This is a genomic window from Allorhizobium sp. NPDC080224 (assembly GCF_050281005.1).
Taxonomy (GTDB): domain Bacteria; phylum Pseudomonadota; class Alphaproteobacteria; order Rhizobiales; family Rhizobiaceae; genus Allorhizobium.
This window is the reverse complement of sequence record NZ_JBNNWJ010000001.1, coordinates 1,620,685-1,730,228: the sequence shown is the minus strand read 5'-3', so window position 1 is coordinate 1,730,228 and position 109,544 is coordinate 1,620,685. Positions and strand designations below refer to the sequence as shown.

At 60.7% G+C, this 109,544-nt stretch carries 117 protein-coding genes, 4 tRNA genes and 1 pseudogene (1 of these 122 running past the window's edge); 47 read left to right on the top strand and 75 right to left on the bottom strand.

Annotated features, from left to right (window positions below; all coding sequences use genetic code 11):
* On the bottom strand, window positions 1-342 hold the 5' portion of the coding sequence (locus tag ACQKP1_RS08690) for a DUF2809 domain-containing protein (RefSeq protein WP_427274936.1). Its footprint begins 81 nt before the window's first position; 342 of the gene's 423 nt are visible here — the first part of the coding sequence; its start codon is at window positions 340-342; its stop codon lies beyond the left edge, outside the window.
* A gap of 49 nt (window positions 343-391) precedes the next feature.
* Between ACQKP1_RS08690 and ACQKP1_RS08685 the strand changes: the two genes are divergently transcribed.
* From ACQKP1_RS08685 to ACQKP1_RS08665, 5 genes are all read left to right on the top strand, one after another.
* The gene (locus tag ACQKP1_RS08685; RefSeq protein WP_427274935.1) at window positions 392-1,264 is read left to right on the top strand and encodes a DUF817 domain-containing protein; all 873 of its coding nucleotides are present in this window, start codon (window positions 392-394) and stop codon (window positions 1,262-1,264) included.
* A gap of 112 nt (window positions 1,265-1,376) precedes the next feature.
* Window positions 1,377-1,814 (top strand): YciI family protein, encoded by a 438-nt coding sequence (locus tag ACQKP1_RS08680; protein ID WP_427274934.1) that lies wholly within the window; start codon window positions 1,377-1,379, stop codon window positions 1,812-1,814.
* Window positions 1,815-1,820: 6 nt separating this feature from the next.
* Window positions 1,821-2,249, top strand: a complete 429-nt coding sequence (locus ACQKP1_RS08675) for a VOC family protein (RefSeq protein WP_203015364.1) — start codon at window positions 1,821-1,823, stop codon at window positions 2,247-2,249.
* Window positions 2,221-3,615, top strand: a complete 1,395-nt coding sequence (locus tag ACQKP1_RS08670; RefSeq protein WP_427274933.1) for an RNA polymerase sigma factor — start codon at window positions 2,221-2,223, stop codon at window positions 3,613-3,615. The genes ACQKP1_RS08675 and ACQKP1_RS08670 overlap by 29 nt, the downstream gene beginning before the upstream one ends.
* A gap of 33 nt (window positions 3,616-3,648) precedes the next feature.
* Window positions 3,649-4,398: a hypothetical protein gene (locus ACQKP1_RS08665; protein WP_427274932.1), complete on the top strand. Its 750-nt coding sequence runs from the start codon at window positions 3,649-3,651 to the stop codon at window positions 4,396-4,398.
* A 97-nt stretch (window positions 4,399-4,495) separates the two neighbouring features.
* Here ACQKP1_RS08665 and rplQ read toward each other — a convergent pair whose 3' ends face one another.
* The 31 genes from rplQ to rpsL all read right to left on the bottom strand — a co-directional run bounded on the left by rplQ (window position 4,496) and on the right by rpsL (window position 24,009).
* A complete protein-coding gene (gene rplQ, locus ACQKP1_RS08660) occupies window positions 4,496-4,918 on the bottom strand; it encodes a 50S ribosomal protein L17 (RefSeq protein ID WP_006728660.1) in 423 nt (140 codons plus the stop codon).
* 115 nt (window positions 4,919-5,033) lie between these two features.
* The gene (locus ACQKP1_RS08655) at window positions 5,034-6,044 is read right to left on the bottom strand and encodes a DNA-directed RNA polymerase subunit alpha (RefSeq protein ID WP_006728661.1); all 1,011 of its coding nucleotides are present in this window, start codon (window positions 6,042-6,044) and stop codon (window positions 5,034-5,036) included.
* A 97-nt stretch (window positions 6,045-6,141) separates the two neighbouring features.
* The gene (rpsK, locus tag ACQKP1_RS08650) at window positions 6,142-6,531 is read right to left on the bottom strand and encodes a 30S ribosomal protein S11 (protein ID WP_006728663.1); all 390 of its coding nucleotides are present in this window, start codon (window positions 6,529-6,531) and stop codon (window positions 6,142-6,144) included.
* A gap of 129 nt (window positions 6,532-6,660) precedes the next feature.
* The gene (rpsM, locus tag ACQKP1_RS08645) at window positions 6,661-7,029 is read right to left on the bottom strand and encodes a 30S ribosomal protein S13 (RefSeq protein ID WP_054150977.1); all 369 of its coding nucleotides are present in this window, start codon (window positions 7,027-7,029) and stop codon (window positions 6,661-6,663) included.
* Window positions 7,030-7,260: 231 nt separating this feature from the next.
* The gene (locus ACQKP1_RS08640) at window positions 7,261-7,911 is read right to left on the bottom strand and encodes an adenylate kinase (protein ID WP_203015354.1); all 651 of its coding nucleotides are present in this window, start codon (window positions 7,909-7,911) and stop codon (window positions 7,261-7,263) included.
* Entirely contained in the window at window positions 7,908-9,248 is a 1,341-nt protein-coding gene (gene secY, locus ACQKP1_RS08635) for a preprotein translocase subunit SecY (RefSeq protein ID WP_203015351.1), read from the bottom strand. Before secY ends, ACQKP1_RS08640 begins: the two co-directional genes overlap by 4 nt.
* Before the next feature lie 238 nt (window positions 9,249-9,486).
* Entirely contained in the window at window positions 9,487-9,966 is a 480-nt protein-coding gene (gene rplO, locus ACQKP1_RS08630; RefSeq protein WP_427274931.1) for a 50S ribosomal protein L15, read from the bottom strand.
* A 16-nt stretch (window positions 9,967-9,982) separates the two neighbouring features.
* On the bottom strand, window positions 9,983-10,192 hold the full coding sequence (rpmD, locus tag ACQKP1_RS08625) for a 50S ribosomal protein L30 (protein ID WP_006728669.1): 210 nt from the start codon (window positions 10,190-10,192) through the stop codon (window positions 9,983-9,985).
* Between the two features lie 14 nt (window positions 10,193-10,206).
* Entirely contained in the window at window positions 10,207-10,776 is a 570-nt protein-coding gene (gene rpsE / locus ACQKP1_RS08620; protein WP_006728670.1) for a 30S ribosomal protein S5, read from the bottom strand.
* A gap of 144 nt (window positions 10,777-10,920) precedes the next feature.
* The gene (gene rplR, locus ACQKP1_RS08615; RefSeq protein ID WP_113462295.1) at window positions 10,921-11,283 is read right to left on the bottom strand and encodes a 50S ribosomal protein L18; all 363 of its coding nucleotides are present in this window, start codon (window positions 11,281-11,283) and stop codon (window positions 10,921-10,923) included.
* 12 nt (window positions 11,284-11,295) lie between these two features.
* A complete protein-coding gene (rplF, locus tag ACQKP1_RS08610) occupies window positions 11,296-11,829 on the bottom strand; it encodes a 50S ribosomal protein L6 (RefSeq protein ID WP_006728672.1) in 534 nt (177 codons plus the stop codon).
* A 43-nt stretch (window positions 11,830-11,872) separates the two neighbouring features.
* On the bottom strand, window positions 11,873-12,271 hold the full coding sequence (gene rpsH, locus ACQKP1_RS08605) for a 30S ribosomal protein S8 (protein WP_006728673.1): 399 nt from the start codon (window positions 12,269-12,271) through the stop codon (window positions 11,873-11,875).
* Between the two features lie 12 nt (window positions 12,272-12,283).
* The gene (gene rpsN / locus ACQKP1_RS08600; protein ID WP_112247648.1) at window positions 12,284-12,589 is read right to left on the bottom strand and encodes a 30S ribosomal protein S14; all 306 of its coding nucleotides are present in this window, start codon (window positions 12,587-12,589) and stop codon (window positions 12,284-12,286) included.
* Between the two features lie 33 nt (window positions 12,590-12,622).
* Entirely contained in the window at window positions 12,623-13,180 is a 558-nt protein-coding gene (gene rplE, locus ACQKP1_RS08595; protein WP_203015328.1) for a 50S ribosomal protein L5, read from the bottom strand.
* Entirely contained in the window at window positions 13,173-13,481 is a 309-nt protein-coding gene (gene rplX / locus ACQKP1_RS08590) for a 50S ribosomal protein L24 (protein ID WP_006728676.1), read from the bottom strand. Before rplX ends, rplE begins: the two co-directional genes overlap by 8 nt.
* A gap of 14 nt (window positions 13,482-13,495) precedes the next feature.
* Window positions 13,496-13,864, bottom strand: a complete 369-nt coding sequence (rplN, locus tag ACQKP1_RS08585) for a 50S ribosomal protein L14 (RefSeq protein WP_006728677.1) — start codon at window positions 13,862-13,864, stop codon at window positions 13,496-13,498.
* Window positions 13,865-14,093: 229 nt separating this feature from the next.
* Window positions 14,094-14,330, bottom strand: coding sequence for a 30S ribosomal protein S17 (gene rpsQ / locus ACQKP1_RS08580; RefSeq protein ID WP_006728678.1), 237 nt, complete (start codon window positions 14,328-14,330; stop codon window positions 14,094-14,096).
* 12 nt (window positions 14,331-14,342) lie between these two features.
* Window positions 14,343-14,543 carry a 50S ribosomal protein L29 gene (gene rpmC, locus ACQKP1_RS08575; RefSeq protein WP_006728679.1) on the bottom strand — a complete coding sequence of 67 codons (201 nt, stop codon included), beginning with the start codon at window positions 14,541-14,543 and terminating at the stop codon, window positions 14,343-14,345.
* An 11-nt stretch (window positions 14,544-14,554) separates the two neighbouring features.
* Window positions 14,555-14,968, bottom strand: a complete 414-nt coding sequence (gene rplP / locus ACQKP1_RS08570; RefSeq protein WP_006728680.1) for a 50S ribosomal protein L16 — start codon at window positions 14,966-14,968, stop codon at window positions 14,555-14,557.
* 39 nt (window positions 14,969-15,007) lie between these two features.
* Entirely contained in the window at window positions 15,008-15,739 is a 732-nt protein-coding gene (rpsC, locus tag ACQKP1_RS08565; RefSeq protein ID WP_427274930.1) for a 30S ribosomal protein S3, read from the bottom strand.
* Complete coding sequence (gene rplV / locus ACQKP1_RS08560) at window positions 15,739-16,128, bottom strand: 50S ribosomal protein L22 (protein ID WP_006728682.1); 390 nt, start codon at window positions 16,126-16,128, stop codon at window positions 15,739-15,741. The genes rpsC and rplV overlap by 1 nt, the downstream gene beginning before the upstream one ends.
* Before the next feature lie 2 nt (window positions 16,129-16,130).
* Complete coding sequence (gene rpsS, locus ACQKP1_RS08555) at window positions 16,131-16,409, bottom strand: 30S ribosomal protein S19 (RefSeq protein WP_076395920.1); 279 nt, start codon at window positions 16,407-16,409, stop codon at window positions 16,131-16,133.
* A 15-nt stretch (window positions 16,410-16,424) separates the two neighbouring features.
* On the bottom strand, window positions 16,425-17,261 hold the full coding sequence (gene rplB, locus ACQKP1_RS08550) for a 50S ribosomal protein L2 (RefSeq protein ID WP_006728684.1): 837 nt from the start codon (window positions 17,259-17,261) through the stop codon (window positions 16,425-16,427).
* A 17-nt stretch (window positions 17,262-17,278) separates the two neighbouring features.
* The gene (locus ACQKP1_RS08545) at window positions 17,279-17,572 is read right to left on the bottom strand and encodes a 50S ribosomal protein L23 (protein ID WP_006728685.1); all 294 of its coding nucleotides are present in this window, start codon (window positions 17,570-17,572) and stop codon (window positions 17,279-17,281) included.
* A complete protein-coding gene (gene rplD / locus ACQKP1_RS08540; protein ID WP_203015324.1) occupies window positions 17,569-18,189 on the bottom strand; it encodes a 50S ribosomal protein L4 in 621 nt (206 codons plus the stop codon). The genes ACQKP1_RS08545 and rplD overlap by 4 nt, the downstream gene beginning before the upstream one ends.
* A gap of 13 nt (window positions 18,190-18,202) precedes the next feature.
* Complete coding sequence (gene rplC / locus ACQKP1_RS08535; RefSeq protein WP_006728687.1) at window positions 18,203-18,841, bottom strand: 50S ribosomal protein L3; 639 nt, start codon at window positions 18,839-18,841, stop codon at window positions 18,203-18,205.
* A gap of 173 nt (window positions 18,842-19,014) precedes the next feature.
* Entirely contained in the window at window positions 19,015-19,323 is a 309-nt protein-coding gene (rpsJ, locus tag ACQKP1_RS08530; RefSeq protein ID WP_006728688.1) for a 30S ribosomal protein S10, read from the bottom strand.
* A gap of 377 nt (window positions 19,324-19,700) precedes the next feature.
* On the bottom strand, window positions 19,701-20,876 hold the full coding sequence (gene tuf, locus ACQKP1_RS08525; protein ID WP_203015300.1) for an elongation factor Tu: 1,176 nt from the start codon (window positions 20,874-20,876) through the stop codon (window positions 19,701-19,703).
* 72 nt (window positions 20,877-20,948) lie between these two features.
* Window positions 20,949-23,048 (bottom strand): elongation factor G, encoded by a 2,100-nt coding sequence (gene fusA, locus ACQKP1_RS08520; RefSeq protein WP_427274929.1) that lies wholly within the window; start codon window positions 23,046-23,048, stop codon window positions 20,949-20,951.
* Between the two features lie 32 nt (window positions 23,049-23,080).
* Entirely contained in the window at window positions 23,081-23,551 is a 471-nt protein-coding gene (gene rpsG / locus ACQKP1_RS08515; protein WP_113462470.1) for a 30S ribosomal protein S7, read from the bottom strand.
* Between the two features lie 86 nt (window positions 23,552-23,637).
* Window positions 23,638-24,009: a 30S ribosomal protein S12 gene (gene rpsL, locus ACQKP1_RS08510; RefSeq protein ID WP_003507760.1), complete on the bottom strand. Its 372-nt coding sequence runs from the start codon at window positions 24,007-24,009 to the stop codon at window positions 23,638-23,640.
* A gap of 510 nt (window positions 24,010-24,519) precedes the next feature.
* On the opposite strand from rpsL, the gene ACQKP1_RS08505 reads away from it, so the two are divergent.
* A complete protein-coding gene (locus ACQKP1_RS08505) occupies window positions 24,520-24,810 on the top strand; it encodes a transcriptional regulator (protein WP_427274928.1) in 291 nt (96 codons plus the stop codon).
* A 201-nt stretch (window positions 24,811-25,011) separates the two neighbouring features.
* On the opposite strand, the gene rpoC is transcribed toward ACQKP1_RS08505, so the two are convergent.
* The 10 genes from rpoC to ACQKP1_RS08455 form a co-directional block, all read right to left on the bottom strand.
* Window positions 25,012-29,223, bottom strand: a complete 4,212-nt coding sequence (gene rpoC / locus ACQKP1_RS08500) for a DNA-directed RNA polymerase subunit beta' (protein ID WP_427274927.1) — start codon at window positions 29,221-29,223, stop codon at window positions 25,012-25,014.
* 196 nt (window positions 29,224-29,419) lie between these two features.
* On the bottom strand, window positions 29,420-33,553 hold the full coding sequence (rpoB, locus tag ACQKP1_RS08495) for a DNA-directed RNA polymerase subunit beta (protein ID WP_203015312.1): 4,134 nt from the start codon (window positions 33,551-33,553) through the stop codon (window positions 29,420-29,422).
* A 246-nt stretch (window positions 33,554-33,799) separates the two neighbouring features.
* Window positions 33,800-34,177: a 50S ribosomal protein L7/L12 gene (rplL, locus tag ACQKP1_RS08490; protein WP_203015310.1), complete on the bottom strand. Its 378-nt coding sequence runs from the start codon at window positions 34,175-34,177 to the stop codon at window positions 33,800-33,802.
* A 61-nt stretch (window positions 34,178-34,238) separates the two neighbouring features.
* Window positions 34,239-34,757, bottom strand: coding sequence for a 50S ribosomal protein L10 (gene rplJ, locus ACQKP1_RS08485; protein WP_203015308.1), 519 nt, complete (start codon window positions 34,755-34,757; stop codon window positions 34,239-34,241).
* Window positions 34,758-35,100: 343 nt separating this feature from the next.
* Window positions 35,101-35,796, bottom strand: coding sequence for a 50S ribosomal protein L1 (gene rplA, locus ACQKP1_RS08480; RefSeq protein ID WP_006728785.1), 696 nt, complete (start codon window positions 35,794-35,796; stop codon window positions 35,101-35,103).
* A 2-nt stretch (window positions 35,797-35,798) separates the two neighbouring features.
* Window positions 35,799-36,230 carry a 50S ribosomal protein L11 gene (gene rplK, locus ACQKP1_RS08475; protein WP_006728786.1) on the bottom strand — a complete coding sequence of 144 codons (432 nt, stop codon included), beginning with the start codon at window positions 36,228-36,230 and terminating at the stop codon, window positions 35,799-35,801.
* A 149-nt stretch (window positions 36,231-36,379) separates the two neighbouring features.
* Window positions 36,380-36,910 carry a transcription termination/antitermination protein NusG gene (nusG, locus tag ACQKP1_RS08470; protein ID WP_054149597.1) on the bottom strand — a complete coding sequence of 177 codons (531 nt, stop codon included), beginning with the start codon at window positions 36,908-36,910 and terminating at the stop codon, window positions 36,380-36,382.
* A gap of 16 nt (window positions 36,911-36,926) precedes the next feature.
* A complete protein-coding gene (secE, locus tag ACQKP1_RS08465) occupies window positions 36,927-37,127 on the bottom strand; it encodes a preprotein translocase subunit SecE (protein ID WP_203015306.1) in 201 nt (66 codons plus the stop codon).
* Window positions 37,128-37,306: 179 nt separating this feature from the next.
* A tRNA-Trp gene (locus ACQKP1_RS08460) sits at window positions 37,307-37,382 on the bottom strand.
* Window positions 37,383-37,500: 118 nt separating this feature from the next.
* Complete coding sequence (locus ACQKP1_RS08455; RefSeq protein ID WP_427274926.1) at window positions 37,501-38,130, bottom strand: hypothetical protein; 630 nt, start codon at window positions 38,128-38,130, stop codon at window positions 37,501-37,503.
* A gap of 235 nt (window positions 38,131-38,365) precedes the next feature.
* Between ACQKP1_RS08455 and ACQKP1_RS08450 the strand changes: the two genes are divergently transcribed.
* The gene (locus tag ACQKP1_RS08450; protein ID WP_006728790.1) at window positions 38,366-38,740 is read left to right on the top strand and encodes a pentapeptide repeat-containing protein; all 375 of its coding nucleotides are present in this window, start codon (window positions 38,366-38,368) and stop codon (window positions 38,738-38,740) included.
* 164 nt (window positions 38,741-38,904) lie between these two features.
* Here the strand turns inward: ACQKP1_RS08450 and tuf (ACQKP1_RS08445) are convergent, their stop codons facing one another.
* The 3 genes from tuf (ACQKP1_RS08445) to ACQKP1_RS08435 form a co-directional block, all read right to left on the bottom strand.
* Complete coding sequence (gene tuf / locus ACQKP1_RS08445) at window positions 38,905-40,080, bottom strand: elongation factor Tu (RefSeq protein WP_203015300.1); 1,176 nt, start codon at window positions 40,078-40,080, stop codon at window positions 38,905-38,907.
* A 224-nt stretch (window positions 40,081-40,304) separates the two neighbouring features.
* Window positions 40,305-40,378 (bottom strand) — tRNA-Gly (locus ACQKP1_RS08440).
* 21 nt (window positions 40,379-40,399) lie between these two features.
* Window positions 40,400-40,484, bottom strand: a tRNA-Tyr gene (locus ACQKP1_RS08435).
* A 218-nt stretch (window positions 40,485-40,702) separates the two neighbouring features.
* On the opposite strand from ACQKP1_RS08435, the gene rlmB reads away from it, so the two are divergent.
* From rlmB to ACQKP1_RS08420, 3 genes are read left to right on the top strand one after another with little or no spacing between them, the layout of a single operon-like run.
* Complete coding sequence (gene rlmB, locus ACQKP1_RS08430) at window positions 40,703-41,584, top strand: 23S rRNA (guanosine(2251)-2'-O)-methyltransferase RlmB (protein WP_427274925.1); 882 nt, start codon at window positions 40,703-40,705, stop codon at window positions 41,582-41,584.
* Complete coding sequence (locus ACQKP1_RS08425; protein WP_427274924.1) at window positions 41,584-42,375, top strand: HAD-IIB family hydrolase; 792 nt, start codon at window positions 41,584-41,586, stop codon at window positions 42,373-42,375. Before rlmB ends, ACQKP1_RS08425 begins: the two co-directional genes overlap by 1 nt.
* 37 nt (window positions 42,376-42,412) lie before the next feature.
* On the top strand, window positions 42,413-43,627 hold the full coding sequence (locus ACQKP1_RS08420; protein WP_427274923.1) for a glycosyl transferase: 1,215 nt from the start codon (window positions 42,413-42,415) through the stop codon (window positions 43,625-43,627).
* Window positions 43,628-43,651: 24 nt separating this feature from the next.
* On the opposite strand, the gene ACQKP1_RS08415 is transcribed toward ACQKP1_RS08420, so the two are convergent.
* Together ACQKP1_RS08415 and ACQKP1_RS08410 are read right to left on the bottom strand one after the other, a co-directional pair.
* On the bottom strand, window positions 43,652-44,626 hold the full coding sequence (locus ACQKP1_RS08415) for an MliC family protein (RefSeq protein ID WP_427274922.1): 975 nt from the start codon (window positions 44,624-44,626) through the stop codon (window positions 43,652-43,654).
* Between the two features lie 85 nt (window positions 44,627-44,711).
* Window positions 44,712-44,787, bottom strand: a tRNA-Thr gene (locus ACQKP1_RS08410).
* Window positions 44,788-44,981: 194 nt separating this feature from the next.
* Here ACQKP1_RS08410 and ACQKP1_RS08405 point away from each other — a divergent pair.
* From ACQKP1_RS08405 to ACQKP1_RS08395, 3 genes are all read left to right on the top strand, one after another.
* A complete protein-coding gene (locus ACQKP1_RS08405; RefSeq protein WP_203015291.1) occupies window positions 44,982-45,755 on the top strand; it encodes an NAD kinase in 774 nt (257 codons plus the stop codon).
* An 8-nt stretch (window positions 45,756-45,763) separates the two neighbouring features.
* Window positions 45,764-46,240 carry a hypothetical protein gene (locus tag ACQKP1_RS08400; protein WP_427274921.1) on the top strand — a complete coding sequence of 159 codons (477 nt, stop codon included), beginning with the start codon at window positions 45,764-45,766 and terminating at the stop codon, window positions 46,238-46,240.
* 92 nt (window positions 46,241-46,332) lie between these two features.
* Entirely contained in the window at window positions 46,333-47,052 is a 720-nt protein-coding gene (locus ACQKP1_RS08395; protein WP_427274920.1) for a methyltransferase domain-containing protein, read from the top strand.
* A 58-nt stretch (window positions 47,053-47,110) separates the two neighbouring features.
* Here ACQKP1_RS08395 and prfB read toward each other — a convergent pair.
* The 3 genes from prfB to ACQKP1_RS08380 all read right to left on the bottom strand — a co-directional run bounded on the left by prfB (window position 47,111) and on the right by ACQKP1_RS08380 (window position 52,297).
* A protein-coding gene (gene prfB / locus ACQKP1_RS08390; protein WP_167539704.1) for a peptide chain release factor 2 occupies window positions 47,111-48,239 on the bottom strand; the annotation gives its coding sequence in 2 pieces (ribosomal slippage) (window positions 47,111-48,169 and window positions 48,171-48,239; 1,128 coding nt in all).
* Window positions 48,240-48,344: 105 nt separating this feature from the next.
* Window positions 48,345-50,798, bottom strand: coding sequence for a penicillin-binding protein 1A (locus tag ACQKP1_RS08385; RefSeq protein WP_427274919.1), 2,454 nt, complete (start codon window positions 50,796-50,798; stop codon window positions 48,345-48,347).
* Between the two features lie 242 nt (window positions 50,799-51,040).
* Window positions 51,041-52,297 (bottom strand): N-acetylmuramoyl-L-alanine amidase, encoded by a 1,257-nt coding sequence (locus ACQKP1_RS08380; RefSeq protein ID WP_427274918.1) that lies wholly within the window; start codon window positions 52,295-52,297, stop codon window positions 51,041-51,043.
* A 686-nt stretch (window positions 52,298-52,983) separates the two neighbouring features.
* Here ACQKP1_RS08380 and ACQKP1_RS08375 point away from each other — a divergent pair.
* Complete coding sequence (locus tag ACQKP1_RS08375; RefSeq protein WP_427274917.1) at window positions 52,984-55,911, top strand: Rne/Rng family ribonuclease; 2,928 nt, start codon at window positions 52,984-52,986, stop codon at window positions 55,909-55,911.
* Window positions 55,912-55,986: 75 nt separating this feature from the next.
* On the opposite strand, the gene ACQKP1_RS08370 is transcribed toward ACQKP1_RS08375, so the two are convergent.
* Together ACQKP1_RS08370 and ACQKP1_RS08365 are read right to left on the bottom strand one after the other, a co-directional pair.
* Window positions 55,987-56,547 (bottom strand): GNAT family N-acetyltransferase, encoded by a 561-nt coding sequence (locus tag ACQKP1_RS08370; RefSeq protein ID WP_427274916.1) that lies wholly within the window; start codon window positions 56,545-56,547, stop codon window positions 55,987-55,989.
* 116 nt (window positions 56,548-56,663) lie between these two features.
* Window positions 56,664-57,830 carry a pyridoxal phosphate-dependent aminotransferase gene (locus ACQKP1_RS08365; protein ID WP_427274915.1) on the bottom strand — a complete coding sequence of 389 codons (1,167 nt, stop codon included), beginning with the start codon at window positions 57,828-57,830 and terminating at the stop codon, window positions 56,664-56,666.
* Window positions 57,831-58,023: 193 nt separating this feature from the next.
* Between ACQKP1_RS08365 and ACQKP1_RS08360 the strand changes: the two genes are divergently transcribed.
* From ACQKP1_RS08360 to aat, 5 genes are all read left to right on the top strand, one after another.
* Window positions 58,024-58,785 (top strand): DsbA family protein, encoded by a 762-nt coding sequence (locus ACQKP1_RS08360; RefSeq protein ID WP_427274914.1) that lies wholly within the window; start codon window positions 58,024-58,026, stop codon window positions 58,783-58,785.
* A 143-nt stretch (window positions 58,786-58,928) separates the two neighbouring features.
* A complete protein-coding gene (aroQ, locus tag ACQKP1_RS08355; protein WP_054150689.1) occupies window positions 58,929-59,369 on the top strand; it encodes a type II 3-dehydroquinate dehydratase in 441 nt (146 codons plus the stop codon).
* 22 nt (window positions 59,370-59,391) lie between these two features.
* Window positions 59,392-59,865, top strand: a complete 474-nt coding sequence (accB, locus tag ACQKP1_RS08350) for an acetyl-CoA carboxylase biotin carboxyl carrier protein (RefSeq protein WP_427274913.1) — start codon at window positions 59,392-59,394, stop codon at window positions 59,863-59,865.
* 4 nt (window positions 59,866-59,869) lie between these two features.
* The gene (gene accC / locus ACQKP1_RS08345) at window positions 59,870-61,222 is read left to right on the top strand and encodes an acetyl-CoA carboxylase biotin carboxylase subunit (RefSeq protein WP_203015252.1); all 1,353 of its coding nucleotides are present in this window, start codon (window positions 59,870-59,872) and stop codon (window positions 61,220-61,222) included.
* 5 nt (window positions 61,223-61,227) lie between these two features.
* Window positions 61,228-61,842, top strand: coding sequence for a leucyl/phenylalanyl-tRNA--protein transferase (gene aat, locus ACQKP1_RS08340; protein WP_427274912.1), 615 nt, complete (start codon window positions 61,228-61,230; stop codon window positions 61,840-61,842).
* Window positions 61,843-61,865: 23 nt separating this feature from the next.
* On the opposite strand, the gene ACQKP1_RS08335 is transcribed toward aat, so the two are convergent.
* The 3 genes from ACQKP1_RS08335 to ACQKP1_RS08325 form a co-directional block, all read right to left on the bottom strand.
* The gene (locus ACQKP1_RS08335; protein WP_427274911.1) at window positions 61,866-62,603 is read right to left on the bottom strand and encodes a hypothetical protein; all 738 of its coding nucleotides are present in this window, start codon (window positions 62,601-62,603) and stop codon (window positions 61,866-61,868) included.
* A gap of 3 nt (window positions 62,604-62,606) precedes the next feature.
* Window positions 62,607-63,671, bottom strand: coding sequence for a ComEC/Rec2 family competence protein (locus ACQKP1_RS08330; protein ID WP_427274910.1), 1,065 nt, complete (start codon window positions 63,669-63,671; stop codon window positions 62,607-62,609).
* A 235-nt stretch (window positions 63,672-63,906) separates the two neighbouring features.
* The gene (locus ACQKP1_RS08325) at window positions 63,907-65,388 is read right to left on the bottom strand and encodes a phospholipase D-like domain-containing protein (RefSeq protein ID WP_427274909.1); all 1,482 of its coding nucleotides are present in this window, start codon (window positions 65,386-65,388) and stop codon (window positions 63,907-63,909) included.
* Between the two features lie 242 nt (window positions 65,389-65,630).
* On the opposite strand from ACQKP1_RS08325, the gene ACQKP1_RS08320 reads away from it, so the two are divergent.
* The 3 genes from ACQKP1_RS08320 (at window position 65,631) to ACQKP1_RS08310 (ending at window position 69,315) form a co-directional block, all read left to right on the top strand.
* A complete protein-coding gene (locus ACQKP1_RS08320; RefSeq protein ID WP_427274908.1) occupies window positions 65,631-67,910 on the top strand; it encodes an FdhF/YdeP family oxidoreductase in 2,280 nt (759 codons plus the stop codon).
* A 161-nt stretch (window positions 67,911-68,071) separates the two neighbouring features.
* Entirely contained in the window at window positions 68,072-68,815 is a 744-nt protein-coding gene (locus tag ACQKP1_RS08315; protein WP_427274907.1) for a cytochrome c oxidase assembly protein, read from the top strand.
* Entirely contained in the window at window positions 68,815-69,315 is a 501-nt protein-coding gene (locus tag ACQKP1_RS08310) for a CopD family protein (RefSeq protein ID WP_427274906.1), read from the top strand. Before ACQKP1_RS08315 ends, ACQKP1_RS08310 begins: the two co-directional genes overlap by 1 nt.
* Here the strand turns inward: ACQKP1_RS08310 and ACQKP1_RS08305 are convergent.
* A complete protein-coding gene (locus ACQKP1_RS08305) occupies window positions 69,293-69,790 on the bottom strand; it encodes a DUF2231 domain-containing protein (protein WP_427276425.1) in 498 nt (165 codons plus the stop codon). The two genes, ACQKP1_RS08310 and ACQKP1_RS08305, sit on opposite strands and share 23 nt — an antisense overlap.
* A gap of 39 nt (window positions 69,791-69,829) precedes the next feature.
* Between ACQKP1_RS08305 and coxB the strand changes: the two genes are divergently transcribed.
* The 3 genes from coxB to ACQKP1_RS08290 are packed head-to-tail and all read left to right on the top strand — an operon-like array spanning window position 69,830 to window position 73,399.
* Complete coding sequence (coxB, locus tag ACQKP1_RS08300; RefSeq protein ID WP_427274905.1) at window positions 69,830-70,540, top strand: cytochrome c oxidase subunit II; 711 nt, start codon at window positions 69,830-69,832, stop codon at window positions 70,538-70,540.
* Window positions 70,537-73,062 carry a cytochrome c oxidase subunit I gene (gene ctaD, locus ACQKP1_RS08295; protein WP_427274904.1) on the top strand — a complete coding sequence of 842 codons (2,526 nt, stop codon included), beginning with the start codon at window positions 70,537-70,539 and terminating at the stop codon, window positions 73,060-73,062. Before coxB ends, ctaD begins: the two co-directional genes overlap by 4 nt.
* Window position 73,063: 1 nt before the next feature.
* A complete protein-coding gene (locus ACQKP1_RS08290) occupies window positions 73,064-73,399 on the top strand; it encodes a hypothetical protein (RefSeq protein WP_427274903.1) in 336 nt (111 codons plus the stop codon).
* 164 nt (window positions 73,400-73,563) lie between these two features.
* On the opposite strand, the gene ACQKP1_RS08285 is transcribed toward ACQKP1_RS08290, so the two are convergent.
* The 5 genes and pseudogenes from ACQKP1_RS08285 to ACQKP1_RS08265 all read right to left on the bottom strand — a co-directional run bounded on the left by ACQKP1_RS08285 (window position 73,564) and on the right by ACQKP1_RS08265 (window position 77,001).
* Window positions 73,564-74,598 (bottom strand): sensor histidine kinase, encoded by a 1,035-nt coding sequence (locus tag ACQKP1_RS08285; protein WP_427274902.1) that lies wholly within the window; start codon window positions 74,596-74,598, stop codon window positions 73,564-73,566.
* Window positions 74,599-74,719: 121 nt separating this feature from the next.
* On the bottom strand, window positions 74,720-74,959 hold the full coding sequence (locus tag ACQKP1_RS08280; protein WP_427274901.1) for a hypothetical protein: 240 nt from the start codon (window positions 74,957-74,959) through the stop codon (window positions 74,720-74,722).
* A gap of 539 nt (window positions 74,960-75,498) precedes the next feature.
* A pseudogene (locus ACQKP1_RS08275) lies at window positions 75,499-75,933 on the bottom strand (DUF2155 domain-containing protein); the annotation flags it as partial.
* 93 nt (window positions 75,934-76,026) lie between these two features.
* Window positions 76,027-76,425, bottom strand: coding sequence for an NADH:ubiquinone oxidoreductase subunit NDUFA12 (locus ACQKP1_RS08270; RefSeq protein ID WP_427274900.1), 399 nt, complete (start codon window positions 76,423-76,425; stop codon window positions 76,027-76,029).
* Window positions 76,426-76,533: 108 nt separating this feature from the next.
* Complete coding sequence (locus ACQKP1_RS08265) at window positions 76,534-77,001, bottom strand: GNAT family N-acetyltransferase (protein WP_427274899.1); 468 nt, start codon at window positions 76,999-77,001, stop codon at window positions 76,534-76,536.
* A gap of 57 nt (window positions 77,002-77,058) precedes the next feature.
* Here ACQKP1_RS08265 and ACQKP1_RS08260 point away from each other — a divergent pair, with 57 nt between their 5' ends.
* Entirely contained in the window at window positions 77,059-77,493 is a 435-nt protein-coding gene (locus tag ACQKP1_RS08260; protein ID WP_427274898.1) for a hypothetical protein, read from the top strand.
* A 27-nt stretch (window positions 77,494-77,520) separates the two neighbouring features.
* On the opposite strand, the gene ACQKP1_RS08255 is transcribed toward ACQKP1_RS08260, so the two are convergent.
* Window positions 77,521-78,018 (bottom strand): GNAT family N-acetyltransferase, encoded by a 498-nt coding sequence (locus tag ACQKP1_RS08255; RefSeq protein ID WP_054150669.1) that lies wholly within the window; start codon window positions 78,016-78,018, stop codon window positions 77,521-77,523.
* 6 nt (window positions 78,019-78,024) lie between these two features.
* Window positions 78,025-79,530, bottom strand: a complete 1,506-nt coding sequence (gene gatB / locus ACQKP1_RS08250; RefSeq protein WP_427274897.1) for an Asp-tRNA(Asn)/Glu-tRNA(Gln) amidotransferase subunit GatB — start codon at window positions 79,528-79,530, stop codon at window positions 78,025-78,027.
* 138 nt (window positions 79,531-79,668) lie between these two features.
* On the opposite strand from gatB, the gene ACQKP1_RS08245 reads away from it, so the two are divergent.
* Window positions 79,669-80,004, top strand: a complete 336-nt coding sequence (locus tag ACQKP1_RS08245; RefSeq protein ID WP_427274896.1) for a DUF1294 domain-containing protein — start codon at window positions 79,669-79,671, stop codon at window positions 80,002-80,004.
* Here the strand turns inward: ACQKP1_RS08245 and ACQKP1_RS08240 are convergent.
* Window positions 80,001-80,510 (bottom strand): GNAT family N-acetyltransferase, encoded by a 510-nt coding sequence (locus ACQKP1_RS08240; RefSeq protein ID WP_203015171.1) that lies wholly within the window; start codon window positions 80,508-80,510, stop codon window positions 80,001-80,003. The genes ACQKP1_RS08245 and ACQKP1_RS08240 overlap by 4 nt on opposite strands.
* 274 nt (window positions 80,511-80,784) lie before the next feature.
* Here ACQKP1_RS08240 and ACQKP1_RS08235 point away from each other — a divergent pair, with 274 nt between their 5' ends.
* Genes ACQKP1_RS08235 through ACQKP1_RS08225 form a run of 3 tightly spaced genes read left to right on the top strand, consistent with a single transcriptional unit; the run spans window position 80,785 to window position 81,591 of the window.
* Window positions 80,785-81,042, top strand: a complete 258-nt coding sequence (locus ACQKP1_RS08235) for a YjhX family toxin (protein WP_427274895.1) — start codon at window positions 80,785-80,787, stop codon at window positions 81,040-81,042.
* 26 nt (window positions 81,043-81,068) lie between these two features.
* Window positions 81,069-81,311: a hypothetical protein gene (locus tag ACQKP1_RS08230; protein ID WP_427274894.1), complete on the top strand. Its 243-nt coding sequence runs from the start codon at window positions 81,069-81,071 to the stop codon at window positions 81,309-81,311.
* A complete protein-coding gene (locus ACQKP1_RS08225) occupies window positions 81,295-81,591 on the top strand; it encodes a type II toxin-antitoxin system RelE/ParE family toxin (RefSeq protein ID WP_427274893.1) in 297 nt (98 codons plus the stop codon). Before ACQKP1_RS08230 ends, ACQKP1_RS08225 begins: the two co-directional genes overlap by 17 nt.
* Window positions 81,592-81,594: 3 nt before the next feature.
* Here ACQKP1_RS08225 and ACQKP1_RS08220 read toward each other — a convergent pair whose 3' ends face one another.
* The 4 genes from ACQKP1_RS08220 to ACQKP1_RS08205 form a co-directional block, all read right to left on the bottom strand.
* Window positions 81,595-82,050 carry a GNAT family N-acetyltransferase gene (locus tag ACQKP1_RS08220; protein ID WP_427274892.1) on the bottom strand — a complete coding sequence of 152 codons (456 nt, stop codon included), beginning with the start codon at window positions 82,048-82,050 and terminating at the stop codon, window positions 81,595-81,597.
* 20 nt (window positions 82,051-82,070) lie between these two features.
* A complete protein-coding gene (gene gatA, locus ACQKP1_RS08215) occupies window positions 82,071-83,552 on the bottom strand; it encodes an Asp-tRNA(Asn)/Glu-tRNA(Gln) amidotransferase subunit GatA (RefSeq protein ID WP_427274891.1) in 1,482 nt (493 codons plus the stop codon).
* Window positions 83,553-83,628: 76 nt separating this feature from the next.
* Window positions 83,629-83,916, bottom strand: a complete 288-nt coding sequence (gatC, locus tag ACQKP1_RS08210) for an Asp-tRNA(Asn)/Glu-tRNA(Gln) amidotransferase subunit GatC (protein ID WP_076395817.1) — start codon at window positions 83,914-83,916, stop codon at window positions 83,629-83,631.
* A 66-nt stretch (window positions 83,917-83,982) separates the two neighbouring features.
* The gene (locus ACQKP1_RS08205; RefSeq protein WP_203015152.1) at window positions 83,983-84,687 is read right to left on the bottom strand and encodes a metal-dependent hydrolase; all 705 of its coding nucleotides are present in this window, start codon (window positions 84,685-84,687) and stop codon (window positions 83,983-83,985) included.
* Window positions 84,688-84,833: 146 nt separating this feature from the next.
* On the opposite strand from ACQKP1_RS08205, the gene ACQKP1_RS08200 reads away from it, so the two are divergent.
* A complete protein-coding gene (locus tag ACQKP1_RS08200; protein ID WP_427274890.1) occupies window positions 84,834-85,133 on the top strand; it encodes an alkylphosphonate utilization protein in 300 nt (99 codons plus the stop codon).
* Between the two features lie 13 nt (window positions 85,134-85,146).
* Complete coding sequence (gene ruvX, locus ACQKP1_RS08195) at window positions 85,147-85,644, top strand: Holliday junction resolvase RuvX (protein ID WP_427274889.1); 498 nt, start codon at window positions 85,147-85,149, stop codon at window positions 85,642-85,644.
* Here ruvX and ACQKP1_RS08190 read toward each other — a convergent pair.
* Together ACQKP1_RS08190 and ACQKP1_RS08185 are read right to left on the bottom strand one after the other, a co-directional pair.
* Entirely contained in the window at window positions 85,578-85,913 is a 336-nt protein-coding gene (locus ACQKP1_RS08190; protein ID WP_427274888.1) for a DUF6105 family protein, read from the bottom strand. The genes ruvX and ACQKP1_RS08190 overlap by 67 nt on opposite strands.
* Window positions 85,910-86,098, bottom strand: a complete 189-nt coding sequence (locus tag ACQKP1_RS08185) for a hypothetical protein (protein WP_427274887.1) — start codon at window positions 86,096-86,098, stop codon at window positions 85,910-85,912. The genes ACQKP1_RS08190 and ACQKP1_RS08185 overlap by 4 nt, the downstream gene beginning before the upstream one ends.
* A gap of 200 nt (window positions 86,099-86,298) precedes the next feature.
* Here ACQKP1_RS08185 and ACQKP1_RS08180 point away from each other — a divergent pair, with 200 nt between their 5' ends.
* Window positions 86,299-87,234 carry an AEC family transporter gene (locus ACQKP1_RS08180; protein WP_427274886.1) on the top strand — a complete coding sequence of 312 codons (936 nt, stop codon included), beginning with the start codon at window positions 86,299-86,301 and terminating at the stop codon, window positions 87,232-87,234.
* Here ACQKP1_RS08180 and ACQKP1_RS08175 read toward each other — a convergent pair.
* The gene (locus ACQKP1_RS08175; protein WP_427274885.1) at window positions 87,216-88,859 is read right to left on the bottom strand and encodes an acyl-CoA dehydrogenase family protein; all 1,644 of its coding nucleotides are present in this window, start codon (window positions 88,857-88,859) and stop codon (window positions 87,216-87,218) included. The genes ACQKP1_RS08180 and ACQKP1_RS08175 overlap by 19 nt on opposite strands.
* A gap of 215 nt (window positions 88,860-89,074) precedes the next feature.
* On the opposite strand from ACQKP1_RS08175, the gene ACQKP1_RS08170 reads away from it, so the two are divergent.
* The 4 genes from ACQKP1_RS08170 to dprA are packed head-to-tail and all read left to right on the top strand — an operon-like array spanning window position 89,075 to window position 93,118.
* Complete coding sequence (locus tag ACQKP1_RS08170; protein WP_427274884.1) at window positions 89,075-90,031, top strand: aspartate carbamoyltransferase catalytic subunit; 957 nt, start codon at window positions 89,075-89,077, stop codon at window positions 90,029-90,031.
* Window positions 90,028-91,320 carry a dihydroorotase gene (locus ACQKP1_RS08165; RefSeq protein ID WP_427274883.1) on the top strand — a complete coding sequence of 431 codons (1,293 nt, stop codon included), beginning with the start codon at window positions 90,028-90,030 and terminating at the stop codon, window positions 91,318-91,320. Before ACQKP1_RS08170 ends, ACQKP1_RS08165 begins: the two co-directional genes overlap by 4 nt.
* A gap of 22 nt (window positions 91,321-91,342) precedes the next feature.
* Entirely contained in the window at window positions 91,343-91,954 is a 612-nt protein-coding gene (gene plsY, locus ACQKP1_RS08160) for a glycerol-3-phosphate 1-O-acyltransferase PlsY (protein WP_427274882.1), read from the top strand.
* A gap of 9 nt (window positions 91,955-91,963) precedes the next feature.
* Complete coding sequence (dprA, locus tag ACQKP1_RS08155; protein WP_427274881.1) at window positions 91,964-93,118, top strand: DNA-processing protein DprA; 1,155 nt, start codon at window positions 91,964-91,966, stop codon at window positions 93,116-93,118.
* Here dprA and ACQKP1_RS08150 read toward each other — a convergent pair.
* Complete coding sequence (locus tag ACQKP1_RS08150; RefSeq protein ID WP_427274880.1) at window positions 93,071-93,304, bottom strand: hypothetical protein; 234 nt, start codon at window positions 93,302-93,304, stop codon at window positions 93,071-93,073. The genes dprA and ACQKP1_RS08150 overlap by 48 nt on opposite strands.
* Before the next feature lie 244 nt (window positions 93,305-93,548).
* On the opposite strand from ACQKP1_RS08150, the gene topA reads away from it, so the two are divergent.
* The 5 genes from topA (at window position 93,549) to rpmG (ending at window position 100,764) form a co-directional block, all read left to right on the top strand.
* A complete protein-coding gene (gene topA / locus ACQKP1_RS08145) occupies window positions 93,549-96,248 on the top strand; it encodes a type I DNA topoisomerase (RefSeq protein WP_427274879.1) in 2,700 nt (899 codons plus the stop codon).
* Entirely contained in the window at window positions 96,245-98,608 is a 2,364-nt protein-coding gene (gene rnr / locus ACQKP1_RS08140) for a ribonuclease R (protein ID WP_427274878.1), read from the top strand. Before topA ends, rnr begins: the two co-directional genes overlap by 4 nt.
* Window positions 98,609-98,631: 23 nt before the next feature.
* The gene (locus ACQKP1_RS08135) at window positions 98,632-99,081 is read left to right on the top strand and encodes a DUF983 domain-containing protein (RefSeq protein WP_427274877.1); all 450 of its coding nucleotides are present in this window, start codon (window positions 98,632-98,634) and stop codon (window positions 99,079-99,081) included.
* 240 nt (window positions 99,082-99,321) lie between these two features.
* A complete protein-coding gene (locus tag ACQKP1_RS08130) occupies window positions 99,322-100,506 on the top strand; it encodes an MFS transporter (RefSeq protein WP_203015071.1) in 1,185 nt (394 codons plus the stop codon).
* A gap of 90 nt (window positions 100,507-100,596) precedes the next feature.
* Window positions 100,597-100,764, top strand: a complete 168-nt coding sequence (gene rpmG / locus ACQKP1_RS08125; RefSeq protein ID WP_006727600.1) for a 50S ribosomal protein L33 — start codon at window positions 100,597-100,599, stop codon at window positions 100,762-100,764.
* Between the two features lie 751 nt (window positions 100,765-101,515).
* Here the strand turns inward: rpmG and ACQKP1_RS08120 are convergent.
* Window positions 101,516-102,889 (bottom strand): PleD family two-component system response regulator, encoded by a 1,374-nt coding sequence (locus ACQKP1_RS08120; RefSeq protein WP_203015068.1) that lies wholly within the window; start codon window positions 102,887-102,889, stop codon window positions 101,516-101,518.
* A gap of 12 nt (window positions 102,890-102,901) precedes the next feature.
* A complete protein-coding gene (locus tag ACQKP1_RS08115; protein ID WP_006727598.1) occupies window positions 102,902-103,273 on the bottom strand; it encodes a response regulator in 372 nt (123 codons plus the stop codon).
* A gap of 138 nt (window positions 103,274-103,411) precedes the next feature.
* Between ACQKP1_RS08115 and ACQKP1_RS08110 the strand changes: the two genes are divergently transcribed.
* The 5 genes from ACQKP1_RS08110 to ACQKP1_RS08090 all read left to right on the top strand — a co-directional run bounded on the left by ACQKP1_RS08110 (window position 103,412) and on the right by ACQKP1_RS08090 (window position 107,889).
* A complete protein-coding gene (locus ACQKP1_RS08110; RefSeq protein WP_427274876.1) occupies window positions 103,412-103,705 on the top strand; it encodes a DUF3572 domain-containing protein in 294 nt (97 codons plus the stop codon).
* Window positions 103,705-104,340, top strand: coding sequence for a hypothetical protein (locus tag ACQKP1_RS08105; protein ID WP_427274875.1), 636 nt, complete (start codon window positions 103,705-103,707; stop codon window positions 104,338-104,340). Before ACQKP1_RS08110 ends, ACQKP1_RS08105 begins: the two co-directional genes overlap by 1 nt.
* 90 nt (window positions 104,341-104,430) lie before the next feature.
* Complete coding sequence (locus tag ACQKP1_RS08100) at window positions 104,431-105,714, top strand: DNA polymerase IV (protein WP_427274874.1); 1,284 nt, start codon at window positions 104,431-104,433, stop codon at window positions 105,712-105,714.
* An 8-nt stretch (window positions 105,715-105,722) separates the two neighbouring features.
* The gene (locus ACQKP1_RS08095; RefSeq protein WP_427274873.1) at window positions 105,723-106,517 is read left to right on the top strand and encodes a YoaK family protein; all 795 of its coding nucleotides are present in this window, start codon (window positions 105,723-105,725) and stop codon (window positions 106,515-106,517) included.
* 139 nt (window positions 106,518-106,656) lie between these two features.
* Complete coding sequence (locus tag ACQKP1_RS08090) at window positions 106,657-107,889, top strand: L,D-transpeptidase family protein (RefSeq protein ID WP_006727593.1); 1,233 nt, start codon at window positions 106,657-106,659, stop codon at window positions 107,887-107,889.
* A 7-nt stretch (window positions 107,890-107,896) separates the two neighbouring features.
* On the opposite strand, the gene ACQKP1_RS08085 is transcribed toward ACQKP1_RS08090, so the two are convergent.
* Window positions 107,897-109,489: a sulfatase-like hydrolase/transferase gene (locus tag ACQKP1_RS08085; protein WP_427274872.1), complete on the bottom strand. Its 1,593-nt coding sequence runs from the start codon at window positions 109,487-109,489 to the stop codon at window positions 107,897-107,899.
* Window positions 109,490-109,544: the final 55 nt, after the last annotated feature.

The following is a 109,544-nucleotide window of genomic DNA, read 5'->3' as shown; positions in this document are numbered from 1 at the left end:
AATATTCCACCAGGAGAAAATGCGCCCGAGCAGGAGAGCGCCTGCCAATGTCAGGCGGAATTCATCGAGCCAGGCCGTGTGGTAGAGGCGGGTGAGCTCCGTGAGCGCTGCGATTACCAGGGCGAGGAGCGTCAGGCGTCCGATCGGCTGTCGCGGCAGCAGCATGGCGATGAGGAAAAAGACCATCGCGCCCCAGAGCGTCGAACCACCGTATTTCACCAGAAAATACGGCAGGCCGATCTCATAGCCGCCGAGCCTCAAAGCCACGCCACACGCGATGATGGCAAAGGCCATCCCCAGCCGGCGCAGGCGTTGTGACATCGTTGCCTTGATTTCGTCCATGAGCGCTTAGTACTGAGGTTGCAACGGAATGCAACAGCGGGGCTGGCAAATGACACTGGTGGCAGAGGGACGCAGGGATCTGCTGAGTGCGCTGGACCGGCGACTGATCGACAATGCGCCGCATCCGCAGCTTACCGGCTTCAGGCGATTCGTTGTCGAATTCGTCATGTTCGGAATCAAGGAGGCGCGCGCCTGCCTGTTTGCCGGCCTGTTCTTCATATCGATCTTTGCTGTACCACGCGCCGGCCTCTTCGGTATTCCGCGCTACGACGTGCTGCTGATCATCGCGCTTGCCATCCAGATCTGGATGGTCTGGACCAAGCTCGAGACATTGGACGAGCTGAAGGCGATCTGCCTCTTCCACGTGGTCGGCTTTGCACTGGAGGCCTTCAAGACGGCCGGTGCCAATCCATCCTGGACCTACCAGGACTTCGCCTATACCAAGCTGCTCGGCGTGCCCTTGTTCTCCGGCTTCATGTATGCCGCCGTCGGCAGCTACATCATCCAGGCCTGGCGATTGCTGGATGTCAGGATCCGCCATCACCCGCCCTACTGGATGGCGATCGGGGTGGCTGTCGCGATCTATCTCAACTTCTTCACCCACCACTACATCGGCGATTATCGCTGGTATCTGGCAGCGCTCTCGATCGGGCTCTACGCCCGCACCACCGTGATCTACCGGCCTTTCGACCGCGACCGGCAGATGCCGATGCTGCTTGCCTTCATCCTGATCGGCTTCTTCATCTGGGTGGCAGAGAACATCTCGACCTTTTTTGCGATCTGGCACTATCCGAACCAGCTGGGCGCTTGGTCGACGGTGCATCTGGGCAAGTGGAGTTCCTGGACGCTGCTGGTGATGATGACGTTTACGATCGTCGCCTCGCTCAAGCATATCCGCGCCACGATCCATATTCCGAAGTGACCGAAACCGATTGCGAAAGATTTTTTTCGCATGCCGTGTCGAAATGGGTTTAGCTCATTCGTTGGGGGAGCAGGATCGCAAGAGAGGTCCTGACAACGAGAGGAGATGAGACATGCGTGTCATGGTGATGGTGAAGGCGACGGCAGACAGTGAAGAAGGCATCATGCCGCCGGCCAAGCTGTTCGAGGACATGGGCAAGTTCAACGAGGAACTGGTGCAGGCGGGCATCATGCTCTCGGGCGACGGGCTCAAGCCATCGAAGATGGGCAAGCGGGTGGCCTTCGACGGACCCGATCGGCGGGTGATCGACGGCCCCTTTGCTGAGACAAGGGAGCTGGTCGCCGGCTACTGGATCTGGGAGGTGAAGGACATGGACGAGGCGGTCGCCTGGGTCAAACGCTGCCCGAACCCAATGATGACACCGAGCGAAATCGAGATCCGGCCCTTCTACGAGATGGAGGATTTCGCCGAGATCGCATCACCGGAAGGACAGGCGAGCCATGACCGCGCCGCCGAAGGGCTCGCGGCTCAGCAGAAGTCGAAGGGCTGAGCCATCATGAGCAAGATGATCTTCATCAACCTTCCCGTGACAGACCTTGCTGCCTCGACCGGTTTCTACCAAGCGCTGGGGGCGACAAAGAACCCGCAATTCTCCAACGAGAATGCGGCTTGCATGATGGTGACGGACACGATCGGCGTGATGATCCTGACGCATGACTTCTACCGGACGTTCACGTCCCGCCCGATTGCCGATGCGAAGGCGACGAGCCAGACGCTTCTGGCATTGACCGTAGAGGCGCATGCGGATGTCGACCGGGTTGTCGGGGCCGCCAGCGCTGCCGGCGGACGGGCCGATCCGAACCCGCCGCAGGATCACGGCTTCATGTGGAGCCGGTCGGTAGAGGATCCTGACGGTCACGTCTGGGAAATCTTCTGGATGGACCCGGCGGCTGCCGGTGGCGACACGACTGGTGTCGACGCCTGAGCCGGTCTCCGTGGTTGACCGGGCTGACGCCGCGTCCATACTCGTGATCATGAGACGAGACGGACAGCCGGCTGCAGGCGCTGCCAAGAACCTGACACTTGCGGCCGCGGACATCGAGAGGATCTATCGTATCGAGCGAGTCCGGCTGGTCGCCGGGCTAGCAAGACATGTCGGCGATCTCACCCTCGCGGAGGACCTGGCGCAGGAGGCCCTCATTTCGGCGCTGGCAACCTGGCCGCGAACCGGCACACCGCCCAATCCGGGTGCGTGGCTGATGACGACGGCCAAGCGGCGGGCTGTCGACCTCTGGCGCCGTCGCCGGATGATGGCACGCCACGAGGCCACGCTTATGCACGACATCGAAACCGCGCATGTGGATGGTTTCGAGGCCGTCGAGGCGACCCTCGACGACGCGATCGGCGACGAGCGGCTGTCGCTGATCTTCATCGCCTGCCATCCGCTCCTTTCCCGCGACCAGCGCACGGCGCTGACGCTGAAGGTCATTGCCGGGCTGGCGACGGAGGAGATCGCCCGGGCCTTTCTTACGCAGGAAACGACAGTTGCGCAGCGCATTGTGCGGGCGAAGAAGGTGCTGCGAGAGGGTGACGTCGCCTTCGAGGTGCCGATTGGAGCAGAACGCGATGCACGCCTCGCCTCGGTGCTGGAGGTCATCTACCTGATCTTCAACGAGGGTTATGCGGCGAGCCGCGGCGAAGACCTCATGCGGCCGCAGCTTTGTGACGAGGCCATGCGACTCGGACGCATTCTGGCCGGGCTCGCGCCAGAAGAGCCTGAAGCACATGGGCTGCTGGCTCTGATGGAGTTGCAGGCCTCGCGCTTCAAGGCGCGGATCGGATCGGATGGCAGCGCGCAGACACTCGAGACACAGAACCGGCGGCTGTGGGACCGGTTGCTGATCCAGCGCGGGCTCGAGGGGCTGGTGACGGTGACGCGCCTTGGAGGCGAAGACGGGATCTATGCGCTGCAGGCGGCGCTTGCAGCCGTGCATGCGCGGGCGGCGAGGTTCGAGGATACGGACTGGGGGCAGAGCGCCGAACTGTATGACCGCCTCATCGAACGTGTCCCCTCGCCCGTGGTCGCGCTGAACCGGGCGGTGGCCCATGCCATGGCGTTCGGACCGGAGACGGGGCTGGCGCTGCTGGCGGAGATCGAGGCGGAGCCGCAGCTTGCCGACTACCTGCCGCTCTATGCGGCAAAGGGGGATTTTCTGATGCGGCTGGGACGGATGTCGGAGGCGAGCGTGGCGTTCGAACGGGCAGCCAGTCTCAGCGACAACGCGGCGGAACGGGCGTTTCTATTGAGGCGGGCGAAAACCTGTATCGCAACACTAGAGACGCAACTATGATGCGCCCTGCGCAATCACAGATTGGAGGAAGTAATGGCCATTGATCGACCATTTAGAAGAACAGTCCGCCAATTCGTCGACGGCGCCTACTCCGAAGGAGGCCGATGGGGTTATGTAACGCATCCAAAATTCAGCTCAGAACCGGAGCACTACATCCGAGCCTATGAACTTATCCAAAAAGATATGATCGAGCTATTCGACTATATCGAACCCGACGACCGAAACTTGCCAACTTACTCGTTTCGCATACATGAGCTCTTTATCAGGACATGCATCGAACTCGAAGCCAATTTCAAAGCGATCTTGATCGAGAACGCATACAAGAAACGTGGAAACTGGACCATTCAAGACTATCGAAAGATTGAGGCGTCTCATTTCCTATCCAGGTATGAGGTGAGGTTACCCATCTGGCGCACAGGCACGAAAGTGTTGATCCCTTTCCAAGATTGGACGTCAGACAAGAAACCAACTTGGTATCAAGAATATCATGCTACTAAACACGATCGCCATGCTGCTTTCTCAAAAGCAAATTTCGAAAACTTGCTGAACTCGATAACCGGCTTGGTGGTTCTGTTACAGGCCCAGTTTCTAGATGGCCCGTTTGCACAGACAGCAAGCCTTGCGATCACTCTTGGACCAAGTGACGGCTATAAAAAGGCCATCGGTGGATACTTCAAAATCAAACCACCCACCGACATACCAAGCGCGGATCGCTACGACTTCAATTGGCAAACACTGAACGCGATTGAAGACCCCTTCACCAATTATCCTTACCCCACCTGATTTGGGTCATCGGCATCAAAAAGGTTCAGTAACCAAACACAAAAAGCCGGGTGATCGCTCACCCGGCTTTTTTCATCCTTCCCTTACGGGAAGTAACTTACGCAGCTTCAGCTTCGGCTTCAGCGGCGACGCGGGCCTTGTCGGCTGCGCCCTTGGCGTCAACGTCGCGCTCGACGAATTCGATGACAGCCATGGCGGCGTTGTCGCCCTGGCGGAAACCGGCCTTCATGATACGCAGGTAGCCGCCGTTGCGGGTGGCGTAGCGCGTTGCGATGGCGTCGAAGAGCTTCTTCACGGCATCAACGTCCTTGATCTGCGAGATGGCCTGACGACGAGCGTGCAGGTCGCCGCGCTTGCCGAGGGTGACCAGCTTCTCGACGATCGGGCGAATTTCCTTCGCCTTCGGGAGCGTCGTGACGATCTGCTCATGGGTGATGAGCGAAGCAGCCATGTTGGCGAACATCGCCTTACGGTGGCTGGCGGTACGGTTCAGCTTGCGGCCGGCTTTCTGGTGGCGCATTGCTATTCTCCTTTGAGTGCAGGCTCTGTCTCAGAGGCTGCCGTTTCCTGACACATACGGGCATTCACCCGCAGTTTGACTGGAAAAGGCAGAGACGGCCCTGCCTTTATCTTTTTCAGTACTGGTCTTCGTAGCGCTTGGCGAGATCTTCGATGTTCTCAGGCGGCCATGCCGGTACTTCCATACCGAGGTGCAGGCCCATGGAAGCGAGAACTTCCTTGATTTCGTTCAGCGACTTGCGACCGAAGTTCGGCGTGCGCAGCATCTCTGCCTCGGTCTTCTGGATCAGATCGCCGATGTAAACGATGTTGTCGTTCTTCAGGCAGTTTGCCGAGCGGACCGAAAGCTCCAGCTCGTCGACCTTCTTGAGCAGCGCCGGGTTGAAGGCAAGCTCGGTGACGGCTTCTTCTTCGGCTTCCTTCTGCGGCTCGTCGAAGTTGACGAAGACGCCGAGCTGGTCCTGGAGAATACGAGCCGCGAAAGCGACTGCATCTTCCCCGGTGACCGAACCATCGGTTTCGATGGTCATCAGCAGCTTGTCATAGTCGAGAACCTGTCCTTCGCGGGTGTTTTCCACCTTGTAGGACACCTTCTTGACCGGCGAGTAGAGGCTGTCGACCGGGATGAGACCGATCGGTGCATCTTCCGCGCGGTTGCGCTCGGCAGGAACATAGCCCTTGCCGTTGTTGACCGTGAACTCCATGCGGATTTCAGCACCTTCGTCCAGGGTGCAGATCACGTGGTTGGGGTTCAGGATCTCAATGTCGCCGACCGTCTGGATGTCACCGGCGGTAACAACGCCCGGACCCTGCTTGCGGACAACCATGCGCTTGGCATCGTCGCCGTCCATCTTGATGGCGATTTCCTTGATGTTCAGGACGATGTCGGTGACATCTTCGCGAACGCCCGGGATAGACGAGAACTCGTGCAGAACGCCGTCGATCTGGACAGCCGTGACGGCTGCACCACGAAGCGACGACAGGAGAACGCGACGCAGAGCGTTGCCGAGCGTCAGGCCGAAGCCACGCTCAAGCGGCTCGGCGACGAGGGTCGCCTTGGTGCGGCCGGAGGAGGAAAATTCCACCTTGTTCGGCTTGATCAGTTCCTGCCAATTCTTCTGAATCATGATTTTACCTTCCTTTCGCCATCACCATTCAATCGTGACGGCCGAATATGAGAAGCACCGGGAAGGCGAACCGCCTGCCCGGCAAAACGAAGAATGATTAGACGCGACGCTTCTTGCGCGGACGGCAGCCATTGTGCGGGATCGGGGTCACGTCGCGGATGGACGTGATCATGAAGCCGGCAGCCTGGAGGGCGCGCAGAGCGGATTCACGACCGGAGCCCGGACCGCAAACTTCAACTTCCAGCGTCTTCATGCCGTGTTCCTGAGCCTTCTTGGCGCAGTCTTCAGCAGCGATCTGAGCAGCGAACGGGGTCGACTTACGCGAGCCCTTGAAGCCCTTGGCACCAGCAGACGACCAGGCAATTGCGTTGCCCTGTGCGTCGGTGATGGTGATCATCGTGTTGTTGAAGGTCGAGTTGACGTGAGCAACGCCCGACGAAATATTCTTGCGTTCGCGACGGCGGACGCGTGTGGCTTCCTTGGCCATGGTCTTCCTTTCAGTTGATCTAAACACCGCCGTAATGCCAGCGGCTACACCAATCGAGGCAATAGGATTTAGGCAGTAGCCAGTAGTATCCCTACTGCCCACTGCCTATTGCCAACTGCCTCGAAAAAATTACTTCTTCTTACCAGCGATCGCCTTCGCCGGACCCTTGCGGGTGCGGGCGTTGGTGTGCGTGCGCTGACCGCGAACCGGCAGACCACGACGGTGGCGCAGGCCACGGTAGCAGCCGAGGTCCATCAAACGCTTGATGTTCATCGCGGTATCGCGACGCAGGTCACCTTCGACCTGGTAATCGCGGTCGATGGTTTCGCGGATCTGAAGAACTTCAGCGTCGGTCAGCTGGTGAACGCGCTTGTCAGCCGGAAGACCGACCTTCTCCATGATTTCAGATGCGAACTTCGGTCCAATCCCGTGAATGTAGGTCAGCGCAATAACAACGCGCTTCGCAGTCGGGATGTTGACGCCAGCGATACGTGCCACGCCTATTCTCCTTGCTTCCAGTTGCCATCCGGCAAGTGGTGTCTCGTTACACGACCCATAGGAGCCGCAATTACAATTCGGGTTCTCGACAAACCAAAACGATCGAACCCGGTCTCCCAGCGTTTTGGAAGAACGCGCCGATCGCAGTCATGTCGCGAGTTGGCGCGGTCTTTAGCGGAATCGGTGGCTAAAAGCAACCGGCCCCGCGAAGATTCTTAAGACTGACGGCTGTCAGAGCTTGGCCAGGATGGCCTCGATCTCGCCGGTGACGGCATCGATCTCACCCATGCCGTCGACCGAATGCAGCTTACCCTTGGCGTGGTAATAGCCGATCAGCGGCGAGGTTTCCTTGTAATAGGCCTGCAAACGCGTGCGGACCGTGTCCCTGTTATCGTCGGGACGACGCTTGAAATGGGTCGAACCACACTTGTCACAAACGCCGTCCACCTTCGGCTTCAGGTTCTCGTCGTGATAACCGGCGCCACAGTTTGCACAGGTGTAGCGGCCGGCGATTCGGTCCGCGAGGATCTCGTCATCGACGCGGATCTCGATCACGCCCGACAGGTCAAGGTCCTTGCCCTTGAGCATCGCCTCGGTGGCATCCGCCTGGACGAGCGTCCGGGGAAAGCCATCGAGAATGAACCCATTGGCACAGTCGGGCGCATCGATGCGCTCGGAGACGATGGCGATGACGATTTCGTCGGAAACCAACTTGCCAGCATCCATGACAGCCTTGGCGCGCTTCCCGACCTCCGTGCCCGCGGATACCGCAGCACGGAGCATGTCACCGGTGGAGAGCTGCGGAATGCCGTGCTTCTCCACGATCCGCTGGGCCTGGGTTCCCTTACCCGCGCCCGGCGGTCCTAACAGAATCAGTCTCATCGTCCCCTCTTTCCTCCACGCAACTTCGACTTCTTGATCAGGCCCTCATATTGCTGGGCGATCAGATGTCCCTGAACCTGTGCTACAGTATCAAGGGTCACGCTGACAACAATCAAAAGCGAAGTACCACCAAGGGCTAATGGGATCCCGGTGCGTGCGATGAGGATTTCTGGCAGGACACAGACGAAAACCAGATAGACCGCGCCGACCGTCGTGATGCGGGTCAGGACGTAGTCGATGTACTCTGCGGTGCGATCACCCGGGCGGATGCCGGGAATGAACCCGCCATGCTTCTTCAGGTTGTCGGCCGTATCCTTCGGATTGAAGACGATGGCCGTGTAGAAGAAGGCGAAGAAGGCAATCAGCGCGCCGTAGAGCAGCATATAGACCGGATGACCGTGCTGCAGAGCGGCGATCACCGTCGTCGCCCAGCCCGGAAGCTGGCTATTGCCGGAGAAGCCAGCAGCGGTGGCCGGCAGGAGCAGAAGCGACGATGCAAAGATCGCCGGAATGACGCCCGCAGTGTTCAGCTTCAGCGGCAGGTGCGAGGTGTCGCCCTGGAACATGCGATTGCCAACCTGGCGCTTCGGATACTGGATCAGAAGACGGCGCTGGGCACGCTCAACGAACACGATCAGCGCGATGACGGCGATGGCCACGACGATGACGGTGAGAATCAGCAAGGTGGACAGCGCGCCCGTGCGGCCGAGTTCAAGCGTTTGGGCGACAGCGGCCGGCAGACCGGCAGCGATGCCGGCGAAGATGATCAGCGAGATACCGTTGCCGATGCCACGCGAGGTGATCTGCTCACCAAGCCACATCAGGAACATGGTGCCGCCAAGCAGCGTCAGAACGGTCGAAATGCGGAAGAACCAGCCCGGGTCGGCAACGATCCCCTGCCCCGATTCGAGGCCGACGGCGATGCCGTAGGCCTGAAGCGCGCCGAGAAGCACGGTGCCGTAGCGGGTGTACTGGTTGATGATCTTGCGGCCCTGCTCGCCCTCTTTCTTGAGCTGCTCGAGGGTCGGCACGACCGACGTCATCAGCTGCACGATGATCGACGCGGAGATGTAGGGCATGATGCCCAGCGCGAAGATCGCCATGCGCTCGACCGCGCCACCGGCAAACATGTTGAAAAGACCGAGGATACCACCGGACTGGCCCTGGAAGGCCGCGGCATAAGCCTCCGGGTTGAGGCCGGGCAGCGGAATATGCGTGCCGAGGCGATAAACCAGCAATGCGGCCAGGGTGAACCACAGACGCTTCTTCAGATCTTCCGCCTTGGCGAAAGTCGAGAAGTTGAGGTTCGAGGCCAGTTGTTCCGCTGCAGAAGCCATAGAATTCTCCGCAAACCTAAACCGGCGACGGTAATCCGTCGAAACCGGAGGCTATTCGTTCAAACTGTTTTTCAGAAAACAGGGCGCGGGAGAAGTTGCGAACAACCGCATGCCTCACACCCTTGTTTTCCAGATGACCCGGAAGACGAAACGTCGTCCATTCCGTCCTGGGATCGTGAGGCTCACATATGGGAGCAAAATCGCCCGGTGTGAAGCACCCCGGGCGATTGTCTGTCACTTATTCAGCGGCTTCCTTGGCTGCTTCGAGCAGCTTGATGGAACCACCGGCCTTTTCGATCTTCTCGACAGCAGCCTTGGAGGCGCCGGCGACTTCGATCGTGACCTTTGCCTTCAGTTCGCCGTCGGACAGGACGCGAACGCCATCCTTGGCGCGACGGATCACGCCGGCTGCCTTGAGCGAAGCGGCGTCAACCGTTGCCTTGGCGTCGAGCTTGCCAGCATCGATCGCGGTCTGGATACGGCCGAGCGAAACGGTGACGTATTCCGATGCGAAGATGTTGTTGAAGCCACGCTTCGGCAGGCGACGGTAGATGGGCATCTGACCGCCTTCGAAGCCGTTGATGGCAACGCCGGAACGAGCCTTCTGACCCTTTACGCCGCGACCACCGGTCTTGCCCTTGCCGGAACCGATACCGCGACCTACGCGGATACGTTCCTTGGAGGCGCCTTCGTTGTCTTTAATTTCATTCAGTTTCATGATGACTTCCCCCGTCTCACTTCTCGTCGACGACGCGAACGAGATGCTGGACAGCACGGATCATGCCACGAACGGAAGGCGTATCTTCCAGGGTGCGGACCCGGTGCATCTTGTTGAGGCCCAGACCAACCAGCGTTGCGCGCTGGACAGCCGGACGGCGAATAGGCGAACCGATCTGCTCGACCGTGATCGTCTTTGCTTCAGTCTTCTTCGTAGCCTTAGCCATGGATCAGACTCCTCTTATTCTTCAGCTGCGTTGCCGGAGGCGGCGCGGCGAGCCTGGAGCGTAGCGTACTTGAGGCCACGCTGAGCTGCCACATCCTTCGGATGCACCTGAGCCTTCAGGGCGTCGAACGTTGCGCGAACCATGTTGTAGGGGTTCGAGGAACCGGTCGACTTGGCGACGACGTCCGACATGCCGAGCGTTTCGAAAACGGCGCGCATCGGACCACCGGCGATGATGCCGGTACCAGCCTTGGCGGAGCGCAGCAGAACCTTGCCGGCGCCGTGGCGGCCATTGACGTCGTGATGCAGCGTACGGCCGTCACGCAGGGGAACGAAGATCAAGTCGCGCTTGGCAGCTTCGGTAGCCTTGCGGATGGCTTCCGGCACTTCACGTGCCTTGCCATGACCGAAGCCTACACGGCCCTTCTGGTCGCCGACGACGACGAGGGCTGCGAAGCCGAAACGACGGCCGCCCTTGACGACCTTAGCGACGCGGTTGATCGCGACCAGCTTGTCGACGAACTCGCTATCGCGCTCTTCACGGTTCTGACGGTCATCCCGCGAACCACGCTTTTCTTGTGCCATTGTCCTTTTCCTTTTTCTTTTCCGGGTGCAATCGGCAGATTACGCAAAGTTCCACCCTGCCCTGTCGGGTCAAGGTGGAATCCGGTGTGACCGGCTTAAAGCCGGAAATCCACCCGGACGCAAGTCCGGGTGGAAATTCTTTGATTAGAAGGTCAGACCACCTTCACGAGCCGCTTCGGCGAGAGCCTTGATGCGGCCATGATAGATGAAGGCGCCACGATCGAAGACGACTTCCTTGACGCCAGCCTTGACGGCGCGCTCGGCGACCAGCTTGCCAACGGCAGCTGCTGCTGCGATGTCGGCGCCGGTCTTGAGCTCGCCCTTCAGGCCACCATCGAGAGTCGAAGCAGCTGCGAGGGTCTTGCCAGCGACGTCGTCGATGATCTGAGCGTAGATGTTCTTCGAAGAGCGATGTACCGACAGACGCGGACGGCCATTTGCCACCGCCTTGATCTGACGCCGTACGCGGTTCGCACGGCGAACAAGTGCTTCTTTTCTGCTTGCCATTTCGCGCGATCCTTACTTCTTCTTGCCTTCTTTGCGGACGATCCGCTCTTCGGCATACTTGACGCCCTTGCCCTTGTAGGGCTCCGGACCGCGATATTCGCGGATCTCGGCGGCAACCTGGCCGACCTGCTGCTTGTTGATGCCGGACACGATGATTTCGGTCGGCTTCGGAACAGCAATCGAGATGCCAACCGGCGGCTCATAGACGACATCATGGCTGAAGCCGAGTGCCAGCTGCAGGTTCTTGCCCTGCAGCGACGCGCGGTAACCAACGCCGTTGATTTCGAGCTTGCGCTCGTAACCGTCCTTAACACCCTTCAGGATGTTTTCGATCATCGTGCGGGACATGCCCCACTTCGAACGAGCATCCTTGGAGTCGTTGTTCGGCTGAACGACAACGGCGTTGTCTTCGAGCTTCACGGAGATTTCGTCATTTGCGACGAAGAAAAGTTCACCCTTCGGGCCCTTGACGGAGACCTTCTGGCCTTCGACAGAGGCGGTCACACCAGCCGGAACCGGAACGGGCTTCTTACCGATACGAGACATAGTTTTTATCCTGTCTGTTCGCTATGGAGATCCCCTGCCCGTCTTAGAAGACGGAGCAGAGTACCTCACCACCAACGTTCTGTTCGCGAGCCTGGTGATCGGCCATCACACCCTTCGGAGTCGAAAGGATGGTGATGCCGAGGCCGTTCGCGACCTGCGGGATGGACTTAACCGAGACATAAACTCGGCGGCCCGGCTTGGATACGCGACCGATTTCGCGAATGACCGAAGAACCTTCGTAGTACTTCAGTTCGATCGTGATCTCGGACTTGCCATTGTCGTAATCGACCTGGCTGTAGCCACGGATGTAGCCTTCGGCCTGCAGAACGTCGAGAACGCGGGCACGGAGCTTGGAGGCCGGGGTGGTGACGGAGCTCTTGCGGCGAGCGGCACCATTCCGGATACGGGTGAGCATATCGCCCAACGGATCAGTCATCGTCATATTGGCGTCTCCTTACCAGCTCGACTTTACAACGCCCGGCACCTTGCCGGTGTTGCCAAGCTCACGAAGCGCGATACGCGACATTCCAAGCTTGCGGTAGAATGCACGCGGACGACCGGTGACTTCGCAACGGTTGCGAATACGGGTCTTGGAGCCATCGCGCGGCAGTTCTGCCAGCTTCAGGGTGGCCTTGAACCGCTCTTCAATCGAAAGAGACTGGTTCATGATGATCGCCTTCAGCCCTGCACGCTTTGCAGCCTGGCTTGCGACGATCTTGCGGCGGCGCTTGTTCTTTTCAACTGCGCTTGTCTTCGCCATATTGAAGTTCCTCTTCTACGCTCGTCGTTACGGTTACTGACGGAACGGGAAGTTGAACTCTTTGAGAAGAGCCCGAGCTTCGTCGTCGTTGGTCGCCGTCGTGCAAACGATGATGTCCATGCCCCACATCTGATCAACCTTATCGTAGTTGATCTCCGGGAACACAATGTGCTCCTTGATGCCCATGGCGAAGTTGCCACGGCCGTCAAAGGACTTCGGGTTCAGGCCGCGGAAGTCGCGAACGCGCGGAAGCGCGATGTTGACCAGGCGGTCCAGGAACTCATACATGCGGGCGCCGCGCAGGGTAACCTTTGCGCCGATCGGCATGTGCTCGCGAACCTTAAAGCCAGCGATCGAGTTGCGGGCCTTGGTGATGACCGGCTTCTGGCCGGCGATCGCAGCAAGATCAGCAGCAGCAACACTGGGCTTCTTGGAGTCGGCAGTTGCCTCACCCACGCCCATGTTGATGACGATCTTGTCGAGCTTCGGGATCTGCATCTCGTTGGCGTAGGAGAACTGCTCCTGCAAAGCCTTGCGGATGCGGTTTACGTATTCAGCCTTGAGCCGCGGCTCGTACTTGGACTCAGCCATCGATCACTTCTCCCGAACGCTTGGCCACACGAACCTTCTTGCCGTCGACGACCTGGAAACCGACGCGGGTCGGCTTGCCGTCCTTGTCGACGATCGCAATGTTCGACAGATGGATCGAAGCTTCCTTACTGATGATGCCGGCTTCCGCGGTCTGCGTCTGGCGCTGGTGGCGCTTGACAACGTTGATGCCACGGACGACCGCACGGTCTTCCTTCGGCATGACCTGGAGGACTTCGCCCGAGCGGCCCTTGTCCTTGCCAGCGAGTACGACGACCTTGTCGCCCTTACGAATCTTTTGCATCGCTCGTCGCTCCCTTACAGTACTTCCGGAGCCAGCGAGATGATCTTCATGTGGTTCTTGGCGCGAAGTTCGCGCGGAACCGGTCCGAAGATACGGGTGCCGATAGGCTCTTTCTTGTTGTCGATAAGAACGGCTGCGTTGTTATCGAATCGAATGACGCTGCCGTCGGCGCGACGGATGTCCTTGGCAGTGCGAACCACAACCGCCTTCATCACGTCACCCTTCTTCACGCGGCCGCGCGGGATCGCTTCCTTGATCGAAACGACAATGATGTCGCCGATGGAAGCGTACTTGCGCTTGGAGCCGCCCAGCACCTTGATGCACATGACACGACGTGCGCCGGAATTATCCGCCACGTCGAGGTTAGTCTGCATCTGAATCATGTCAGGTCGCCTTCTTGTTGTAACCCGAACGGTTGGGCCAAGGCCCCCTATTCCGGCTTATGATAAATTTCTGGTGTGCGCGGGAAGGAAAATACAGGGTGGTTTCCCATACGGGACCTTCCGTGCGCTCAAAGCAAAAGAACGCCCGATTCCGAGCGTTCTCAGCCAGTGGCCTGCTTCATACAGATTTCTGCGCAAGGTGCAAGCCCTTGCGCAGTAAGTCCGTAAATTAAGCCTGGGCGGCAATCACCGTCCAGCGCTTGTCCTTGGAGATCGGTGCACATTCCTGGATGGAAACGACGTCACCGGTCTTGTACTGGTTGGCTTCGTCATGTGCCTTGTACTTCTTGGACCGGCGAACGGTCTTCTGAAGCAGCGGGTGGGCGAATCGACGCTCAACGCGAACAACGACAGTCTTGTCGTTCTTGTCGCTGACAACTACGCCCTGCAGAATGCGTTTCGGCATATTTCTCGGTCCTTAGGCCTTGGCTTCTGCCGCCTTCTGGCGGGCAATGGTTTTCACGCGTGCGATGTCACGACGGACTTCCTGAATACGGGAAGACTTCTCGAGCTGGCCGGTGGCCTTCTGGAAGCGCAGGTTGAACTGCTCCTTCTTCAGCTTTGCAAGCTCGTCGTTCAGCTGGTCAGCGCTCATGGCGCGTACGTCTACGGCTTTCATCGACTTGGTCCTCACTCTGCAATGCGCTGTACGAAGCGCGTCGTGACAGAGAGCTTGGCGGAACCGAGGCGAAGAGCCTCGCGCGCGATCTCTTCCGATACGCCGTCGATCTCGAACATGATACGGCCGGGCTTGACCTTGCACGCCCAGTATTCGACCGAACCCTTACCCTTACCCATACGAACTTCGGTCGGCTTGGCCGTGACCGGAACGTCAGGGAATACGCGGATCCACACGCGACCAGCACGCTTCATATAGCGGGTGATCGCACGACGGGCTGCTTCAATTTCGCGAGCGTTCACGCGGTTCGGTTCCAGAGCCTTCAGGCCGAATTCACCGAATGCCAGATCAAAACCGCCCTTGGCGACGCCCTTGATGCGGCCCTTGAACTGCTTGCGGTACTTTGTACGCTTTGGCTGCAACATTTTCTTACTTCTCCGAGCTTATCTTTCGCCAGCGTTCAATCAAGCGTTCTCGCGGCGACGGTCGCCACGATCACCGCGTTCACGGCTTGCGGGGCCCTGGGCATCGCCCTCCATCGCACGGCGTTCCGATGCCATCGGATCGTGCTCGAGGATTTCGCCCTTGAAGATCCAGACCTTCACGCCGCAGATGCCGTATGCGGTTTCGGCTTCAGCCGTACCGTAATCGATGTCTGCACGCAGGGTGTGGAGCGGAACGCGACCTTCGCGGTACCATTCGGTACGAGCGATTTCGGCACCACCGAGACGGCCGGCGCAGGTGATCTTGATGCCTTCGGCACCAAGACGCATGGCCGACTGAACGGCGCGCTTCATGGCGCGACGGAATGCAATACGACGCTCGAGCTGCTGGGTGATCGACTGAGCAACCAGGGTTGCGTCGACTTCCGGCTTGCGCACTTCAACGATGTTGAGGTGGGTTTCCGAGTTGGTCATCGTCGAGATCTTCTTGCGAAGCTTCTCGATGTCTGCACCCTTCTTGCCGATGATCAGACCCGGGCGAGCCGAGTGGATCGTGACGCGGCACTTCTTGTGCGGACGCTCGATAACGACCTTGGCGATGCCGGCCTGCTTCAGCTCGTCCATCAGATACTTGCGGATCTTCAGGTCTTCGTGGAGCAGCTTGCCGTATTCGGCGTTGTCGGCGAACCAACGGCTATCCCAGGTGCGATTGATCCCGAGGCGGAAGCCAATCGGATTGATTTTCTGACCCATTATGCGGCCTCCCCTTTGGCTTCGACTTCACGCACCACGATGGTGAGGTGCGAGAACGGCTTTTCGATGCGCGATGCGCGGCCGCGGCCACGAGCGTGGAAACGCTTCATGGTGATCGACTTACCAACATAGGCTTCAGCGACGACCAGCTGGTCGACGTCGAGGTCATGATTGTTCTCGGCGTTGGCGATCGCAGACTCGAGAGTCTTGCGAACGGTGCCAGCGATGCGCTTGCGGGAGAATTCCAGCTCAGCGAGCGCGCGCTCGACCTTCTTGCCGCGGATAAGCGCGGCAACCAGGTTGAGCTTCTGGGGGCTGACGCGGATCGTGCGGGCGACTGCCTGCGCTTCGTTGTCCTTGAGCCGGCGTTCGGTTTTTGCCTTGCCCATCGTTACTTCCTCTTCGCCTTCTTGTCCGCACCGTGACCGTAATAGGTCCGGGTCGGAGAGAATTCACCGAACTTGTGGCCGACCATGTCTTCGTTGACCGAGACGGGCACATGCTTTGAGCCGTTGTAAACGCCGAAAGTCAGACCGACGAACTGCGGCAGGATGGTGGAGCGACGGCTCCACATCTTGATCACTTCGCTACGACCGCCTTCACGAACCTTCTCAGCCTTCTTGAGAAGATAGCCGTCAACGAACGGACCTTTCCATACTGAACGAGCCATTTCAGACTACCTCTCTTACTTCTTCTTCAGGTGGCGCGAGCGCATGATGAACTTGTCGGTCGACTTGTTCGAGCGAGTCCGCTTGCCCTTGGTCGGCTTACCCCACGGGGAAACCGGGTGACGACCACCGGATGTGCGGCCTTCACCACCACCGTGCGGGTGGTCGACCGGGTTCATGACGACACCGCGGTTGTGCGGGGTCTTGCCGCGCCAACGGGTACGACCAGCCTTGCCGTCGTTGGTGTTGCCGTGGTCCGGGTTGGAAACAGCGCCGATGGTGGCCAGGCAGGAGCCCGGAACCAGACGCTGCTCACCCGAGTTCAGGCGCAGGATTGCCATGCCGGCATCGCGGCCGACGAGCTGGACATAGGTGCCAGCCGAACGTGCAATCTGACCGCCCTTGCCAGGCTTCATCTCGACGTTGTGGACGATCGAACCGACCGGGATGTACTGCAGCGGCATGGTGTTGCCGGGCTTTACGTCGACAGCCTTTTCCGATGCGATGACCTTGTCGCCGGCAGCAATGCGCTGCGGGGCAAGGATGTAGGCCTGCTCGCCGTCGGTATAGGTGACGAGAGCGATAAAGGCCGAACGGTTCGGGTCGTATTCCAGGCGCTCGACGGTGCCTTCGACGTCGAACTTGCGACGCTTGAAGTCAACCAGACGATAGGTGCGCTTGTGACCACCACCGATGAAGCGAGCGGTGATGCGACCGTAGTTGTTACGGCCACCGCTCTTCGAAAGACCTTCCGTCAGCGCCTTGACCGGCTTGCCCTTCCAGAGGCCCGAGCGGTCGACGATGACCAGCTGACGCTGGCTGGGGGTCGTCGGATTGTAGCTTTTCAATGCCATTGTTCTTGTTCCCTACCTCAGACGCCCGTCGACACGTCGATGGACTGACCTTCGGCGAGCGTCACGACGGCTTTCTTGACGTCCTTCTGCTTGCCGGCGAAGCCGCGGAAACGCTTGGTCTTGCCCTTGCGGACGAGCGTATTGACGGCGGTGACCTTGACGCCGAAGAGGGCTTCGACAGCAGCCTTGATTTCCGGCTTGCTTGCACCCTTGGCGACGTTGAAGACGACCTGGTTGAACTCAGACACCATGGTCGACTTTTCCGTGATCGACGGAGATACGATCACGTCGTAGTGGCGAAGATCCGTCATTTGAACCGCTCCTCCAGAGCTTCCACAGCAGCCTTGGAAAGCACGAGCTTGCCGCGGCGCAGGATGTCATAAACGTTGATGCCCTGAACCGGCAGAACATCGATGTTCGGGATGTTCGAAGCGGCGAGCTTGAAGTTGCTGTCGATTTCGGCGCCGCCGATGACGAGAGCGTTGGTGAGGCCGAGCGAGGCGAAGCTACCGACAAGCAGCTTGGTCTTGGCTTCTGCCGCAACCAGGTTGTCGATGATGATCACGTCTTCCGACTTCATCTTGGCAGAGAGGGCGTGGCGCAGAGCGAGCGCACGAACCTTCTTCGGCAGATCATGGGCGTGGCTGCGAACAACCGGGCCATGAGCCTTACCACCGCCGCGGAACTGCGGAGCGCGTGCCGAATGGTGACGAGCACGACCGGTGCCCTTCTGCTTGTACATCTTGGAGCCGGTGCGGGAGACTTCCGAACGGCCCTTGATCTTGTGCGTGCCGGCGCGCTTCTTGGCGAGCTGGTAGCGGATCATGCGAGCGATCAGGTCTTCGCGGGGCTCAAGGCCGAAGATTTCTTCAGACAGAGAAACCTTGCCAGCGTCCTTGCCCTCGAGGGTCTTGACGTTGAATTCCATGTTCTTGGCTCCCTTACTTCGCCGACTTGACGGCGTCGCGGACGATGATCCAGGAACCCTTGGAACCGGGAACAGCGCCCTTCACAAGGATAAGACCACGATCTTCATCGGTCGAAACGACTTCGAGGTTCTGGGTGGTGACGCGCGTCTGGCCCATGTGACCAGCCATGCGCTTGCCCTTCCAGACCTTGCCCGGATCCTGGTTCGAACCGGTCGAACCATGCGAGCGGTGCGAAACGGAAACACCGTGGGTCGCACGAAGACCACCGAAGTTGTGACGCTTCATGGCACCGGCAAAACCCTTACCGATCGTCGTGCCCGTGACGTCGACCAGCTGGCCGGCTTCAAAATGGCTCGCGGTCAGCTGAGCGCCGACATCGATGAGGTTGTCTTCGGATACGCGGAATTCAACGAGCTTGGCCTTCGGCTCAACGCTCGCCGCTGCGAAGTGACCACGAAGGCCCTTCGACGTGTTCTTGACCTTCGACGTACCGGCACCGAGCTGAAGCGCGACATAGCCGTTCTTGTCGGCCGTGCGCTGAGCCACGACCTGTACGTTATCCAGACGCAGAACTGTTACCGGGATATGTTCGCCGGCGTCGTTATAGACGCGGGTCATTCCCACTTTCTGTGCAATCACACCTGAACGCATTGGTTCATTCCTCTTGAGAGTCGCGGCCGGGAAAAAGTGATCCAGGCCTTTCCTCTTTGTTTAAGGATTCCACTCAGGCCCTTCCGAACCATCGGGTTTCCCGTTTCGAGAAGTCGTTGGCAGGTCTTGCCACGTACCTTCCTTGTTATTACGGCTCTCGCCGGAATTTCTTCTTAGAGCTTGATTTCGACGTCAACGCCGGCAGCCAGGTCGAGCTTCATCAGCGCGTCCACGGTCTGCGGGGTCGGGTCTACGATGTCGAGCAGGCGCTTATGCGTGCGCATTTCGAACTGTTCGCGGCTCTTCTTGTCGACGTGAGGCGAACGGTTGACGGTAAATTTTTCAATGCGTGTCGGGAGCGGTACCGGGCCGCGAACGCTTGCACCGGTGCGCTTTGCGGTCGAGACGATCTCCCGCGTAGAGGCATCGAGAACCCGGTGATCAAACGCCTTGAGGCGGATGCGGATATTCTGGCCGTTCATTCGACTTGTCCTTGTTTCTTTTCTTGCGTCCCGCATACGCAGAGACAGTGAATTACCATGACTGGCCGGCCCCTAATTTTCAAAAATCACAGACGCACCACGGGGTGCCCCTGTCACTCTCTTCTTTCATGAGGAGCCCTGCCGAACTCAGCCCGTCACCAGGCCCTGAAATCTGCAGCGCTGAGAACTGCCGGTGCAAATCACCGTGCGATTCTGATCGTGGCCGGCGACATACACCGCAAACGGCCGCTCGTCAATCCGGCCGACGGCACGAATTGGCGACATGCGCGTTGTCTGCATAACTGGCTTGCACCAATCAACAGACGGAAACGAAAAGCGGCCCCGGGCTTGTGGCCCAGGGCCGCCATCTCAATCGATTACTCGATGATCGAAGCGACGATGCCGGCGCCGACGGTACGGCCGCCTTCGCGGATAGCGAAGCGCAGCTTTTCTTCCATCGCGATCGGAACGATCAGCTCGACTTCAACCGTGACGTTATCACCAGGCATAACCATTTCCGTGCCTTCCGGAAGCGACACGATGCCGGTCACGTCCGTGGTGCGGAAGTAGAACTGCGGACGATAGTTGGTGAAGAACGGCGTATGACGGCCGCCTTCTTCCTTCGTCAGGATGTAGGCTTCTGCCATGAACTTCTTGTGCGGCTTGACAGAGCCGGGCTTGCACAGGATCTGGCCACGCTCAACCGCATCGCGGGTCACGCCACGCAGAAGTGCGCCGATGTTGTCGCCAGCCTGGCCCTGATCGAGCAGCTTGCGGAACATTTCAACGCCCGTGCAGGTCGTCTTCGTCGTCGGACGGATGCCGACGATTTCGATTTCTTCGCCGACCTTGACGATACCGCGCTCAACGCGACCCGTCACAACCGTACCACGGCCAGAGATCGAGAACACGTCTTCGATCGGCATCAGGAAGGGCTGGTCGATCGGACGCTCAGGCGTCGGGATGTAGGCGTCAACCTGAGCCATCAGCTCGCGGATCGCGTCTTCACCGATCGTCTTGTTCGAGTCTTCGAGAGCGGCCAGAGCCGAGCCCTTGACGACCGGGATGTCGTCGCCCGGGAAGTCGTAGGACGACAGAAGTTCGCGAACTTCCAGTTCGACGAGCTCGAGCAGTTCGGCGTCGTCGACCTGGTCAACCTTGTTGAGGAAGACGACGATCGCGGGAACGCCAACCTGACGGGCGAGCAGGATGTGCTCGCGGGTCTGCGGCATCGGGCCGTCAGCGGCCGAGCAAACCAGGATCGCGCCGTCCATCTGCGCTGCACCGGTGATCATGTTCTTGACGTAGTCGGCGTGGCCGGGGCAGTCGACGTGCGCGTAGTGACGGTTCGGCGTCTCATACTCGACGTGTGCCGTCGAGATGGTGATGCCGCGCGCCTTTTCTTCCGGAGCGGCGTCGATCTGGTCATAGGCCTTGAACTCACCGAAATACTTGGTGATCGCAGCCGTCAGAGACGTCTTGCCGTGGTCGACGTGGCCGATCGTGCCGATGTTGACGTGCGGCTTGTTGCGCTCAAACTTACTCTTTGCCATTTTCGGCTCTCCATTTTCTGGTCCCCGTCAGGGGAAATTCACAAATTCAATTGGACGGTCGGGGTATCCCGGTCACTTCTGACCGGAATACTTAGCCTGGATTTCAGCAGCAACGTTCGACGGGACCGGTGCGTAGTGATCGAAGGTCATCGAGTACTGTGCGCGGCCCTGCGACATGGAGCGCAGGTTGTCGACGTACTTGAACATGTTGGCGAGCGGGACGTGAGCATTGATCACGATCGCGATGCCGCGCTGTTCCTGGCCCTGGATCTGACCGCGACGCGAGTTCAGGTCACCGATCACGTCACCGACGTAATCTTCAGGTGTTACCACTTCGACCTTCATCATCGGCTCGAGCAACTGTGCGCCAGCCTTCTTGGCTGCTTCACGGAAGCAGGCACGCGATGCGATTTCGAAGGCGAGAACCGACGAGTCGACGTCGTGGAAGGCACCGTCGATGAGGGTGGCCTTGACGCCGAGCATCGGGAAGCCGGCGAGCGGACCAGACGACAGAACGCTTTCGATACCCTTCTGAACGCCCGGGATGTATTCCTTCGGAACTGCACCACCGACGATCTTGGACTCGAACTTGAAGTCTTCGCCTTCCGGGTTCGGTTCGAAGACGAGCTTGACGCGCGCGAACTGACCGGTACCACCGGACTGCTTCTTGTGCGTGTAGTCTTCTTCGTGCTGACGCGTGATCGTTTCACGGTAAGCAACCTGCGGCGCACCGACGTTGGCTTCAACCTTAAACTCGCGACGCATGCGGTCAACGAGAATGTCGAGGTGAAGCTCGCCCATGCCGGCGATGATCGTCTGGCCGGATTCCTGGTCGGTCTTGACGCGGAACGACGGGTCTTCAGCAGCGAGGCGATTGAGCGCGAGGCCCATCTTTTCCTGGTCGCCCTTGGACTTCGGCTCGATCGCGATCTGGATGACCGGCTCGGGGAATTCCATGCGCTCGAGGATAACCGGCTTCAGCGGATCGCAGAGCGTATCGCCAGTGGTGGTTTCCTTGAGGCCAGCGAGAGCAACGATGTCGCCTGCGAAGGCTTCTTCGATGTCTTCACGGCTGTTCGAGTGCATCTGCAGCATACGGCCGACGCGCTCGCGCTTGTCTTTGACCGTGTTCATGACAGACGAGCCCTTTTCGAGCTTGCCCGAGTAGATGCGGGCAAAGGTCAGCGAACCGACGAAGGGGTCGTTCATGATCTTGAACGCCAGCATCGAGAGCGGCTCGGCGTCATCTGCATGACGTTCGATTTCGGCTTCGGTCTTGAAGTCGATGCCCTTGATGGCCGGAATGTCGACCGGCGACGGCAGGTAATCGACAACCGCGTCGAGCAGCGGCTGAACGCCCTTGTTCTTGAAGGCGGTGCCGCAGAACATCGGGTGGAACTTGACGTCGATCGTGCCGCGACGAACCAGTTCGCGGATCTTGTCGTTGTCCGGCATGTCGCCGTTCAGATAGGCTTCCATCGCTTCTTCGTCGATCTCGACAACAGTCTCGATCAGCTTTTCGCGATATTCTTCAGCCTTCTCCTTCAGGTCTTCCGGGATCTCGACAACGTCCCAGGCAGCGCCGAGGGACTCATCGCGCCAGATCAGCGCGTTCATCTCGATTAGGTCGACGACGCCCTTGAAGTCGCTTTCGGCGCCGATCGGCAGCTGCATGACGACGGCGGTGGCGCCAAGACGGGTCTTGATCATCTCGACCGAGCGGTAGAAGTCCGCACCGGTCTTGTCCATCTTGTTGCAGAAGATCATGCGCGGAACGTTGTACTTCTCAGCCTGACGCCAGACGGTTTCCGTCTGCGGCTCTACGCCTGCGTTGGCATCGAGAAGGGCAACCGCACCGTCGAGCACGCGCAGCGAACGCTCGACTTCGATGGTGAAGTCGACGTGGCCGGGGGTGTCGATGATGTTGAAGCGGCGCATCTTGCCGTCGCGACCCTTCCAGAAGGTCGTGGTGGCAGCGGAGGTGATCGTGATGCCACGCTCCTGCTCCTGCTCCATCCAGTCCATGGTGGCTGCGCCGTCATGAACTTCGCCGATCTTGTGCGACTTACCGGTGTAGTAAAGGATACGCTCGGTGGTCGTGGTCTTGCCGGCGTCGATGTGCGCCATGATGCCGAAGTTGCGGTAGTCTTCGATTTTATATTCGCGAGCCATAACGGACTGCCTTTCGATATTCGATCGGTTGATTACCAGCGGTAATGCGAGAAGGCGCGGTTTGCATCGGCCATCTTGTGGGTGTCTTCGCGCTTCTTGACGGCGCTACCGCGGTTGTTCGCTGCGTCGAGCAGCTCGCCGGAAAGGCGATCGACCATAGTGGTCTCGTTGCGCTTGCGGGCAGCAGTGATCAGCCAGCGGATCGCGAGAGCCTGACGGCGCTCCGGACGGACATCGACCGGGACCTGATAGGTCGCACCGCCGACGCGGCGCGAGCGGACTTCAACATGCGGCGCGACGTTGTCGAGCGCCTGATGGAAGACGGCAATCGGTTCCTGCTTGGACTTGTTCTGAACGACGTCGAAGGCACCGTAGACGATGCTTTCAGCAACCGACTTCTTGCCGTGAAGCATGATGGCGTTCATGAACTTGGTGACGACGAGATCGCCGAACTTCGGGTCCGGATTGATTTCGCGCTTTTCTGCACTGTGGCGACGGGACATACTATTTGTCTCTCAACGGTTAGGGACGCTTTATCACGCGGAGAACCTCGCGCAGCGCCGGTGTCTTGTGAATGAAGGACCGAAGCTTACTTCGGACGCTTCGCACCGTACTTCGAACGGCGCTGCTTACGGTTCTTGACACCCTGGGTATCGAGAACGCCGCGGATGATGTGGTAACGAACACCCGGCAAGTCCTTTACGCGGCCGCCACGGATCATGACGACAGAGTGTTCCTGCAGGTTGTGGCCTTCACCCGGAATGTAGCCGATGACTTCGAAGCCATTGGTCAGACGGATCTTGGCAACCTTACGGAGAGCCGAATTCGGCTTCTTCGGGGTCGTTGTGTAGACGCGGGTGCAAACGCCACGCTTCTGCGGGTTTTCCTGCAGAGCAGGAACCTTATTGCGCTTTACCTGTGCCTGACGCGGCTTGCGGATCAGCTGGTTTACGGTAGGCATATACCCATCCCTTGCAAAATCTAGTCTCAAGCCCTTTCAGGCCCTGGTGGTTTGCCGTTTCCGGCGGCGGCCGCACAGTTTTCTTCATGCGCAAAATGTGGCCCGACCCGTTTTCGCGGATGGACCACAAAAGACAGAGGACGCACTGCAAGAGTGCGTCGTGCGAGCAGCATTTGTGTCGTCAACGTGCGTTTGGAGACCTGTTTGAGATGAACTTCAGGACGAGGCGTCCCGAAAAAGCCTACCTCACATGGGCTCCGATGGCCGGGGTACTACTGTTTTCCCCCATTAACGTCAAGTCACATCTGACAATTAATGCCCGGATCCCCCTGCCCGGCCTGGAGTCTGGCCGTTTCCACACGGGAAAACCCGATGTCCGAGACGATTTGGCTTGGATTGCGAGGGGAAACTTCTAGATAGGTACAGAGAGCGGGTCAACCACCCTGCCCCGTGTGGTCGAATCGGCCGCCAAGTCAAGAATCGATCCGCCACAACAGGAAGACCGGCACCATGATCAACTCCGACAACGACAACAACCGCGACGAGCCCATGGTGTTCATCGTCATCGCCAAGGCCTATGAGACCGAAGGTGGCGAGCCCATCGACCTGCACGTCCTGCTGACCGCCCCTGACGACGACACAGCCGTTCGCCTGACGCTGAACGCGCTCTCTGAAGAAGGCTTCCTGGAAGCCGACCTCGACCAGATCGGCATGATCACGGGTGCGCCGGACGAAGAGCCGCATGCCTCAGCCTATCAGGGCGCGCTCGAAGGTGAAGTCGCGATCATCCGTTTCGCCTGAGATTACACCCACACAGCCGCAGAGCCAGAGGCCGGTCCATCGACCGGCCTTTTTCGTTGCGTGTTTCAAGACGCATGCTCGTGGCGACGGCAGCCGCAAGCGCGGCAGATGCCCGCCCTCCCCACTAAGAGTCGCAACGAAAAGACCGCCCGGAGATGGCTCCGGGCGGTCTTTCTCGGTTCAGAACGGTCCAGCTCCCGATTACTCGGCGGCAGGAGCGCTTTCGCCAGCGAGGTTCTGCAGCATCGGCGTTGCGACGTCTGCGCCGGTACCCTTCTTGCGTTCCTCGAGGATGAGGTCGTCGCGAGACGTGGCAATGCGGCGGATCTGCGTCATGGTACCACCGGTACCGGCCGGGATCAGACGTCCAACGATGACGTTTTCTTTCAGGCCCTGCAACGTGTCGGTCTTGCCGGCGATCGCCGCTTCCGTGAGAACCTTGGTGGTTTCCTGGAAGGATGCGGCCGAGATGAACGACGGCGTCTGCAGCGAGGCCTTGGTGATGCCGAGAAGGACCGGATCGCCGTATGCCGGCTTCTTGCCCTCTTCGACCAGGCGGTCGTTGTTGTCGTCGAGTTCGATCCGGTCGACGTTGTCACCCACGATGTAGTGGCTGTCGCCAGCGTCCGTGATCTCGACCTTCTGAAGCATCTGGCGAACGATCACCTCGATGTGCTTGTCGTTGATCACAACGCCCTGCAGACGGTAGACTTCCTGGATTTCGTTGACCAGGTACGAGGCAAGTGCCTCGACGCCCTTGATCGCCAGGATGTCGTGGGGAGCCGGGTTACCGTCGAGGATGTAGTCACCCTTTTCGATATAGTCGCCTTCCTGAAGGTGGAAGGGCTTGCCCTTCGGGATCAGGTATTCGACAGGCTCGACACCGTCTTCAGCCGGCTCGATGATGACGCGACGCTTGTTCTTGTAGTCGCGGCCGAGGCGGATCGTACCATCGATCTCAGCGATGATGGCATGGTCCTTCGGACGACGGGCTTCGAACAGTTCTGCAACGCGCGGCAGACCACCGGTGATGTCCTTGGTCTTGGCGCTTTCCAGCGGCGAACGCGCAAGCACGTCACCCTGGGAAACCTTCTGACCAGGCTCGACGGACAGGATCGCGTCGACCGAGAGCTGGAACCGGGCTTCACCGCCACGAGCCACCTTCAGAACATTGCCGCTGGCATCCTTGATGACGATGGCAGGCTTCAGGTCCGAACCGCGCGGGGTCGAACGCCAGTCGATAACCTGACGCTTGGTGATGCCGGTCGACTCATCGGTGGCTTCGAGCACCGAGATACCGTCGACGACGTCCTCGAAATGCACGATACCCTCGACTTCCGTCATGATCGGGCGCGTGTATGGATCCCACTCGGCCAGACGCTGGCCGCGCTTCACCTTGTCGCCGTCGTCAACGAAGACCTTCGAACCATAGGCCACGCGCTGCGAGGACCGCTCGACACCACGTTCGTCGAGGATCATCACGGCCATGCTGCGGCCCATGGCGATCAGGGTGCCATCGGAATTGCGCAGCATGTTGCGGTTCTTGATCTGAACCGTACCTTCGTACGAGGCTTCAAGGAACGACTGGTCGACCACGGTCGCGGTACCGCCCAAGTGGAAGGTACGCATGGTGAGCTGGGTGCCCGGCTCGCCGATCGACTGTGCGGCGATAACGCCGACGGCTTCGCCCATGTTGACGGGCGTACCGCGTGCTAGGTCGCGGCCGTAGCAGATCGAGCAAACGCCGGTCTGAACTTCGCAGGTCAGGGCCGAACGGATGCGGATCGACTGGATACCAGCCTTTTCGATCTCGATGACATCGGGCTCAAGGATCATCTTGCCGGCATCAACGATGCGCTCACCCGTAACAGGATGATCGATATCATCGAGGGCCGTGCGACCGAGAACGCGGGCACCGATGGAGGCAACCACCTGACCGGCATCAACGATCGCTGTCATGGTGAGGCCCTTGTCGGTGCCGCAATCCACGAGGTTGACGATGCAATCCTGGGCCACGTCGACGAGACGACGGGTCAGGTAACCGGAGTTCGCGGTCTTCAGAGCGGTGTCTGCGAGGCCCTTACGGGCACCGTGGGTCGAGTTGAAGTACTCGTTAACGGTCAGACCTTCCTTGAAGTTCGAGATGATCGGCGTCTCGATGATTTCGCCCGATGGCTTGGCCATGAGGCCACGCATGCCGCCCAGCTGACGCATCTGGTTCGGTGAACCACGAGCACCCGAATGCGACATCATGTAGATGGCGTTCATCGGCTTCTGGCGGTTGGTTTCCGGATCGAACTCGACAGCCTTAATGCGGGCCATCATGTCTTCGGCGACCTTTTCAGTGGCCTTGCCCCAGGCGTCGACGACCTTGTTGTACTTCTCGCCCTGAGTGATTAGGCCGTCGTTGTACTGCTGCTCGTATTCCTTGACCAGCGTTTCGGTGTCGCCAACGATCTTCGCCTTGGTTTCCGGGATGATCATGTCGTCCTTGCCGAACGAAATGCCAGCCTTGCAGGCGTGGGTGAAGCCGAGCTGCATGATGCGGTCGCAGAAGATGACCGTGTCCTTCTGGCCGCAATGGCGGTAGACCGTGTCGATCATCTTGGAGATGTTCTTCTTGGTCATTTCCTGGTTGCAGATGTCAAAGGGCACGTTGACGTTCTTCGGCAGAAGTTCGCCGATGATCATACGGCCAGGCGTGGTTTCATAGATCTTCGAAACCGGGTTGCCCTCGGCGTCGACGGTCTTGAAGCGGCCACGGATCTTGGCGTGCAGCGTGACGACCTTGTTTTCCAGAGCGTGGTGCAGTTCGCCCATGTCGGAGAAGGCCATGCCTTCGCCCGGCTCGTTCTGGTTCTGGATCGACAGATAGTACAGGCCGAGAACCATGTCCTGCGACGGAACGATGATCGGCTGACCGTTGGCCGGGTGCAGGATGTTGTTCGTCGACATCATCAGGACGCGGGCTTCGAGCTGAGCTTCGAGCGACAGCGGCACGTGAACGGCCATCTGGTCACCGTCGAAGTCGGCGTTGAAGGCCGTGCAGACGAGCGGGTGCAGCTGGATAGCCTTGCCTTCGACCAGGATCGGTTCGAAGGCCTGGATGCCCAGGCGGTGCAGCGTCGGTGCGCGGTTCAAGAGCACCGGATGCTCGCGGATAACCTCGTCGAGGATATCCCAGACCTCAGGCTTTTCCTTTTCAACCAGCTTCTTGGCCTGCTTGACGGTCGAGGAGTAACCCTTAGCGTCGAGGCGAGCGTAGATGAACGGCTTGAACAGTTCGAGCGCCATCTTCTTCGGCAGGCCGCACTGGTGCAGCTTCAGTTCCGGACCCGTCACGATGACCGAACGACCGGAATAGTCGACGCGCTTGCCGAGCAGGTTCTGGCGGAAGCGGCCCTGCTTGCCCTTGAGCATGTCGGACAGCGACTTCAGCGGACGCTTGTTGGCACCGGTGATGACGCGGCCGCGACGGCCGTTGTCGAAGAGCGCGTCTACAGATTCCTGCAGCATGCGCTTTTCGTTGCGGATGATGATGCCAGGCGCGCGCAGTTCGATCAGGCGCTTCAGACGGTTGTTACGGTTGATGACGCGACGATAGAGATCGTTCAGGTCAGACGTCGCGAAGCGGCCGCCATCCAGCGGAACCAGCGGGCGCAGATCCGGTGGGATGACCGGAACGACCTTCATGATCATCCATTCCGGACGGTTGCCGGATTCCATGAAGTTCTCGACGATCTTCAGGCGCTTCATCAGCTTCTTCTGCTTGAGATCCGAGGTGGTCTCAGCCAGATCAGCACGCAGATCGCCAGCGATCTTCTCGAGGTTCATCGAGGCCAGCATCTCGTAGATGGCTTCAGCGCCGATCATGGCGGTGAACTGGTCTTCGCCGAACTCGTCGACGGCCATCATGTACTCTTCTTCAGAGAGCAGCTGGTTTTCCTTGAGCGAGGTCAGGCCCGGCTCGGTCACGATGTAGTTCTCGAAGTAGAGAACGCGCTCGACATCCTTCAGCGTCATGTCCAAGAGCGTGGAGATGCGCGACGGCAGCGACTTCAGGAACCAGATGTGGGCGACCGGGGCTGCGAGCTCAATGTGGCCCATGCGCTCGCGGCGAACGCGCGACAGCGTAACTTCGACGCCGCACTTTTCGCAGATAATGCCCTTGTACTTCATGCGCTTGTACTTGCCGCACAGGCATTCGTAGTCCTTGATCGGTCCAAAGATACGCGCGCAGAAAAGGCCGTCACGCTCGGGCTTGAACGTACGGTAGTTGATGGTTTCCGGCTTCTTGATCTCGCCGTAAGACCAGGAAAGGATCTTTTCCGGGCTCGCGATCGAGATCCGGATGGAGTCGAAGTGCTGGGCCGGCACTGTCGGGTTGAAAAGGTTCATGACCTCTTGGTTCATGCCTGTCTCCTTGATGGGGCAGAGAGCCCTCGATTGGGTCGCGGTGGCGGCGAATTCCCGGGATGCCGCGCCGGACCCTGAAATGACAATAACCGCGAAATGCGGCGAAACTCCCCTTCCCGTCCCGATATTGGCCTTCGGGGCGAGCCGGGAATGGCGTGCGCGGCGATCTTACGCCACGCACGCCTTGTCAAACTTACTCGGCTGCGTCGGGCAGCTGGCCGTCTTCCGGCAGAAGCTTCGAGTTCTCGAGTTCGACGGAAAGGCCGAGAGAGCGCATTTCCTTGACGAGAACGTTGAAGCTTTCCGGAATACCGGCCTCGAAGGTGTCGTCGCCACGGACGATCGCCTCGTAGACCTTGGTACGGCCGGCCACGTCGTCCGACTTCACGGTGAGCATTTCCTGCAGGGTGTATGCAGCACCGTAGGCCTCGAGCGCCCAGACTTCCATTTCCCCGAAGCGCTGACCGCCGAACTGCGCCTTACCACCGAGCGGCTGCTGGGTGACGAGCGAGTACGGGCCGATCGAGCGGGCGTGGATCTTGTCGTCGACAAGGTGGTTCAGCTTGATCATGTACATGTAGCCGACGGTGACCTGACGGTCGAAGGCTTCACCGGTACGACCATCATACAAGGTCGACTGACCAGACGGGTTGAGACCTGCACGCGTCAGCATCTCGGAGACGTCGCTTTCATGCGCACCGTCGAAGACCGGCGTGGCGATGGATACGCCGCGCTTGGCTTCTTCGGCAAGCTTGACGAGTGCGTCGTCGTCGAAGTGCTTCACTTCGTCGTGCGCTTCCGACTCGTAGATCTCCGTCAGTTCCTTGCGCAGATCGGTGATGTCGAGGTGCTTGCGATAGTCCTCAAGCATCTGACCGATCTTCTTACCCATGCCGGCGCAAGCCCAGGCAAGGTGGGTTTCAAGGATCTGACCGACGTTCATACGCGAGGGAACGCCGAGCGGGTTCAAGACGATGTCGACATGCGTGCCATCTTCGAGGAACGGCATGTCCTCGACCGGTACAATGCGCGAGACAACACCCTTGTTGCCGTGACGGCCCGCCATCTTGTCGCCTGGCTGGATCTTGCGCTTCACAGCAACGAAGACCTTGACCATCTTCATGACGCCCGGAGGCATTTCGTCGCCGCGCTGGACCTTTTCGACCTTGTCCATGAAGCGCTGTTCAAGGCGCGACTTGGATTCGTCGTACTGGCCGCGGAGCGCTTCGAGTTCGCCCTGCACCTTTTCGTCTTCGACTGCAAACATCCACCACTGCGAGCGGGGATATTCGGAGACGACGGCGTTGGTGAGTTCGACGCCCTTCTTGAAGCCCTTGGGACCTGCGATCGAGACCTGACCACGGAGCATGTCGATCAGACGGCCGTAGACGTTACGGTCGAGGATCGCCTGTTCGTCATCACGGTCCTTGGCGAGGCGTTCAATTTCCTCGCGCTCGATGGCCATCGCGCGCTCGTCCTTCTCAACGCCGTGGCGATTGAAGACGCGAACTTCGACGACGGTACCAAACGTGCCGGGCGGCATGCGCATGGAGGTGTCGCGAACGTCGGAGGCCTTTTCACCGAAGATGGCGCGCAGAAGCTTTTCTTCCGGCGTCATCGGGCTTTCGCCCTTCGGCGTGATCTTGCCAACCAGGATGTCGCCCGGCTGAACTTCGGCACCGATGTAGACGATACCGGCTTCGTCGAGGTTCTTCAGCGCTTCTTCCGAAACGTTCGGAATGTCGCGCGTGATTTCTTCCGGACCAAGCTTGGTGTCGCGGGCCATGACTTCGAATTCCTCGATGTGGATCGAGGTGAAGACATCTTCCGAAACGATGCGCTCCGACATGAGGATCGAGTCCTCATAGTTGTAGCCGTTCCAGGGCATGAACGCGACGAGCGCGTTACGGCCAAGTGCCAGATCGCCGAGGTCGGTCGACGGACCGTCCGCGATGATGTCACCCTTGTTGACGATGTCGCCAACGGTCACCAGCGGGCGCTGGTTGACGCAGGTGTTCTGGTTCGAGCGCTGGAACTTCTGCAGACGGTAGATGTCGACGCCCGACTTGGACGGATCGAGATCTTCCGTGGCGCGGATAACGATACGGGTCGCGTCGACCTGGTCGACCACGCCGCCGCGACGGGCGCCGATGGCAGCGCCGGAGTCACGAGCCACGATCGGCTCCATGCCGGTTCCAACGAACGGGGCTTCGGCACGCAGAAGCGGCACGGCCTGACGCTGCATGTTCGAGCCCATGAGAGCGCGGTTGGCGTCGTCGTTTTCGAGGAACGGAATGAGAGCGGCCGCGACCGAAACCAGCTGCTTCGGCGAGACGTCCATCAGGTTAATGGTGTCGCGCGGGGACAGCATGACTTCGCCAGCATGACGGCAAACGACGAACTCTTCGACGAACTGGCCATCGGCCGTCAGCTCTGAGTTGGCCTGGGCCACGTAGTACTTGGCTTCTTCCATTGCCGACAGATAGACCACGTCCATCGTCACCTTACCGTCGATGATCTTGCGGTACGGGCTTTCGATGAAGCCGTACTTGTTGACCCGTGCGAAGGTGGCGAGCGAGTTGATCAGACCGATGTTCGGGCCCTCAGGCGTTTCAATCGGGCAGATACGGCCGTAGTGGGTCGGGTGAACGTCGCGGACTTCGAAGCCTGCGCGTTCGCGGGTCAGACCACCCGGTCCAAGAGCCGAGAGACGGCGCTTGTGGGTGATTTCCGACAGCGGGTTCACCTGGTCCATGAACTGCGACAGCTGCGAGGAGCCGAAGAATTCGCGGACAGCAGCAGCAGCCGGCTTGGCGTTGATCAGGTCCTGCGGCATGACGGTGTCGATTTCGATCGACGACATGCGTTCCTTGATCGCGCGCTCCATGCGGAGCAGGCCGAGACGGTACTGGTTTTCCATCAGCTCGCCGACGGAGCGAACGCGACGGTTGCCGAGGTTGTCGATGTCGTCGATCTCGCCCTTGCCATCACGCAGTTCGACCAGCATCTTGACCACGGCTAGGATGTCGTCCTTGCGCAGAACGCGGACGGTATCCGGGCAGTCGAGGTCGAGACGCATGTTCATCTTGACGCGACCGACGGCCGACAGGTCGTAACGCTCGGCGTCGAAGAACAGCGACTGGAACATGGCTTCCGCCGAGTCCATGGTCGGCGGCTCACCCGGACGCATGACGCGGTAGATGTCGAACAGAGCGTCCTGACGGTTCTCGTTCTTGTCGGCGGCAAGCGTGTTGCGGATGTAGGCGCCGACATTGATGTGGTCGATGCCGAGAACCGGGATCTCTTCAAAGCCCGAGTCGAGAATCTGCGGGAGCGTCTTCTCGTCGATCTCTGCGCCGGCTTCCATGTAGATTTCGCCGGTCGACATGTTGACGAGGTCTTCGGCGAGGTAGTTGCCGAACAGGTCTTCGTCCGATGCCTTCAGGAACTTCAGGCCCTTGTCGGTCAACTGACGCAGCAGGCGCGGGGTCAGCTTCTTGCCGCCTTCGACGACAACTTCGCCGCTGTCGGCGTCGATGAGGTCGGAGATCGCCTTCGCACCCTTGAGGGTCTCAGGGTTGAACGGGAAGCGCCAGCCCTTGCCGTCACGCTCATAGACGGACTTCGAGTAGAAGGTCGACAGGATTTCTTCGCCGTCCATGCCAAGCGCCATCAGCAGCGAAGTCACGGGGATCTTGCGGCGACGGTCGATACGGGCGTGCACGATGTCCTTGGCGTCGAACTCGATGTCGAGCCAGGAACCGCGATAGGGGATAACGCGCGCAGCGAACAGCAGCTTGCCAGACGAGTGGGACTTGCCCTTGTCATGGTCAAAGAAGACGCCCGGCGAGCGGTGCATCTGGGAGACGATGACGCGCTCGGTACCGTTGACGATGAAGGTACCGTTGTTGGTCATCAGAGGCATGTCGCCCATGTAGACGGACTGTTCCTTGATGTCCTTGATCGAGCGTGCGCCCGTATCCTCGTCAATATCGAACACGATCAGGCGGAGCGTGACCTTGAGCGGTGCGGCATAGGTCAGATCGCGCTGACGGCATTCGTCGACGTCGAACTTCGGCTGCTCGAATTCGTAAGAGACGAATTCCAGCATCGATGCACCGGAGAAATCGGTGATCGGGAAGACGGACTTGAAAACGGCATTCAGCCCCTCGTCGGGACGGCCACCCTTGGGCTCGTCAACCATGAGGAACTGGTCATAAGATGCCTTCTGAACCTCAATGAGGTTCGGCATTTCTGCGACTTCTGGAATTTTTCCGAAAAACTTGCGTACGCGCCTGCGACCGTTAAAGGTAAGGGTCTGAGCCATCGTCGCTCCTTGTCAGTTTGCACCCGGGCCTGCAACAGACGGTGACCGCTGGCCAGGCGGCTCCGTCAAAAAATGGATCGTTCAATCTCGTCTCGAGATCCGGACGGCCGGCCGGTTTGCCGGGCGCGCGGGTCAAGACCATCCTCTTGAGAACCCATTACCCAGGAACCGTTTTCATACGGTTCCTGGGTAATATGTTCGGAGGAAACGGGCGGGAGAAGAAACTTCCCCCGCCGCATTCCGATATTACTTAACGTCGACCTTAGCGCCGGCGTCTTCAAGCTTCTTCTTGAGGTCGGCAGCTTCAGCCTTCGAAACGGCTTCCTTGACCGGCTTCGGAGCGCCTTCGACGAGGTCCTTGGCTTCCTTGAGGCCGAGGCCGGTGATGCCGCGGACTTCCTTGATGACGTTGATCTTGTTGGCGCCAGCGTCAACGAGGATAACGTCGAATTCGGTCTTTTCTTCTTCAGCAGCAGCCGGAGCAGCGCCGCCGCCAGCAGCAGCAACAGCTACGGGAGCAGCAGCCGAAACGCCCCACTTTTCTTCGAGCATCTTGGAAAGCTCAGCAGCTTCCAGGACGGTCAGCGAGGAGAGGTCTTCTACGATCTTAGCGAGATCAGCCATTTTACTAGTCCTTTAGAGTTCGGTTCGAACTGGTTTGAATATTGAACAGCGAAAAACCGCCTTAAGCGGCTTCGTCCTTCTTTGCGTAGGCCGCAAAAACGCGCGCCAGCTGCGAAGCCGGGGCCTGTACAACGCCTGCGATGCGGGTTGCCGGGGTCTGAATCATACCCAGCAGCTTTGCGCGCAGTTCGTCCAGCGAAGGCAGGGTCGCAAGCGACTTGACTGCTTCAGCGTTCAGCGTGGTCGAGCCCATGGAACCACCGAGCACAACGATCTTGTCGTTGGTCTTGGCGAAATCCATGACGACCTTGGGAGCCACGATCGGGTCTTCGCTGTATGCGATCAGCGTCTGACCCTTGAAGAGATTGCTCATCCCTTCGGCTTCCGTGCCCTGAAGAGCGATCTTGGCCAGACGGTTCTTCGCGACTTTGACGGTGCCGCCAGCAGCGCGCATCTTCGAACGAAAATCGTTCATCTGCGCAACTGTGACACCAGCATAGTGGGCCACGACAACCGAACCGGAAGCCTTGAAGACTTCGTTCAGCTCCGTGACAAATTCGCGCTTTTCCGCTCTTTCCACTGTCTGTCTCCAGTTGATGGGACCGCAATCCTGCAGGCCCCACCGGGTTTGCCTTTGCCTCAAGGGATCCAAACATGTCGGACCCCGAGCGACGCTTGAGGATCCTGTCCCCTCTGCTTGGAGCACCCTCCAGGCATAAGGCGAATAAGGCTCGAACCGAACTTCAAGACGTCATCAGACGTTTAAATACGGATCTTACCCGTCTCATGAGGGCAATCATTAAGGCCCTGAGGCCACCCACAATCTCGGACAGGAGTGTCTGGTCTTTAGAACCAGACATTTCCGGCCCCGAAAGGCCGGAAACTTGGTGGACCGGAGCATGACACTCCGGCCGAATTCATGATCAGACGGCAACCGTCGACGGATCGATCTTGACGCCCGGCCCCATGGTCGAGGAGATCGCTACGCGCTTGACGTAGTTGCCCTTGGCGCCAGCCGGCTTTGCCTTGATGACGGCGTCAGCGAAGGCCTTGATGTTTTCTTCGAGCGCCTTGGCGTCGAAGGAAGCCTTGCCGATGCCGGCGTGGACGATACCAGCCTTCTCGACGCGGAACTCGACGGCACCGCCCTTGGAAGCCTTGACGGCACCAGCGACGTCCATGGTCACCGTACCGACCTTCGGGTTCGGCATCATGCCACGCGGGCCGAGAACCTTACCGAGACGGCCGACGAGCGGCATCATGTCCGGGGTCGCGATGCAGCGATCGAAGTCGATCTTGCCGCCCTGGACGATTTCGAGCAGGTCTTCGGCGCCGACGATGTCTGCACCAGCAGCCTTCGCTTCGTCAGCCTTGGCGCCACGTGCGAAGACGGCGACGCGAACGTCACGGCCCGTACCGTTCGGCAGGTTGACCACGCCGCGGACCATCTGGTCTGCGTGGCGCGGGTCGACGCCGAGGTTCATGGCGATTTCGATCGTTTCGTCGAACTTGGCGACGGCACGTTCCTTGACCATCGAGATGGCGTCGGAGAGGGCGACCAGCTTGGTCGGGTCCACGCCTTCGCGGATCTTCTGAATACGCTTTGCTACCTTGGCCATGATCAACCTACCACTTCCAGGCCCATGGAGCGGGCAGAGCCCTCAACCATCAGCATTGCGCCTTCGATGTCGGCGGCGTTCAGATCCTTCATCTTGCCTTCGGCAATTGCACGGACCTGCGCCTTGGTGATCGTACCGACCTTCGCACCCTTGCCCGGAGTCTTCGAGCCAGAGGTGATCTTTGCTTCCTTCTTCAGCCAGTAGGTGACCGGCGGCTGCTTCATTGCGAAGGTGAAGGACTTGTCCTGGTAATAGGTGATGACGACCGGGATCGGCATACCCTTTTCCATTTCCTGCGTGGCGGCATTGAACGCCTTGCAGAATTCCATGATGTTAATGCCACGCTGACCAAGAGCCGGGCCGATCGGCGGGGACGGGTTAGCCGATCCTGCCTTGACCTGGAGCTTGAGCTGGCCTGCAACTTTCTTAGCCATTACTCTCTGCCTTTCATTTCAGACCGGTTTCCCGATCCAGTATGCCAACATCACGTTGGCGGCTGCGGTTGCGTGGTGCGTCTGGACGGTCCGGCTTAAGAGACCGCCATCCTCCCACGCGGGTCGGGGAGTTGCCTCCCCTCTTCCGATCAGACCTTTTCGACCTGACCGTATTCGAGCTCGACGGGGGTCGCGCGACCGAAGATCGAAACCTCGACCTTGAGGCGCGAACGCTCCTCGTCCACGTCCTGGACGATCCCGTTGAAGGAGGCGAAAGGACCGTCGGAGACGCGAACCTGTTCGCCGATTTCGAAGGACACTGAGGACTTCGGACGCTCGACGCCCTCCTGGACCTGGCCCAGGATGCGCTCAGCCTCGAAATCCGGAATCGGAACCGGCTTGTTGTCGGAACCAAGGAAGCCCGTGACCTTCGGGGTATTCTTGATCAAGTGATAGGCTTCGTCCGTCAGGTTCGCCCGCACCATGACGTAGCCCGGGAAGAACTTGCGTTCGCTATCCACCTTGCGGCCGCGACGAACCTCGACGACCTTTTCGGTCGGGACGAGGATCTTTTCGAAGAGATGATCAAGACCCTTCTGCTTGGCCTTGTTCTCGATGTCTTCCGCGACCTTCTTCTCAAAATTTGAATACGCGTGGACGATGTACCAACGTGCCGCCATGTTCGTCTCCGCCCGATTAATTGCCGACACTCAGCACAAGGCCGAGCAACCAACTGATCAGCTGGTCCGCGCCGAAGAAAAACAGCGCCGCGAAAAACACCATCGCCAGGACCATGAGCGTCGAAATCACTGTTTCGCGGCGCGAGGGCCACGTCACCTTGGACGTCTCGGAGCGTACCTGCTGCAGAAACGCGAATGGATTACCCTTGGATGCCATTTATTGCCCACGCATCTACGGCGCGTAAAGCCGACCTTCGTCAGCCCCACGCACCGCGTGTCTGTTTGAACCCTACATAGAGACCGATTCCCCTTTTCACAAGAGGAAATCGTCTCCAGCACTCTTTCGGCTTTGCCAGATCCTTATGCTCGTCGCAGCATGATGCGCGCCGTGCGACTTGGCAGGGGCAGCCGGGCTTGAACCGACGACCTGCGGTTTTGGAGACCGCCGCTCTACCAACTGAGCTATACCCCTAAGCCTTACATCGGACCGGAACGCTCCCGGCCGAGGCATGGAGCACCCTTTAAGGCGGGCGCGCCGGAATGGCAAGTGTCTTTTTTCTGCTTTTCACCAGACGGGTCAATGGCATCGCTCACCACTGGCGCTCAAACCGGGCATTGACCCGCGCTGCAGGTTCGTGGGCAATGTCGGAAATGACTGCGCGCAGCTTAATGCCGGCCTGCAGCCGCTTCTCAACGGCAAATTCGGCGTGAAACGGCGCGGCACTGTCCATCACCACGCCGCCGGTCACAGTGGTGTCGATCCCGCCGAAGAAAAGCCTGAGATTCTGGCGGGCAGTGAAGACCGCATCGCCGTCCGTGCGGCGCCCGGCCTCGAGCGCCCGGTCGAGAGACAGGGTCGCCGGCCCCTCGTCCATCAGTGCGCGGGATTGACGGAGCGCTGCGCGGGCCGCGCCGCTTACGAGATCGACCGTGAGACCGACGGAGGTCGGGTTTGCCGCAGCCCTGAGCAGATCGACCTCACCCCAGAGACGCATCGGCGGATGAGCCGTGCCTGAATTGGTAGGGGTGGCGCGGCGCAGGTTCGATTCGGCCCCGAGCCGTGGGCGCCCGGGCATATCGAGGGCAACGCCGGTGCGAAGGCCGAGATCGTCGGGAGACCCCGTCGCAGCCCACAGAAAGGCGCTATCCTCCGCGGCAGCTGGCCATGGCACGAGAGGCAAGAGAATCAGCAGCCAGGTAGCGAGAGGTGACCGTGCCATCGACAGTTCGTCCGGCGTAAGGGGCGCAGCCAATGGCGAGCCCCGGGCGAATCAGGATGGTTTCAAAAGTAACCGAGCGGGAATCAGACGAGAAGTAGCAGACGCGCATGGAAGCCATGCAGCGGGAATGTCAGGAGTTTCCCGACACGAGCGGCCTTTGGCAGGCACCAGGCGTCCGCTTGCCATGTTCTCGGCTTTGACTGATACTCACCCCTCGCCCTCGCGGAGGACAGCCATGATCCGTATCAGCAATGCCGCCCTGCCCGGTTCCGAGTTCGACGATGCCGACTTGTCGGAAGCCCGCTTCAGCGACGTCTCGCTCAAGGAAGCGGTGTTCAGCAATGTGGACCTCGGCCGGAGCCTGATCACCGATGCCAATGCCGAGCAGATGGTGATCCGCAATGTGGCGATGAATGCCGCGGTCATGGAAAACGTAGTGATGCACGCAGCAAGCCTCACCCATGTCGACCTCAATGGCAGCACGATCCGATTCGCCAGCCTCGCCGGCACGTCGATTGCCGAATGCGATCTCACGGGCCTTACGATCAACGGCTACCTGGTGACGGATCTCCTGCGGCTTGCCGAAGAGCAGCTGCTGCAGCGGGCTTGATGCCCCTCATTCCAGACTGGCAATTTCATAGCCGCGCTGGCGGTAACGCTCTCGCATTGTCGGGAGATTCGGCTTCATGTCCCATAATCATATCGCCACCCAAAACGAAAAAAGCCCCGCTGTTTCCAGCGAGGCTCTTTTGATCTTGACGATCAGATCACCGATTACTCGATGATCGAAGCGACGATGCCGGCGCCGACGGTACGGCCGCCTTCGCGGATAGCGAAGCGCAGCTTTTCTTCCATCGCGATCGGAACGATCAGCTCGACTTCAACCGTGACGTTATCACCAGGCATAACCATTTCCGTGCCTTCCGGAAGCGACACGATGCCGGTCACGTCCGTGGTGCGGAAGTAGAACTGCGGACGATAGTTGGTGAAGAACGGCGTATGACGGCCGCCTTCTTCCTTCGTCAGGATGTAGGCTTCTGCCATGAACTTCTTGTGCGGCTTGACAGAGCCCGGCTTGCACAGGATCTGGCCACGTTCAACCGCATCGCGGGTCACGCCACGCAGAAGTGCGCCGATGTTGTCGCCAGCCTGGCCCTGATCGAGCAGCTTGCGGAACATTTCAACGCCCGTGCAGGTCGTCTTCGTCGTCGGACGGATGCCGACGATTTCGATTTCTTCGCCGACCTTGACGATACCGCGCTCAACGCGACCCGTCACAACCGTACCACGGCCAGAGATCGAGAACACGTCTTCGATCGGCATCAGGAACGGCTGGTCGATCGGACGCTCAGGCGTCGGGATGTAGGCGTCAACCTGAGCCATCAGCTCGCGGATCGCGTCTTCACCGATCGTCTTGTTCGAGTCTTCGAGAGCGGCCAGAGCCGAGCCCTTGACGACCGGGATGTCGTCGCCCGGGAAGTCGTAGGACGACAGAAGTTCGCGAACTTCCAGTTCGACGAGCTCGAGCAGTTCGGCGTCGTCGACCTGGTCAACCTTGTTGAGGAAGACGACGATCGCGGGAACGCCAACCTGACGGGCGAGCAGGATGTGCTCGCGGGTCTGCGGCATCGGGCCGTCAGCTGCCGAGCAAACCAGGATCGCGCCGTCCATCTGGGCAGCACCGGTGATCATGTTCTTGACGTAGTCGGCGTGGCCGGGGCAGTCGACGTGTGCGTAGTGGCGGTTCGGCGTCTCATATTCGACGTGCGCCGTCGAGATGGTGATGCCGCGCGCCTTTTCTTCCGGAGCGGCGTCGATCTGGTCATAGGCCTTGAACTCACCGAAATACTTGGTGATCGCTGCCGTCAGAGACGTCTTGCCGTGGTCGACGTGGCCGATCGTGCCGATGTTGACGTGCGGCTTGTTGCGCTCAAACTTACTCTTTGCCATTTGAATGCTTCCTGTGAACGAAACGGGGTTGCCCCGGCGAACCGGTTTGGTCCCGCCGTTTAAGGCTTTCATGCGCAATGCGCAAGCGTTAAATGACAAGCCTCCCGGAGGCCGAAATGCACGGTTTCCACAGCCGAATCCTGACGCTGCGCAAAGCACTCCATGCTAGGCGACACAGTAGCGGAATACCGTCTGAAATTCAGATGTTAGGATCGGAATGTGTCTGGAGCGGGTAACGGGAATCGAACCCGTGTATTCAGCTTGGAAGGCTGCTGCTCTACCATTGAGCTATACCCGCATTTTCAGATCCGAGGACGAATGGTGGAGAGAGTTGGATTTGAACCAACGTAGGCTGAGCCAACGGATTTACAGTCCGTCCCCTTTAACCACTCGGGCATCTCTCCATTCTTTCGTCCGGATCTGGCGACCAAGCTTTCTAGTCCAGACCAGAGTGCGTCGCCCCCTGATCTGCGGCGGGTATATGACGGCCCAACCGGCTCATGTCAACACGAAGTTTGACGAAAAATTCCGAAAAGTTTCAGAGGTCAGACACATCCCCCGACGCACAGGGGATTTTCTGCCTGGGTCTATGCCCGCCCCCTGCCCGCCGCTATAAGAGCGCATGGCCAAAGATCCGAAAACCGAAAAAACCGCCCGCGACACCCATTATGCGACGCTGCGCCGCCAGGTGCGCGATGCCAAGCGTGAGCGGGGCGAAATCCCGACGCCGGGGCCGCAAAAGCCGCGCAAGAGCAATGCCGACTGGACGCCACCAAAGCTCGCGCCCGAGCAGGTTCTGCTCTACGGCCTACATACCGTGCGCGCTGCCCTCGACAATCCCGAGCGCAAGCTGATCAAGCTTTCGGCGACACAGAATGCACTCGTCAGGCTCGAGATCTCCTCTGTGGAAAACCTCGGCATCCCCTTCGAAACGGTGACACCACAGGATCTGGACAAGATCCTCGGTCCCGAAGCGATCCATCAGGGCGTGATGCTGGAAACCCGTCCGCTGCCCGTCCGCCGTCTGGAAGCGCTGAAAGACAGCCCGCTGATCCTGGTGCTCGACCAGGTGACCGACCCGCATAATGTCGGTGCGATCATGCGATCCGCGGTCGCCTTCAATGCGGGTGCCGTCATTACCACGCAACGTCACAGCCCGACGGAATCGGGCGTGCTGGCGAAGTCGGCCTCGGGCGCGCTGGAACTCATCCCCTATATCCAGGTCACAAACCTTTCGGATGCCCTGGGAGAGCTGCACAGGCTCGGCTTCTTCTCGGTAGGTCTTGATTCGGAGGGACCGGCCCCCATGGAAGAGGCGCTCAGCGGTGACCGGATCGCCCTGGTGCTCGGCTCCGAGGGCAAGGGCCTGCGGCAGAAGACGCGGGAAACCGTATCCGCCCTCGCCCGCCTCGACATGCCCGGCGCTATCAAGTCGCTGAACGTCTCCAATGCGGCTGCGATTGCGCTCTATGCCTCGCGCCAGCATCTGGCGGCCAAGGGCTGATGAAGCTCGTCTTCACCGATCTCGACGGAACGCTGCTCGATCACGACAGCTATTCCTTCGAGGCGGCGCGGCCGGCGCTTGATCTTCTGGCGTCACGCGGCATTCCCGTCATTCTTGCCAGCAGCAAGACAGAAGCAGAAATGCGGCCGATCGCCGAAGCGATCGGTATGGGCTACCCGATGATCGTCGAGAATGGTGCGGGTGTCGTCGGTCTTGGCGCGGATATCGAGGATACCGGCATGCGTTCGGTGAGCCCTTACAAACGCTTGCGGGATCTTCTTAGGGAATTACCTAAGGAGCTTTCCGCCTGCTTCGAAGGCTTTGGCGACTGGGACGTTGCGCGGGTCGCCTCCGAGACGGGACTGCCACTCCCCGCCGCCGAACGTGCTCGCCAACGGCACTTTTCCGAGCCGGGGCGCTTCACCGGCACCGAAGCACAAAGGCAGGCGTTCATCGCGCTGCTCGATGCGCAAGGTTTTACCGCCGTCCAGGGCGGGCGCTTCTTCACGCTCATGCCCAAGACTTCCAAGGCCGCGCGCATGGCAGAGGTCGTCGCGCATTATCAGCGCAACGCACTTGAGACGGTGCGCACAGTCGCGCTTGGTGATGCGCCGAACGATCTTACGATGCTGGAAGCTGCCGATTGCGGCATCATCATTGCCAATCCGGCCCACAGCCCCCTGCCCGTCACGCAACGGGAGAGAGAGGGTGCCATTTTGCGCTCGGAACAATCCGGCCCAAAGGGCTGGAACATCATGATCCATCAACTCGTTGCCACGGGGTTTCTCTGAGTCGGCCGCAACCGGCTTGATCACGAAAGGATTAGACATGGCGGATTTTCATCAGAACGGCGTTGTCGCTACCCTGCACAATCTCAGGGAACGATCGCTGGAACGGATGGAGAAGGAGCTCAGCGTCTTTTCCGCCTCACGACCGATCACGCTGATCCTGCCATCGCTCTATTCCGAACTCGAAGCCCCTGCCCTCGAACATATCGTCTCCGAGCTGTCGCAGGCGCCCTATATCTCCGAGATCGTCATCGGTCTCGACCAGGCCGACCAAGAGCAATTCCGGCACGCGAAGCAATATTTCTCCCGCCTGCCGCAGAAGCATACGATCCTCTGGCATGACGGGCCCCGGCTGCGTGCCGTCGACGAGAAGCTGAAGGCCGAGGCGCTTTCGCCGGATCAGCCCGGCAAGGGGCGGAATGTCTGGTTCTGCATGGGTTATGTGCTGGCTGCTCGGCAGGCTGGCGTCGTTGCCCTGCATGACTGCGATATCGTCACCTATTCGCGCGACATGCTGGCGCGGCTCGTCTATCCCGTCGCCCATCCGCGTTTCCCTTACGTCTTCTCCAAGGGCTATTATCCGCGCATCGCCGACCGATCGCTCAATGGTCGCGTGACGCGACTGCTTGTGACGCCGCTGCTGCTCAGCCTGGAAAAGGTCATCGGGCATCACCCCTATATCGACTTCCTCAAGGCGTTCCGTTATCCGCTCGCCGGCGAGTTCGCCATGCAGACCCAGATCCTCTCCGACATCCGCATCCCTTCCGACTGGGGACTGGAAATCGGGGTCCTCTCGGAGATGTGGCGCAACTACTCCACCCAGTCGATCTGCCAGGTCGATATTGCCGACGCCTATGACCACAAGCACCAGCCGCTCTCGCCCGAGGATGCGGCCAAGGGCCTGTCACGCATGTCGATCGATATCACCAAGGCGCTCTATCGCAAGCTCGCGACAGACGGCGTGGTCTTCGGCAATGACGCCTTCCGGACGTTGAAGGCCACCTACTACAGGACAGCCTTGGACCTGGTGGAAACCTATTACCACGATGCCCGGATGAACGGGCTGACCACTGACCGGCATCGCGAGGAACAGGCCGTCGAGCTCTTCGCGGCGAACCTGATCGAGGCGGGACAGGTCTATCTCGACAATCCGAATGCCACGCCCTTCATGCCGAGCTGGAACCGCGTCCAGGCCGCCCTGCCGGATCTGCTGCGCGACATACAGGATGCCGTCCGCCTCGATGCTGAGGCATAAGCACGAAGTCCCGGCTGCCGTCCTTCACATGGAAGGGCGGCAGGTGAGATCGCCTTCGATGGCAACGAAGGATGTACCGGATGCTGAAAGCTTGCGCTCGACCGGATAGTCGATGACGCTTGGCCAGGCTTCGATCGCCTTGGCAGCGTCGGGATCGGCATCGATCGCCGGCTGATAGGCGGGCCGGCAATCAGGCATCGGGCGATCGGCGGCAAGACCGAGTTCCTGGCGGATGGTCGCAGCACAGGTCTCCGGAGCCGCCAGCAAGGAACAGGTTGCGGCAAAGGTGCGGCGATAGCGCAGGGTAAGTTCCTCTCCGACGAGGGAGAGGCCGGCAAATTCCCCGGCGAGCAGATCCTGTAACAGTCGCTCACCCGTGCGGGCGTCATAGACCACGAATGGCAGGCCGCCATTCCAGCCATCGGCACCGCGGAAGAAGGCATAGGGACCGACAGCACCCCAGAGGTAGCCGGCCGAGTCGTCCTCAATCTTGCGGTCGAGCGTCGGATTGAGCTGGCAGGGGCCTTCGGATGAGGCGATATAGATCCCTGCTGCGCCCTTTTCGCCGAGATCCAGCTCTTTAAGGGTGAAATTGGGATAACGCAGGCAGGTCAGCTTGCCCTTCATGTCGAAGCCGGTGTCCTTTTCGGCGAGTTCGACCTCGGCGCGTGTGGCACGATCGAACTGCCCCGTCACCTCGCCGGCATTGCGGCAGGTGACCGGTGCCATGCGGCCGATGGCAAACTGCAATTCCTCGCCCTTGCCGCGCAATTCGTAGCGGCCATTCGAATACCAGAAGCCGCTTGCCGCCGGTTGCTGTGGCAGAGAGACTTTCGAACCGTCCGGGATCGTGACCTCGGCTTGCGCTTCGCTGAAGGCAACGGTCAGGGTCGTGCCGTCTTCACACGCATATTTGATGTCGGCAGCCCGGCTCTCGGCCGGCAGTAGAAACAGGGCAGTGGCGGCCAAAGCCAGGCCGGCATGAAACGTCTCGCGCATCGGGTCTCCATCGGCTGTCGGCCGAGACCATGCCAAAGAAGTGCCTGTCAGGACAATGGGAAAAACGACGAGATGTGTTGAGAAGTGGTGCCCCCGGCAGGGTTCGAACCCGCGACCCCCTGATTACAAATCAGGTGCTCTACCAACTGAGCTACAAGGGCAGTGCGGGGTGTTTAGGCGGAAATCGGTTTGCGGTAAAGCAAAAAATCGGGCCAGGGTTAGCGGAAATGGTGAATAGCCGAGCGCAGGCCCGATGCCTCGCCCGCCGGCGCGCCGAACCGATTGCGGGGCAAAACGGCTTGTGGTTACAGGTAGATGTCATGTACCACTTGGCGACATTTCATCAGGGCTCGCCATGTCTCGCACGTTCCGGTCGCTCGCCTTCATCGCCTCCAATACGGACGAAGCCCAGGCTTCGCGCAATGAGCTGATTCGCCGCTACGGCCATACCGAGCCGGCCGAGGCCGACGTGATCGTGGCACTCGGCGGCGATGGCTTCATGCTGCAGACCCTGCATGACACGATGAACAGCGGCAAGCTGATCTACGGCATGAACCGCGGCTCCGTCGGCTTCCTGATGAACGATTATTCGACGGACGAGCTCACCGAGCGGATCTCGGCGGCGGTCGAGAATGATTTTCACCCGCTGAAGATGACGACGAGCAATGCGGACGGGTCCGTCTCCTTCGCTTTGGCGATCAACGAGGTCTCGGTGCTGCGGCAGTCCTACCAGGCAGCCAAGCTCCGGGTCATAATCGACGGACAAGTCCGGCTGGAGGAGCTGATCTGCGACGGCCTGATGGTGGCGACGCCGGTCGGCTCGACCGCCTACAATCTTTCGGCCCATGGGCCTATCCTGCCGCTGGAGGCACCGCTTCTGGCGCTCACACCCGTCAGTGCCTTCCGTCCGCGGCGCTGGCGTGGGGCGTTGCTGCCCGACAAGGTGACCGTGGTGCTCGAGGTGCTGGAGCCGGAGAAGCGACCGGTCAACGCGGTGGCGGACCACACGGAGGTCAAATCGGTTCTTCGAGTGGAGATCGCGCAGTCGGAGGACACGACGGCGCGCATCCTGTCAGATCCCGATCGCTCATGGTCCGACCGAATCATCGCCGAACAGTTTTCCGATTGAGGTTCACCATGAAGCTTCTCGCCCTCTTCGCCCTCCTGGCCCCCCTGCTCTTTTCCGCTCCGGTGATCGCAGACGAGATCGCTGAGCTCCCGGTGACGGCCACCTTCGTCATCAGCGGCGGCTACTGGGAATCGGGGCCGGAAGGCGTTGCGGGTGTCGAGACGCCTGTTGAGGCCGGCGATCGCGGCTACTACAAGCTGGTTGCCATCCGCCAGGCGGATCGGACGGCCCGCATCCATTTGCAGATGATCGCCTCGGGCGAAGCCGGGCTCAGGCTTGTCGAGAGCGTAGAACTCGAAGAGTTCACTGCCATCAAACCCTATGTCACGGGCATTCACCCCGAAAGCATGACCGGCGTTGCCGCAACGCCTGGATTCTTCGCCACTGTCTATCTGAGGACCTCGCCGGAGACCGAACGTGTCGAGGAATGGACGGTGTTGATCGACGAGCTTGGCGACATCAAGGTCGAACGGGCGAGCAACTGAATTTCCGTTAACCCTTTATTAGCTATGCGGTTTACAAGGGCGGTTAAGATTCCTTAAGGCTTGCCTCTCAGGAAGCTTACGGAATCCCCGCCATGTTCAACATCTCCCCCACTTCGTCCAGCAATAGGTTCCGTCTCAAACGGATCGAACAACTCGGGCGCATGATCGGCGATGTCGTGCGGATGAAGGGTTCTTGCAGCATCGTCGATCTCGGAGGCACGGCTGAATTCTGGAACACATGGCAATCGCGTCTCGATCTGGCCCGCACGTCAGTCGAGTGCGTCAATATCTCAGGCTCTTCCGCCCGGGAGACAAGCGATCTGCCAAGCGTGAAGACCACCATCGGCGATGCCTGTTCGCTCCCGATGTTCAAGGACAATGCCTTCGATATCGTGTTTTCCAATTCGGTCATCGAACATGTGGGATCGTGGGCGAGGAAGCGGGCTTTCGCATCGGAAGCCAGACGGCTTGCGCCATCCTACGCGATCCAGACACCGAGCTTCTCCTTCCCGATCGAGCCACATGCCAGGCTACCCTTCATACACTGGCTGCCGGACCCGATGCGATATCGGGCGCATTTGCTGATGCGCACGGGGTTCTATCCGAAGGCCGCCAACCTGGACGAGGCGATGGGCGCCCTGGAGGACGCGACGCTCATCGACCGCCGCCAGATGCAGCACCTGTTTCCAGACGCCACAATCTGCACGGAGACGTTCCTCGGATTTGCCAAGTCCTTCACGGCGATACGCCATACCGTGGCAGATGAGACGACTGCGGATCCGCCGCGAATGAAAACTGCGGCGCAGGCATGAAAAAAGGCGGAGCACCCGGTGCTCCGCCTTCCTAGATCATGTCCGTTGATCGATGCGATCAGTCGATATCCGACACTTCCGAAGCCTTGCCGCTGATGCGGTGAGCAAGGGCTGCTTCCATGAACTCGTTCAGCTCGCCGTTCAGGACGCTATCCGGATCGGTGCTTTCAACACCGGTGCGGAGGTCCTTGACCAGCTGGTAGGGCTGCAGCACGTAGGAGCGGATCTGGTGACCCCAGCCGATATCCGTCTTGGAGGCGGCTTCGGCATTGGCTGCTTCTTCGCGCTTCTTCAGCTCCACCTCGTAGAGACGGGCCCGCAGCATGTCCCAGGCCTTGGCGCGGTTCTTGTGCTGCGAGCGTTCCTGCTGGCAGGCAACCGCGATGCCGGTCGGGATATGCGTGATGCGCACAGCCGAGTCGGTCGTGTTGACGTGCTGTCCGCCGGCGCCCGAGGAGCGGTAGGTGTCGATGCGGCAATCGCTTTCGTTGATCTCGATCTGGATCGAGTCGTCGACGACCGGGTAGACCCAGATCGACGAGAACGAGGTGTGGCGACGGGCATTCGAATCGTAGGGCGAGATGCGGACCAGGCGATGCACGCCCGATTCGGTCTTCATCCAGCCATAGGCATTGTGACCCTTGATCAGGATGGTCGCGGACTTGATGCCGGCTTCTTCGCCGTCATGCACTTCCAGGACTTCCACCTTGAAGCCAGAGCGTTCGGCCCAGCGGGTATACATGCGCAGAAGCATGTTGGCCCAGTCCTGGCTTTCGGTGCCACCGGCGCCGGAATGGACTTCCACATAGGTGTCGTTGCCATCGGCTTCGCCGGAGAGCATGGCCTCGACCTGTCGGCGGGCAGCTTCCGTCTTCAGGGCCTTGAGCTGGTCCTCGGCGTCCTTGACGACGCTCTCGTCGCCCTCTTCCTCGCCCATCTCGATCAGCTCGATGTTGTCGTTCATCGCCTGTTCGAGACGCTTCACGCCAGCAATGCTGTCATCCAGCTGCTGGCGCTCGCGCATCAGCTTCTGGGCTTCCTGGGCATCGTTCCAGAGGTTCGGATCCTCGGCCTTGTTGTTCAACCAGTCCAGTCGTCTTATCGCCTGGTCCCAGTCAAAGATGCCTCCTCAGCAGGCTTATGGCCTGCTTGATTTCGTCGACGACATTCTCGATTTCATTACGCATGCGTTCGGTTCTCAACCTCTAAAACTGGTGAAAATCTGGTCTTCCGCATAGTTGCGCCCGGCCCTGATGTAAAGGGCCGGGCTGCGACGGATGGAAAGGATTGGATTAGAACAGACCGCCGGAACCGGAGGTGACGGCCTGATTGGCCTGCGGCGAGTCACGCAGGATTTCCTCCGGCGCCGCGTAACCGTCCATGCCGATGATCGACAGCGAATCCGCCGGACCCGTGCCAGGCTTGAAGGCTTCGATGATCGTGTCGGGCTCGCCCTCATAGGCAAACATGCCGGTGGTGCGATTGACCGGAATGAAGCTCATGCCGGCCGGAACGAAGAACTGGCCGGGTGGCGTGTCGGCCGTTGCCATCTGCATGAAGTCGTTGAAGACGGGGGCTGCAAGCGAACCGCCGGTCGAGCCGCGTCCCATGGGCGCCGGTTGGTCGAAGCCGATATAGACGCCGGCGACCAGGTCTGGCGTGTAACCGACGAACCAGGCATCCTTTTCGTCATTCGACGTGCCTGTCTTGCCAGCGACGGGGCGGTCAAGCTTGATCTTGCCGGCAGCTGTACCACGCGTCACGACACCTTCCATCATCGAGGTGATCTGGTAGGCTGTCATCGGATCGAGAACCTGTTCGCGGTTGTCGACGACGACAGGCTCTTCCTGGCCGGTGAAGCGCTCGGCGTTGCAGGCCTCGCAGATGCGGTCCTCGTGGCGGAAGATGGTCTTGCCGTGACGGTCCTGGATACGGTCAATTAACGTGGGCTTGATCTGCTTGCCGCCATTGGCGAAGACGGCATAGGCGGAGACCATGCGCATCACGGTGGTTTCACCCGAGCCGAGCGACATCGCGAGCACCGGGTTCATCTTGTTGTAGATGCCGAAGCGTTCGGCATATTCGGCGACGAGGTTCATGCCCATGTCGTTTGCGAGGCGCACCGTCATCAGGTTACGCGACTTCTCGATGCCAAGGCGCAGGGTCTGCGGACCGGCCGAGCCGCCGCCGTAGTTCTGCGGACGCCAGACCTGACCTCCTGAGACGAATTCGACCGGCGCATCCATGATAACAGAGGCTGGGGTGTAACCAGTGTCGAGGGCTGCCGCGTAGACGAAGGGCTTGAAGGACGAACCGGGCTGACGCATCGCCTGCGTGGCGCGGTTGAATTCGGACTGGGCGTAAGAGAAGCCACCGGCAAGTGCCAGCACGCGGCCGGTATGCGGGTCCATGGCGACGAGACCGCCCTGCACCTTCGGCAGCTGGCGGAGGCGATAGGCGCTCGAGCCCTCTTCCTTGGCCTCGACATAGACGACGTCACCCGGATTGAGGACACCGATGGGCGACTTGGTCGACTTCCGATCGGCACTCGCGGAGCGGAAGGCCCATTCCATGTCGCCAGGCGCAATGCGACCGCGAACGCGCTCGGCGACGACCTTACCGCCGCCTTCCTTGGCCGGCTGCAGGCCGATATCGACACCATCGGCGGCGACGTCGAGCACGACGGCGACCTTCCATTCCGGCACATCGGCAAGCGCGGGGATTTCGGCGAGCGGAACGCCCCAATCGCCTTCCAGCGAAATGGTCTTGATCGGTTCGCGGAAGCCGCGACGCTGATCATATGTCAGGAGCGCCGACTGCAGCGCCTTGCGAGCCGCAACCTGCATCTTCGGATCGAGCGAGGTGCGAACCGAAAGGCCGCCTTCATAGAGCGCCTGGTCGCCATACCGTTCGATGATCTGGCGACGGACTTCCTCGGCGAAGTAATCCGAGGCGAAGAGCGAGGATCCGGTCCGGCGCAGGTTGACGCCGAGCGGTTCCTTCTTGGCCTCCTCGCCCTCTTCGCGCGCGACAAAGCCATTTTCGACCATGCGGTCGATGACCCAGTTGCGGCGCTCGAGCGCGGCTTCGGTGCGGCGGAAGGGATGATAGTTGTTTGGGCCCTTGGGGAGAGCCGCGAGATAGGCGGTTTCGGCGATGGTCAGTTCTGTTACCGACTTGTCGAAATAGGTGAGTGCCGCGCCGGCGATGCCGTAGGCATTCAAGCCGAAGAAGATCTCGTTCAGGTACAGTTCGAGGATCTTGTCCTTCGAATAGGCCTGCTCGATGCGGAAGGACAGGATCGCTTCCTTGATCTTGCGGTCCATGGTCTGGTCGGACGACAGGAGGAAGTTCTTCGCCACCTGCTGGGTGATCGTCGAAGCGCCCACCGGGCGACGTCCAGACCCAAGGTTCTGGACGTTCACCAGGATCGCGCGACCGAGACCGGTGATATCAACGCCCGGATGGTTGTAGAAATTCTTGTCTTCAGCCGAGAGGAAGGCCGCCTTGACGCGGTCCGGGATCGCCTGGATCGGGAGGAACAGGCGGCGCTCGCGGGCATATTCGGCCATCAGCGCACCGTTGCCGGCATGGATGCGGGTCGTGACCGGCGGCGAATAGCTCGCGAGAACCTCGTAGTCCGGCAGGTCCTTGGTTACACCTATCAGATAGACGGCGATGACCGCCGCGACGCCGAGCGCAAGCACGGACGCCAATCCGAAGAGATATCCAATCAGTCTGATCATGTTTCCGCTACCGGCTCTGCTTCAGGTGCGCGCGCTCTCCTTTAGAGCTTCGCATACCCTGTGGCGTTTTGCACGTCATGCGGTGGATGGCAAGACATGCGGACTTCACGTGTAAGGCCGGGCGATTCGAGATCGCTCACCTTTGCGTAATCTACATCGGAGTAACGGAGACAATGTGAGGAAAATAGGGCCGTTAGCGGCAGAAGTCGGCCGCGACCACAGCTTCCCTTTCACGATGTTGCCTATCCGCCATTGGCGAACTGCGGCTCGCGATATCGCTTGATCGCCTCAACCAGAAGATCGGCCACCCTGTCGCGCCAGACTGGATCGAGCAGCAGCTTTTCGTCTTCCTTGTTGGACAGGAAACCGAGCTCCAGAAGAATGGAGGGCACATCGGGCGCCTGCAGCACGCGGAAGCCGGCATGGCGGTGGGGGTTGTTGATCAGCGAGATCTGTCCTTCGAAGGATCCGACCACGGCCTGGGCCATGGCGATCGAGAAGGCCTGCGTTTCCCGGCGGGTCAGATCGAGCAAGATGTCGCCGACTTCCGGCTCGGTTTCGGTCGGCAGTTGTACCCCGCCGATGGTGTCGGAAAAGTTCTCACGCTCAGCCAGCTGGGCCGCCATGTGGTCAGAAGCCTTGTCCGAGATCGTGTAGACGGTGGCACCCCGGATGTCTGCCTGGCGCAGCGTGTCGGCGTGCAGCGAGATCAGGAGATCGGCCCCCTTCTGGCGCGCAATCAGCACGCGCTCGGAGAGCGACAGGAACTTGTCGGCGTCGCGTGTCATCACGGCTCGGATGCCCGGCAGATCCTTCAGCTTCTCTTGCAAGATCTTGGCAAAGGCGAGCGTGATGTCCTTCTCTGCCGTCTTGGTGGATGCCCCCGTAGCGCCGGCATCGATCCCGCCATGGCCCGCGTCGATCGCGATGATAAACTCCTCGGTCGCCGGAGCCGCGACCGGAAGCGCGCTCGTGGGCGAAGCAGCCTCCTGCGGTTCGCTCCAGGCCTGACCCGAGACAAGTGCGGCGAATTCCTGGGCCGGCACCAGTTCGGCATCGAGTACCAACCGATAGCCGCCTTCAGCCTCGTTCGGCATCACGGTGGCGGTTGCAAGCCGCGCTGGACGTGCCGCGGTCAGAACCAGACGGGCGGAGGTCGCATCCATTGAGCCATAGCGAATGTCGCTGAACAGGCCGGTCGCCTTCAAGTCATCTGCCGCGAAGGCAAAGGCCGTGGCCGGAAGGTCGACGACAATACGATCGGGGTTGGCGATGTAGCGGGTGGCGATCGTCGGTGCGCGATCGAAGTCGAGAACGATGCGGGTACGCGCCTCATCTCCGGCGATGCGCGCGCCATAGGCCACGAGACGTCCGAGAGGCGCCTCAGCGGTCACGGCATGAACTGAGCCGACAACAGGCGCAATCGGCGTCAGCCAGACGAGCGCCGCCAGAACGATTCGGCCCCAAAGCGCAGGTTTTCGCCCCGCAGGTACCGCCAATGCTCTTATCAAATCCTGCCCCCGTCGCGGCCACGTCACAACTGTGACACAAATCACAAGCCGCACGCTTCGCCATTTTCTGCAATTGTCCGCCGCACGCCTCGCCTTGCCGGCCCGATGAGCGTCAAAATTGCGGTTAACAACCGCTTTCACCCTCGGAATCGCGCATACATAGGCAGTGTCTCTAATTCACTGCCATTATGGCATAAATCCGTTTGCTCTTGCTATTGTGACGTAGAAAACATACAAGGCAAACGAGGGATAAAAGTGCAAACGGGATAGAATTCCGCCCACGGCTGCCAACCTCAGACAATGGAATTGGCGCCTGTTCAACCGGACATTCATCTGCCGTCGCCGCATTTTTTCCTGAAACTGGTTCAACACGCCGACAAGGTCGGCACATCATCGGTGGCTCTCCACCATCAGCTCTTTACCGAGCATTCATCGGGCCCATAGGGTTCATATCATTGTCGTTGACGTACGGTTTTTGATGTCTTTGCAACAGGTTTACATAACCAGGAACGGATCGGGATCAGAAAGTGTCCCGCTGTCCGTCCGTATGTTGCAAACCCGGTCCTCCGTGCGTCCACATCTATATCCGGCGCACAGTCCGCTAGGTTCCAGCCGCTTTAAAGTTCAGCGCGCGGGTGGACCACCGACCGAGGGCGCCGAGGAGCACAGCTTAAATGGCAGACAAAATGCTTATCGACGCGTCTCACGAGGAAGAGACGCGCGTTGTCGTCGTTCGTGGTAACCGCATTGAAGAATTCGACTTCGAATCCCAACATAAAAAGCAGATCCGAGGCAATATCTATCTGGCGAAGGTAACGAGGGTCGAACCCTCGCTGCAGGCCGCTTTCGTCGATTACGGCGGCAACCGCCACGGCTTCCTGGCCTTTGCCGAAATCCACCCCGACTACTATCAGATCCCGCTCGCCGACCGTCAGGCGCTGCTTCGCGCGGAAGCCGAAGAGCATCGCAAAGAAAACGACGTCGAAGGCGATGAGGTCTTCAACGACCCGGCCCAGCAGGATCAGCCCGACATCGGCATCAACCCCACCAATTCCGTCGCCTCCGCGATCGTTGACGATGTCGCGGCCGAACTGGCGGCTGAAGCCGACGCCGATGTCGCCGCGGCGGCAGTGGTTGAAGGCGAGAGCGAAGTTGCAGCCGAAGAGCCTGCGGCCAAGGCCAAGCCGAAGAGGGTTCGCAAGCCGCGCGCCAAGAAGGCGGCCGCCGAGGAAACTGCTTCCGACGAGGGCAGCGAAGGTTCTGACGACGTCGAAGGCGGCACGATCGCTGCCATGGTCGACATGGATGAGATCTCCGAGGAAGCAGGCGGACGCCGCGGCGGCCGTCGTGACGATGATGACGGCGACGATGATGACGACGATCACGTCGAAGAAAAGGAAGAGATCGAATCCGTTGGCGCAGAAGACGCCATGGAAGAGGTTCCGGATCGCGTCCAGCGCAAGCCGCGCAAGCAGTACCGCATCCAGGAAGTGATCAAGCGCCGGCAGATCCTGCTCGTGCAGGTCGCCAAGGAAGAGCGTGGCAACAAGGGTGCTGCTCTCACCACCTATCTGTCGCTCGCCGGTCGTTACTCGGTTCTGATGCCGAACACGGCACGTGGCGGCGGCATTTCCCGCAAGATCACCCAGCCGACCGACCGCAAGCGGTTGAAGGAAATCGCCCGCGGGCTCGAAGTGCCTCAGGGCATGGGCGTGATCCTGCGCACCGCCGGTGCCAACCGCACCAAGGTCGAGATCAAGCGCGACTTCGAATATCTGATGCGCCTCTGGGAGAACGTCCGCACGCTGACGCTCGCCTCCACCGCGCCGTGCCTGGTTTACGAAGAGGGATCGCTAATCAAGCGCTCGATCCGCGACCTCTACAACAAGGACATTTCCGAGATCATCGTCTCGGGCGAAGAAGGCTATCGTGAAGCGAAAGACTTCATGAAGATGCTGATGCCGAGCCATGCCAAGGTGGTTCAGCCCTATCGCGACCTGCATCCGATCTTCGCGCGCTCGGGCATCGAAGCCCAGCTCGACAAGATGCTGCAGCCGCAGGTGACGCTGAAGTCGGGCGGCTACATCATCATCAACCAGACAGAAGCGCTGGTGTCGATCGACGTCAACTCCGGTCGTTCGACCCGCGAATATTCAATCGAGGACACCGCGCTCCAGACGAACCTGGAAGCCGCTGAAGAAGTCGCCCGCCAGCTGCGTCTGCGCGACTTGGCCGGCCTGATCGTCATCGACTTCATCGACATGGAAGAAAAGCGCAACAATCGCGCTGTCGAGAAGAAGCTGAAGGATTGCCTGAAGAACGACCGCGCCCGCATCCAGGTCGGCCGTATCTCGCATTTCGGCCTTCTGGAGATGTCGCGCCAGCGTATCCGCGCCTCGGTTCTGGAATCGACCACGCAGGTCTGCCCGCATTGCGCTGGTACCGGCCTCATCCGCTCGCAGTCTTCCGTTGCCCTGCATGTTCTGCGCGGCATCGAAGAGTTCCTGCTGAAGGCGACGACGCACGACATCATCGTGCACACGACGCCGGAGACGGCACTCTACCTCCTCAACCAGAAGCGTGACACGATCGTCGACTATGAAGGCCGCTTCGGCGTGTCCATCGTCATCGACGGCGGTATGCCCGCCCAGCATGGCGGTTCGCAGCACTTCACCATCGAACGCGGCGAGGCCGTCGAGAACCCGGTGAAGATCGAAAGCCTGCTGTCGCTTCTGCCCGAGATCGAGGAAGAGGACGACTACGTTCCGGAACCCGAGGACGAAGACGAGGAAGAAATCGTCGTCGCCGCCAAGGCCGAGACCGCGCCGCAGCCGGCTCGCGCCGACAGCGAAGACGGCAATCGCAAGCGCAAGCGTCGTCGTCGTCGCCGCGGCAAGAATGGCCAGAACGGCAACGGCACCCATGCGGACGGCCAGAATGGCGACAACGGTGCCGACCTCGATGATGAGGATGGTGACGAGGGCGAGGACGATGCCGGCGAAAGCAATGGCGAGATCCGCGCAGTCGAAGCCGAAGGAGACGGCAATGGTGACGACGCCCAGAAGCGCAAGCGCCGCCGTCGCGGCAAGCGCGGGGGCCGTCGCAATCGTCCGGGCGAAGAAGGCTCGATGGAAGCATCCGACGATGCCGGTGACGAGGGCGAAGGCGACGACGCGGACGATGCAGTGGTCGAGGCCGTAGCCACCGAAACCGCGGATGTCGCTGCGCCGGAGACGACGGAAACCGTCGAGGAGCCAGTCGCGGCCTCAAAGCCGAAGCCGCGCCGCACCCGCAAGGCAAAGGCAGGTACCGAGCCCGAAGCGGTTGCCGAATTGGCCCCGGTCGTGGCTGCCGCACCAGCCGAAACTGCCGCGCCTGTCGAAACTGTCGCCGAAGCGATCGTGGAGGTGCCCGCTGCTGAGCCGGTGGCCGAACCCGCCCCGGCGGTTGCCGCAGAAGAAGCAAAACCTGCCCGCGCCAACCGCGAATCCAACGTCGCTTCGTCCGAGCCGGTCGTGACCTCGGTCAAGGCGTCGGAAGATGGTGCAGACGCGGCCAAGCCCAAGAAGGGCGGCTGGTGGCAGAAGCGTGGTTTCTTCTGAGACCTGCCGCTTCCTGAGTGAATGCAAAAAGGGCCCTCGATGGGGCCCTTTTTTCTTTGGTCGGTTCGTTTCAGTCTAGGAGGACAACTTCGACGGCCGCTTCATCACGGCTGTCGCACCGCCTTGAAAGCTCGTCTCGTATGCGAGCCGGTATCCGCATTTCGCGGCGACCCTGACCGATGCATGATGTGCAGGATCAAGGATGCAAGCCGTATGGCCATGGGGATTATGTGCGTCGATCCACTCATGGGCTGCCCGCATGACTTCGGTTGCAAGACCGCGTCCTTGGCTTGCCGAGACGATCGCCCATCCGGCTTCCGGCGCGGAGCCAAGCGGTGGATCCATATCGCGATGAAAGTCTGCGAAACCCGCTTCCCCAAGATAAAGCCCTGTCTCCCGGTCTTCGATTACCCAGTAGCCGAAGCCGAGGGCATGCCAATGGCCAATATAGCGAAGGAGCCGGGACCAGGTTTCGTTCGAGGTCGAGGGACGACCCGTGATGTGGCGGACGACGGCATCGTCCTGCCACATGGCCAGCATCGCCTCGAAATCCTCGAGCCGGTGGGCGCGCATATGCGTGCGCTCGGTGAAAATATCAGGGGCGCTCACCAGTTGGCTGATCCGTTTCGGTGTCATGCCATCCCCTCCCCATGCGATCGTTCCGCCGACTTCATAAACTGATTCAGCACGCTCTCGATGCGATTCAGCAAAGGGCCAGAAGTCCTTGATCGCGAATCCATTTCGCTCAATGCCTACACGCTCTTCGGCAGCCAATTTTGCAGGCGGTCGGTCGCTTCGACCATGTCGGCCATGGTGCCCGCATAGGACAGTCGCAGCGCCAGATGCCCGTCGACCGGATCGAAGTCGCGGCCGGGCGTGACGGCCACATCGGTCTCGGCGAGAATGCGCTTTGCAAAGCCCATGCTGTCATTCGTAAAGCTGCTTGCATCGACATAGGCGTAGAAGGCGCCGTCCATCGGCGAGAGCAGCGGCAGGCCGAGTGCCGGCAGGCGCGCCATCAAGAAGTCTCTGTTAGCCTGGCAGGCGGCCTTGTAGTGTTCCAGCTCTTCGGTCGCGCTCAACGCGGCGAGTGCCGCGATCTGCGAGAGTTCCGGGGCGGAGATATAGAGGCTCTGGGCGACGCATTCGACCGGGCGCACCAGCTCTTGCGGCAAGACCATCCAGCCGATGCGCCAGCCGGTCATGCAATAGTACTTTGAGAAGGAGTTGATGATCACGGCTTCATCGCCGATCTCGAGCGCGGTCGCCTCTTCCGCGCCATAGGTCAGGCCGTGATAGATCTCGTCGGAGATCAGGGTGATCCCCTGCACCTGGCAGTAGTCATAGACCGCCTTGAGCTGGGCCTTGGTGGTCACCGTGCCGGTCGGGTTGGCGGGGCTTGCGAGCAGGACGCCCTTGAGGCGGATGCCCGCTTCGGCCTGCGCACGTTCCAGACTTTCCGGCGTCAGTGTGAAGCCGGTGTCCGGCCCGACGGCGACTTCTATGACCTTCAGGCCGAGCGCTGCCAGAATGCTGCGATAGGCTGGATAGCCGGGCCTTGCGATGGCGACGGCATCGCCGACATCGAAGAGCGAGAGGAAGGCAAGGTTGAAGCCGGCGGACGAGCCCGTCGTGACGACGATGCGGTTCCAGTCGACGGAGACGTTGTGTCGGCGCCGGTATTCCTCGGCGAGCGCCTGCCGCAGGCCCGTCAACCCGAGCGCATCCGTGTAGCCGATGCGGCCGCCTTCGAGCGCCTGACGCGCGGCTTCAAGCGCTGCCTGGGGTGCCGGATGGCCGGGCTGACCGACGGCCATGGAAATGACCGGGCGTCCCTCCTGCCGTCTGCGGGTGGCTTCGGCCAGAATATCCATGGCGTGAAAGGGTTCGACGGCGCTGCGGCGGGAAATCGAAATCAATGCTTGGCTCCTCGATCAGATGCCCGACATTTGCCGTAAAGCGCGCGTCATCACAATGGAGAGGCTGGACAAGGCAGTGCAAAAAAGCCATTCCGCTTGAAAGCATGAGCCTTTAGGCTTGATGCCAGCCGGTGAAGACGACCCGATATCGCGCCGGGCACCAAGAATGAAGACGGCAAGGACGAGGAACGACATGGCCCTGAACTTCAAGATGATCGCCAGCGCAAGCGTGGCACTCCTTCCCGCCCTGCTGCCGCTTCCGGCCGTGGCTCTCGATGATGCACAGAAGAAGGAATTCGGCGAATTCATCCGCGAATACCTCATCGAGAACCCCGAAATCATGCTCGAAGTGCAGGAATCCCTGCAGAAGAAGCAGGAAGAGATCCGCTCGCAGCGCTCGGCCGAGGCCCTCTCGACCAACAGGGACGCGATCTTCAATTCTGCCTATGATCTGGCCATCGGCAATCCGGAGGGCGATGTCACCGTGGTCGAGTTCTTCGACTACAATTGCGGCTATTGCCGACGGGCCCATGCCGACATGGAAGCCGTCATCGCCGAGGACAAGAATGTCCGCTACGTCTTGAAGGAATTCCCGATCCTCGGACCGGACTCGGAAGCCGCGCACAAGGTCTCGGATGCCGTGCGCAAACTGTCGCCCGACAATTACGGTGCCTTCTTCCGCGCCATGATGACCCAGGACGGCCGCGCCTCGGAAGAAAGCGCGATCGCCATTGCCGGCGAGCTGGGCGTGGCCGAGGATGCCATTCGCGCCAAGATGGCCGAAAGCTCGAATGCCGAACAGGTGCAGGAAGCCTATCAGCTGGCGACCAGCCTCGGCATCACCGGCACGCCTTCCTATGTCATCGGCAACGAAACCGTTCCTGGCGCCGTTGGCAAGGAAGCGATCGTCGCCAAGGTCGGTAATGTGCGCGCCTGCGGCAAGGCCACCTGCTGAGGGACAAAACCTCCCTCTTTCTCCTCCCCATCCTGCCACCATTCCCGGTTTTCCGGGGACGGTTTGGCGCGATCACGGCAAAGGGCTTTCCCTACAGGGGCTCTCGGTCTATAGGAGGCGGTTGAAAGTCGACGGAAGCGTAGATGAGCAAAACCATTTTCGTGCTGAACGGCCCCAATCTCAACATGCTGGGAAAGCGGGAACCGGGGATCTATGGCGGCAAGACGCTCGCCGATATCGAGGCAGACTGCAAGGCCGCCGGCGCCGAGCTCGGGCTGACCATCGACTTCCGCCAGTCCAATCATGAGGGTGACCTCGTGAGCTGGTTGCACGAGGCAGGCGAGAAGTCGGTCGGCGTCGCAATCAATGCCGGGGCCTATACGCATACGTCGATTGCCCTGCATGACGCGATCAAGGCCGTATCCCCGCTTCCGGTGATCGAGGTGCATATTTCCAACGTGCATGCGCGCGAGGAATTCCGCCACAAATCGGTGATAGCGCCCGCGTGCAAGGGCGTGATCTGCGGCTTCGGACCTCATAGCTACATCCTGGCGCTTCAGGCGCTGAAAACCATCACGCAATAACAAGAATACAGGACATCCACTCATGGCTGACAAGAAATCGGGCATCGATCAGGCGCTGATCCGCGATCTCGCAAACATCCTCAACGACACGGATCTCACCGAGATCGAAGTGGAGCAGGACGACCTGCGCATCCGCGTTTCGCGCAACGGCACCCCTGTCATGATGCCGCAGCAGATGCAGGGCTATGCCTACCAGGCGGCGGCCGCACCGGCCCCCGCTGCCGCTCCTGCCGCTGCCGCAGCACCGGCCGCCCGCGACCTTTCCAACGCTGTCACCGCCCCCATGGTCGGCACCGTTTACCTGTCGCCGGCACCGGGCGCCCGCGCCTTCGTCGAAGTCGGCCAGACGGTCAAGGAAGGCCAGACGCTTCTAATCATCGAAGCCATGAAAACCATGAACCAGATCCCCTCGCCCAAGTCCGGCAAGGTCGTCGAGATCATCATCGACGATGCAAGCCCGGTCGAATACGGCGAGCCTCTCGTGATCATCGAGTGATCCGATGAGCGGTATCTCGAAAATCCTCATCGCCAACCGCGGCGAAATCGCGCTGCGCGTGCTTCGCGCCTGCAAGGAACTCGGCATTGCGACCGTGGCGGTCCATTCGACCGCCGACGCCAATGCCATGCATGTGCGCCTTGCCGACGAAAGCGTGTGCATCGGCCCGCCGCCGTCACGCGACAGCTATCTCAACATCCACCAGATCGTGGCTGCCTGCGAGATCACCGGTGCTGACGCAGTCCATCCGGGCTACGGCTTCCTGTCGGAGAATGCCAAGTTCGCCGACATCCTCGACGCCCACGGCATCACCTTCATCGGACCGACGGCGGAGCATATCCGCCTGATGGGCGACAAGATCACGGCGAAGAAGACCGCGGTCGAACTCGGCATCCCGGTCGTTCCGGGCTCGGACGGCGAAGTGCTGCCCGAGAACGCGATGAAGATTGCGCGCGAAATCGGCTTCCCCGTGCTGATCAAGGCGACTGCCGGTGGCGGCGGCCGCGGCATGAAAGTGGCGAAGAACGAGGCCGAGCTGGAAGAAGCCGTGTCGACGGCCCGTTCCGAAGCGCTGGCCGCTTTCGGCAACGACGCGGTCTACATGGAAAAATATCTCGGCAAGCCGCGCCATATCGAAGTGCAGGTTGTCGGTGACGGCGCGGGCAATGCCATCCATCTCGGTGAACGCGACTGCTCGCTGCAGCGCCGCCACCAGAAGGTCTGGGAAGAAGCCAATTCCCCTGCCCTCAATGTCGAACAGCGCATGAAGATCGGCCAGATCTGCGCTGATGCGATGAAGAAGATGAAGTACCGGGGCGCCGGCACGATCGAATTCCTCTACGAAAACGGCGAGTTCTTCTTCATCGAGATGAACACCCGCCTGCAGGTCGAGCATCCGATCACCGAAGCCATCACCGGCATCGACCTCGTGCACGAGCAGATCCGTGTCGCCTCCGGCGCCGGCCTCTCGGTCACGCAGGATCAGGTCGTGTTCTCCGGCCATGCCATCGAATGCCGCATCAATGCCGAGGACCCGCGCACCTTCGTGCCGTCGCCTGGCACGATCACGCATTTCCATGCACCGGGCGGCCTCGGCGTTCGCGTCGATTCGGGCGTCTATGCCGGCTACAAGATCCCGCCTTACTATGACAGCCTGATCGGCAAGCTGATCGTGCATGGACGTACCCGCGTCGAATGCATGATGCGTCTACGCCGCGTGCTCGACGAATTCGTCGTCGACGGCATTAAGACGACGCTGCCGCTGTTCCAGGATCTCGTGGCCAATCAGGACATCGCCAACGGCGACTACGACATCCACTGGCTGGAACACTATCTGGCCGAAACCTCGGCCAAGTAAACACGATGGCTGGGCGACGCAGCAGGGACCGAAGCATTACGCCGGAGCTCCTGCTGCGCGCCTATTCCATCGGCATGTTCCCGATGTCGGAATCGGCCGATGACCCCGAACTCTTCTGGGTCGAGCCGGACATTCGCGGGATTATCCCGCTCGACGGTTTCCACGTCTCGAAAAGCCTGCAAAAGGCGATCCGCAAAGCCCCCTTCGACATCCGCTTCGACACCGCCTTCGACCAGGTGGTGGCCAAATGCGCGGAAGCGGCAGACGACCGGCCGAGCACCTGGATCAACCAGACCATCCGCGACCTCTACAGCGCACTGCACCGCCTCGGCCATGCCCATAGCGTCGAAGCCTGGGAAGGCGACGAACTCGTCGGCGGCCTCTACGGCGTCACGCTTGGCTCGGCCTATTTCGGCGAGAGCATGTTTTCACGGCGCACCAATGCCTCGAAGATCTGCCTGGTGCATCTGGTGGAGCGGTTGCGGGAACGCGGGTTTACGCTGCTCGACACGCAGTTCACCACCGAACATCTGAAGACGTTCGGGGCGGTGGATATTCCGAAGACGGAGTATGGCCTGTTGCTGGACCGGGCGATGGAGAGCGAGACGTTGAGGTTTTAAGGTCGCGCGGAATTAAAAGTGTTCTATCCTTTGGGCGCCCTCTCGTCTTCGGCCATGAGTGTTTCGCAGGAAAGCGCTAACTGCCGCCCGTATTGGTCCGACGCATCGCGCACGCTGCCCTCAGAAACTGCAACGAGGAAAAAGACCGCATGAAGACCTGCTACAACTAAGACCGCGCCGTATTCTGTCGTGGACCTCCAGTCCGAGGCACTTATCACCCATATACTAGCGGCAACCACCGTGGCGTTCAGTGACAGCCCAACCCATTTGAGACCTAGAAGGTTGCGACGAAACCCATAGACCACGTTCTCTTCGAAGAGCACCTTGTATTTTGAATGATCACGGGTTCGCTCTCTTAGCCAATTTCCGGAGAGCAAATAAAATTCATCGGCTTTGCCCGGCTCCTGCGACTCAAGAGCTTCTGTTGGAGCCTTTTCCTCTAGCTTCCGTGACAAATAGGCGTGATACCGGGCCTTGGATTTCGCATCGATCTGCTTGTCACGGTGCCTCAACACCGTGGGAAAGGGACGCCCTCCAGAGTTACCGAACATCTTCCGTTCCACACTACGGCCCAGACGCCGTGAGAGATCGGAAAAACCGAAGAACAGCACAGCAATCGCAGTGCTGATGAGCAACTGCGGCGCGCCGATGGTCTCCGACCTGCCTGCAAATTGCGCTAACGCAAAAGCGATGCCAGGGGCTATGGCAAGAACCGCTGGGAAGAGCCTAGCTCGTACGACGTAACTGTCAATCCATTCCATTCTTTACTCTGAGTAGTTGGAGTAGAAGGGCAACGGAGCAATCGGCTGCATACCGGATCGGCCACCCATTTCGCTATAGTGGCAGATCCAGCTGTTGTCGGTTTTGAAGACGGGATAGCCCCGCCGCAGGTAAGCATTGGAAACTCGGCGTCTCGGATAATCTGGCTTGTTTGCGCCAACGCAACAGAATGCGGTGCCGCGCGGCGTACTACCCTCGGGAAGCACCGTTCCCAACCAGCGATCCAGAACAGATGGCGTTACATTTCTTCGACTCCCATGATGCGGCACCTGCACGAATGTAGGCGGAGCGAGCATGCCGATTGCATACGCTGCATCTGCAGCCCTGTGGAGCGCATCAGGACCGGCATCCGCGGTGAGAAGCGCGGTTCGTCCGTTGAAATCAGCAATCTGCACCAGGCAAGATTCATTCGAGGCAGAGGTAGGAGAAGGATTTTCTTCGAGTGCTTCAGATCCCCACGTTTCAAAGAAGTGGGCTAACTGTTTGACCGCTTCACCGATCTTTGCGAGGAACCCCTTAACAGGAGTCACATAACTCGTTGGGGTGCGATCAAACTTAGGAATAAGCTCCAGGTAGCGCTGGCGCGTCGGAGCTAGCACTGTGAAAGCACCAATCTGAGTGTAGGTGAAGGCATCCCTTATTGGGATTCCTTTTTTATTCGCCAGATCCTCTAACTGAACTAGTAGCGGGTAAGCATCCCGTATGGCTTTGGTCAGCCCATCCACAGTGAAATTCCCATGGAATGCGCCGATTATTTCAGCAGAAAACCGCCAAGGCCGATTCATCCATACTGTTCCAACATCATAATGCTCGACAACTTTGATTAGCCCAGCAACATGATCGTTGTCCGCGTGCGAAAGCACAACATGATCAATGAATTTCGGAGCCCCGTAGTATGCGTTAATATGATCAATAATCTTCTGGCCCGTGGGACCGTAGCCGCCGTCAACCACGTACATCGTATACCCCGAAAAGGCATCACCATGGCGAATACAGATCGCGTCACCGTTACTTTCTCCGACAGATAAAAAATCGATTTGATAACCCATGACGCAACCCCTCTTTAGCATGGGTTACACCATGCAATTCTTAAGGGCAAGATTACCAGGTGTTCGAAACCACAACTGCTATTCTTCCGCGTATGAACCGACCTAACTTGGCGTAAGCATCGAAACTCGAGACTTAGTTCAGTCACCCACTGATGAAACAGCTACCGTTCTAGGTCGACCGATTCCCCCCTCAAGACCTTCAACCACGATGCCAGGGAGCAAGCGACGAACTCTCTCAACGAGTCCGCCGCCTCGGTCGCTTCAACATCCCTCTAAACAACCCCCGCTTCTCGATCGGCTCAAACACCGCTTCGGAGCCTTCCGGGTCGAGGATTTCGTGGTCCGCGAGCCATTGTTCGAGGTCTGAAATCGCCGGTGTCTCGTAGGGCTTCAGCGTTTCGCCCCCTGCGGCCTCGTTTTCTGCCCTCAGCGTCTCGATGGCTGAAATCAGCGAGCCGCCTTGGGCGATGGCCCGGTCGATGGCGTCGGGTGTAACGCCTAAGTGCTCGGCCAGCAGGTCGTTGCGGAAGCTTGTGATCTTCGCCGACAGGTCTTCCGAACCGCCCGCCTCAAGCGCCACATCGCATTCCTGGTCGAAGCGCATCGAGCGGTTGTTGATGTTGGACGAGCCGACGCGGAGATATTTGTCGTCGACGATCATCAGCTTGGCATGCACGTAGATCGCCTGCCCCCCGGCGGTGACCGGGTGATAGATTTTGAAGCGTCCATGGTCGTCGTGTCGGCGCATGGATTCGGCAAGCCGGGCGCGGGCCGTGTCCATGGCGATCGTGCCGAGCCAGTTGTCCGAGGTCGTCGGATTGATCAGCACGAATTCCGGCCCGTCCGGCTCGGCGAGCCTCCGCGCGATGGCTTGTGCGATGGCGCGCGAGGCGAAATACTGGCTTTCGGCATAGACGGTGTGTCGGGCCACGTTGATCATGTCGAGATAGAGCTGCTCGATCTCGGTGACGGCAGTCTCGTCCTGATAGGCGGGGCTGGTGCGGGCAATCGCAATGTCGACGCGGCCGAAGGAGAAGTTCGGCGCCACCTCTGCCTGAGCCGTCTCTGCCGCGACCGGCACAACATCCTTGCCGCCGGCACGGATCCAGCGTTGGCGGCAGAGTTCGCCGAGGGCCAGGGCTGCCGGACCGGTGAAGCGACTGGAGATGTCGTGCCAGGGGCCGTAAGGCTTGCCGTTCGGGCGGCGTCTGTCGGGGTTTTCGTCGAGATGCTCGCGCGTATCCCAGCGGTCGAGCGTCACGTCGATACCGCCGCAATAGGCAACGGCATCGTCGATCACCAGCATTTTCTGGTGATGCGAACTGCCGAGCGGATGTTTGCCGTCCAGACGGACGGAAATCTGCTTGTTCCACTTCCAGCGCAGAAGATAAGGCAGGTTCGATGGCCTCGCCCAGCTGGCAAGCGGCGCCGGGCTCCACAGCAGGATCTTGATTTGCAGCCCCGGGGTGCGGCGGGCAAGCCAAAGAAGGAAGTCGCCGACCGCGCGCGGGGCTCCATCATCGACTTTGGGATGGCCAAGGGTGATCGAGGCATCGAAATCCCAGCCAACGAAGTAGATCACCCGCTTCGCCGCCATCATCGAGGCACGGATCGAGGCGAAATAGTCATTGGCATCGATCAGGATCGAGAAGTCGTCAGCTTTCTCGATACGCCAGCTGTTCCGGGAAGGCGAAAAAAGGGAGGGAGGCGCCATCATTTACTCCAGACACGGGGTCGCAACACTCGGCTAGCTTAACCGGCGCGTCAGGTCCAGCCTTAAGGGTAGCGGTCGCTGTCCGGCTTGCAAGCGGCGGAGTTGAAGAATGCCCGGTGCATTTCGCACGCAATATGGGGCCTCACCCGTTTGTGTGCCACGCGCAGGCTGTTGTTCCTTGTCCGGCGCAACCAATCGAGCTTCCAGTCGTTCTCCCTTCGAAACACTTTGGAAGGGAGCGGATAATGGCGAAGGATGATGCGACGGTGACGTATGACGGGCCAGCAGGCGGTTGGGGTTCGCTTCGGGGCATTGCCCGGATCGCCGGTGACGAAGGCATCAGCGCCGGGGCGATCGCGACACTTCTGGAGCAGAACAAGCCGGGTGGCTTCGCCTGCGTCTCCTGCGCCTGGACGAAGCCCGCCGATCACCATTTTGTCGAATTCTGCGAAAACGGTGCCAAGGCAACGCTCTGGGAGCTGACCAGCCGAACGGCCACTCCGAACGTCTTTGCCCGGCACAGCGTGACCGAGCTCAAGACTTTCAGCGATTACGATCTGGAGCAATTGGGACGGCTGACCCATCCGATGCGTTATGACCGGGCGAGTGACCATTACGTGCCCTGCTCCTGGGACGAGGCATTCGCCGAGATCGGGCGCGAGTTGAAGGCCATGAACCCGAAGAAGACCGTCTTCTACACCTCCGGCCGCGCCAGCCTTGAGACGTCCTATTGCTGGGCGCTGTTTGCCCGCGCCTATGGCCACAACAATCTGCCCGACAGTTCCAACATGTGCCACGAGACGACGTCAGTGACGTTGAAAAAGGTGATCGGTTCGCCGGTTGGCACTGTCGTTCTCGACGATTTCAAGCATTGCGATGCGATCTTCTTCTTCGGCCAGAACACCGGCTCGAACAGCCCACGTTTCCTGCATGTGCTGCAGGCGGCAGTCAGGCGCGGCTGTCGGATCGTGACCTTCAATCCCGTCCGCGAGCGGGGGCTGGAGAAAATGATCAACCCACAGGAGCCGACGGCAATGGTGACGGGCAGCGAGACGTCGCTTTCCTGCCAGTATCACCAGGTGAAACCGGGCGGCGATATCGCCGTGCTGCTGGGGCTCTGCAAACATGTGTTGGCCGCCGACGATGCTGCGCAAGTCGACAATCGTCAGGTCATAGACCGCGCCTTCATCGCCGAGCATACCGTCGGCTTCGAAGAGTTCGAGGCACGGCTGAGGGCGCTCGACTGGGCCGAGATCGAGGAGGTGTCCGGGCTCACGCGTGCAGCGATCGAGGCGGCGGGGACTGTCTATGTCGAAGCCGAAAACACCATCGGCATCTATGGCATGGGCCTCACCCAGCATGTGCATGGCTTTGAGAACATCTCGACCTACGTCAACCTGCTGCTGATGAAGGGCAACATCGGCCGCGAGGGTGCCGGCATCTCGCCGGTGCGTGGTCATTCCAATGTCCAGGGCCAGCGCACCGTCGGCATTGCCGAGAAGCCGGAACTGGTGCCGCTCGACCGGCTGGCCGAGGTGTTCGACTTCTCGCCGCCGCGCGATAAGGGTATGAACACGGTCGAGGCCTGCGAGGCCATTCTCAAGGGCGAGGTCACGGCCTTCATCGCGCTCGGCGGCAATTTTCTGCGCGCGATCCCCGAACAGAAAGCGATGGAGGAGGCCTGGCCGCGGCAGCGGCTGACGGTACAGATCGCCACCAAGCTCAATCGCGGCCACCTGTTCAACGGCGAAATCGCCTATCTCCTGCCCTGTCTCGGGCGCAGCGAGATGGATCCACTGACCGGCCATCCGCAGGTGGTGTCGATGGAAGACAGCCTGAGCTGCGTTCACGGCTCCGTCGGCAAGCGCACGCCAGCGAGCGAACACCTGAAATCGGAGATCGAGATCGTCAGCCGGCTTGCCGAGGCGACCCTGCCGCAGAACCCGAAGATGCTGTGGGGCCACTGGGCGCGCGACACGGCCTCCGTCCGCGATCTGATCGAGAAGACCTATCCCGAGGAATTCCGCGACTTCAACACCCGCATCTTTACGCCCGGCGGTTTCTATCGCGGCAACTCCGCCCGCGAGCGGCAGTGGAAGACGGAGAGCGGCAAAGCCGAGTTCATCACGCCCGAGATGCTCTCGGCCACCGGCTTTCAGCCCGCGCCGGGCCGAATGAGCCTGGTGACCCTGCGCAGCAACGACCAGTTCAACACGACGGTTTATGGCTATAGCGACCGCCTGCGCGGCATAGAGGGCAAGCGCGACGTTCTGCTGATCAGCCCCGCCGAGATCGAGCGGCATGGGCTCACCGTCGGGGAACGAGTGACGCTGGTCAGCGATGCCGAGGATGGGGTCGACCGTCGCGTCGGCGGGCTCGAGGTCATGCCCTTCGACCTGCCGGATGGCTGTGTCGGCGGCTATTATCCCGAGCTCAATCCGCTCGTGCCGCTTGCGCATCACGACCGCGCCTCGAAAACACCTGCCTACAAGTCCGTTCCGGTGCGGATCGAGCGGGGCAGCTGAGGTCGTTCCGTCAGGCTTTTCCCCAGACTTCTGCGCCGATGGAACAATTGGCATGGAACAATGTTGCACGACGCGTGTTGCCCTCGCAGGGCGGCGGCCAAGCGGAAGGTGCGCATGCGTGGGGCAATGACCGACTTTGACGGCGATTCGGGACTGACATCATGAACCTCGATATCTATTGCGGCCCGGCGCCGACACCGGAGATGCTCTGGCGTGACTGGAACTTCGACCCGCCGCTGCTTGCGGCAATCGGCGCTGTCTTCGTGCTGCTGATGACCACGGCCAGCAATCCGCGGCAACGCATGGCAGCTGGCGCCGCACTTCTCGTCATGCTGCTCGCCTTTGTCTCACCGCTCTGTGCGCTCGCTTCCGCGCTGTTTTCGGCCCGTGTGCTGCATCACATCCTGCTTGTCACGTTCCTCGCCCCGCTCATCGTCCTTGCGATCCCGCCGAAGGCGCGCGAGCGTCAGCCCCTGCCGGCGCAGCTCTCCTTCCTGGTGCACACGCTCCTGATGTGGACCTGGCATGCCCCGGAGCCCTATCTCTTTGCTCTGTCTTCGCCTGCCGCCTATTGGCTGATGGAACTGACGCTGATCGGATCGGCGGTCTGGCTCTGGTACGACATTCTCTCGCCACGGCGCACGGTCGGGCCTTCGGTGGCGCTCCTGCTCGGCACGACGATCCAGATGGGCATGCTGGGGGCCTTGCTGACCTTTTCACGCGAGCCGCTGTTCGCTGCCCATATGGACACGACGCATCCCTTCGGCCTCTCACCGCTCGCCGACCAGCAGCTCTCTGGCCTTCTGATGTGGGTGCCGGCGGCCCTGCCCTATCTCTTCGCCGCCCTTCTCAAACTGCGCAGCCTGTTTGCCGGTCGCAGCTTCGACAGCGAGGCGCCACGCTGATGATTGCCATACTGAAATTCGTCCATATCGCGGCCATTGCCATCTGGACTGCGGGGCTGATCAGCCTGCCGAGCCTTTACGTGCAGCGGGCACATGTTGAGAACGACGATGCGCTCTACCGCATGCAGCGGATGACACGCTTTGCCTTTGTCGTGCTGATCTCGCCGGCGGCCTTCATTGCGGTCGCAAGCGGGATTGCGCTGAGTTTCATGCGGGAAGTCTTTGCGCCCTGGTTTTCGTGGAAGCTCGCCTTTGTCGGGCTGCTCGCCATCTTCCACGTCTTTTCCGGCCTGGTGGTCATCCGGCTGTTCAAGAAGGGTGAGGTCTATCCGGCCTGGCGCTTTGTCGTCGCGACGGCGAGCTGCTGCGCCGTGGTTCTGGCGATCCTCATTCTCGTACTCGCCAAGGAGGCGCCCCAGTTCACCCTGCCGGCGGTGATGTATGAGCCGGGCGGGCTGCAGCGCCTCCTTGAGCCATTCAATCCTTGGGCGACACCATGAGGCCGATTCCGTGATCGAAGATCAGCTTACCACCGTGCCAGCCAGCAACACCGGTCAGGACGGCCGCCAGAACCGAAAGCAGCATGCCATGCGGCAGAACCACATTGGGATCGATGAGCCGCAAGCCCCAGTTGGCGCCGGCAACAGAGATCAGGGTAATCGCCGCGATCGCATGGGCCCAGCTTGCGGCACGGGCGCGAATACCGGGGACCAACAGAAGCTCGGCGGTTCCGACAAGCCCGGCCGCCACGCCAGCGAGGAAGGCCGTACCGGAGGTCCACAGGCCGACGCGCAGCCAGAAGGGATCGGCGCTGAACCAGTAGAAGACGTCGACGGCAAGCGTGCCGAAGACCAGCGCGATCGGGAAATGCACGCTCATGGCATGCAGCGGGTGGCCGGCAACAGCCACGGCGGACGTCTTGTCCTTCTCCTCAAGCTGTTCAATGACGGGGTTCGCTTCATCGGTCTCAGACATATTGGCCATAGGAGCCCTCCTTTTGCGGGGGAAAGGCCGATGCGGGCTCGAATGTTCCACCGCATCGCTTTCCTCGGCGTGATCGGCCTTACCCTGACGGCCTGTTCGGGCGATCTGTCAACGCTGGACCCAGCCGGCCCCTATGCCGGAGCAATCGCCAATCTCTGGTGGATCATGCTCATCGGATCCGGTCTCATTCTGGGGCTCGTGCTCGCGCTCCTCGGCCTCGTCTTCTTCAAACCCGGCTTCGGACGCAGCCTCTCGCCCAAGGGCTGGATGATTGCCGGCGGGTTGTTTCTGCCCATTCCCGTGCTGGTCGCCCTGATGGCCTATGGGATGGCGCAAGGGGAATATCTGATCGGAGCCTGGCAGAACGAACCGGTGGTCGCCCGTGTCGAGGCACATGGTGCCATGTGGCATTGGGGCTTCCGCTATCCGGATCTCGGGGACGACGTGGCGACGGACGGCACCTTGCATATTCCGGCCGGCGGCGTGGTGGAGGTGCGGGTCACCAGTGCCGATGTCGTGCACAGCTTCTGGATCCCGAGGCTCGCCGGTAAGATCGATGCCGTTCCTGGACACGAGACGGTCGTACGCATCAAGGCCGATGTGCCGGGCCGCTATGGCGGCATCTGTGCCGAATATTGCGGCACCGGCCATGCCGGCATGCGCTTTACCGTCGAAGCCCATCCGCCCGAAACCTATCGCCAACGTCTGACCGCACTTGCCGCAGGAGTGTCCGCACCATGAACGACGCCAGACCCGAGACGGGCTATCAGACACCGGAAACGGCGATCCGGCTGCACCATGAGCTCGACGCCGTCTGGGGCTCGGGCCATGGTCTGGAGAGGCTGTCGGCGGTGAACCACACCGTTGTCGGCAAGCGCTTCATGGTGACGGCACTCGTGTTCTTCGCGATCGGCGGCGTACTCGCTATGCTGATCCGGGCACAGCTCGCCTCGACCAACAGCGCCTTCCTCGATGCCGCCCAATATGCCCAGGTCTTCACGATGCATGGCGTCATCATGATGTTCCTGTTCGCCATCCCCTTCTTCGAGGGGCTGGCACTGTATCTCCTGCCGAAGATGCTGGGCGCTCGCGACCTCGCCTTCCCGCGCATGTCGGCCTACGGCTACTGGTGCTACCTGTTCGGCGGCTCCTTCCTGGTCGCAGCGCTCATTTTCGGTATTGCGCCCGATGGCGGCTGGTTCATGTATACGCCGCTCTCCTCCCGCCCTTACTCGCCGGGCATCAACGCCGATGTCTGGCTGCTCGGCATCACCTTCGTCGAGATTTCGGCGCTGGCGGCAGCGATCGAGATCATGGTGACGATCCTGAAGCTCCGGTCACCGGGCATGTCGCTCACCCGGATGCCGATCTTCGCCTGGTACATGCTGGTCGTCGCAGGAATGATGATTATCGGCTTTCCGCCGCTGATCCTTGGTTCCATCTTGCTGGAGGTGGAGCGGGCCTTCGACCTGCCCTTCTTCGATCCGACACGGGGTGGCGATCCGCTGCTCTGGCAGCACCTGTTCTGGCTGTTCGGCCATCCCGAGGTCTACATCATCTTCCTGCCCGCCGCCGGCGCGCTGTCGACCATCATTCCGGTCCTGTGTCGCACGCGGCTGGAGGGCTACGGCCTGATCGTCGCCGCCATCGTCGCCATGGCGTTTCTCTCCTTCGGCCTTTGGGTGCACCACATGTATACGGTGGGCATTCCGCATGTGGCGCTCTCCTTCTTCTCGGCGGCCAGTGCGCTCGTCGCCATTCCCACCGGCATCCAGATCTTCGCCTGGCTTGCGACCATGGCGCATGGCAGGCCGCGCTATTCGATCCCCATGCTGCATGTCTTCGGCTTTTTCTTCGTCTTCGTGGCGGGTGGCCTGACTGGTGTGATGCTGGCCATGGTGCCCTTTGACTGGCAGGCGCATGACACGCATTTCGTCGTGGCGCATCTGCATTACGTGCTGGTCGGCGGCTTCGTCTTTCCGATGATGGCAGCGGCCTATTACTGGCTGCCGCACATCACCGGGCGCCAGCCCGTGCAGCACCTGTCGAAGCCCGCCTTCTGGCTGGTCTTCATCGGCTTCAATGTCACATTCTTCATCATGCACCTGACGGGCCTGCGCGGCATGCCGCGCCGTGTCTTCGAATACCCGCAGGCAGCCGGCTGGGAGGTCTTGAACTTCATCTCCTCGGTCGGCAGCTTCGTGATGACGATCGGCTTTGCGCTGGTGGCCCTCGACCTGATCATGCTCATTCGCCATGGCCGGCCATTCCGGCGCGACCCCTGGGAAGCCGGAACGCTGGAATGGGCGACGCCCACGCCGCCGCCATCCTACAATTTCGGCTCGCTGCCGCATATCGACACCCGCGCCGATGCGCTCAAACCGCACAGCCTTGGCCCGGAGCTTGCCGCCGGACGCGGTTATCTCGGCTTCATGCGCAATGGCTGGATGGAGACGCTGACGGTCGACATGGTGAGCGGCCGCCTCGACCATGTGGTCGTGCTTCCCCGCCCCACCTATCTGCCACTGTGGACGGCGATGGCCACGGCGGCCTTCTTCGCCAGTCTGCTCGCCAAGCTCTACTGGCTGACGCCGGTCGCCTTCGTCGTGGTCATCATCTTCTTCTTCCTGTGGACGCCGGCGACGGGGCTGAAGCAAGATATAGGCCCGCTTGAGGTCGGGCGGGGCGAACGGGCCCTGCATCACCAGGAAGTGGCGCAGCCGCCCTCGTGGTGGGCCGTGGTCTTTGCCCTTGCCGCCAATGCGACGCTCTACACGTCACTGGTGTTCGGTGCCCTCTTCCTCTGGCTATCCGCCCCCAACTGGCCGCCGCCGGATCTCGACTTCACCTTTGTCCTGCCGTCGCTGGTCGGTGCTGGCGCCCTCGTCATGGCAGCGATCGCGGGACGCTTCGCCGATGGTCAGCCCGGCCGGACGGTCACGAGCCTGGCGGTAACGCTTGGTGCGCATGTGATCAGCGTCGGTGCGGTCTCCGTTCTGCTGATGTGGATCCCTGCACCGACTGCGCATGCAGCCTCCGCTTCAGCGTTTGCTGTCGCCTTTTACGTTGCGCTGCATGCAGCGATCGGCGCGGTGCTGGCGATCTACGGCTTGTGGCGTTGGAACAGCGGATACATCGGGCCGTCGCGTGTGCTCGATCTGCGCATTGGTCGGCTCTGGCACGACTACACGGCCGTGGCCGGCCTGATCGGACTCGCCTTCCCCTTCGTGTTGCAGAGCCTGACCGGGATCGGAGGGCGATGAGATGAAGGTGTCCCCGTTCCTCCTGCTACTGACAGGCTTCGTAATCTGGTCAGGTGCCTTCCTGCTTCTTTATGGGGTGCAGGCAACCGGATGCCATCTCGGCTGGCACCAGATCGATGTCGGCCCCATCTCGGCGCTGCGGCTGTTGCTCGCGATGATGCTCGTCATTGTTCTGGCGCTGATCGGTGGGCTACACTGGTTTGCGACCAGGGCACTCACAGATCCGCAAACCGATGAGGTACGGCTGCTGCACAAGATCGCCGGGATGCTGCAGGCGGCCGCCCTGGTTGCGACGCTGATCACCTATGGCGGGGTAATGTGGCTGACCTTGTGCTAGTGGCTCGCCTCAGCCACGGCCAGCCGCGACGATCTTCGCGATGCAGATCTTGCTCTCTTCCCTCATCGCTTCAAACGCCCGCTTCGCCGTCGCCGGCGGCCATAGCTCTCTCGCGCCTGTCATAGAGCGGCGGCTGGGCTACTTTAGGGTCGCCGTGATCTCGCTTATTGCGGGATCGGCGCCCTCATCGTGCAGACGAGGCCGGTCGGGTGATATTCGACGCTGACCTGTCCGGCGAAATCGGCAGCGAAGATCCGCGAAATAAGCTTCGAGCCAAATCCTTGCGTCTTTGGCTCATGCACATGCGGCCCACCGCTTTCCTGCCAGATGAAATGGAAAGCTTCGTTGGGATTGTCAGCCCTGCGGTCGACCTGCCAGCGAATGTCAATCTTGCCATTGCCATCGGAGAGCGCGCCATACTTCGTCGCGTTGGTGGCAAGCTCGTGGATGGTGAGCGCCACCGTCAAAGCGTGTTTGGCGGTCAGGTCGAGATCGTGACCGGAAATCGAGAACCGCTGCTCGCTCTGCACATGCGGGCGCAGCGCGTTTTCGACCACGGCACGGATCGGTGCATCCTGTAGGGCTTTCCTCGAAATCATGTCATTGGCCTCCGCCAGCGCCTGCAAGCGACCCGTAAAGGCATCGCGGCGATCACGGATGTCGTCGCCCTTCAGTGTTTGGCGCGCGATAGCGGTAACGATGGCGAGCGTGTTCTTGATGCGGTGTTGCAGTTCACCGTTCAAAAGCTCCAACCGTTGCCGGGCGTCGGTAACGTCGGAGATGTCCTTGGATATCGACAGGATATGGGAGGGGCTGCCATCGGCGTTGAAAATCGGTGCCACCTGAACATCCCAGAAGCGGCTATTGCCCTTCACGGTGTTCGCTTCACCCACGAAGCGCGATGGCTTTCCGGCAATCGCCGCTTCCACGGCCTGTCTAGCGGCGGTGTTGCCGTCTCCACTCCAGAAATCCGGCCAGGGGCAGCCCTTGAGCGGGGCAAAGTCGTCAACTTCCATGACCTGCTTGCCGCCTTCGCTCATGAATTGCAAGCGACCCTGGAGATCGAGCACCTTGATGCAGTCGCCGCAGCCGCTCAGGACCGCCGCAAGAAACGCATCGTTACCGACCAACAACGGATCAGCCGCTGTCAGTTCGCCAACCATGCTGTCAACGGCACCAGCCGTCGTTGTGGACCGCATCACAGGGTCATCCATCTCGAATATCGGTCCAATTCAAAAAGAAAATATCCGGCTGAATCCTTGCTATCAAAAACGACAGGTGGCAACCCAGAAACGTCATGCCAGGGACGTGAAGGCTCTGTCAGTTCACCGCCAAGTCCGCTGTCTCGCCGTAGGCGATGATCAGCTTGGGGCTGGTCATATCGCCGCTCTCCTCGTCGACCTGGATGGAATAGGCGGCGACGCCGAGGTGCCGCGCGGACATGGCGGTAGCGATCTTTTCGGCCGAAGCGGCGCTGGAGGCCTGCCGCATCTCGCCGGGCACGATATTGCCGCGGTTCTTCTTGAAGGGAAGGACGATGAATTTTTCAGAGAGAGACATGGGTGAACCCCTGTTCGTTCGCCTCTTGTTCTCCCTATCGGGGAGGATGTCAACCGCGAAGCGTCTCGCCGTTGAGGCGCCTGCTGAAAGGCGCTGTGGTTTCCCGGGAACCGCTGCTCTTAGGTAAAACTCTTGTCGAAGTCGGGCACCGCCTAAGCAGAGGGAGAACGCACCGCGCGAAAACAGGTGCGGCGCCCGGTAGTCCGGAAACGCAGCGATCGTGTCTGGTATGACCGACCTTAATCGCCTCAGAAGAGACCGACGCCCGGAGGCGGTGTCACCTGGGTCGGTGGCGGCAGCGGCTGGCCGTCCGGAATGAGATCGTCCTGCTGCAGACCGTCCTGCTCCGGCAGCGCGCCTCCGAAGACCTCGTCGGGGACTTCCACCGGTGCGTCGAGCGGCGGAACGACGGTCTGGTTTGGATCGGCACCCGGTACCGTGGCCTGGGACGGATCCGTGACTGCGACACCCGGATCTGCCGAGGTTACGGTCGGCGCCGGCGTTGCGGCGTCTGCGGGCTTGGCCGGTTCCGGAGCAACCTTGGCGACGGCCTCGACACCAGGCGGCGGGGGAACTTCCGACTCCACCTTGCAGCCGGTCAGCCAGACGTCATAAATCGGATGCTCGACGGCATTCAGCGCCGGGCTATCGGCAAACATCCAGCCGGAGAAGATGCGGCGGATCTTGCGGTCCAGCGTGATCTCGTCGACCTCGATAAAGGCGTCGATCTTCTGGGCTTCCGTTTCGTCGCGCGAATAGCAGACTTTCGGCGTCACCTGCAGGGCGCCGAACTGGACCGTTTCGTTGACATAGACGTCGAAGGTGGTTATGCGGCCGGTGATCTTGTCGATGCCGGCGAATTCGGCGACGGGATTTTCGAGGCGAGCGGCATCAGCCTTGCCAGCCAAGCCGAGCGATGCCGTGGCGGCAAGCCCGAGAACCGGAATGGCCCATGCCCATGCACTCAACTTCATCGTTCCGCTCGCTTTCGTCGATCCACTTGAGCCCAGACACAAGAAGGGCCTCACGATAGAGGCCCTAATGCCGGATTATGGCCAAATCGGGTATCAGCTGCCCGGCGTCCAGGCATCGTAGTCGCCGGTGACGCGCGGACGCTCGCCGGTGGCGGAAATCGAGCCCTGCGGGCGATAGGCGGCAGCCGTGCCGGTCTGGTTCGGGCGATGCGCCTTTTCCCATTCACGCGGCTTGTAGTCTTCCTGCGACGGCGGCGTGTCGGTGCGGTAATGCATCCAGCCATGCCAGCCGGCAGAAATCTTCGAGGCTTCGGCATAACCGTTGTAGATTACCCAACGCTTCGGCTGGCCCCAGCTCGTCATCGGGCCTTCGTAATAGACATTGCCGAACTCGTCTTCGCCGACGCGCTTGCCGTGACGCCAGGTAAAGAAGCGGGTCCCCATGGTCTGACCGTTCCACCAGGTGAAGATCTGCAAGAGAAGCTGCTTCATGTCTTATCCTTGGGCAATTACCGCAGGCCGCAGGACGGCCTTGTCGATCCTTCGTCGCTTATGCCGCCTCACTCTCGGCTTGTCCAGTGATTCCCCGTCGCACCCCCGTCATTTCAGCTTCAACTTGAAGCCGATATGGGAAGGTGTGAAGCCGAGCCGCTCATAGAAACGATGGGCATCCTTGCGCACGGCATTTGACGTCAGCTGAACGAGGCGCATGCCGTCCCTGCGGGCTTTCTCGATGGCGAAACCGATCATGGCGGCACCAATGCCCCTGCCCCGCATGTCAGCGCGGGTCTGAACCGCTTCAATGATCAGCGAGGAAGAGCCGCGCGCCGTCATTGTCGTGGTGACCATCGTCTGGAAGGTACCGACCACCTGACCGTCAAGTTCCGCGACATAGAGCGTCTCGTTTGGAGACGCGGCAATCTTCCGAAAAGCGGCGCGATAACAGGGCAAGGCCTCAGGATCGGTCGTGTCGCCATGGCCGCCCAAGGGATCATCGACGAAGAGGGAGACGATCGCCTCCAGATCATTCTCGGTGGCTTCCCGGATCCATGTCGAATGCGCTTGCATGCTGCCCCCGCTATTGCGCTAGTCTTGCTCTCCATAGCGATCCCGGGGGACCTCTTGATGACAGCCATGCGACGATTTCTGACTATTCTGTGCGTAACGCTTTCGACTGTGGCGGTTCAAGCTCAGGAGGGCGGGCGCAAGGCGATCGCCTATGTGCAGGCACCGGAGATGAGCTCGGGGCTCTGCGCGGAAAAGGATGCGGCCAGCGCCATCGACTGCGCCGTCAAACAGTGCCTCGAGGGCGGCGGGACGGTGGAGGCCTGCGTGGTGAATGCCGTCTGCTATCCGGGCAATTGGAGCGTCGATGTCTTCATGATGGCGGACGGCGGGCCGCACTGGCACCAGTTTTCCTGCGGCTGGCAGTCGAAGGAATTGGCACTGAAGGCGGCCGAGCTTGCCTGCAGCAATGCACAGGAGAGCGGATTGATCGAATGCACCGCCGTGCAGTTGATCGACGAGGACGGCACGGTGACCGAACCGCCGTTCAACTGACGCCTGCGCCAGCAACAAGAAAGCCGCTCACTTGAGCGGCTTTTCCATGATCACCGCTTCGATCCCGCTGTCGGGACCGCCGCAATTCTTCGTCCTGTCGACCTCGACGAAATCATGCGCCTCGTAGAAGGCGATGGCGCCGGCATTCTGCGGCTCGACTTCAAGCCGCAAAATCTCAGCATCCGGGAAGCAGGTCTCGATCTCGGCAAAGAGATCCCGACCTATGCCTTGGCGCTGATGGTCGGGATGCACATAGAGCTGGTGCAGGATTGCGGTCTTGGTCAGCTTTTCGGAGATCGCAGCAAAAGCCATGCCGCCGATCCGCTTGCCGTCGTCGGCGACGAGATATTCGCCGCCTTTGACGTGGATGCGCCGCTTGATCTCGGCCGGCGAGTGCCAGGCGGCGATCAACTCGGCAACCTTGGCCGGTCCGTAGAACCGGTCATAGGTCGCGTGGAAACTCTGCGTCAGCAGGGCGCGGAGCGGTTCGACATCCCGATCGTTGGCCGTACGGACGAAGAACACCGGTGCTTACTCCTCTGGCAGGCCAAGCTTGGCCTTGACCAGTGCCTGAACCGCCTGGGGGTTGGCCTTGCCGCCGGTCGCCTTCATGACCTGGCCGACAAACCAGCCGGCGAGCGTCGGCTTGGCCAGCACCTTGGCGACTTGGTCCGGGTTGGCCGCGATGATCTCGTCGACAGCCTTTTCGATGGCGCCGGTGTCGGTCACTTGCTTCATGCCGCGCGCTTCGACGATCTCGGCCGGATCGCCGCCCTCGTTCCAGACGATCTCGAAGAGGTCCTTGGCAATCTTGCCGGAGATGGTCTCGGCCTTGATGAGGTCGATGATGCCGCCGAGCTGGGCGGGCGAAACCGGAGTCTCTTCAATGGCTTTGCCGGCTTTGTTCAAGGCGCCCAGTAGGTCGTTGATGACCCAGTTGGCGGCCGTCTTGCCGTCACGGCCTTCTGCCACGGCTTCGAAATAGTCGGCGATTGCCTTTTCCGAGACGAGCACGGACGCGTCGTAGACGGAGAGACCAAGCTCCGACACGAAACGGGCCTTCTTGTCGTCGGGCAGTTCTGGCAGATCCTTCTTCAGGTTCTCGATATAGGCATCATCGAATTCGAGCGGCAGCAGGTCCGGATCGGGGAAGTAACGATAGTCATGCGCATCTTCCTTGGAGCGCATCGAGCGGGTCTCGCCCCTGCCCGGATCGAAAAGACGGGTTTCCTGGTCTATCGTGCCGCCATCCTCGATGATCGCGATCTGGCGACGGGCTTCGTATTCGATGGCCTGGCCGATGAAGCGGATCGAGTTGACGTTCTTGATCTCGCAGCGCGTGCCGAATTCGCCACCCGGCTTGCGTACGGAGACGTTGACGTCGGCGCGCATCGAGCCCTCGTCCATGTTGCCGTCGCAGGTACCGAGGTAACGCACGATCGAGCGCAGCTTGGTCATGTAGGCCTTGGCTTCGTCCGAGGAGCGCATGTCAGGCTTCGACACGATTTCCATCAAGGCGACGCCCGAGCGGTTCAGGTCGACATAGGACATGGTCGGATGCTGGTCGTGCATCGACTTGCCGGCATCCTGTTCCAGATGCAGGCGTTCGATGCCGATCTCGATATCCTCGAAATTGCCCTGGCGGTCGGGTCCGAGCGAGATGATGATCTTGCCTTCGCCGACGATCGGATCCTTGAACTGCGAGATCTGGTAGCCCTGCGGCAGGTCCGGATAGAAGTAGTTCTTGCGGTCGAAGATCGAGCGCTTGTTGATCTGGGCCTTGAGGCCAAGACCGGTGCGCACGGCCTGGGCCACGCATTCCTCGTTGATCACGGGCAGCATGCCAGGCATGGCGGCATCGACGAGCGAAACGTTGGAATTCGGCGCATTGCCGAAGACCGTCGAAGCGCCGGAGAACAGCTTGGAATTCGACCGCACCTGGGCATGGACCTCCATGCCGATAATGACTTCCCAATCACCGGTGGCACCGGGAATGAAGCGTTTCGGATCGGGTGTGCGGGTGTCTACCAGGGTCATCTGATGCTCGTGTCATGCGTGGACGTGTTGCCTCGTGAGGTAGAGCAATTGCGCAGAAGGTGCAAGACTTGTGGGATGTTGGCAACGCGACCCTCCGTTGACGGAAAAGGCAGAAAGACCGAGTAGACTTCGGTCGACATGACAATCGATGCCATCCTCACCCTGCTTGCGATCTTTGCCCTTTGGAACGGGATCGTGTTCCTCGTCTATGCCTTCGACAAGATGGCGGCGACGCAAGGGGCTTGGCGCGTGCGGGAAGATACCCTCATCCTGCTTGCGGTTTTCGGCGGCGGCCTGGGTGCCTTCGCCTGTCAGCGGCTCCTGCGTCACAAGACGCGGAAAGGGGCTTTCCCTGTACTGCTGCCGCTGATGGCGGGGCTGCACCTCACCATCGTCCTGCTGATCGCGCTCGTTCCAGATGCAGTCCTTCAGGCGGTGGACGAGGCTGCTCTACTTCTTAACCGGCGGATTTAGAATTCCTGGCCATAGCCGCTGCCGCCGGCTTCAGACAGCGATTTGGAAAGGCCAACGGACTGCACGTCGCGATCGAGCTTGGGATTATAGCTGACGGTCAGCCAGTTCACCTGGTAACCCTTTCTTTCGAAAAACTTCAGTGCATCGCTGTTCATCGCATGGGTCTGAAGGCGGGCGAGCGGGATGCCTTGTGCCCTGAGTTCATCCTCGACCGCCTCAAGCAAGGCAGTGCCGAGCCCCTGGCCTTCCAGATCCGGCTCGATCCAGAAATCGGTGATGTTTTCATCCATGTCTTCGCGCGCCGCCCAACCGGCGGGCACGCCGGAGACTTCGACGACAGTTATGGTGATCCAGCCGTCTTCCGCGAAGCGCGCAAAAGCGTCCCGTGCATTGGCCGCCATTTCCTCCGCCTCGCCGACGGACGCCATGGCCTTGCGCCAGGCGCGCATGCCGATCTCCGTCAGCAGCCTTGCATCGTCCTGTCGTGCCTTGCGGATCGTGACCATCCTCACCTCTTTGTTGGCGACAGTAAAACATCGGTGATGATTCTTGGCCAGAGCGTGTGACATTGCGGTCATCGACGCCCCGCGGTGCGTCGTGATATGAGGACACCGTCTACAGGAGTTTTGATGTTCGGTTTGTCCGAGACCCGGTAAAGGCCCTGCCCGCGCCCCTTCGAGGGAGCGATCGGCCAGGGCCAGAAAACGAAGCCCCGACGCCTTCAGGCGCCGGACCCGTTTTCATGCGCGCTACGCAGCGCGTTTCTCCGGACATCTCATCATGGACATTTCACGCTCAGACCAGCGTATCCTTCATCTCATGGCCCAAGGCGGCTGGATCGAACTCCACCGCGACGAGAGACGCAAGATCTATAAGGCCTTGTGCTTCTCCCGCGACGGCTGGATTTATCCCGGCTTCGACCTCGAGCTTTTCCGCAGGCTGAAACGCCTGAAGGCGATCAGCTCGAAAGAGGGCAAGCCCTATCGGATTACCGAACGAGGCTTGAGGCTCGTCAGGGCCGAGCTGAATAATAGGTGAGCTTGCGGCCGGCACCGCCGAACGCGATGCCGGCCCGCATCGATCCAGTTGGCCCCGATTCCAAGTTGCGCTATTGTCCTTCTATGGCTAAACCGAAATCAAAAGATCCAGAAGACATCGACTTCGCTCCGCAGTCTGCGAACGCGTCTCCGGCAGAACATGAAGCCTGGAAGGTGAAGAAGATAACCAACGCCCTCAAGCAGTGCGAGGATCGAGAAACGATGATCCCGGCCGCCGAGGTTTGGGAGCGCTTTGGCTTTGAACGTTAAGTTCTCACCACAAGCGAATGCAGATCTGATCGCCATTCATGCGTATATCTCCGACCGAGACAAACTTGCTGCCGACAGGATTCTGTCGCGTCTTCGACAGGCCACCGAAACACTTGGGCATTATCCGATGCTCTGCCGACCGGGTTCTGTCGCCGGCACTCGCGAGTTTCCGGTGCACGGGCTCCCCTACACGATCATTTATCGAATGGTCTCAACCGCACAACTCGACATAGTGACAGTTCTCCATCAGCGCTTGCTTTATCCGCCATCGGAAGACTGAGGGTCAAAACACCAGCTGCATCTTCACCTTGTCGACCGCCATTCCCATGGACGGCGAATTCTGCATGCCGCGCCAGAAGATAGTGAAGCCCAGATCCTTGTAAAGCCGGATTGCGCCTTCGTTGGCGGCATGCGTGTCAATCCGCGCTCGCTTCAAACCTTCGGCGCGCATCTCGCGCAGGAGCCTCGAGACGAGCGCCGAGCCGATGCCGAGACCCTGATGGGCGGGGCTCACCCAGAGATCGGAGATGTAGTCGCGCGCACCGTCACGGGCGATCCAGCCAGCAATCTCGTCGCCGAGCTCGCCGACGGTGATCAGGCTGTAATGCTCCTGGGCAAAACGGCGGAAGCTCAGGCGAATGCGAACCATCATGTCGACGCCGAAGGCATTCAGCACGGGGTTCGCAGCCCAGGCGTCGAAACCGACGCGGCCGACGCTGTCCGCATCGGCCGCTGTCATGTCACGGATGACGAAGTCCTTTACCACCACTTGGCCGGCGTGAACTTGCCGGCAGCCTGTTCGATGACATGAGCCGTTTTGAAGAGGGTTTCCTCCTCGAAGGGCTTGCCGATGACCTGAAGACCGAGTGGTAGGCCCTTGGCATCGAGGCCGGCGGGAACCGAGATGCCCGGCAGACCGGCCATGTTCAGCGTGATGCTGAAGACGTCCTGCTGGTACATCTTGACCGGATCGGCCGCGAGTTCCTTGTCGCCGATCGCAAAGGCAGACGACGGCGTGATCGGCGTCAGGATTGCGTCGACGCCGGCTTCGAAGGCGAGTTCGAAGTCGCGCTTGATCAGCGTGCGGACCTTCTGGGCCTTCAGATAGTAGGCGTCGTAATAGCCGGCAGACAGCACATAGGTCCCGATCATGATGCGGCGCTGGACTTCCTTGCCGAAGCCTGCGGCCCGGGTCTTCTCGTACATGTCGACGATGTCCTTGCCGTCGACGCGCAGACCGTAACGAACGCCGTCATAGCGGGCGAGGTTCGACGAGGCTTCGGCGGGTGCCACGATGTAATAGGCCGGCAGCGCGTATTTCGTGTGCGGCAGGGAAATGTCGACGATCTCGGCGCCGGCCTCCTTGAGCCAGGCAATGCCCTGCTGCCAGAGGGCCAGGACCTCTTCTGACATGCCTTCGATATGGTATTCCTTGGGAATGCCGATCTTCATGCCCTTCACCGAGCCGCCGATGGCCTTTTCGTAGTCCGGAACTGGCAGGTCGACAGAAGTCGTGTCCTTCGGGTCAACGCTGGCCATGGATTTCAGAAGGATCGCAGCATCGCGGACGTCGCGGGCGATGGGACCGGCCTGATCGAGCGACGAGGCAAATGCGACGATGCCGAAACGCGAGCAGCGGCCGTAAGTCGGCTTGATGCCGACGGTGCCGGTGAGAGCAGCCGGCTGGCGGATCGAGCCGCCGGTGTCGGTTGCCGTGGCACCGGCGCAGAGATGCGCGGCAACGGCTGCAGCAGAGCCACCGGAGGAGCCGCCTGGAACCAGCTTCTCATCCGACCCCTTGGCCTTCCACGGGTTAACGGCAGGACCGTAATAGGAGCTCTCGTTCGACGAGCCCATGGCGAATTCGTCCATGTTGAGCTTGCCGAGCATAACGGCGCCGGCATCCCAGAGGTTCTGGGTCACGGTCGATTCATACTTCGGCTTGAAGCCGTCGAGGATGTGGCTGCAGGCCTGGGTATGCACGTCGCGGGTGGCGTAAAGATCCTTGACGCCGAGCGGAATGCCTTCGAGCACGCCGGCCTTGCCGTCTGCGATGCGGGCGTCGGATGCCTTCGCCATCTCACGAGCGACATCCGGGGTCACGGCGACATAGGCGTTCAGATCGGTATTCGCACCCTCAATCGCGGCGAGATAGGCGTCCGTCAGTTCGACGGCCTTGATCTCCTTGGCGGCGAGTTTCGCGCGGGCTTCGGCGATGGTGAGGCTGATCAATTCGCTCATGGCAGGTTCACTTCAAACTGTCGGTGGGCCGGCAGGCCCTGATAATCGGGAGGCGCTCAGGGTTCGGTCAGGCGTCTTATTCGACGACCTTCGGCACCTGGAAGAAATTGCGATCGGTGGCCGGCGCATTGGCGACGATGTCGTCGGCCTTGTTGCCGTCGGTGACGACATCTTCACGCTTCTTCATGGCCATGGGGGTCACCGAGGTCATCGGCTCGACACCGGTCACGTCCACTTCGTTCAACTGCTCGACGAAACCGAGAATGCCATTCAATTCTCCGGTCATGCGTGCGGCATCCTCTTCGCTGACAGCGATGCGGGCAAGGCGCGCGACGCGCTTGACGGTGGCGAGGTCAACAGACATGGCATTCTCCGGATAAGCTGTTTTCTTCGCTATAATGGCCGTCAAGCGCTGAGGCAACGGGGTTTGTCAGACCTCGATGGCCGTGCCGGCCTGCGGAGTCGCCACACGGGTGCGCGTTCCATCCATGCCGGCGACAAATTTCTCCGGCGTCTGGTCGATGATCGGGAAGGACCCGTAGTGGCAGGGGATCGCCGTCTTGAAGTCGAAGAAGCGCTGGCAGGCCAGTGCTGCCACTGCACCGCCCATGGTGAAGCGGTCGCCGATCGGGACGATTCCGACATCGGGCTGGTGCAATTCGTGGATCAGCTTCATGTCGGAAAAGATATCGGTGTCGCCCATGTGGAGCACTGAAGCTTCGTCGTCGAAATGCAGCATCAGGCCGTTGGCGTTGCCAAGCGCGTGCGACACGCCGTCTTCGGTGATCTGAGCGGAGGAATGCAGCGCATTGGTGAAGGTCACCGTAAAGCCCTCGAAATGGATGGTGCCGCCGGTGTTGCCCATTTCCAGCTTGTCGACACCCTTGGATCCAAGCCAGGCGGCGAGATCGGCATTGGCAAGCACCGTGGCGCCGGTTTCCTGCGCTAGCTGCACCGTATCGCCGACATGGTCGCCGTGACCGTGGGTGAGCAGGATGTGCGTCACACCCTTGGTCATGTCCTTGCGGTCGAGACCTGCGAAGCCAGGATTATGGGTGAGGAAGGGATCGATAAGGATCGAGGCCTTGGCCGAGTCGAGACGGAAGGCGGCGTGGCCGAGCCAGGTGATTTTCATGCGTTGAGTCTCCGGTCCTTGATATCGTTCGCAATATATGGCGAGGCGCTCCGTCGGCAACGGTCGCGCCGAGTTGCTTCTATGCCTATGCTGGTCTAAGCGACCAGCATGACAGCCGTAGCGCTGAGTGCAAGAAAGGAACCACCATGGCCGATGACGACTACGTGTATGACGAGGCGACCGGCGAATGGCGTCCAGCGTCCGAAGTGGCAGCGGCAGCCGCGGCCGCCAAGCCCGTCGCCCGTGACGCGTCCGGGACCGAACTTGCCGATGGCGATTCGGTGGTGCTGATCAAGGATCTCAAGGTGAAGGGTGCCGGCCAGACGCTGAAGCAGGGCACGGTTATCCGCTCGATCAGGCTGACGGATGATGCCGAGGAAATCGACTGCCGCTTTGACGGGATCAAGGGTCTGGTGCTCAGAACCGAATTCGTACGCAAGCGTTGATCGGCGAGACAAGATGGCCACGCTGACGATCGAGGAACTGGCAGAACGGTTGAAACCCGGCGAGGCGATCGCGGGGCTCGACCTGGGAACGAAGACAATCGGGCTTTCGGCATCCGATCTCGGCCGGCGCTTTGCCACCCCTCGCCCCGTGATCAAGCGGGTGAAATTCACGCAGGACGCGGAGGTTCTGCTCGCCTTTGCGGCGAAGGAGAAGATTGCCGCCTTCGTCATCGGCCTGCCGGTCAACATGGATGGTTCGTCGGGCCCTCGCGTCCAGGCGACACGGGCCTTCGTGCGCTCGATGTCGGAAAAGACCGATATCCCCTTCGTCTACTGGGACGAGCGGCTGTCGACGGTCGCGGCCGAAAGAGCGCTTCTGGAAATGGATGTCTCCAGGGCCAAGCGCAGCGAGCGGATCGATTCCGCCGCTGCGAGCTTCATTCTTCAGGGAGCGCTCGACAGGCTCTCCGGGCTTGCCCGCACCTCGGATAATTCCGCCGACTTCGCCTGACGGGCGGCCCACCAGGCCTTGATCTGCTTGCGGCGGCGAAAGCCGATGATCGCAAACAGAATCAGGCTATCGACGATGATCGCGCGCAGCACCAGCGGCGGGATTGTTTCGGGCGCAATGCCGAGGACGTTGCCATAGATCTGGAAGACCAGATCATGGGCGTCCCGCGTCAGCATGAAGATGCCGAAGCTCATGTTGTAGTAGGACAGACCGTACCAGGCGCCCAGGATCGTGATGGGCAAAGCCCACAAGAGCAGAAGTGTCTTCATGCCGTTTCCGCCTTTTGATCGAACGACAAATCATTTGTCGCCGGCCAGTTTTCCACCAGCCATTTCAGGGAAGCCATGACGGTCAGCACGGCGGCCGGGAAGGCGATATCGAGCGCCAGCCCCGAGAAAAATACCATCATCATGATGGTTGCCACCGGTCGTGCAACAAGCGCGTCCGTCACCACTTCACCCTTTAACGTCTGTCCCGTGCAAAAGGTGGCCTGTTCGGCACGAACACGCAACGTAAACCCTTTGTTAAGGTTAACGCCGCCTGTGGATGAGCAGTTACAGCCACTTGGCCGAAAATGTCGTCGGGACACGATTTTCGATTGAAAGCAGGGGGTGCCAGGACTACCCCTCCCCTGCCCGCCATCCAGGACCCGCCATGCTCATCATATTCGAAAGCATTCTGCCGATCTTCCTGCTCGTGATTCTCGGCGTCGTGTTGAAGCGCACCACGCTCATCAACGAGAGCTTCTGGAGCGGGCTGGAGCAGTTCGGCTATTTCGTTTTGTTTCCGGCGCTGCTCTTCCAGACACTGTCGACCACGGACTTCTCGGCACTCGACAGCGGTAGCGTCGGACTGGTTTCCCTGCTCGCGGTCGGTGTCATGACCGCACTCGTTCTTGCGATCTGGCCGCTTCTCAAGTCGCGCGGCATGAGCGAACCTTCCTACACCTCGGTATTCCAGACATCGACGCGCTGGAACGGCTTCATGGCGCTCGCCATTGCGGAGAAGTTGACGGGACAGATGGGCCTGTCCGTCATCGCCATCATCATGGCGTCGATCATCATACCGCTCAACCTCATCAATGTCGGGGTGATGGTCTGGTTCTCCGGCAAGAGTCGGGGTCTGAAGACCTTCGTCGTCAGGATCATCACCAATCCGATCATCATCGGTGCCTTGCTGGGTGTGCTCGTGAATTTTGCAGGGATTTCGATCTACGCACCTGTCATGACCGCGGTCGACCTGATTGCCAGCGCTTCGCTCGGGCTGGGTCTAGTGACCGTCGGCGCAGGTCTGCGTGTCGCGGATGCCCTCAAACCGAGGCCGAGCGTGTTGATGACGGTCGTGCTGAAGCTCCTGGTGTTCCCGGCCGTCGCAGTGCTGCTCGCGCTTGCCTTCGGTCTCTCAGGCGAAATCCTCGTGATGATCGCGCTGGGTGCCGCGGTTCCGACCGCCATGAATGGCTATGTGCTCGCCAAGCAGATGGGTGGCGATGCCGATCTCTATGCGGCAGCGGCCACCGTGCAGACCGTCGCTGCCTTCTTCACCATCCCCGTCGTGCTCTATCTCGCCGGTCAGGCAGCCGGCGGATAGAGAAGATCGAGCACGTAACGCGAATCGAAACGCGCATCGAGCACGCCATAGGTATGGCGCCAGCCACCGGCGAGACGTGATTCGAGGAAGGCATCGGCGATCTTGCCGGCACCCAGCCGGTAGAGCTCGGCGGCACCGGCCGCGAGCGCCAGCTGCTCGATGAGCAGACGGCCGGCGGCTTCGTCGCGTTCCGCAAGCGCCGTTGCAGCACGCAAGACTTCGACGGTCTTCTTGCCGGAGGGGCCGAGATCGCGCTCAAGCCCGGCAAACAGCGTTTCGAAGAGATCCTTGCCGCGGCTCAGCACGCGCAGAACATCGAGCGCCATGACATTGCCGGAACCTTCCCAGATCGCATTGACCGGTGCTTCGCGATAATGCCGGGCGATCGGGCGCTCCTCGACATAACCGTTGCCGCCGATGCATTCCATGGCCTCGTAGATCAGCCCGGGGGCGATCTTGCAGATCCAGTATTTGGCGACCGGCGTCATGACGCGGGCATAGGCCGCATCAATGGGGCTTTCCCGCGCCTTGTCGAAGCTGTCAGCCAAGCGGAAGGCAAGTGCGGTGGCTGCTGCAACATCAAGCGCCATATCGGCCAGGACACGGGTCATCATCGGCTGGTCGATGAGGTTTTTGCCGAAGACCGCGCGGCCGCGCACGTGATGCACGGCTTCGGCCATCGAGGCACGCATAATGCCGGCAGAGGAAAGCGCGCAGTCAAGGCGCGTCAGCGTCACCATGTCGAGGATAGTGCGTACGCCATCGCCGGGCGTGCCGAGCAGGAAACCGAAGGTCTCGGAGAATTCGACCTCGGAAGAGGCGTTGGAGCGATTGCCGAGCTTGTCCTTCAGGCGCTGGAATTCCAGCCCGTTGGCAGAACCGTCTTCGAGCAGGCGCGGCACCAGGAAGCAGCCCATGCCATCCTTGGTCTGGGCGAGCATGACGAAGGCGTCGCTCATCGGGGCCGACATGAACCACTTGTGGCCAGCCAGACGGTAGATCCCCTCGCCCACCCGTTCGCCGGTCGTGGTGTTGGCGCGGACATCCGTGCCGCCCTGCTTTTCGGTCATGCCCATGCCGATGGTAACGGCACTCTTCTGCATCGGCGGCTTGTTGCTGCTGTCGTATTTTCGCGACAGGATACGTGGTGTCCATTCCTTCTGGACAGCCGGCGATGCGACAAGGGCTGCGACCGAAGCGCTGGTCATGGTGAGTGGGCAAAGATGGCCCGATTCGAGCTGGGCCGTCAGGAAGAAGCGGACGGCACGGGCCTTGTGTTCATGGCCACGGGCTTCCGGCGCATTTTCCCAGACGGAAGAATGCAGGCCCGACGCCATCGAACGGCGCATCAGGGCATGCCAGGCTGGATGAAACTCGACGACGTCGAGACGTTCGCCGCGTACGCCATGGGTTCTCAGCTGCGGCGGGCTGGCATTCGCCATGCGCGCCAGCTCCTGTGCTTCCGGCGAAGTCACGTATTTGCCAATGACGTCGTATTCCTCGCGCAGGGGGCGTGACAGCGACGAGGTCAGATCGACAAGGAGCGGATCGGCGCGGTAGGCATTGATGCCGGACCAGGGCTTGGGCTGGTTCAGCGCTGCGAGTTTTTCTTCAGTCCGGTTCATCAATCCTGCCGATCTTGAGAGGAGACATGCGCTGGCTCGCCAACGCTTCGTCTTCGTCATCCATTACGGTTGGAGCATCCAGGGCGAAACCGCCGATGTTCCCTACCGTCCATTCGCTCCTATTACATGGGGACCGTGCGTCAATCCACCTAGCATGTGCTTGCCGGGTCCGATCCCACACTTTATAGACCGCGTGACATCTCAGGAGGACGTCCATGGTCTTCTTTCCCCATCGCCATCTCATCGGCATCAAGGGCCTTACCGAGCAGGACATCACGTTCCTGTTGGACAAGGCAGACGAAGCCGTCAAAATCAGCCGCCAGCGGGAGAAGAAGACTTCCACGCTGAGGGGCCTCACCCAGATCAACCTCTTTTTCGAAGCCTCGACGCGGACGCAAGCCTCGTTCGAGCTGGCTGGCAAACGCCTTGGCGCCGACGTAATGAACATGTCGGTCGGAAATTCATCCGTCAAAAAGGGTGAGACGCTGATCGACACGGCCATGACGCTGAACGCCATGCGGCCTGATGTGCTCGTGGTGCGCCATTCTTCGGCGGGCGCTGCCGCGCTTCTGTCGCAAAAGGTCGCCTGCTCGGTGGTCAATGCCGGTGACGGGCAGCACGAGCATCCGACCCAGGCGCTGCTCGATGCGCTCACCATCCGCCGTGCCAAGGGCAAGCTGTCGCGCATCATCGTCGCGATCTGCGGTGACGTCCTGCATTCGCGCGTCGCGCGCTCCAACATCCTGCTGCTCAATGCCATGGGCGCCCGCGTCCGGGTCGTGGCACCGGCGACGCTTCTGCCCGCCGGCATCGCCGACATGGGCTGCGAGGTCTTCCACGACATGAAGGAAGGTCTCAAAGATGCTGATGTCGTGATGATGCTGCGTCTGCAGCGCGAGCGCATGTCCGGCTCCTTCGTTCCTTCGGTGCGTGAGTATTTCCATTTCTACGGGCTCGACTCCGAAAAGCTGAAGGCAGCCAAGGAGGATGCGCTTGTAATGCATCCGGGTCCGATGAACCGTGGCGTCGAGATAGCGTCTGAAGTCGCCGACGGTCCGCAGAGCGTGATTGAAAGCCAGGTGGAAATGGGCGTCGCCGTGCGGATGGCCGTGATGGAGACGCTGCTGGTCTCGCAGAACCAGGGACCGCGTTCGGAGGGAATGGGCGCATGAGAAAGCCTCTCGTTCTCAAGAATGTCCGGATCGTCGACCCCTCACGCACGCTCGACGAAGTCGGCACCATTATCGTCGGTCATGACGGGCTGATCCTCGCTTCTGGCGCCGATGCCCAGAACCAGGGGTCACCCGAAGGTGCGGAGATCCGAGACTGCCGCGGGCTGACCGCCGCTCCGGGGCTCGTCGATGCCCGCGTCTTCGTTGGCGAACCGGGTGCCGAACATCGCGAGACGATTGCGTCGGCAAGCCGGGCGGCAGCGGCCGGTGGCATCACCTCCTTCATCATGATGCCGGAGACGGATCCCGTCATCGACGACATCGCGCTCGTCGAGTTCGTCAAGAAGACGGCGCGTGATACGGCAAGCGTCAACGTCTATCCGGCAGCCGCTCTGACCAAGGGCATGACCAGCGCCGAGATGACCGAAATGGGTCTGTTGCAGCAGGCCGGCGCGATTGCTTTCACCAATGGCCGCTACGGGCTGAACGATACGCAGGTGCTGCGCCGTGCGATGACCTACGCCCGCGAATTCGGCGCCGTGATCGCGCTCGAAACGCGGGAGAAGTATCTGGCTGCCAATGGCGTCATGAACGAGGGACTGCTCGCAAGCTGGCTCGGGCTCGGCGGTATTCCGCGCGAGACCGAACTCATTCCGCTGGAGCGCGATCTCAGGATCGCGGCGCTGACGCGGGCCAAGTATCATGCCTCGCAGATCTCGATCCCGGAATCGGTCGAGGCTATCGAACTCGGGCGCAAGCGCGGCGCCAAGGTCACCTGCGGCATCTCGATCAATCACCTGAGCCTGAACGAAAACGACATCGGCGAATACAGGACCTTCTTCAAGCTCTATCCGCCGCTGCGCTCGGAAGACGATCGCATGGCGATGGTCGATGCGCTGGCCAAGGGCCAGATAGACATCATCGTTTCCTCGCATGATCCTCAGGACGTCGATACCAAGCGCCTGCCTTTCGGCGAGGCCGCCGATGGCGCAATCGGCCTGGAGACCATGCTCTCGGCAGCCCTTCGTCTACACCATGCAGGCCAGGTGCCGCTGATGCGGCTCATCGATGCCATGTCGACGAGGCCAGCTGAAATCTTCGGCCTTCCCGGTGGCACGCTGAAGCCGGGAGCTCACGGCGACATCGCGCTTGTCGATCTCGACGAGCCGTGGCTTGTGTCGCGCGACAGTCTTCTTGCACGCTCGAAGAACACGCCTTTCGAAGATGCGCGCTTCTCGGGCCGGGCCGTTGCAACCTATGTTGCAGGCCAGTGCGTCCACTCGCTCTAGACCAAAGGGGACAGGGATACCCATGATCGACATTTCCGCCCTCGGCTGGGGCAACCTCGCCATTGTCCTCCTGTTCGGCTACCTGCTCGGCTCCCTCCCCTTCGGCCTGGTGCTGACCAAGATGGCGGGCCTCGGCGATCTCCGTTCTATCGGCTCGGGCAATATTGGCGCAACAAACGTCCTTCGTACCGGCAACAAGAAGCTCGCGGCCGCGACGCTGCTTCTAGATGCGCTGAAGGCCACGGCTGCTGCACTGATCGCTCACGCGATATTCGGCCACAATGCAGCGCTGTTCGGCGGGTTCGCGGCCTTCATAGGTCACCTCTTCCCGGTCTGGCTGGGTTTCAAGGGCGGGAAGGGTGTCGCGACCTATATCGGCACGCTGCTCGGCGTTGCCCCACTGATGGTGCTTGTCTTCGCCATCGTCTGGCTCTCCGTCGCCTTCATCACCCGCTACTCTTCGTTGTCCGCACTCGTCGCCACACTTGTCATTCCGGTTGCATTGTGGATACTTGGGGTTGAAGAAGCCGCAATCGTGACGGCGGTCATGACCGTCATCACCTACTGGCGTCACAAAGAGAATATCGGGCGGCTGATCGCGGGAACGGAAAGCAAGATCGGCAAAAAGGGCTAGAGGAGAGCCATGGGGTCAGGCGGCGCAAGACGAAAAGGGATTGCGCTGACGGACCGCCAGCGGATCGCCTGGCTAAGGCTGATCCGCAGCGACAATGTCGGCCCCGCCACTTTCCGGGACCTGATCAACCACTTCGGCTCGGCCGAGACGGCAATAGAGGCTCTTCCCGAGCTTTCGAGGCGGGGTGGATCGACCCGCAGCATTCGCATCGCAACCGTCGGTGAGGCCGAGCGCGAAATCGACACGGCCACTCGCTTCGGCGCCCGCTTCATTGGCATCGGCGAGCCCGACTATCCGGCCGCACTTAGACAGATCGATGCCGCCCCTCCCCTGATTGCCGCCAAGGGCGACCTCGAGGTCGCGAGCCTTCCGGCCGTCGGCATTGTCGGATCGCGCAATGCCTCGATCAGCGGCGCCAAGTTTGCAGCCATGATGGCGGGGGAGATCGGGCGTGCCGGCTACACGATCGTGTCAGGCCTTGCCCGCGGCATTGATGCCTCAGCTCATCGAGCCAGCCTCGACACCGGCACGATCGCGGCCATGGCGGGCGGGCTCGACCAGCCCTACCCTCCCGAGAATATCGATCTTCTGGACCAAATCTGCAGCGGTCGCGGCCTCGCAATTTCCGAAATGCCCTTCGGCTGGGAACCGCGGGCGCGCGATTTTCCAAGGCGCAACCGGTTGATCGCGGGTGTGGCTCTCGGCGTGGTGGTCATTGAGGCGGCAGCGCGCTCGGGTTCGCTGATCACTGCAAGGCTCGCGGGGGAGTTTGGCCGACAGGTGTTTGCGGTTCCCGGCTCACCTCTCGATCCGCGCTGCGAGGGTACAAACGGCTTGCTCAAAGACGGTGCGACCGTCACCACCAGACCACAGGATGTGCTGCAGGCGCTGGCGCCGGTCTCCGAACTCGATCTGTTCAGTCCGAACGAGGCAGACGAGCCTGCCGACGAGGCGGGGGATCGACCGCTCGCGCCTCCGCCGAATGATGATGAACGGCTCGTCATCGTGCAGGCGCTGGGGCCGACACCCGTCGAGATCGACGATATCATCCGCCACACGGCCTTGCCGGCGTCCTCGGTCTATTTGGTCCTGCTGGAGCTCGACATTGCCGGACGGCTAGAGCGACATGCCGGAGGGTTTGTCTCGCTGAGCATGATGGATTGAGAGCGCACGGCGCCCGGACTGGACATCGCCAGCTTCGACATAGGCCATCTCGATCAGGTAACACAGCATCTCGGCGCCTTCATTTTCGGCGACCAGCCGCAACTCGGCGAGCATCTGGCGGATGTAGGCGATGTTTTCCATCGTGCGGGTTCCGCGACCGTTCATGTCGGCTGTGTCTCGTGCCATCGCTTTTGTCCGTCTCACCGGAGGCCATCACAACCCAGCCTCGCCATCCCTTGGGTGATACAATAGTTTATTTATCTAGGATTGCAATCTACCTGCGATCTCCCTCCGGTTGCATATATTCACAAGCTGGAAAATAGGCCTCACCTCTTGACCGCAGCCGTTTCGCCCTCCATGTCGGAAAACCGTGTTCCGAAGACTGTGGTGCGGTGCCACTGATCGGATGCGTTGAAGGTACAGCTATCCAATGAACGTCGTAGTCGTAGAATCCCCCGCCAAAGCCAAGACGATCAACAAGTATCTGGGTTCCGGATACAAGGTGCTCGCCTCGTTCGGCCATGTGCGCGATCTGCCGGCCAAGGATGGCTCCGTTCTGCCAGACCAGGATTTCGAGATGTTCTGGGAGGTCGACACGGCCTCGCAGAAGCGCATGAAGGATATCGCCGATGCGGTGAAGTCCTCCGACGGCCTGTTTCTCGCAACCGACCCTGATCGCGAGGGGGAAGCGATTTCGTGGCACGTGCTCGACCTTCTGAAAAAGAAGAAGGTGATCGGCGACAAGCCAGTAAAGCGGGTGGTCTTCAACGCCATCACTAAAAAGGCCGTGCTCGATGCCATGGCCAATCCGCGTGATATCGACACACCGTTGGTCGACGCCTATCTCGCCCGCCGCGCGCTCGACTATCTCGTCGGCTTCAATCTGTCGCCGGTCCTCTGGCGCAAGCTGCCGGGTGCCCGCTCAGCCGGTCGCGTTCAGTCTGTGGCACTGCGCCTCGTCTGCGACCGTGAGACCGAGATCGAACGCTTCGTCGCCGAAGAATACTGGAACATCTCTGCGCTTCTGAAGACGCCACGTGGCGACGAGTTCGAGGCGAAACTGGTCTCGCACCAGGGCAAGCGCATGCAGCGCAACTCGGTAACCAATGGCGATCAGGCTGCCGGCATCAAGGCCCTGCTCGAGGGGGCAGCATTTGCTGTCGACAGCGTTGAGGCAAAGCCGGTCAAGCGCAATCCGGGCCCGCCCTTCACCACCTCCACCCTGCAGCAGGCCGCCTCCTCGAAGCTAGGCTTCACAGCATCGCGCACCATGCAGATCGCCCAGAAGCTCTATGAAGGCATCGACATCGGCGGCGAGACTGTCGGTCTCATCACCTATATGCGTACCGATGGCGTACAGATGGCGCCCGAGGCGATAGAGGCGGCGCGTGCAGCTGTGCTCGACCAGTTCGGCCCGCGCTACGTGCCCGAGAAGGCGCGCCTCTATTCGACCAAGGCGAAGAACGCCCAGGAAGCCCACGAAGCCATTCGCCCGACCGACTTCAACCGCTCGCCGGACAAGCTGCGCCGCTTTCTCGACAGCGACCAGATGCGGCTCTATGACCTGATCTGGAAGCGCGGCATTGCGAGCCAGATGGCGTCGGCCGAGATCGAACGCACGACGGTGGAGATCCTCGCCGACAACAAAGGCGAGAAAGCGGGCCTGCGCGCCGTCGGTTCCGTCATTCGCTTCGACGGTTTCATTGCCGCCTATACCGACCAACGCGAGGACGGCGAACCTGCCGAGGACGGTGACGACGAGGATGGTCGCCTGCCCGAGATCAATGCGCGTGAGGCATTGGCCAAGCAGAGAGTGAATTCCAGCCAGCATTTCACCGAGCCGCCACCGCGCTACTCGGAAGCCTCGCTGATCAAGAAGATGGAAGAGCTCGGCATCGGCCGTCCTTCGACCTATGCCGCGACGCTCAAGACGCTCAGCGACCGCGAATATGTGGTGATGGACAAGCGGAAGCTGATCCCCCACTCCAAGGGGAGGCTGGTTACAGCGTTTCTCGAGAATTTCTTCACCAAATATGTCGAATACGACTTCACGGCCGATCTCGAAGAGAAGCTCGACAAGATCTCGGCTGGGGAACTCAACTGGAAGGACGTGCTGCGCGCCTTCTGGCAGGACTTCTTCGCCCAGATCGAAGACACGAAGGAACTGCGCGTCACCAACGTGCTCGACGCGCTGAACGAGGCGCTGGCGCCGCTCGTCTTCCCGAAGCGCGAGGACGGATCCGATCCGCGCATCTGTCAGGTGTGTGGTACCGGTAATCTCTCGCTGAAGCTCGGCAAATACGGCGCCTTCGTCGGCTGCTCGAACTATCCGGAATGCAACTTCACCCGCCAGCTGACCAGCGACGGCGGAGCCGAAGCAGAAGCCGGCGGCAATGAGCCGCGGGCACTCGGCAAGGATCCGGTGACAGAGGAAGAGATCACCCTGCGTTCGGGCCGTTTCGGGCCTTACGTGCAGCGCGGCGAAGGCAAGGAAGCCAAGCGCTCCTCGCTGCCGAAGGGCTGGGCACCTGCGGATATCGATTTTGAAAAGGCGCTGTCGCTTCTGTCGCTGCCGCGCGACGTGGGCGCACATCCGGAAACGGGCAAGATGATTACGGCCGGTCTCGGACGCTACGGGCCTTTCGTGCTGCATGACGGCACCTATGCCAACCTCGAAGGCATTGAGGACGTGCTGTCCATCGGCCTCAACCGTGCCGTGACAGTGCTTGCGGAAAAGAAGGCCAATCCAGGCGGCCGAGGACGCACGGCGGCAGTTGCGCTGAAGGAGCTCGGAGAGCATCCTGACGGTGGCGCGATGACGGTCCGCGAAGGTCGTTTCGGTCCCTATGTCAACTGGGGCAAGGTGAATGCCACCCTGCCGAAGGGCAAGGATCCGCAAAGCGTCACTGTCGAGGAAGCCCTGGTGCTGATCGCCGAGCGGGTGGCCAAGGATGGCGGCGGCAAGGACAAGGCCAAGAAGGCTCCGGCCAGGTCTGCCAAGGCAAAGTCGGAAGACGGTGCGGCGGCAAAGCCGAAGAAGGCGGCCGCAAAGCCGAAGGCCGCAGCCGCCAAGAAGGCGCCGGCAAAGACCGCGACGAAAGCAAAGACAACGAAGAAGAGTGCGACTTGAGCAAGAGACACCGCGACCCCTCCGAGACACCCGGCTCCGGCAACCGCAAGAGCCGGCGGGCGGAAGGCGCGGCCAAGGCGAAGGCCGGCAATCCGGCCGCACTGATCCACGGCGAGGTACCGTCGCGGGACGTGCTGATGCAATTCATCACCGAAAATCCGGATCGAGCGTCGAAGCGCGAGATCGCTAAGGCTTTCGGGCTCAAGGGCGAGCAGCGCGTCGAGTTGAAGCAGGCGCTGAAGGATCTCGAAGAAGACGGCCTCGTACAAAAGAGTCGCAAGTCGCTGACACGACCCGGCGCTCTCCCCCCGGTCACGGTGCTCGACATCACCACGCGCGACAAGGACGGCGAATTGATCGGCCGCCCGGCCGAGTGGCCGGAAGAGGCGGGCGCGGCACCGGCCGTTCTGATCCGCCAGTCGAGCTCCGACCGTTCCAAGGGAAAGGCGCCCGTGGGCGGGCTCGGCGACCGTGTGCTCGCCAAGATCTTCGCCAACAAGGACCGTTCCGGCCCGGCGTATACCGCCCGCGTGATCAAGATCCTCGATCGCCATGTCGGCGCCGTCATGGGTGTCGTGCGGATGATGTCTGACGGTGGGGCACGCCTGATGCCGATCGACCGGCGCGGCGAGGAAATGCAGATCGACTCTACCGACATCGGCGAGGCCAAGGATGGCGACCTCGTCGAGGTGGAAGTCGGCCGCAGCGCCCGCTTCGGCCTGGCGCGGGCAAAGGTGCTCAACGTCGTCGGATCGGTTGCCTCGGAAAAGGCGATCTCGATGATCGCGATCCATGCGCATGGCATCCCGCATATCTTCCCGCAGTCGGTGAGCTCGGAGGCGGAGGCCGCCAAGCCTGCTTCCATGTCGCATCGGGAAGACTGGCGCGACCTGCCCTTGATCACCATCGATCCGCATGATGCCAAAGACCATGACGACGCCGTCTATGCCGAACTCGACACTTCACCGGACAATCCGGATGGCGTGATCGTGACGGTGGCCATTGCCGACGTCTCCTACTACATCCGGCCAAAGTCGGCGCTCGACCGCGAGGCGCTGAAGCGCGGCAATTCCGTATACTTCCCCGATCGTGTCGTCCCAATGCTGCCCGAGCGAATCTCGAACGATCTCTGCTCGCTGCGCGAAGGCGTCGACCGCCCGGCGCTCGCCGTGCGCATGGTCTTCTCGCATGAGGGCCGCAAGGCGAGCCACACCTTCCATCGCATCATGATGAAGAGCGTGGCAAAGCTCTCCTATCAGCAGGCGCAGGCGGCGATCGACGGCAAGCCCGACGACAAGACCGGCCCGCTGCTGGAGCCGATCCTGAAACCCCTGTGGCATGCCTATGCGGTGATGAAGCGCGGCCGTGACCGGCGCCAGCCGCTCGAGCTCGACATGCCCGAGCGCAAGATCATCCTCAAGGAAGACGGCACGGTTGATCGCGTGCATGTGCCCGAGAGGCTCGACGCCCACAAGCTGATCGAAGAAATGATGATCCAGGCGAACGTCGCGGCTGCCGAGACGCTGGAGAAAAAGCGCCAGCCGCTGATATACCGCATCCATGACGCACCGACGCTCGCCAAGCAGGAGGTGCTTCGAGAGTTCCTCGCCACGCTCGGCATGTCCCTGGTCAAGGGCGGCAACATGCGCTCCAATTCGTTCAACGGCATTCTGGCGAAAGCCGAGGACACGCCGCATCAGGTCATCGTCAACGAGATGGTGCTGCGCAGCCAGAGCCAGGCGATCTACAGCCCCGACAATATCGGCCATTTTGGCCTTAACCTGATGAAATACGCCCATTTCACCTCGCCGATCCGCCGATACGCCGACCTTATCGTGCATCGGGCGCTGGTGGGTTCGCTGGGTCTGGGCGAAGGTGGGATCACGCCGGACGAGGAAGCAAGCCTCGAGGATATCGCGGCTGAGATCTCGACCTTCGAGCGCCGGGCGATGGCGGCCGAGCGCGACACGGTCAACCGCCTGATCGCGCATCATCTGGCCGGGCGCATCGGCGATGAGTTCGAGGGGCAGATCCGCGGCGTGACCAAGTCCGGTCTGTTCGTTGCCCTGCCGCAATTTGGCGCAGATGGCTTTATCCCGGTTTCAACACTGGGCCGGGACTACTATATCTACGACGAAGCGCATCAGGCCCTGACGGGTGAGAAATCCGGGCTCGGCTATCAGCTCGGCGACGTCGTCGAGGTCAAGCTTGTGGAAGCGGTGCCGCTGGCCGGCGCGCTGCGCTTCGAGATGCTGAGCGAGGGGCGCAAGATGCCGGTGGCGACGCGTTCCTTCCACAAGGCCGGACGACGCAACGGGCGCAAGCAGCCCGGCACACGTCCACCGCGCTCGCGACGTTGACACTTTCGCCTCGGAGGCATGACATGAGCGGCAACCAGACCCAGGCAACGATCCAGTACGGCGGCGGCGAGAAGGCCGATCGTCCGCTCGGTCGCTCGATCAAGCGCGGCATGCTCAATCAATGCCCCTCGTGCGGATCAGGCAAGCTCTTCCGCAGTTACCTGAAGGTGGTGGACAATTGCGCTGCCTGTGGCGAAGATTATCACCACCATCGGGCAGACGACCTACCGGCCTATCTTGTCATTCTCATCCTCGGCCACATTCTCGTCGGCGGCTTCATGGCGACCGATCTGGTCTTCGTGTTGCCGGCCTGGGTGCATTTTGCCATCTGGGCACCGATCGGCGTCGTCATGTCCCTCCTGTGCCTGCAGCCGATCAAGGGCGGCGTGGTGGGCCTGCAATGGGCGCTGCGCATGCACGGATTCGGCGGGCATGACGAGCAGCCGGACGCCTTCGGCGACAGCCGCGATTAAGTCACAGACCCGTCACGTGACTGTGGCGGTTTGTCGTTAAACGTCGCCCAGAGGCGCAGTCTTGATTCGGACCGGGGATATCAGAATCGCTTGACAGGCGCGGGGTTTCCAGTCTGAACATGCCGCGCCGATCGACTATGCCCGGGAGCTGGTACGCGCCGATGCCATCACAGAGTTCGACACCTGCGCGCCTGCGGTCATGCCTCAGGCAGGAACGCGACATGAACGACCGGGTGTCCGATGTCTGAGACCAATGGCGGCCTGAACGGCGACCGCGAGGACATCCACTGGCCCTCGCTCTTCGCGGCGATTTCGGCGATCTCGGCCGTGGGCATTGCGATCGGCCTAGGCCTGCCGCTGCTCAGCATCATTCTCGAAAAGCGCGGCATCTCCTCGACGCTGATCGGGCTCAATTCGGCTATGGCGGGCATTGCTGCCATGGCGGCTGCTCCCGTGACCACCAAACTCGCCCACAAGCTCGGCGTCGTGCCGACCATGCTCTGGGCCGTGGTGCTGTCAGCGATCAGCGCGATCGGCTTCTACTATGCCGAACAGTTCTGGATGTGGTTTCCCTTGCGCATCGTGTTTCACGGCGCAACCACGACTCTCTTCATCCTCTCCGAGTTTTGGATCAATGCGGCAGCCCCTTCGCGCAAACGCGGCCTCGTGATGGGCATCTATGCGACGATGCTCGCTGTCGGGTTTGCCTGTGGTCCCCTGCTCTTCTCCGTCCTTGGAAGCGACGGGCTCCTGCCCTTTGCGGTCGGCGCAATCGCGATCCTCGCGGCCGCCATCCCGATCTACATCGCCCGCAACGAAAGCCCGGTGCTCAGCGAAAAGCCGGAGATGCATTTCTTCCGCTACATTTTCCTGGTGCCGACAGCGACGGTTGCCGTTTTCGTCTTCGGGGCGGTTGAGGCCGGCGGCCTTTCCCTCTTCCCGATCTACGCCACCCGCAGCGGCTTTACCGAGACACAGGCAGCGCTTCTCCTGACCGTCATGGGGGTGGGCAACATGATCTTCCAGATCCCGCTAGGACTGATCTCCGACCGAATGCGTGACCGGCGGCTGCTTCTATCGATTCTCGCCATTGTCGGGCTTGCCGGATCCCTGACATTGCCTTGGCTGTCCGGCCACTGGCACCTGATGGCCATCGTTCTGCTGTTCTGGGGCGGATGTGTCGCCGGCCTTTACACTGTCGGCCTCAGCCATCTCGGCTCGCGACTCACCGGCGCCGACCTGGCAGCGGCCAATGCCGCCTTCATTTTCTGCTATGCTGTCGGTACCGTCGCCGGTCCTCAGGCCATCGGAGCGGCCATCGATATCACCGGCAATGACGGATTTGCCTGGGCAATTGCGGGCTTCTTCGCGCTCTACGTGGTGCTTTCCCTAGGACGCCTGCTTTTTAAGCCGAAACGCACTTGACTTTTCGGGCGCGATTTGTAGTTTCGCGCCAGATTTGCCGTGGGCCTCGTTCGGTCGTCCACGGCTTCGTTTATTAGAGGCAGGACGACCATGGCCAAGGCTACAACCATCAAGATCAAGCTTCTGTCGACGGCTGACACGGGTTTCTTCTACGTGACCACGAAGAACAGCCGCACGATGACGGAAAAGATGACGAAGACCAAGTACGACCCGGTTGCTAAGAAGCATGTCGAGTTCAAGGAAACCAAGATCAAGTAAGACTTGATTGAGGGCTTCTCAAAAAGGCGTGTCGCTTCCTGCGACGCGCCTTTTTCTTTTGCAGTGACGCCGCTGGTTCCAGACATAGTCGCCAAACGAAAAACACCGGCTTCCTTGCGGAAACCGGTGTCTGATTAGGGGGTCGGCCGGCACACAACACGGCACGAGGAACCGTTTTTGACGTTGCATACCAACCGACCGACCCCACGACCCAGGAGATGCGGCGGACCTGAGCATCATGGGGTATTGATGACCTCCGAAGGGGTCTTGTCCGATGGCTGCAAGTTCTCTCAAGTAGAGACAAAAATCAACAGTTTATTAACTGCTTACCCGTGCTTCGCTGCTTTATGGTTAAATTAGGTTCGGATGAACTTACGATTCTCACGCGATAGTCAGTTCTACACACATTGAAACTTGAGACTACCGAAGATGCATTCCAGATCTTCTAAAGCTTAGTTTGACTACACAACGAGGACTGACTTGGCTCCACGAGATCATACGGCACCAGAACACTCTAATATTCAATTAAATACAAACCCGAGTAAGCACATTCGCGCCCAGCGCAGGTCTGCTCGACCGGATCAGCATCAACACTATTCGCCTCGCGGAAAATAAGTCGTTTTGTAACTGCTCAAAAAGTCAGCAAGATTTACCCGGCATGCCACAGATGGCGGCAATTGAAAAACCTGTGAAGATCTTTCTGACAGCCTGCAGAACTTAAGCTTTTAGGGCCACACGCTGGCCTTTTCGGTCACGCGGCGGCGGCGACGACGCGGTTGCGACCGGAGTTCTTCGCTTCATAGAGGGCGCGGTCGGCCTGCTTCAGAAGCTGCTCGGGCGTTTCAACCCCAGGACCGATCGTGGCGATGCCCATGGATGCTGTCAGCATCAGCGGGCTCTCCCCGGAACGAAGCTGGAAGGGTCGTGCCTCGATCATGCCACGCAGCCTCTCGGCAACGGTTGCGGCGACTTCCGCCGGTGTGTCTGGCATCACGACGACGAATTCCTCGCCGCCAAAACGGCAGGCAAGATCGGCCCCGCGCACGGTCGAGCGTATACGGCCGGCAAACTCCTTCAGCACTTCGTCGCCGGCATCATGGCCATAGACATCATTGACCTGCTTGAAGCGGTCGATGTCTGTGATGCACAGCGTCAGCGGCCGGCCACGCACCTTGGCGCGGGCAAACAAGGTGCGCAGATGCGTGTCGAGATAGCGGCGATTGTGGAGGCCCGTGAGCCCATCGGTGACGGCAAGCTCGATCGTCTGGCGCACACTGTTGCGCAGCCGGTCGTTGAAGCGCTTGCGACGGACCTGGGTCAGCGTGCGGGCAATCATCTCGTTCGGATCGAGCGGGCGCACGATGTAGTCGTTCACGCCGAGATCGAGCGCCCGGATGATCATCTGCTCATCCCCCTGCTCGGTGATCAGCAGGATCGGGATGAAGCGGGTGCGTTCCAGCGAACGGATCTGCGAGCAGAGACGCAAGGGGTCGTAGTCTTCGAGATTGCTGTTGACGATGACCAGATCGAAAGCGTTCTCAGCCGCCTCGAACACCGCCGCCTGCGGGTCAGACATGGCGCTGACTTCGGCAATCGGCTTCAGCGCCTTGATGATGCGTTCCTGGGAGGCACCGCGGCTGTCGACGAGCAGAACCTGCGCCTGCTCTTCGAGGCGCCCCTCCTGAAGCCTGAAGACATCACCGATGCCGGCCTCGCGGGTCGTGTCATGACGGATGCGTAACTCGTCCGTCAGCGTCTTCAAGCGCACGAGGCTCTTCACCCGCGAGATGAGCTGCAGGTCGTTGACCGGCTTCGTCAAAAAGTCGTCGGCACCGGCCTGCAGACCGCGGACGCGATCGGAGGGCTGATCGAGAGCGGTGACCATGACGACGGGGATGTGCGCCGTACGCGGGTTGGACTTCAGCCGCTCACAAACCTCGAAGCCGTCCATTTCCGGCATCATGATGTCGAGGAGGATGACGTCGACCTGGGTGCGATCGCAGATATCGAGCGCGTCGCGGCCATTGCTTGCCGTCAGCACGTCGAAATACTCCGCCATCAGCCGCGCTTCGAGCAGCTTGACGTTGGCAGGTATATCATCGACGACCAGAATACGGGCAGTCATGGCTGTCAGTCCTCACGCATCTCCGAGATAGGTCTTGATCGTCTCGATAAACTTGGGGACCGAGATGGGTTTGGAGACATAGGCTTCACAGCCACCCTGTCGGATCCGTTCCTCATCGCCCTTCATGGCGAAAGCCGTTACGGCGATTACCGGGATGACGTGGAGATCGGGATCGTCCTTCAGCCATTTGGTCACTTCGAGCCCTGAGACCTCGGGCAACTGGATATCCATGAGGATCAGATCCGGGCGGTGGCGCCGGGCGAGATCCATGGCTTCCATGCCGTTGCGGGTCTGCACTGTCTCATAGCCGGATGCCTCGATCAGATCGCGGAAGAGCTTCATGTTGAGCTCGTTGTCTTCGACAATCATCACTTTTTTCGGCATTCACCCGGTCCTTTGTCTCGCGCATTCACCCAGTCCGGAACACCGGACCCAGCGCGAGTTGCGTCTTCCGTCTTCGAGCATGCTAGTGCTATTTGGTTTCGAAATCGGTAATTTGCCAGGGCAAGAGGAAAAGACTTTATGAAAAACAGAGATATACCTGCCGATGCCGAAGCCACTGCAGTTGCCGTGCTCGGCTGGCTGGCAAACGAACCGGAGATGCTGTCGCGTTTCCTCGCGCTGTCTGGCGTGCAGCCGACACAGTTGCGCCAGGCCGTCGGCGACCCGGCCTTTCTCGCCGGCATGCTGGAGTTTCTGATGCAGCACGAGCCAACGCTGATGGAATTCTGCACCGCGACGGACACTAAGCCTGAGACGGTGGTCGAGGCCTATCACCGCTACGCCGGTCCGAGCTTCGATTCGGTCGATTTCTGATGCTGACGGATCTCGACCACATCCGCCTGACGGATAGGCCGTTAATCGTCTGCGATGTCGATGATGTCGTCCTGCAGTTCGCTGCTCCGTTCGAAAGCTTCCTGCAGACCCGCGGCCACAGGCTTTTGCCGCGCTCCTTCAAGCTGACCGGAAACATCGTCACCGGCGCCGACGAAAGCGTGATCGAAGCGCCAGCCGTCAAGGCGCTGATCGATGATTTCTTCGTCGAGCAGGAGCGCTGGCAGACGCCGTTTGCCGATGCGGTCGACAGCCTTCATGCGCTCGGCCAGGATGCGGATCTCGTCTTCCTCACTGCCATGCCGCCTCGCCACGCCGAAGTGCGGCGACGCCTGCTCGACCAGCTGACACTGATCTTCCCCATGATTGCAACGGAAGAGGCCAAGGGGCCGATGGTGGCGGCGTTGCAAGGGGAACGGCCCCTGCCCGTCGTCTTCGTCGACGACATGGTGCACAATCTGCACTCGGTCGGCCAGCACGTGCCGGACTGCCTTTTGATCTATCTTCCGCCACCGCTCGAAATCTTCCGCTTCGCGCCCGAGCCACCCCAAACCGTCCGGCGTGTCGGCACCTGGCCGGAGGCGTCCGAGCTGATCCGATCGCATTTCGCTGGCTAATCTGGCGGCGAGCCCCCTTCCCGGCATCGCCGCACTTGCCTGCGTTCAAAGGGCGGCCTATGGTCGCCTTGTTCAACCTTTGTTCTGGCCATGACGCGCGCTGCTCCTGATCATTCCGGCTTTTGTCGTGACTGCCTGACCGGGCAGGCCGAGGGTGCGCGACGTTGTCGTTCCTGCGGCAGCCCGAGGCTCGTCTATCATTCCGAGCTTTACGACCTGTCGATCGCTCACATCGATTGTGATGCTTTCTACGCCTCGGTGGAGAAGCGCGAAAATCCGGAACTGATCGACAAGCCGGTGATCATTGGCGGCGGCAAGCGCGGGGTCGTCTCGACCGCCTGCTACGTGGCGCGCATTCACGGCGTGCGCTCGGCCATGCCGATGTTCAAGGCGCTCGAGGCCTGTCCCCAGGCGGTGGTCATCAAGCCCGACATGGAGAAGTATTCCCGTGTCGGCCGCGAAATCCGGGCGATGATGGAGGAGCTGACACCGCTCGTGCAGCCGATTTCGATCGACGAGGCCTTTCTCGATCTGCGCGGCACCGAACTGCTGCATCACGATCCGCCAGCGCGGGTGCTGGCGAGGCTAGCCCGACGCATCGAGCAGGAAATCGGCATCACCGTCTCCGTCGGGCTCTCCTACTGCAAGTTCCTCGCCAAGGTCGCCTCCGACCTGCAGAAGCCACGCGGTTTCTCCGTGATCGGCGAGGCCGAGGCGCTGACCTTCCTTGCCGACAAGCCGGTGACGATGATCTGGGGTGTCGGAAAGGCCCTTGCCGCGACGCTACAGGCCGACGGCATCCGGACCATCGGCCAGCTGCAGGTGATGGACGAGAGCGATCTCATGCGCCGCTATGGCTCAATGGGGCAGCGTCTGGCGCGCCTATCCCGCGGCATCGACGAGCGGACGGTGCATCCGAACGACCCGGCCAAGAGCGTCTCGGCCGAGACGACCTTCTTCGACGACATTTACCGGCTCGACGATCTCGTGGTGCATCTGCGGGCCTTGTCGGAAAAGGTCGCCTGGCGGCTGAAGCGACACGAGGTTGCCGGGCAGACTGTCGTCCTGAAACTGAAGACGGCCGACTTCAAACTCAGGACGCGCAACCGACGGCTCGACGACCCCACCCAGTTGGCCGACCGGATCTTTCGCACCGGCATGTCGCTCCTGGAGAAGGAAGCGGATGGAACGCGCTTCCGCCTGATCGGGATCGGTGTCAGCGATCTGCAGGATCCGGCGCTTGCCGATCCGCCTGACCTTGTCGATGTCCAGGCCGCACGGCGGGCGGCGGCAGAGGCGGCGATGGACAAATTGCGTGACAAGTTCGGCAAGGGTACGGTTCAGACGGGTTATACATTCCCGTCAAAGCGATAGGCGATTCCGTGACGCAGGCACCCTCCATCAACAAGGATCAGAGCCGGCGCACGGGCGGCCAGGGTGCCCAGATGCGGCTCCTGCGCATTGCTGCCGCCCATCGCCGCACGCGGCGAAACGACCTCATGCTCGGCGCCATCCTCGCCTTCGTCGCTGGCGCGATGAATGCCGGCGGCTTTCTTGCCATCGGCCACTATACCTCGCATATGACCGGCATCGTCTCCGCGATCGCCGACAATCTGGCACTCGGTCTTTTCGGTCTGGTCGGAGCCGGCATCGCCCTTCTCGCAAGCTTTACTCTGGGCGCTGCCTGCTCGGCCGTTCTCATCAACTGGGCCCGGCGCCATGCGCGGCGACAGCAATATGCATATCCGCTGGCGCTTGAATCCGGCCTGCTGATCGCCTTTGCCGGGATCGGCGCCGTCGTGCCAGCGGCTTCGGCCGCGCCGGTGACCGCCCTTCTCCTCTGCTTCGTGATGGGTCTCCAGAACGCGACGATCACCAAGATTTCCGGCGCCCGCATCCGCACCACCCACCTGACCGGCATGATTACCGATGTCGGCATCGAATTCGGCAAGCTCGCCTATGGCCGGATCGCCCGGCTCCTCGATCATCCACCGCTTGCAACGGACAGCCGCAAGCTCGGCATCCTGCTGCCCATCGTCGGCATGTTCTTCGTCGGCGGGCTCGTCGGTGCGCTCGGCTTCAAGCATATCGGCCATGCCTTTTCCCTGCCGCTTGCGGCCCTGCTGCTCGTGGTCGCCTCGCCGCAACTGCGACCACGCCCGTCGCATGCCCCATGACGAAGGCACTGCTCGCGGCATCTGTGGACAGACGATCACAGCCGCGTGAGTGGCACATCGAGGTCTTTTCGCGAAACTTTTCTTAAACATCGTCGCTTAGACTGCGGACGCTTGTGTATCGCGTTTCGAATGGTCGATCATGTTTCAGCGTTTCGCCCTCGCCATCAGCCTGTCATTGCTCTCCAGCACGGCGCTTGCTGCCGATGGGCCCCTGCAGATCTATATCTCGAAGGCGGAACAGACGCTGACCGTTTATGACGGGGACGAAGTTGTTGCGACGACGAAGGTCTCGACCGGCAAGCCCGGACACACAACGCCATCGGGGATCTTCTCGATCCTGGAAAAGCGCAAATATCACGAATCCAACCTCTATTCGAATGCGCCCATGCCCTTCATGCAGCGTCTGACCTGGTCCGGCATTGCCCTGCACGAGGGCAAGCTGCCCGGCTATCCCGCCTCGCATGGCTGCGTGCGCCTGCCGAACGGCTTTGCCAAGACGCTGTTTTCCATGACCAAGCGTGGCGCGCATGTGATCATCACCGACGATCCCGTTGCCCCGACGCCAATCACCCATGCCAATCTGTTCACGCCGCGCCTGCCGGTTGACGACGGTGGGCTGCTCTCGGACGTGGAGCTCAGGCCCGCTCGCGTCGAGGCGGGGCTGGCGCCCGTCGAAGTGGCGATGAACGCGGTTCCGCCGCGCAGCGGCGCCGAGACAAAGGTGACGATCGCGGAACCGCCTCCGCTGCGTATTCTGATTACACGACGCACCCAGCGCGATGTCGTATCCGACGTCCAGCGGCTTCTTGGCACGCTCGGCTTCGATGCCGGCATTTCCGACGGGTTGCTCGGCAGCCGGACCATTGCGGCGATCAAGGCGTTCAAGGAGAAGAACGGCATCGAAAAGGACGCCCAGATCCTGTCCGAGACTTTTCTCGGGGCGCTCTATGCGCAGGCCGGCGAGGACCACCCGCCGACGGGCCAGTTGATGATCCGGCAGAAATTCGCGCCACTCTTTTCGGCCCCTGTCGACATCCGGGAGCCAGAAAAGGCACTTGGCACCCATTTCATCGAGGCGACCGCTGTCGATCGCTACAAGCGCAAGGCGGAATGGCGCGGCGTGACGCTCGATGACCACCTGCCTGCATCGACACAGAAGCGTCTCGGCATCGTCACCCCGGCGGACGACAAGTCGATTTTCTCCGCCGAAGCCGCGCTTTCCCGCATCGACATCCCGGATGAGGTGCGCGCCCGCATCGAAACCATGCTGAGCGAGGGATCCTCGATCACCATCTCGGATACCGGCATCGGCCCGGAGACCGGCGACGGTACAGACTTCATCACCGTCACCAGGGCCAAACCGCGGGGCTGAGCATCAGCTAGTGAAGCTGGCGATCAAGTCCCCAAACCCGGTCGCGCAATTCATCTGCTTGTGCGATCGCGCGGTTTATATCGTCCGTGCCCAGCTTTTCGACAAGCGTTGGCATGTTCGAGCGCAGGTCCACTCCAAGTCCCGCCCGGCGATCCGGTATAGAGAAGCCCACGGCCGCAAGGATTGTCGGAAACAGATCGATTGTGCTCGCAGGCTTGCTCACTGTGTCGCGGTGTTCGGTGCCCAGAACCATGAACATGTTGCGGCGATCGGAAGCTTGGAGGTCTCCGTAGACCTCGTTTCGCATGGCGAGATGGTCACTCTGGATGACCACCACCGTGTTTTCGAGCAGGCCATCACGCTCCAGGCGATCAACAAAGCGTTCAACGAGCCAATTGGTGCAGGCAAAGGCCTTGAGGGTATCGTTGGGTTGACGAGTGACGAGTGGAAGGGCTTCGCAGGATGGGGATATGAGGCCTGTCGGCGCATGGCCACCCAGCGTTGTCAGCATCAGACTGTATGGCGCGCCTTGCATTTCAAGTTCGGAAATCTGCTCATATGCAACCTGAAGCATGTCTTCGTCATGCAGCCCCCAATGATTGACGCGCCCGGGGAAACGGTCATGAAGTTCATCGAAACCGAGCAGGCGTTGATAGCCGTGATTGGCAGCGAAACCCCGCGTGCCGGCAAAATCGAGGCTCGCCCCTTTCAAGAAGACATTTGTGTAGCCATTCCGTTCGAGAATATCGCCCAGGCATTCCGCTCCCGGCACAATTTCGTCCACGAGATCGAAGGAATTTCGATGGATGACACCCAAGGACAACAGCGGCACGCCGCAGGTCGATGCCACATGTCCGGCAAGCGTCCAACCGGTCAGGTCCACTTGCTCGACGTTCTCAGCGGACCAAGCCTTGGCGGAAAGGTTCTTCAACGGGCGAGCGACATCTCCGAAACGCTCTTCGTCCCAAAAGGTGAGTTCCGCACTTTCAACGAATATGTGCAGTAGATTTTTCGTCGGACCGGAGGGCACGACGTCCGTCTCAGGGTCCTTGAAGGCCAAGCTCAAGTCCATTGGCGGCGGCGCGGCAGAGGCCAAGGCGCTGGAGGCACCGAGCCAAGTGAGCGGATTGAGTGCCAGGAGGGCGACTGGAAGGCATCGGTTGAGGAAGGCCATGCCGCGAGACATGCCGGCCAGTTGCCACCAACTGATCATGACCAGGACAAAGGGAATGATTGCGACCAGAGACTGCTTGAAAGCCTGATCTTGAACGGCTTCCGACCCGACGTCGTAGTTCAGGTGAAACAGAATGGCCTGCACGTCGACGGCGCCGAAAAGCGAGTACAAGATGTACCAGACAGCGAGAAGCAGCGTCGCAGCATAGGTCCAACGCAGTGTTACACGTTGCTGCTCGGGATATACCTTCGAGAAGACATACAGGAACAAGAAAATCGCGGTAAACAGCATGGGACGCCACGAAGGCATCAGTTCAACGCTGACATCGATGATTGACGTCACCGCCCAGGCGAAAACGGCTGCCCACAGAATGGCTCGAACTGCCTGATTTTTGAAACTTTCGAGCGTCCGAGACGAAAATGACATACAGCAACCTCCGATTCGAGGTTCAATCTATAGCTGCATGCCACTTTCGTTTAGC

What these genes read in the sequence shown, in the direction of transcription:
- ACQKP1_RS08685 (WP_427274935.1), top strand. Translation starts at nt 392, where the DNA reads ATGACACTGGTGGCAGAGGGACGCAGGGATCTGCTGAGTGCGCTGGAC.
- ACQKP1_RS08680 (WP_427274934.1), top strand. Translation starts at nt 1,377, where the DNA reads ATGCGTGTCATGGTGATGGTGAAGGCGACGGCAGACAGTGAAGAAGGC.
- ACQKP1_RS08675 (WP_203015364.1), top strand. Translation starts at nt 1,821, where the DNA reads ATGAGCAAGATGATCTTCATCAACCTTCCCGTGACAGACCTTGCTGCC.
- ACQKP1_RS08665 (WP_427274932.1), top strand. Translation starts at nt 3,649, where the DNA reads ATGGCCATTGATCGACCATTTAGAAGAACAGTCCGCCAATTCGTCGAC.
- rplQ (WP_006728660.1), bottom strand. Translation starts at nt 4,918, where the DNA reads ATGCGCCACCAGAAAGCCGGCCGCAAGCTGAACCGTACCGCCAGCCAC.
- ACQKP1_RS08655 (WP_006728661.1), bottom strand. Translation starts at nt 6,044, where the DNA reads ATGATTCAGAAGAATTGGCAGGAACTGATCAAGCCGAACAAGGTGGAA.
- rpsK (WP_006728663.1), bottom strand. Translation starts at nt 6,531, where the DNA reads ATGGCCAAGGAAGCCACACGCGTCCGCCGTCGCGAACGCAAGAATATT.
- ACQKP1_RS08640 (WP_203015354.1), bottom strand. Translation starts at nt 7,911, where the DNA reads ATGAGACTGATTCTGTTAGGACCGCCGGGCGCGGGTAAGGGAACCCAG.
- secY (WP_203015351.1), bottom strand. Translation starts at nt 9,248, where the DNA reads ATGGCTTCTGCAGCGGAACAACTGGCCTCGAACCTCAACTTCTCGACT.
- rplO (WP_427274931.1), bottom strand. Translation starts at nt 9,966, where the DNA reads ATGAAACTGAATGAAATTAAAGACAACGAAGGCGCCTCCAAGGAACGT.
- rpmD (WP_006728669.1), bottom strand. Translation starts at nt 10,192, where the DNA reads ATGGCTAAGGCTACGAAGAAGACTGAAGCAAAGACGATCACGGTCGAG.
- rpsE (WP_006728670.1), bottom strand. Translation starts at nt 10,776, where the DNA reads ATGGCACAAGAAAAGCGTGGTTCGCGGGATGACCGTCAGAACCGTGAA.
- rplR (WP_113462295.1), bottom strand. Translation starts at nt 11,283, where the DNA reads ATGGCAAGCAGAAAAGAAGCACTTGTTCGCCGTGCGAACCGCGTACGG.
- rplF (WP_006728672.1), bottom strand. Translation starts at nt 11,829, where the DNA reads ATGTCTCGTATCGGTAAGAAGCCCGTTCCGGTTCCGGCTGGTGTGACC.
- rpsH (WP_006728673.1), bottom strand. Translation starts at nt 12,271, where the DNA reads ATGACGATGACTGATCCGTTGGGCGATATGCTCACCCGTATCCGGAAT.
- rpsN (WP_112247648.1), bottom strand. Translation starts at nt 12,589, where the DNA reads ATGGCGAAGACAAGCGCAGTTGAAAAGAACAAGCGCCGCCGCAAGATC.
- rplE (WP_203015328.1), bottom strand. Translation starts at nt 13,180, where the DNA reads ATGGCTGAGTCCAAGTACGAGCCGCGGCTCAAGGCTGAATACGTAAAC.
- rplX (WP_006728676.1), bottom strand. Translation starts at nt 13,481, where the DNA reads ATGCAAAAGATTCGTAAGGGCGACAAGGTCGTCGTACTCGCTGGCAAG.
- rplN (WP_006728677.1), bottom strand. Translation starts at nt 13,864, where the DNA reads ATGATTCAGATGCAGACTAACCTCGACGTGGCGGATAATTCCGGCGCA.
- rpsQ (WP_006728678.1), bottom strand. Translation starts at nt 14,330, where the DNA reads ATGCCGAAACGCATTCTGCAGGGCGTAGTTGTCAGCGACAAGAACGAC.
- rpmC (WP_006728679.1), bottom strand. Translation starts at nt 14,543, where the DNA reads ATGAAAGCCGTAGACGTACGCGCCATGAGCGCTGACCAGCTGAACGAC.
- rplP (WP_006728680.1), bottom strand. Translation starts at nt 14,968, where the DNA reads ATGTTGCAGCCAAAGCGTACAAAGTACCGCAAGCAGTTCAAGGGCCGC.
- rpsC (WP_427274930.1), bottom strand. Translation starts at nt 15,739, where the DNA reads ATGGGTCAGAAAATCAATCCGATTGGCTTCCGCCTCGGGATCAATCGC.
- rplV (WP_006728682.1), bottom strand. Translation starts at nt 16,128, where the DNA reads ATGGGCAAGGCAAAAACCGAACGCCGGCTCAAGGACAACGAAGCGCAG.
- rpsS (WP_076395920.1), bottom strand. Translation starts at nt 16,409, where the DNA reads ATGGCTCGTTCAGTATGGAAAGGTCCGTTCGTTGACGGCTATCTTCTC.
- rplB (WP_006728684.1), bottom strand. Translation starts at nt 17,261, where the DNA reads ATGGCATTGAAAAGCTACAATCCGACGACCCCCAGCCAGCGTCAGCTG.
- ACQKP1_RS08545 (WP_006728685.1), bottom strand. Translation starts at nt 17,572, where the DNA reads ATGACGGATCTTCGCCACTACGACGTGATCGTATCTCCGTCGATCACG.
- rplD (WP_203015324.1), bottom strand. Translation starts at nt 18,189, where the DNA reads ATGGAATTCAACGTCAAGACCCTCGAGGGCAAGGACGCTGGCAAGGTT.
- rplC (WP_006728687.1), bottom strand. Translation starts at nt 18,841, where the DNA reads ATGCGTTCAGGTGTGATTGCACAGAAAGTGGGAATGACCCGCGTCTAT.
- rpsJ (WP_006728688.1), bottom strand. Translation starts at nt 19,323, where the DNA reads ATGAACGGCCAGAATATCCGCATCCGCCTCAAGGCGTTTGATCACCGG.
- tuf (WP_203015300.1), bottom strand. Translation starts at nt 20,876, where the DNA reads ATGGCAAAGAGTAAGTTTGAGCGCAACAAGCCGCACGTCAACATCGGC.
- fusA (WP_427274929.1), bottom strand. Translation starts at nt 23,048, where the DNA reads ATGGCTCGCGAATATAAAATCGAAGACTACCGCAACTTCGGCATCATG.
- rpsG (WP_113462470.1), bottom strand. Translation starts at nt 23,551, where the DNA reads ATGTCCCGTCGCCACAGTGCAGAAAAGCGCGAAATCAATCCGGACCCG.
- rpsL (WP_003507760.1), bottom strand. Translation starts at nt 24,009, where the DNA reads ATGCCTACCGTAAACCAGCTGATCCGCAAGCCGCGTCAGGCACAGGTA.
- ACQKP1_RS08505 (WP_427274928.1), top strand. Translation starts at nt 24,520, where the DNA reads ATGATCAACTCCGACAACGACAACAACCGCGACGAGCCCATGGTGTTC.
- rpoC (WP_427274927.1), bottom strand. Translation starts at nt 29,223, where the DNA reads ATGAACCAAGAGGTCATGAACCTTTTCAACCCGACAGTGCCGGCCCAG.
- rpoB (WP_203015312.1), bottom strand. Translation starts at nt 33,553, where the DNA reads ATGGCTCAGACCCTTACCTTTAACGGTCGCAGGCGCGTACGCAAGTTT.
- rplL (WP_203015310.1), bottom strand. Translation starts at nt 34,177, where the DNA reads ATGGCTGATCTCGCTAAGATCGTAGAAGACCTCTCCTCGCTGACCGTC.
- rplA (WP_006728785.1), bottom strand. Translation starts at nt 35,796, where the DNA reads ATGGCCAAGGTAGCAAAGCGTATTCAGAAGATCCGCGAAGGCGTGGAC.
- rplK (WP_006728786.1), bottom strand. Translation starts at nt 36,230, where the DNA reads ATGGCTAAGAAAGTTGCAGGCCAGCTCAAGCTCCAGGTCAAGGCAGGA.
- nusG (WP_054149597.1), bottom strand. Translation starts at nt 36,910, where the DNA reads ATGGCGGCACGTTGGTACATCGTCCACGCGTATTCAAATTTTGAGAAG.
- secE (WP_203015306.1), bottom strand. Translation starts at nt 37,127, where the DNA reads ATGGCATCCAAGGGTAATCCATTCGCGTTTCTGCAGCAGGTACGCTCC.
- ACQKP1_RS08455 (WP_427274926.1), bottom strand. Translation starts at nt 38,130, where the DNA reads ATGGCACGGTCACCTCTCGCTACCTGGCTGCTGATTCTCTTGCCTCTC.
- ACQKP1_RS08450 (WP_006728790.1), top strand. Translation starts at nt 38,366, where the DNA reads ATGATCCGTATCAGCAATGCCGCCCTGCCCGGTTCCGAGTTCGACGAT.
- tuf (WP_203015300.1), bottom strand. Translation starts at nt 40,080, where the DNA reads ATGGCAAAGAGTAAGTTTGAGCGCAACAAGCCGCACGTCAACATCGGC.
- rlmB (WP_427274925.1), top strand. Translation starts at nt 40,703, where the DNA reads ATGGCCAAAGATCCGAAAACCGAAAAAACCGCCCGCGACACCCATTAT.
- ACQKP1_RS08425 (WP_427274924.1), top strand. Translation starts at nt 41,584, where the DNA reads ATGAAGCTCGTCTTCACCGATCTCGACGGAACGCTGCTCGATCACGAC.
- ACQKP1_RS08420 (WP_427274923.1), top strand. Translation starts at nt 42,413, where the DNA reads ATGGCGGATTTTCATCAGAACGGCGTTGTCGCTACCCTGCACAATCTC.
- ACQKP1_RS08415 (WP_427274922.1), bottom strand. Translation starts at nt 44,626, where the DNA reads ATGCGCGAGACGTTTCATGCCGGCCTGGCTTTGGCCGCCACTGCCCTG.
- ACQKP1_RS08405 (WP_203015291.1), top strand. Translation starts at nt 44,982, where the DNA reads ATGTCTCGCACGTTCCGGTCGCTCGCCTTCATCGCCTCCAATACGGAC.
- ACQKP1_RS08400 (WP_427274921.1), top strand. Translation starts at nt 45,764, where the DNA reads ATGAAGCTTCTCGCCCTCTTCGCCCTCCTGGCCCCCCTGCTCTTTTCC.
- ACQKP1_RS08395 (WP_427274920.1), top strand. Translation starts at nt 46,333, where the DNA reads ATGTTCAACATCTCCCCCACTTCGTCCAGCAATAGGTTCCGTCTCAAA.
- ACQKP1_RS08385 (WP_427274919.1), bottom strand. Translation starts at nt 50,798, where the DNA reads ATGATCAGACTGATTGGATATCTCTTCGGATTGGCGTCCGTGCTTGCG.
- ACQKP1_RS08375 (WP_427274917.1), top strand. Translation starts at nt 52,984, where the DNA reads ATGGCAGACAAAATGCTTATCGACGCGTCTCACGAGGAAGAGACGCGC.
- ACQKP1_RS08370 (WP_427274916.1), bottom strand. Translation starts at nt 56,547, where the DNA reads ATGACACCGAAACGGATCAGCCAACTGGTGAGCGCCCCTGATATTTTC.
- ACQKP1_RS08360 (WP_427274914.1), top strand. Translation starts at nt 58,024, where the DNA reads ATGGCCCTGAACTTCAAGATGATCGCCAGCGCAAGCGTGGCACTCCTT.
- aroQ (WP_054150689.1), top strand. Translation starts at nt 58,929, where the DNA reads ATGAGCAAAACCATTTTCGTGCTGAACGGCCCCAATCTCAACATGCTG.
- accB (WP_427274913.1), top strand. Translation starts at nt 59,392, where the DNA reads ATGGCTGACAAGAAATCGGGCATCGATCAGGCGCTGATCCGCGATCTC.
- accC (WP_203015252.1), top strand. Translation starts at nt 59,870, where the DNA reads ATGAGCGGTATCTCGAAAATCCTCATCGCCAACCGCGGCGAAATCGCG.
- aat (WP_427274912.1), top strand. Translation starts at nt 61,228, where the DNA reads ATGGCTGGGCGACGCAGCAGGGACCGAAGCATTACGCCGGAGCTCCTG.
- ACQKP1_RS08335 (WP_427274911.1), bottom strand. Translation starts at nt 62,603, where the DNA reads ATGGAATGGATTGACAGTTACGTCGTACGAGCTAGGCTCTTCCCAGCG.
- ACQKP1_RS08330 (WP_427274910.1), bottom strand. Translation starts at nt 63,671, where the DNA reads ATGGGTTATCAAATCGATTTTTTATCTGTCGGAGAAAGTAACGGTGAC.
- ACQKP1_RS08325 (WP_427274909.1), bottom strand. Translation starts at nt 65,388, where the DNA reads ATGATGGCGCCTCCCTCCCTTTTTTCGCCTTCCCGGAACAGCTGGCGT.
- ACQKP1_RS08320 (WP_427274908.1), top strand. Translation starts at nt 65,631, where the DNA reads ATGGCGAAGGATGATGCGACGGTGACGTATGACGGGCCAGCAGGCGGT.
- ACQKP1_RS08315 (WP_427274907.1), top strand. Translation starts at nt 68,072, where the DNA reads ATGAACCTCGATATCTATTGCGGCCCGGCGCCGACACCGGAGATGCTC.
- ACQKP1_RS08310 (WP_427274906.1), top strand. Translation starts at nt 68,815, where the DNA reads ATGATTGCCATACTGAAATTCGTCCATATCGCGGCCATTGCCATCTGG.
- ACQKP1_RS08305 (WP_427276425.1), bottom strand. Translation starts at nt 69,790, where the DNA reads ATGTCTGAGACCGATGAAGCGAACCCCGTCATTGAACAGCTTGAGGAG.
- coxB (WP_427274905.1), top strand. Translation starts at nt 69,830, where the DNA reads ATGCGGGCTCGAATGTTCCACCGCATCGCTTTCCTCGGCGTGATCGGC.
- ctaD (WP_427274904.1), top strand. Translation starts at nt 70,537, where the DNA reads ATGAACGACGCCAGACCCGAGACGGGCTATCAGACACCGGAAACGGCG.
- ACQKP1_RS08290 (WP_427274903.1), top strand. Translation starts at nt 73,064, where the DNA reads ATGAAGGTGTCCCCGTTCCTCCTGCTACTGACAGGCTTCGTAATCTGG.
- ACQKP1_RS08285 (WP_427274902.1), bottom strand. Translation starts at nt 74,598, where the DNA reads ATGCGGTCCACAACGACGGCTGGTGCCGTTGACAGCATGGTTGGCGAA.
- ACQKP1_RS08280 (WP_427274901.1), bottom strand. Translation starts at nt 74,959, where the DNA reads ATGTCTCTCTCTGAAAAATTCATCGTCCTTCCCTTCAAGAAGAACCGC.
- ACQKP1_RS08270 (WP_427274900.1), bottom strand. Translation starts at nt 76,425, where the DNA reads ATGAAGCAGCTTCTCTTGCAGATCTTCACCTGGTGGAACGGTCAGACC.
- ACQKP1_RS08265 (WP_427274899.1), bottom strand. Translation starts at nt 77,001, where the DNA reads ATGCAAGCGCATTCGACATGGATCCGGGAAGCCACCGAGAATGATCTG.
- ACQKP1_RS08260 (WP_427274898.1), top strand. Translation starts at nt 77,059, where the DNA reads ATGACAGCCATGCGACGATTTCTGACTATTCTGTGCGTAACGCTTTCG.
- gatB (WP_427274897.1), bottom strand. Translation starts at nt 79,530, where the DNA reads ATGACCCTGGTAGACACCCGCACACCCGATCCGAAACGCTTCATTCCC.
- ACQKP1_RS08245 (WP_427274896.1), top strand. Translation starts at nt 79,669, where the DNA reads ATGACAATCGATGCCATCCTCACCCTGCTTGCGATCTTTGCCCTTTGG.
- ACQKP1_RS08240 (WP_203015171.1), bottom strand. Translation starts at nt 80,510, where the DNA reads ATGGTCACGATCCGCAAGGCACGACAGGACGATGCAAGGCTGCTGACG.
- ACQKP1_RS08235 (WP_427274895.1), top strand. Translation starts at nt 80,785, where the DNA reads ATGGACATTTCACGCTCAGACCAGCGTATCCTTCATCTCATGGCCCAA.
- ACQKP1_RS08230 (WP_427274894.1), top strand. Translation starts at nt 81,069, where the DNA reads ATGCCGGCCCGCATCGATCCAGTTGGCCCCGATTCCAAGTTGCGCTAT.
- ACQKP1_RS08220 (WP_427274892.1), bottom strand. Translation starts at nt 82,050, where the DNA reads ATGACAGCGGCCGATGCGGACAGCGTCGGCCGCGTCGGTTTCGACGCC.
- gatA (WP_427274891.1), bottom strand. Translation starts at nt 83,552, where the DNA reads ATGAGCGAATTGATCAGCCTCACCATCGCCGAAGCCCGCGCGAAACTC.
- gatC (WP_076395817.1), bottom strand. Translation starts at nt 83,916, where the DNA reads ATGTCTGTTGACCTCGCCACCGTCAAGCGCGTCGCGCGCCTTGCCCGC.
- ACQKP1_RS08205 (WP_203015152.1), bottom strand. Translation starts at nt 84,687, where the DNA reads ATGAAAATCACCTGGCTCGGCCACGCCGCCTTCCGTCTCGACTCGGCC.
- ACQKP1_RS08200 (WP_427274890.1), top strand. Translation starts at nt 84,834, where the DNA reads ATGGCCGATGACGACTACGTGTATGACGAGGCGACCGGCGAATGGCGT.
- ruvX (WP_427274889.1), top strand. Translation starts at nt 85,147, where the DNA reads ATGGCCACGCTGACGATCGAGGAACTGGCAGAACGGTTGAAACCCGGC.
- ACQKP1_RS08190 (WP_427274888.1), bottom strand. Translation starts at nt 85,913, where the DNA reads ATGAAGACACTTCTGCTCTTGTGGGCTTTGCCCATCACGATCCTGGGC.
- ACQKP1_RS08180 (WP_427274886.1), top strand. Translation starts at nt 86,299, where the DNA reads ATGCTCATCATATTCGAAAGCATTCTGCCGATCTTCCTGCTCGTGATT.
- ACQKP1_RS08175 (WP_427274885.1), bottom strand. Translation starts at nt 88,859, where the DNA reads ATGAACCGGACTGAAGAAAAACTCGCAGCGCTGAACCAGCCCAAGCCC.
- ACQKP1_RS08170 (WP_427274884.1), top strand. Translation starts at nt 89,075, where the DNA reads ATGGTCTTCTTTCCCCATCGCCATCTCATCGGCATCAAGGGCCTTACC.
- ACQKP1_RS08165 (WP_427274883.1), top strand. Translation starts at nt 90,028, where the DNA reads ATGAGAAAGCCTCTCGTTCTCAAGAATGTCCGGATCGTCGACCCCTCA.
- plsY (WP_427274882.1), top strand. Translation starts at nt 91,343, where the DNA reads ATGATCGACATTTCCGCCCTCGGCTGGGGCAACCTCGCCATTGTCCTC.
- dprA (WP_427274881.1), top strand. Translation starts at nt 91,964, where the DNA reads ATGGGGTCAGGCGGCGCAAGACGAAAAGGGATTGCGCTGACGGACCGC.
- ACQKP1_RS08150 (WP_427274880.1), bottom strand. Translation starts at nt 93,304, where the DNA reads ATGGCACGAGACACAGCCGACATGAACGGTCGCGGAACCCGCACGATG.
- topA (WP_427274879.1), top strand. Translation starts at nt 93,549, where the DNA reads ATGAACGTCGTAGTCGTAGAATCCCCCGCCAAAGCCAAGACGATCAAC.
- ACQKP1_RS08135 (WP_427274877.1), top strand. Translation starts at nt 98,632, where the DNA reads ATGAGCGGCAACCAGACCCAGGCAACGATCCAGTACGGCGGCGGCGAG.
- ACQKP1_RS08130 (WP_203015071.1), top strand. Translation starts at nt 99,322, where the DNA reads ATGTCTGAGACCAATGGCGGCCTGAACGGCGACCGCGAGGACATCCAC.
- rpmG (WP_006727600.1), top strand. Translation starts at nt 100,597, where the DNA reads ATGGCCAAGGCTACAACCATCAAGATCAAGCTTCTGTCGACGGCTGAC.
- ACQKP1_RS08120 (WP_203015068.1), bottom strand. Translation starts at nt 102,889, where the DNA reads ATGACTGCCCGTATTCTGGTCGTCGATGATATACCTGCCAACGTCAAG.
- ACQKP1_RS08115 (WP_006727598.1), bottom strand. Translation starts at nt 103,273, where the DNA reads ATGCCGAAAAAAGTGATGATTGTCGAAGACAACGAGCTCAACATGAAG.
- ACQKP1_RS08110 (WP_427274876.1), top strand. Translation starts at nt 103,412, where the DNA reads ATGAAAAACAGAGATATACCTGCCGATGCCGAAGCCACTGCAGTTGCC.
- ACQKP1_RS08105 (WP_427274875.1), top strand. Translation starts at nt 103,705, where the DNA reads ATGCTGACGGATCTCGACCACATCCGCCTGACGGATAGGCCGTTAATC.
- ACQKP1_RS08100 (WP_427274874.1), top strand. Translation starts at nt 104,431, where the DNA reads ATGACGCGCGCTGCTCCTGATCATTCCGGCTTTTGTCGTGACTGCCTG.
- ACQKP1_RS08090 (WP_006727593.1), top strand. Translation starts at nt 106,657, where the DNA reads ATGTTTCAGCGTTTCGCCCTCGCCATCAGCCTGTCATTGCTCTCCAGC.
- ACQKP1_RS08085 (WP_427274872.1), bottom strand. Translation starts at nt 109,489, where the DNA reads ATGTCATTTTCGTCTCGGACGCTCGAAAGTTTCAAAAATCAGGCAGTT.